Source organism: Chitinophaga sp. 22308 (assembly GCF_052045305.1).
Lineage (GTDB): Bacteria > Bacteroidota > Bacteroidia > Chitinophagales > Chitinophagaceae > Chitinophaga > Chitinophaga varians_A.
The window spans coordinates 288358-403700 of the sequence record NZ_JBQEOP010000004.1; the positions used below are offsets into that span (position 1 = coordinate 288358).

The 115343-nt window shown below is 49.0% G+C and carries 102 protein-coding genes and 1 tRNA gene (2 of these 103 only partly in view); 55 read left to right on the top strand and 48 right to left on the bottom strand.

Annotation, left to right across the window (positions count from 1 at the left end):
• Together ACTJJS_RS17260 and ACTJJS_RS17265 are read left to right on the top strand one after the other, a co-directional pair.
• Positions 1–932: the 3' portion of an FAD-dependent oxidoreductase gene (locus tag ACTJJS_RS17260; RefSeq protein WP_440664603.1), read on the top strand. The gene continues 286 nt to the left of window position 1, outside the view; only the last 932 of its 1218 coding nucleotides appear in the window; its start codon lies beyond the left edge, outside the window; its stop codon occupies positions 930–932.
• Positions 933–965: 33 nt separating this feature from the next.
• Positions 966–1949 carry a hypothetical protein gene (locus ACTJJS_RS17265; protein WP_440664605.1) on the top strand — a complete coding sequence of 328 codons (984 nt, stop codon included), beginning with the start codon at positions 966–968 and terminating at the stop codon, positions 1947–1949.
• Here ACTJJS_RS17265 and ACTJJS_RS17270 read toward each other — a convergent pair.
• Both ACTJJS_RS17270 and ACTJJS_RS17275 read right to left on the bottom strand, forming a co-directional pair.
• Positions 1929–3560, bottom strand: a complete 1632-nt coding sequence (locus tag ACTJJS_RS17270) for a sodium/sugar symporter (protein ID WP_440664606.1) — start codon at positions 3558–3560, stop codon at positions 1929–1931. The two genes, ACTJJS_RS17265 and ACTJJS_RS17270, sit on opposite strands and share 21 nt — an antisense overlap.
• Before the next feature lie 115 nt (positions 3561–3675).
• Entirely contained in the window at positions 3676–4566 is an 891-nt protein-coding gene (locus ACTJJS_RS17275; protein WP_168870443.1) for an inositol oxygenase family protein, read from the bottom strand.
• Between the two features lie 104 nt (positions 4567–4670).
• Between ACTJJS_RS17275 and ACTJJS_RS17280 the strand changes: the two genes are divergently transcribed.
• The 9 genes from ACTJJS_RS17280 (at position 4671) to ACTJJS_RS17320 (ending at position 15848) form a co-directional block, all read left to right on the top strand.
• Positions 4671–5693, top strand: a complete 1023-nt coding sequence (locus ACTJJS_RS17280; protein ID WP_440664607.1) for a LacI family DNA-binding transcriptional regulator — start codon at positions 4671–4673, stop codon at positions 5691–5693.
• 54 nt (positions 5694–5747) lie between these two features.
• Positions 5748–6311, top strand: a complete 564-nt coding sequence (locus ACTJJS_RS17285) for a Crp/Fnr family transcriptional regulator (RefSeq protein WP_440664609.1) — start codon at positions 5748–5750, stop codon at positions 6309–6311.
• An 80-nt stretch (positions 6312–6391) separates the two neighbouring features.
• Positions 6392–6718, top strand: coding sequence for a nuclear transport factor 2 family protein (locus ACTJJS_RS17290; RefSeq protein ID WP_440664610.1), 327 nt, complete (start codon positions 6392–6394; stop codon positions 6716–6718).
• A 142-nt stretch (positions 6719–6860) separates the two neighbouring features.
• On the top strand, positions 6861–7985 hold the full coding sequence (locus tag ACTJJS_RS17295; RefSeq protein ID WP_440664611.1) for a FecR family protein: 1125 nt from the start codon (positions 6861–6863) through the stop codon (positions 7983–7985).
• A 225-nt stretch (positions 7986–8210) separates the two neighbouring features.
• Positions 8211–11660 (top strand): SusC/RagA family TonB-linked outer membrane protein, encoded by a 3450-nt coding sequence (locus tag ACTJJS_RS17300; protein WP_440664612.1) that lies wholly within the window; start codon positions 8211–8213, stop codon positions 11658–11660.
• 11 nt (positions 11661–11671) lie between these two features.
• On the top strand, positions 11672–13120 hold the full coding sequence (locus tag ACTJJS_RS17305; RefSeq protein ID WP_440664613.1) for a RagB/SusD family nutrient uptake outer membrane protein: 1449 nt from the start codon (positions 11672–11674) through the stop codon (positions 13118–13120).
• A gap of 51 nt (positions 13121–13171) precedes the next feature.
• Positions 13172–14362: a thioredoxin family protein gene (locus ACTJJS_RS17310; RefSeq protein ID WP_440664614.1), complete on the top strand. Its 1191-nt coding sequence runs from the start codon at positions 13172–13174 to the stop codon at positions 14360–14362.
• Between the two features lie 172 nt (positions 14363–14534).
• Positions 14535–15125 (top strand): RNA polymerase sigma-70 factor, encoded by a 591-nt coding sequence (locus tag ACTJJS_RS17315; protein WP_168870435.1) that lies wholly within the window; start codon positions 14535–14537, stop codon positions 15123–15125.
• Between the two features lie 93 nt (positions 15126–15218).
• Positions 15219–15848, top strand: coding sequence for a TMEM175 family protein (locus tag ACTJJS_RS17320; RefSeq protein WP_440664615.1), 630 nt, complete (start codon positions 15219–15221; stop codon positions 15846–15848).
• A gap of 64 nt (positions 15849–15912) precedes the next feature.
• On the opposite strand, the gene ACTJJS_RS17325 is transcribed toward ACTJJS_RS17320, so the two are convergent.
• From ACTJJS_RS17325 to ACTJJS_RS17340, 4 genes are all read right to left on the bottom strand, one after another.
• Positions 15913–16743, bottom strand: a complete 831-nt coding sequence (locus ACTJJS_RS17325) for an ester cyclase (protein WP_440664616.1) — start codon at positions 16741–16743, stop codon at positions 15913–15915.
• A 69-nt stretch (positions 16744–16812) separates the two neighbouring features.
• Entirely contained in the window at positions 16813–17583 is a 771-nt protein-coding gene (locus ACTJJS_RS17330) for a helix-turn-helix domain-containing protein (protein ID WP_440664617.1), read from the bottom strand.
• A 125-nt stretch (positions 17584–17708) separates the two neighbouring features.
• Positions 17709–17912: a hypothetical protein gene (locus ACTJJS_RS17335; RefSeq protein ID WP_440664618.1), complete on the bottom strand. Its 204-nt coding sequence runs from the start codon at positions 17910–17912 to the stop codon at positions 17709–17711.
• Between the two features lie 116 nt (positions 17913–18028).
• A complete protein-coding gene (locus ACTJJS_RS17340) occupies positions 18029–19666 on the bottom strand; it encodes a vitamin K epoxide reductase family protein (RefSeq protein ID WP_440664619.1) in 1638 nt (545 codons plus the stop codon).
• A 160-nt stretch (positions 19667–19826) separates the two neighbouring features.
• On the opposite strand from ACTJJS_RS17340, the gene ACTJJS_RS17345 reads away from it, so the two are divergent.
• Positions 19827–20015 (top strand): pentapeptide repeat-containing protein, encoded by a 189-nt coding sequence (locus tag ACTJJS_RS17345; protein ID WP_440665016.1) that lies wholly within the window; start codon positions 19827–19829, stop codon positions 20013–20015.
• Here ACTJJS_RS17345 and ACTJJS_RS17350 read toward each other — a convergent pair.
• The 7 genes from ACTJJS_RS17350 to ACTJJS_RS17380 form a co-directional block, all read right to left on the bottom strand.
• Positions 19980–21725 (bottom strand): hypothetical protein, encoded by a 1746-nt coding sequence (locus ACTJJS_RS17350; RefSeq protein ID WP_440664620.1) that lies wholly within the window; start codon positions 21723–21725, stop codon positions 19980–19982. The two genes, ACTJJS_RS17345 and ACTJJS_RS17350, sit on opposite strands and share 36 nt — an antisense overlap.
• Before the next feature lie 243 nt (positions 21726–21968).
• A complete protein-coding gene (locus ACTJJS_RS17355; RefSeq protein ID WP_440664621.1) occupies positions 21969–23909 on the bottom strand; it encodes a hypothetical protein in 1941 nt (646 codons plus the stop codon).
• Positions 23910–24076: 167 nt separating this feature from the next.
• Entirely contained in the window at positions 24077–24688 is a 612-nt protein-coding gene (locus tag ACTJJS_RS17360; RefSeq protein ID WP_440664622.1) for a hypothetical protein, read from the bottom strand.
• Between the two features lie 152 nt (positions 24689–24840).
• Positions 24841–24930, bottom strand: a tRNA-Ser gene (locus ACTJJS_RS17365).
• A gap of 90 nt (positions 24931–25020) precedes the next feature.
• Positions 25021–25713: an aquaporin Z gene (aqpZ, locus tag ACTJJS_RS17370; RefSeq protein ID WP_440664623.1), complete on the bottom strand. Its 693-nt coding sequence runs from the start codon at positions 25711–25713 to the stop codon at positions 25021–25023.
• A gap of 146 nt (positions 25714–25859) precedes the next feature.
• On the bottom strand, positions 25860–26900 hold the full coding sequence (locus ACTJJS_RS17375) for an asparaginase (RefSeq protein WP_168870428.1): 1041 nt from the start codon (positions 26898–26900) through the stop codon (positions 25860–25862).
• A gap of 41 nt (positions 26901–26941) precedes the next feature.
• The gene (locus tag ACTJJS_RS17380; protein WP_440664625.1) at positions 26942–27712 is read right to left on the bottom strand and encodes a TatD family hydrolase; all 771 of its coding nucleotides are present in this window, start codon (positions 27710–27712) and stop codon (positions 26942–26944) included.
• A gap of 101 nt (positions 27713–27813) precedes the next feature.
• On the opposite strand from ACTJJS_RS17380, the gene ACTJJS_RS17385 reads away from it, so the two are divergent.
• Complete coding sequence (locus ACTJJS_RS17385; protein WP_168870426.1) at positions 27814–28707, top strand: hypothetical protein; 894 nt, start codon at positions 27814–27816, stop codon at positions 28705–28707.
• A gap of 54 nt (positions 28708–28761) precedes the next feature.
• Here ACTJJS_RS17385 and ACTJJS_RS17390 read toward each other — a convergent pair whose 3' ends face one another.
• Positions 28762–29385, bottom strand: a complete 624-nt coding sequence (locus ACTJJS_RS17390; RefSeq protein WP_440664626.1) for a polysaccharide deacetylase family protein — start codon at positions 29383–29385, stop codon at positions 28762–28764.
• A gap of 101 nt (positions 29386–29486) precedes the next feature.
• On the opposite strand from ACTJJS_RS17390, the gene gltX reads away from it, so the two are divergent.
• A complete protein-coding gene (gltX, locus tag ACTJJS_RS17395; RefSeq protein WP_440664627.1) occupies positions 29487–31019 on the top strand; it encodes a glutamate--tRNA ligase in 1533 nt (510 codons plus the stop codon).
• 73 nt (positions 31020–31092) lie between these two features.
• Here the strand turns inward: gltX and ACTJJS_RS17400 are convergent, their stop codons facing one another.
• Entirely contained in the window at positions 31093–32760 is a 1668-nt protein-coding gene (locus ACTJJS_RS17400) for a glutamine--tRNA ligase/YqeY domain fusion protein (RefSeq protein ID WP_343744414.1), read from the bottom strand.
• Between the two features lie 93 nt (positions 32761–32853).
• Here ACTJJS_RS17400 and ACTJJS_RS17405 point away from each other — a divergent pair, with 93 nt between their 5' ends.
• The 7 genes from ACTJJS_RS17405 to ACTJJS_RS17435 all read left to right on the top strand — a co-directional run bounded on the left by ACTJJS_RS17405 (position 32854) and on the right by ACTJJS_RS17435 (position 39557).
• Positions 32854–33273 carry a cobalamin B12-binding domain-containing protein gene (locus ACTJJS_RS17405; protein ID WP_440664628.1) on the top strand — a complete coding sequence of 140 codons (420 nt, stop codon included), beginning with the start codon at positions 32854–32856 and terminating at the stop codon, positions 33271–33273.
• Between the two features lie 90 nt (positions 33274–33363).
• Positions 33364–34167 (top strand): hypothetical protein, encoded by an 804-nt coding sequence (locus ACTJJS_RS17410; protein ID WP_440664629.1) that lies wholly within the window; start codon positions 33364–33366, stop codon positions 34165–34167.
• A 100-nt stretch (positions 34168–34267) separates the two neighbouring features.
• Positions 34268–35011 carry a porin family protein gene (locus ACTJJS_RS17415; protein ID WP_440664630.1) on the top strand — a complete coding sequence of 248 codons (744 nt, stop codon included), beginning with the start codon at positions 34268–34270 and terminating at the stop codon, positions 35009–35011.
• A gap of 28 nt (positions 35012–35039) precedes the next feature.
• The gene (locus tag ACTJJS_RS17420) at positions 35040–36206 is read left to right on the top strand and encodes a S41 family peptidase (protein WP_440664631.1); all 1167 of its coding nucleotides are present in this window, start codon (positions 35040–35042) and stop codon (positions 36204–36206) included.
• A 43-nt stretch (positions 36207–36249) separates the two neighbouring features.
• Complete coding sequence (locus ACTJJS_RS17425; protein WP_440664632.1) at positions 36250–37026, top strand: enoyl-CoA hydratase/isomerase family protein; 777 nt, start codon at positions 36250–36252, stop codon at positions 37024–37026.
• A 46-nt stretch (positions 37027–37072) separates the two neighbouring features.
• Entirely contained in the window at positions 37073–38473 is a 1401-nt protein-coding gene (gene fumC, locus ACTJJS_RS17430) for a class II fumarate hydratase (protein WP_168870417.1), read from the top strand.
• An 88-nt stretch (positions 38474–38561) separates the two neighbouring features.
• Positions 38562–39557, top strand: coding sequence for a 2-hydroxyacid dehydrogenase (locus ACTJJS_RS17435; RefSeq protein WP_168870416.1), 996 nt, complete (start codon positions 38562–38564; stop codon positions 39555–39557).
• A 169-nt stretch (positions 39558–39726) separates the two neighbouring features.
• Here the strand turns inward: ACTJJS_RS17435 and ACTJJS_RS17440 are convergent, their stop codons facing one another.
• The 7 genes from ACTJJS_RS17440 to ACTJJS_RS17470 all read right to left on the bottom strand — a co-directional run bounded on the left by ACTJJS_RS17440 (position 39727) and on the right by ACTJJS_RS17470 (position 51151).
• On the bottom strand, positions 39727–42588 hold the full coding sequence (locus ACTJJS_RS17440; RefSeq protein WP_440664633.1) for a TonB-dependent receptor: 2862 nt from the start codon (positions 42586–42588) through the stop codon (positions 39727–39729).
• Between the two features lie 421 nt (positions 42589–43009).
• Positions 43010–43651: a lipoprotein signal peptidase gene (locus tag ACTJJS_RS17445; RefSeq protein WP_440664635.1), complete on the bottom strand. Its 642-nt coding sequence runs from the start codon at positions 43649–43651 to the stop codon at positions 43010–43012.
• A 61-nt stretch (positions 43652–43712) separates the two neighbouring features.
• A complete protein-coding gene (locus ACTJJS_RS17450; protein ID WP_440664636.1) occupies positions 43713–46223 on the bottom strand; it encodes a bifunctional UDP-N-acetylmuramoyl-tripeptide:D-alanyl-D-alanine ligase/alanine racemase in 2511 nt (836 codons plus the stop codon).
• Positions 46224–46284: 61 nt separating this feature from the next.
• The gene (locus ACTJJS_RS17455; RefSeq protein WP_440664637.1) at positions 46285–47220 is read right to left on the bottom strand and encodes a TerC/Alx family metal homeostasis membrane protein; all 936 of its coding nucleotides are present in this window, start codon (positions 47218–47220) and stop codon (positions 46285–46287) included.
• A 189-nt stretch (positions 47221–47409) separates the two neighbouring features.
• Positions 47410–49113, bottom strand: a complete 1704-nt coding sequence (gene gldG, locus ACTJJS_RS17460) for a gliding motility-associated ABC transporter substrate-binding protein GldG (protein ID WP_440664638.1) — start codon at positions 49111–49113, stop codon at positions 47410–47412.
• Positions 49114–49123: 10 nt separating this feature from the next.
• Positions 49124–49864, bottom strand: a complete 741-nt coding sequence (gldF, locus tag ACTJJS_RS17465; protein WP_440664639.1) for a gliding motility-associated ABC transporter permease subunit GldF — start codon at positions 49862–49864, stop codon at positions 49124–49126.
• A 69-nt stretch (positions 49865–49933) separates the two neighbouring features.
• Positions 49934–51151 (bottom strand): IscS subfamily cysteine desulfurase, encoded by a 1218-nt coding sequence (locus ACTJJS_RS17470; protein WP_440664640.1) that lies wholly within the window; start codon positions 51149–51151, stop codon positions 49934–49936.
• Positions 51152–51263: 112 nt separating this feature from the next.
• Between ACTJJS_RS17470 and mce the strand changes: the two genes are divergently transcribed.
• On the top strand, positions 51264–51665 hold the full coding sequence (gene mce / locus ACTJJS_RS17475) for a methylmalonyl-CoA epimerase (RefSeq protein ID WP_440664641.1): 402 nt from the start codon (positions 51264–51266) through the stop codon (positions 51663–51665).
• 707 nt (positions 51666–52372) lie between these two features.
• Here the strand turns inward: mce and ACTJJS_RS17480 are convergent.
• Together ACTJJS_RS17480 and ACTJJS_RS17485 are read right to left on the bottom strand one after the other, a co-directional pair.
• Positions 52373–55663, bottom strand: coding sequence for a TonB-dependent receptor (locus ACTJJS_RS17480; RefSeq protein WP_440664642.1), 3291 nt, complete (start codon positions 55661–55663; stop codon positions 52373–52375).
• 137 nt (positions 55664–55800) lie between these two features.
• On the bottom strand, positions 55801–57078 hold the full coding sequence (locus ACTJJS_RS17485; protein ID WP_440664643.1) for a UDP-N-acetylmuramoyl-tripeptide--D-alanyl-D-alanine ligase: 1278 nt from the start codon (positions 57076–57078) through the stop codon (positions 55801–55803).
• A gap of 102 nt (positions 57079–57180) precedes the next feature.
• Between ACTJJS_RS17485 and ACTJJS_RS17490 the strand changes: the two genes are divergently transcribed.
• The 5 genes from ACTJJS_RS17490 (at position 57181) to apaG (ending at position 59886) form a co-directional block, all read left to right on the top strand.
• Positions 57181–57558, top strand: coding sequence for a hypothetical protein (locus ACTJJS_RS17490; RefSeq protein ID WP_168870405.1), 378 nt, complete (start codon positions 57181–57183; stop codon positions 57556–57558).
• A 17-nt stretch (positions 57559–57575) separates the two neighbouring features.
• Positions 57576–58127, top strand: coding sequence for a YceI family protein (locus ACTJJS_RS17495; protein WP_440664644.1), 552 nt, complete (start codon positions 57576–57578; stop codon positions 58125–58127).
• Positions 58128–58157: 30 nt separating this feature from the next.
• Complete coding sequence (locus tag ACTJJS_RS17500; protein WP_440664645.1) at positions 58158–59102, top strand: DUF5777 family beta-barrel protein; 945 nt, start codon at positions 58158–58160, stop codon at positions 59100–59102.
• Positions 59090–59416, top strand: coding sequence for a DUF4157 domain-containing protein (locus ACTJJS_RS17505; RefSeq protein WP_168870402.1), 327 nt, complete (start codon positions 59090–59092; stop codon positions 59414–59416). Before ACTJJS_RS17500 ends, ACTJJS_RS17505 begins: the two co-directional genes overlap by 13 nt.
• Positions 59417–59499: 83 nt before the next feature.
• On the top strand, positions 59500–59886 hold the full coding sequence (gene apaG / locus ACTJJS_RS17510; RefSeq protein WP_078669198.1) for a Co2+/Mg2+ efflux protein ApaG: 387 nt from the start codon (positions 59500–59502) through the stop codon (positions 59884–59886).
• Between the two features lie 3 nt (positions 59887–59889).
• Here the strand turns inward: apaG and ACTJJS_RS17515 are convergent, their stop codons facing one another.
• Positions 59890–60918 (bottom strand): hypothetical protein, encoded by a 1029-nt coding sequence (locus ACTJJS_RS17515; protein ID WP_440664646.1) that lies wholly within the window; start codon positions 60916–60918, stop codon positions 59890–59892.
• 156 nt (positions 60919–61074) lie between these two features.
• Between ACTJJS_RS17515 and ACTJJS_RS17520 the strand changes: the two genes are divergently transcribed.
• The 6 genes from ACTJJS_RS17520 to ACTJJS_RS17545 all read left to right on the top strand — a co-directional run bounded on the left by ACTJJS_RS17520 (position 61075) and on the right by ACTJJS_RS17545 (position 67224).
• Positions 61075–61758, top strand: a complete 684-nt coding sequence (locus ACTJJS_RS17520; RefSeq protein ID WP_168870400.1) for a porin family protein — start codon at positions 61075–61077, stop codon at positions 61756–61758.
• A gap of 28 nt (positions 61759–61786) precedes the next feature.
• Positions 61787–63454 carry an NAD+ synthase gene (locus tag ACTJJS_RS17525; RefSeq protein WP_440664647.1) on the top strand — a complete coding sequence of 556 codons (1668 nt, stop codon included), beginning with the start codon at positions 61787–61789 and terminating at the stop codon, positions 63452–63454.
• Between the two features lie 43 nt (positions 63455–63497).
• Entirely contained in the window at positions 63498–64769 is a 1272-nt protein-coding gene (gene serS, locus ACTJJS_RS17530) for a serine--tRNA ligase (protein WP_440664648.1), read from the top strand.
• Positions 64770–64832: 63 nt separating this feature from the next.
• Positions 64833–65375 carry an N-acetyltransferase family protein gene (locus ACTJJS_RS17535; RefSeq protein ID WP_440664649.1) on the top strand — a complete coding sequence of 181 codons (543 nt, stop codon included), beginning with the start codon at positions 64833–64835 and terminating at the stop codon, positions 65373–65375.
• An 18-nt stretch (positions 65376–65393) separates the two neighbouring features.
• Entirely contained in the window at positions 65394–66479 is a 1086-nt protein-coding gene (locus tag ACTJJS_RS17540; protein ID WP_440664650.1) for a ThiF family adenylyltransferase, read from the top strand.
• A 1-nt stretch (position 66480) separates the two neighbouring features.
• Positions 66481–67224 carry a sulfite exporter TauE/SafE family protein gene (locus tag ACTJJS_RS17545; protein ID WP_440664651.1) on the top strand — a complete coding sequence of 248 codons (744 nt, stop codon included), beginning with the start codon at positions 66481–66483 and terminating at the stop codon, positions 67222–67224.
• A 138-nt stretch (positions 67225–67362) separates the two neighbouring features.
• Here ACTJJS_RS17545 and moaA read toward each other — a convergent pair whose 3' ends face one another.
• Positions 67363–68328 (bottom strand): GTP 3',8-cyclase MoaA, encoded by a 966-nt coding sequence (moaA, locus tag ACTJJS_RS17550; RefSeq protein ID WP_440664652.1) that lies wholly within the window; start codon positions 68326–68328, stop codon positions 67363–67365.
• Positions 68329–68330: 2 nt separating this feature from the next.
• Complete coding sequence (locus tag ACTJJS_RS17555) at positions 68331–68702, bottom strand: DUF7009 family protein (protein ID WP_343744399.1); 372 nt, start codon at positions 68700–68702, stop codon at positions 68331–68333.
• A 78-nt stretch (positions 68703–68780) separates the two neighbouring features.
• Between ACTJJS_RS17555 and moaD the strand changes: the two genes are divergently transcribed.
• Positions 68781–69014: a molybdopterin converting factor subunit 1 gene (gene moaD / locus ACTJJS_RS17560; RefSeq protein WP_440664653.1), complete on the top strand. Its 234-nt coding sequence runs from the start codon at positions 68781–68783 to the stop codon at positions 69012–69014.
• A 39-nt stretch (positions 69015–69053) separates the two neighbouring features.
• Positions 69054–69458, top strand: a complete 405-nt coding sequence (locus tag ACTJJS_RS17565) for a molybdopterin synthase catalytic subunit (protein ID WP_440664654.1) — start codon at positions 69054–69056, stop codon at positions 69456–69458.
• Here the strand turns inward: ACTJJS_RS17565 and ACTJJS_RS17570 are convergent.
• Together ACTJJS_RS17570 and moaC are read right to left on the bottom strand one after the other, a co-directional pair.
• Positions 69433–70044: an NTP transferase domain-containing protein gene (locus ACTJJS_RS17570; RefSeq protein ID WP_440664655.1), complete on the bottom strand. Its 612-nt coding sequence runs from the start codon at positions 70042–70044 to the stop codon at positions 69433–69435. The genes ACTJJS_RS17565 and ACTJJS_RS17570 overlap by 26 nt on opposite strands.
• Positions 70045–70082: 38 nt before the next feature.
• Positions 70083–70574 carry a cyclic pyranopterin monophosphate synthase MoaC gene (gene moaC / locus ACTJJS_RS17575; protein ID WP_440664656.1) on the bottom strand — a complete coding sequence of 164 codons (492 nt, stop codon included), beginning with the start codon at positions 70572–70574 and terminating at the stop codon, positions 70083–70085.
• Between the two features lie 46 nt (positions 70575–70620).
• On the opposite strand from moaC, the gene ACTJJS_RS17580 reads away from it, so the two are divergent.
• Genes ACTJJS_RS17580 through ACTJJS_RS17590 form a run of 3 tightly spaced genes read left to right on the top strand, consistent with a single transcriptional unit; the run spans position 70621 to position 74547 of the window.
• Positions 70621–71829 carry a molybdopterin molybdotransferase MoeA gene (locus ACTJJS_RS17580; protein ID WP_440664657.1) on the top strand — a complete coding sequence of 403 codons (1209 nt, stop codon included), beginning with the start codon at positions 70621–70623 and terminating at the stop codon, positions 71827–71829.
• A 42-nt stretch (positions 71830–71871) separates the two neighbouring features.
• Positions 71872–73320 carry a DUF1800 domain-containing protein gene (locus ACTJJS_RS17585; protein ID WP_440664659.1) on the top strand — a complete coding sequence of 483 codons (1449 nt, stop codon included), beginning with the start codon at positions 71872–71874 and terminating at the stop codon, positions 73318–73320.
• A gap of 24 nt (positions 73321–73344) precedes the next feature.
• Positions 73345–74547 carry a DUF1501 domain-containing protein gene (locus ACTJJS_RS17590; RefSeq protein WP_440664660.1) on the top strand — a complete coding sequence of 401 codons (1203 nt, stop codon included), beginning with the start codon at positions 73345–73347 and terminating at the stop codon, positions 74545–74547.
• Between the two features lie 314 nt (positions 74548–74861).
• Here the strand turns inward: ACTJJS_RS17590 and ACTJJS_RS17595 are convergent, their stop codons facing one another.
• The 3 genes from ACTJJS_RS17595 to ACTJJS_RS17605 form a co-directional block, all read right to left on the bottom strand.
• The gene (locus tag ACTJJS_RS17595; protein ID WP_440664661.1) at positions 74862–75377 is read right to left on the bottom strand and encodes a hypothetical protein; all 516 of its coding nucleotides are present in this window, start codon (positions 75375–75377) and stop codon (positions 74862–74864) included.
• Between the two features lie 131 nt (positions 75378–75508).
• A complete protein-coding gene (locus ACTJJS_RS17600; protein WP_168870385.1) occupies positions 75509–77557 on the bottom strand; it encodes an OPT family oligopeptide transporter in 2049 nt (682 codons plus the stop codon).
• 129 nt (positions 77558–77686) lie between these two features.
• A complete protein-coding gene (locus ACTJJS_RS17605; RefSeq protein ID WP_168870384.1) occupies positions 77687–79399 on the bottom strand; it encodes a peptide MFS transporter in 1713 nt (570 codons plus the stop codon).
• A 180-nt stretch (positions 79400–79579) separates the two neighbouring features.
• On the opposite strand from ACTJJS_RS17605, the gene purD reads away from it, so the two are divergent.
• The 9 genes from purD (at position 79580) to ACTJJS_RS17650 (ending at position 89049) form a co-directional block, all read left to right on the top strand.
• Positions 79580–80857 (top strand): phosphoribosylamine--glycine ligase, encoded by a 1278-nt coding sequence (purD, locus tag ACTJJS_RS17610; protein WP_168870383.1) that lies wholly within the window; start codon positions 79580–79582, stop codon positions 80855–80857.
• Between the two features lie 226 nt (positions 80858–81083).
• A complete protein-coding gene (locus ACTJJS_RS17615; RefSeq protein ID WP_078669179.1) occupies positions 81084–82106 on the top strand; it encodes a rod shape-determining protein in 1023 nt (340 codons plus the stop codon).
• A 106-nt stretch (positions 82107–82212) separates the two neighbouring features.
• On the top strand, positions 82213–83100 hold the full coding sequence (mreC, locus tag ACTJJS_RS17620; RefSeq protein ID WP_168870382.1) for a rod shape-determining protein MreC: 888 nt from the start codon (positions 82213–82215) through the stop codon (positions 83098–83100).
• Positions 83097–83606, top strand: coding sequence for a rod shape-determining protein MreD (gene mreD / locus ACTJJS_RS17625; RefSeq protein WP_168870381.1), 510 nt, complete (start codon positions 83097–83099; stop codon positions 83604–83606). Before mreC ends, mreD begins: the two co-directional genes overlap by 4 nt.
• A 118-nt stretch (positions 83607–83724) precedes the next feature.
• A complete protein-coding gene (gene mrdA / locus ACTJJS_RS17630; protein WP_343744393.1) occupies positions 83725–85662 on the top strand; it encodes a penicillin-binding protein 2 in 1938 nt (645 codons plus the stop codon).
• A gap of 31 nt (positions 85663–85693) precedes the next feature.
• A complete protein-coding gene (gene rodA, locus ACTJJS_RS17635) occupies positions 85694–86980 on the top strand; it encodes a rod shape-determining protein RodA (protein ID WP_440664662.1) in 1287 nt (428 codons plus the stop codon).
• Between the two features lie 41 nt (positions 86981–87021).
• A complete protein-coding gene (locus ACTJJS_RS17640) occupies positions 87022–87768 on the top strand; it encodes an MBL fold metallo-hydrolase (RefSeq protein ID WP_188097922.1) in 747 nt (248 codons plus the stop codon).
• Positions 87769–87791: 23 nt separating this feature from the next.
• The gene (locus ACTJJS_RS17645; protein ID WP_440664663.1) at positions 87792–88649 is read left to right on the top strand and encodes an AraC family transcriptional regulator; all 858 of its coding nucleotides are present in this window, start codon (positions 87792–87794) and stop codon (positions 88647–88649) included.
• A gap of 49 nt (positions 88650–88698) precedes the next feature.
• A complete protein-coding gene (locus ACTJJS_RS17650) occupies positions 88699–89049 on the top strand; it encodes a nuclear transport factor 2 family protein (protein ID WP_247654850.1) in 351 nt (116 codons plus the stop codon).
• Positions 89050–89115: 66 nt separating this feature from the next.
• Here the strand turns inward: ACTJJS_RS17650 and ACTJJS_RS17655 are convergent, their stop codons facing one another.
• The 8 genes from ACTJJS_RS17655 to ACTJJS_RS17690 all read right to left on the bottom strand — a co-directional run bounded on the left by ACTJJS_RS17655 (position 89116) and on the right by ACTJJS_RS17690 (position 96013).
• Positions 89116–89607, bottom strand: coding sequence for a hypothetical protein (locus ACTJJS_RS17655; protein WP_440664664.1), 492 nt, complete (start codon positions 89605–89607; stop codon positions 89116–89118).
• 6 nt (positions 89608–89613) lie between these two features.
• Entirely contained in the window at positions 89614–90336 is a 723-nt protein-coding gene (locus tag ACTJJS_RS17660) for a hypothetical protein (RefSeq protein WP_440664665.1), read from the bottom strand.
• A 100-nt stretch (positions 90337–90436) separates the two neighbouring features.
• Complete coding sequence (locus tag ACTJJS_RS17665; RefSeq protein WP_440664666.1) at positions 90437–90994, bottom strand: RNA polymerase sigma factor; 558 nt, start codon at positions 90992–90994, stop codon at positions 90437–90439.
• Positions 90995–91227: 233 nt separating this feature from the next.
• Positions 91228–92190, bottom strand: a complete 963-nt coding sequence (locus tag ACTJJS_RS17670; protein ID WP_168870373.1) for a transketolase family protein — start codon at positions 92188–92190, stop codon at positions 91228–91230.
• 51 nt (positions 92191–92241) lie between these two features.
• Entirely contained in the window at positions 92242–93270 is a 1029-nt protein-coding gene (gene galE / locus ACTJJS_RS17675) for a UDP-glucose 4-epimerase GalE (RefSeq protein ID WP_168870372.1), read from the bottom strand.
• Between the two features lie 31 nt (positions 93271–93301).
• Entirely contained in the window at positions 93302–94174 is an 873-nt protein-coding gene (rfbA, locus tag ACTJJS_RS17680; protein ID WP_343744387.1) for a glucose-1-phosphate thymidylyltransferase RfbA, read from the bottom strand.
• 148 nt (positions 94175–94322) lie between these two features.
• Positions 94323–95324, bottom strand: coding sequence for an inorganic phosphate transporter (locus ACTJJS_RS17685; RefSeq protein ID WP_169223811.1), 1002 nt, complete (start codon positions 95322–95324; stop codon positions 94323–94325).
• 38 nt (positions 95325–95362) lie between these two features.
• Complete coding sequence (locus tag ACTJJS_RS17690) at positions 95363–96013, bottom strand: DUF47 domain-containing protein (RefSeq protein WP_168870369.1); 651 nt, start codon at positions 96011–96013, stop codon at positions 95363–95365.
• Positions 96014–96193: 180 nt separating this feature from the next.
• On the opposite strand from ACTJJS_RS17690, the gene ACTJJS_RS17695 reads away from it, so the two are divergent.
• The 4 genes from ACTJJS_RS17695 to ACTJJS_RS17710 all read left to right on the top strand — a co-directional run bounded on the left by ACTJJS_RS17695 (position 96194) and on the right by ACTJJS_RS17710 (position 102108).
• Entirely contained in the window at positions 96194–97021 is an 828-nt protein-coding gene (locus ACTJJS_RS17695; protein ID WP_440664667.1) for a UDP-2,3-diacylglucosamine diphosphatase, read from the top strand.
• Positions 97022–97237: 216 nt separating this feature from the next.
• Complete coding sequence (locus tag ACTJJS_RS17700) at positions 97238–97591, top strand: hypothetical protein (protein ID WP_440664668.1); 354 nt, start codon at positions 97238–97240, stop codon at positions 97589–97591.
• 238 nt (positions 97592–97829) lie between these two features.
• Positions 97830–100643: a TonB-dependent receptor domain-containing protein gene (locus tag ACTJJS_RS17705; RefSeq protein ID WP_440664669.1), complete on the top strand. Its 2814-nt coding sequence runs from the start codon at positions 97830–97832 to the stop codon at positions 100641–100643.
• Positions 100644–100716: 73 nt separating this feature from the next.
• Positions 100717–102108, top strand: coding sequence for a hypothetical protein (locus tag ACTJJS_RS17710; protein ID WP_440664670.1), 1392 nt, complete (start codon positions 100717–100719; stop codon positions 102106–102108).
• Between the two features lie 113 nt (positions 102109–102221).
• Here ACTJJS_RS17710 and ACTJJS_RS17715 read toward each other — a convergent pair whose 3' ends face one another.
• From ACTJJS_RS17715 to ACTJJS_RS17740, 6 genes are all read right to left on the bottom strand, one after another.
• Entirely contained in the window at positions 102222–103289 is a 1068-nt protein-coding gene (locus ACTJJS_RS17715; RefSeq protein WP_440664671.1) for a cytochrome-c peroxidase, read from the bottom strand.
• 24 nt (positions 103290–103313) lie between these two features.
• A complete protein-coding gene (locus tag ACTJJS_RS17720; RefSeq protein WP_440664672.1) occupies positions 103314–103595 on the bottom strand; it encodes a hypothetical protein in 282 nt (93 codons plus the stop codon).
• Positions 103596–103612: 17 nt separating this feature from the next.
• Positions 103613–104422 carry an MbnP family protein gene (locus tag ACTJJS_RS17725; RefSeq protein WP_440664673.1) on the bottom strand — a complete coding sequence of 270 codons (810 nt, stop codon included), beginning with the start codon at positions 104420–104422 and terminating at the stop codon, positions 103613–103615.
• Positions 104423–104432: 10 nt separating this feature from the next.
• The gene (locus ACTJJS_RS17730; RefSeq protein WP_440664674.1) at positions 104433–105341 is read right to left on the bottom strand and encodes a hypothetical protein; all 909 of its coding nucleotides are present in this window, start codon (positions 105339–105341) and stop codon (positions 104433–104435) included.
• A 167-nt stretch (positions 105342–105508) separates the two neighbouring features.
• Positions 105509–105880, bottom strand: coding sequence for a hypothetical protein (locus ACTJJS_RS17735; RefSeq protein ID WP_440664675.1), 372 nt, complete (start codon positions 105878–105880; stop codon positions 105509–105511).
• 174 nt (positions 105881–106054) lie between these two features.
• Positions 106055–108121 carry a M13 family metallopeptidase gene (locus ACTJJS_RS17740; protein ID WP_440664676.1) on the bottom strand — a complete coding sequence of 689 codons (2067 nt, stop codon included), beginning with the start codon at positions 108119–108121 and terminating at the stop codon, positions 106055–106057.
• A 328-nt stretch (positions 108122–108449) separates the two neighbouring features.
• Here ACTJJS_RS17740 and ACTJJS_RS17745 point away from each other — a divergent pair, with 328 nt between their 5' ends.
• Genes ACTJJS_RS17745 through ACTJJS_RS17755 form a run of 3 tightly spaced genes read left to right on the top strand, consistent with a single transcriptional unit; the run spans position 108450 to position 110450 of the window.
• Positions 108450–108770, top strand: a complete 321-nt coding sequence (locus ACTJJS_RS17745; protein WP_440664677.1) for a hypothetical protein — start codon at positions 108450–108452, stop codon at positions 108768–108770.
• Positions 108771–108781: 11 nt separating this feature from the next.
• A complete protein-coding gene (locus ACTJJS_RS17750) occupies positions 108782–109171 on the top strand; it encodes a group III truncated hemoglobin (protein WP_440664678.1) in 390 nt (129 codons plus the stop codon).
• A 22-nt stretch (positions 109172–109193) separates the two neighbouring features.
• Positions 109194–110450 (top strand): replication-associated recombination protein A, encoded by a 1257-nt coding sequence (locus ACTJJS_RS17755; RefSeq protein ID WP_440664679.1) that lies wholly within the window; start codon positions 109194–109196, stop codon positions 110448–110450.
• Positions 110451–110557: 107 nt separating this feature from the next.
• Here ACTJJS_RS17755 and pbpC read toward each other — a convergent pair whose 3' ends face one another.
• On the bottom strand, positions 110558–112954 hold the full coding sequence (gene pbpC, locus ACTJJS_RS17760; protein WP_440664680.1) for a penicillin-binding protein 1C: 2397 nt from the start codon (positions 112952–112954) through the stop codon (positions 110558–110560).
• Positions 112955–113123: 169 nt separating this feature from the next.
• Between pbpC and ACTJJS_RS17765 the strand changes: the two genes are divergently transcribed.
• Positions 113124–114176: a PDDEXK nuclease domain-containing protein gene (locus ACTJJS_RS17765; protein WP_440664681.1), complete on the top strand. Its 1053-nt coding sequence runs from the start codon at positions 113124–113126 to the stop codon at positions 114174–114176.
• Between the two features lie 58 nt (positions 114177–114234).
• On the opposite strand, the gene ACTJJS_RS17770 is transcribed toward ACTJJS_RS17765, so the two are convergent.
• Positions 114235–115343: the 3' portion of a RagB/SusD family nutrient uptake outer membrane protein gene (locus tag ACTJJS_RS17770; protein ID WP_440664682.1), read on the bottom strand. Its footprint extends 391 nt past the window's final position; only the last 1109 of its 1500 coding nucleotides appear in the window; the start codon falls outside the window, past its right edge; the stop codon is at positions 114235–114237.

The window sequence follows — 115343 nt, forward strand, 5'->3', positions numbered from 1 at the left end:
TCGAAAAATATGGCCAGCAAGGTGTCAGCCTCTCCCGTGCTGCGTTATATGACATCTTGTTACAGGAGCTGAAGGAACAAGGGCTGACCGTACAATATCAAAAAAGACTTTGTGATATCCGTGAACATGAAGACGGTGTAACTGCTGTATTTACAGATGGCACCAGGGTTACCGGCGATATACTGATTGGCGCTGACGGCGTTCATTCCGCTGCACGGCAGCTTGTCTTCCCGGAAGCGCCCGCACCGGCTTTTACCGGTATGAAAAACTATGGCGGGTTTGCTCCTTTGTCGGCCTTACCCGAAATGACTGCACAAGAAATCAACAGCCTCAATTTTACTTTCGGAAATAACGGTTTTTTTGGCTACTGCGCTGCCGGAAACGGCATGGCCATGTGGTGGTCCAACCTGCCGTCTGACGTGCCTTTTACCAAAGAAGAACTGGACTCCACCACGGTAGAAGAAGTGAAAACGTTGATGGCTGACCGTTATAAAAGTTATCATGCTCCTGTTCCTGCATTAATAGCGCAGACAGAAAAAGTGCTGAAGGTGAATGTGGCTGATATTGCATCACTCACTTCATGGCATAAAGGCCGTGTGCTGCTGATTGGCGATGCCGCTCATGCCGTAAGTCCAAGTGCGGGACAGGGTGCCTCCATGGCGTTGGAAGACGCGATGTACCTGGGCATGTTACTGCGGGATGCCGGCGTTGGCTCCTATGCTGCGGCCTTCCGGAAATTTGAAGCCGATCGCAAGCCCAGAGTGGAAAAGATCGTGGCGGAAGGAAGACGCAGAAGTAAGTCCAAAACCATTCTCAGGCCATGGCAGGCTAAGATCAGAGACTGGATGATGGCGATTTTCATCCCGCTGTTTGTTCCTAAAAATTTTGATTTTTTGTATGGATACAGATTGGACTGGCAGGTAAAGTATTAGGGATGGCTTACCTTGTGGTAAATTCATATAACTATGCCGTCACGCTTCCCGAAGTTATTCATCTATGTTGTTGTTATCCCACTGGTCTTTGCGCTATCCATGTACGCCTGGTTTAACAAAGCGTCAGACGGCTTTTTTGTAGTAATGGGACTCGCTTTTCTGGTAGGCATTCCTTTTGGCGTTGGTGTACTGACCATCTATCTCTCTCCCCGTGAAAAAGTAAAAAGCCTGGCTTATCGGGTTATGATGCCCTGGGTGCCGCTCCTGTTCTTTTTTCTGATCACGCTGTTGTTTGCGTGGGAAGGCTGGGCGTGTTGGCTGATGGCGGCGCCGCTGTTTATGGTCGCTTCCACGATAGGAGGATTATCTGCTGCCCATTATAAGTTGAAGGACAAGAACAAACAGGAACGCAGGTACGTTTCTCTGATCGTTTTACTCCCATTGGTCATCTCTCCTATAGAACAAATGATTGCTAAAATACCGGGTCAATACAAGGCTTATACTTATATAGATATCCATGCCAGCAAGGAAAACATATGGAAGAACGTTACCCGTGTGGGAGAAATCGCCGCCACGCAGGACAAGGGTTGGCTTACCCGGACGCTGGGCTTTCCCCGTCCCATCAGGGCAGAGCTGAATTATGAAGGGGTGGGCGCTTTCCGCAAAGCGATCTTTGATAAAGGGTTGGTCTTCGATGAAAAGGTAACAGCGTATAGCCATCAGCGTAGCATGAGCTTTACTATTCATGCAGATCCTTATAATATTCCTTCCACCACTATGGACGAACATGTGGTGATTGGCGGACAGTATTTTGATGTGCTGAACGGTACGTACGAGCTGGAACCATTGTCTGACGGTATTTGCAGGCTGCATCTCTACAGCCATTTCAGGTTAAATACCACCTTTAATTTTTATGCCAGCTGGTGGGCATCCTGGATCATGAAAGATATCCAGAACAATATCTTACAGGTAATCCGGCAGCGGGCAGAATCTGGTTTACCAGAAAACCGTATATAACGCTGTCAGAATACCAATGATGATAATGGAGCCTGCGATGAAGCCAGGTGTAGTACGGAACATAGACTTGTCTATTTCCAATGCATGGGCTGAGGCTTCTTTTGTTGGACGGGTGATGCTGATGATGATCATCAGTACCACGATCAGCACAAACGTGATGGACATCCTGTCGAGGAACGGGTAGTCCGGGAAGGCGCCGTTTGTCCATGCGGGCAGGAATTTCAGTACAGTAGAAATGGGGATGGTCAACAGTGCACCAGTGAGAGCGGCACCGGCAGTAGTCCGCTTCCAGAAGAAGCCGAGCAGGAAAATGGCCAGTACGCCGGGAGAGATAAAACCAACGTATTCCTGAATGAACTGATAAGCCTGGTCCAGCGACCGTAATGACGGTGTTACGATGGCGGCCAGCAACATAGCGATGATCACCGCCCAGCGGCCTACGCTCACCAGCTTTTTTTCGCTGGCTTCACGATTAAAATATTTCTGGTAGATGTCCAGTGAGAAAATCGTAGAGATGCTATTGGCTTTGCCGGCCAGAGACGCTACGATGGCGGCCGTCAGTGCTGCAAAAGCAACGCCCTTCAGGCCGGGAGGCAGCAGGTTCATCAGCGTAGGATACGCATGGTCCGGTTTAATTACGCCGGCCGCATCGGTCATCTCCTGTTGGAACATACCGTTTTTATGCAGCACAAACATCACGATGCCCGGAAGTACGGCAATCACCGGCACCAGTAATTTCAGAAAAGCGGCAAATAAAATGCCCTTGCGTGCCGTCTGTAGGTTGGCGCCCAGCGCGCGTTGCGTGATGTATTGGTTGCATCCCCAGTAGGCGAGGTTGTTGATCCACATACCGCCTATCAATACGGACAACCCGGGAAGGTCTTTGTAATAGGGATGATCACTGTGGAAGATCATATGGAAATGTGAGGGAGCCTCTTTCCGTAGTACCGACAAGCCTTTCAGGATATGGCTGCCATAGCCGAATTTCTCAGACAGTAAAGTAAGTGCCAGATAAGTGGTCACCAGTCCACCGATGATCAGCACGGCCACCTGCACCACATCGGTATAGCCGATCACTTTCATGCCGCCGAGCGTCACGATCACCGAGAAGACACAAAGCCCTGCGATGCACCATTCAAAAGGAATGGTGGAGATGGAGGCGATGGCCAACGCACCGAGGTAGATGATAGACGTGAGGTTGACGAACACGTACACCAGCAGCCAGAAAACGGCCATTACGGTACTGACTTTATCATTGTACCGTTTGGCCAGAAATTGTGGCATCGTGTATATCTTATTTTTCAGGTACAACGGGATAAAGAACACCGCCACGATGATCAGTGTGGCAGCGGCCATCCACTCGTAGGTGGAGATGGCCAGTCCGAGGGCGAAGCCGGAGCCGGACATACCGATGAAGTGTTCTGCAGAGATATTGGAAGCGATGAGGGAGGCGCCGATGGCCCACCAGGTGAGGGAGCCTTCCGCGAGGAAAAAATCTTTGGAGTTGGTGGCCGCTGATTTTTTACGATGATAAACGTAGTACCCGTAGGTGGCGATAGCAATGAAGTAGATAAAAAAGACGATGTAATCCGCTTGTTGCAGCTTATTCATGTGGAGGAAGTGTGGAATTTATAAAGTTGGTTGATAAGTTACATTAATTGCTGCGATCCCCCAAAAAGGGGGACCTTATCGACATGCAGCAACAAACGGAGGTTTTTCAGAATAGTCAGAATTTCAGAGTGGCCGGGAGATATTTGGCCACGAGATCTTCGTAATAAGGACGAAGTGTCTTCCAGTCCGGCGGCACCGGATTTTTGGAATAGAGATCATATGGGTTGAAGAGTTTCACCCATTTGAGCATTTCGCGGTCATGATCATCGAGCAGATAATCATAGGCGCCTTCCCGGTGCCAGGCGTAGAAAGAGTGGTAGCGCAGCATGTACAGGCCGGATTCCGGCAGATGGTCTTTCATCATCTGGTACACGTATTCATCATGGCCCCAGGACATGTGCACATTGCGCAGGCCGCAGCCGCGTTTATAAACGCCGGTACCTTCCTGGTACGCGGTATTTTGATAGTCCGGGTTATTGCGGAAATATTCCGGATAAACGACTTTATCTGAATAGGGCGCGCCTACAGGGAAGGTGTCGCCAACGACGGCCCATTGCGGTTCTCCGAAGAGGCAGAGGACTTTGCCCATGTCGTGCATAAGGCCGGTGAGCACCATCCAGTCGGGATGGCCGTCATTACGGATGGCTTCCGAAGTTTGCAGCAGGTGCTGGAACTGGTCGAGGTCGGTATCCGGATCGGAATCATCCACCAGTTCATTCAGGAAATTGAAAGCATCCCATACCGGCATTTCCCTTTTGTTGAATTGCAGGAAATCGGCCCTTTTCTGTTGCACGAAATCATATGTCTGATAGGTATGATTGAGCCGGTAGAATTCGCGGACAGTATCTCTTTCCGGGGTATCGTAGTTCCGGTATTCATCCACGGATTTGGAGGTGGCGATACTTTCCGGAGTGGGGTACCGTTCCAGTACGGCGTCTTCCCACTGGTCGAGGCTTGTTAAAGGATTCACTTCTTTTTCAGTGAAGGAAGTCTTTTTATTGTCCATGGCAAGCTGTTTTATGGCTGACTTAAATTTCGGCTATTTTGACAGGATTATTGGCATGGGCGGGGAGTTTTATTTACGAAACCGGTTTCGTAGATTTATTGTCCATGAAAAACGTAAACATCAGGGCGCTGGCCCGGGAGTTGAATCTTTCGTTATCTACGGTTTCCAAGGCTTTGCGGGACAGTTACGAGATCAGTGCCGCCACCAAAGAGCGGGTGCGGGCTTTGGCCGCCGAATGGAACTATATTCCCAACGCTTACGCCAGCAGCCTGCGCGGGCGTAAGAGCAAAAATATCGCAGTCGTGCTGCCGGAGGTGGCCGACAGCTTTTTTTCGATCGCTATTAACGGCATAGAAGCAGCGGTGAAGGCGAAAGGATATCACGTGATCATCTACCTGACGCATGAAAGTTATGCAGGAGAGGCCGCCATATTAAAAGATATCCAGAGCGGCCGGGTAGACGGCGTGCTGTTATCAGTATCCAGGGAAACCACAGATACCGCGCATGTACAGGAACTGATGGACAAAGACGTGCCGGTGGTGTTTTTTGACCGGGTGCTGGAAACGCTGGCTGCCCCTAAGATAGTGACAGATGATGCCGAAAGCGCCTATAAGGCCACCGCTCATCTGATAGCGCAGGGATGCCGGGAAATCGCTTATCTCGGTATTTCCGACAGCCTGTCCATCTGCCGCCAGCGGATGGCGGGTTATATGCAGGCGCTGGTCGATCATCAGCTTCCCGTACATCAGCGGAACATGCTTACCTGTACCACTGACGGTGCCCGCAATTTCCAACTGGTGAAAAAGCTTTTGCAGCGCACACACCGGCCGGATGGCATCGTAGCCTCCGTGGAAAAGCTCACCACCACGGTATACCAGGCCTGCCGGCAATTACAGCTGCGTATGCCCGTAGACGTGAAACTGGCATGTTTCTCCAACCTGGAGATCGCTACCATTCTGCAACCGTCGCTGACTACAATTACCCAACCCGCTTTTGAGATGGGAAAGGCCGCTGCGGAAGTGCTGGTGAAGATGCTGGAAAAAAAACCGCTAACGGCGAAGGATATACGGATTGTGATCCCTTCAGAACTGGTGGTGAGAGGGTCGAGCAGCCGACAGCATAAGTGATTTTTTATTCATTATGTCATTGAAAATATTACATCGTTTAACCAGCCATAGCAGATGAAACAACTACTAACCTACATCCATTCCCTGACCCCTTTCTCCGAAGATAACTGGCAGCACCTGCTGCCGGCGTTGTCTTTACAGCACTATCAGAAAGACGAATTCCTGTTGCGTGCCGGAGAGGTATGTAACGCCCTGTTTTTTGTCAGCAGTGGCTATTGCAGGGCTTTCTATGATAAAGACGGAGTGGACATCAATACTGATTTCTTTTTTGAGCAGGACATTGCTACCAATATTAATAGTTATGGGCGCCGGGAAAAATCCGCTTTTTCGATACAGGCCTGCGGTCCGCTGGAAGTCGTGCGTTTTGACCGGGAGCTGTTATTGGCTGCCGCTGCTGCAGATCCTCAGATAGAAACGCTGGGCCGGCTCTGCCTGCAACGCATTGCGGCAAAACAGGAGAAGCACACCGCGTTGTTCAAACTGATGAGCGCGCAGGAGCGGTATGAATACCTGGAACAGGAGTATCCGGCGATGCTGCAACGGGTGTCGTTGTCGCAGCTGTCGTCTTTCCTGGGCGTAGCCCGGGAAACGTTGAGCCGTATCCGTGGCAGACGGTAGCGTTTTCTTTTGTGACGATCATCACATGATAAAATCCGGTTGTGGCCCTACCTTTGGGGCAGATTAAAAAAGCTAAAACGATGACACACGCAGCGAAAACCGTAAAGCAGTTCCTGACTGCCCTGAACGAAGAAGACATGGCCACAGCCAGAACATTGCTGGCTCCCGATTTCAAATTTGTAGGCGTATTAGGCTCCCGTGACGGCGCCGACGTATATATGGAAGATATGGGCCGTATGAAAATGAAATACACGGTCCATAAAATATTTGAAGACGGGGACGATGTATGTGTGCTATGTGATTATATTATGGGTGATAAAACCGTATTCGGGTGCAGCTGGTACCAGTTGCGAAACGAAAAGATCAGCTCCCTCCGGGTGGTGTTTGACCCCCGGCCTTTATTGTAAAAAATATTAAGCGCGGCATGCCGCGCTTAATATTTTAAAATCAGTCGGTTAGACTTGATGATTATATTTATGTTAAAATTTCCCCCAAAAAAGCCCGTTTAGCCGTAGGGTAAGGTATCCATTCTGGTACTACCTGTCAGGCATGGATAAAAATACCTTTCACGAATTAGTCAACCGATATCTGGACGGCACAGCCACCGCCGCTGAGCAGGCGCTGGTAGACCGCTATTGCGAGCGCCTGGAAACTTCCGGTGAGGCCGGATTGGAGCCGGAAACCGAGGCGTTGGTGCAGAAGGTCATGTATGACCGTATTATGCAAAAGGTCCGGGCGCCGCAGAAACGTTCCTACAGATGGGCCTATGCCGCCGCAGCAGCCGTATTGGTGCTGGTAGCCGCAGGAGGCATATTCCTCTTTCCCCGCAAGCAGGCGCCTTCCGTGGCCGTTGCAGAAAAATCAGTTTTTCATAATGATATAAAACCAGGAGGCAATAAAGCCACCTTGACACTGGCCAACGGATCTATCGTGGTGCTGGATGATGTGGCTGCCGATTCACTGGCGCCCCAGGGTAACAGTAAAATTACCCGGACCGGAAACGGGCAACTGAGTTATCAGCCATCCGGTGCGCCTCAGCAGGTGGTATATAATACCCTCTCTACGCCGGCAGGCGGCCAGTTCCGGCTCACCTTACCGGATGGCAGCCGGGTTTGGCTGAATGCCGCGTCTTCCATTACTTTCCCTACCGCTTTCACCGGCAAAGACCGTATCGTGGAACTGAAGGGAGAGGCTTATCTCGAAGTCAGCCACAATCCCCAACAACCATTTAAAGTAAAAGTCCGTGATATGGAAGTGTCTGTGCTGGGCACACATTTCAATATCAATGCCTATCCCAATGAAGCAGGTATCCGTACCACCCTGCTGGAAGGATCGGTGCGCGTGAACAATGACGGACAATCATATATACTGAAGCCTGGTCAACAGGCGCAGCTGCAGCCCAACGGGCAGTTTTCTCTTCAGCAGGTAGATACGGAGGATATCACCGCCTGGAAAGACGGTCAGTTTTCCTTCAACGATGCAGACATTCATACCGTGATGCGCCAGGTAGCACGTTGGTATGGCGCCGAGGTGGTATATCAGGGCAACGTTACGCATCACTTTATGGGTACCATTCCCCGCGACGTGCCGGTGTCCCGGTTGTTGAAAATGCTGGAGCTGACAGGCCGCGTGTCTTTTGTGGTGGAGGGGAACAAGATCATCGTCAAACCTTAAAGCAAAAACCAATCAATACATCCGCCCAAAAAAATGGCCAGAGATATTCGCAGTATCCCTGGCCGGTGGGCAACCTTAAAATGTCCTGTTTAGAAATTTTATTCATCACCCAAAATCAAATGTATGATTTTAAGAGCTTGGTTCCAAGCCCAGCGTGGTACCTTGTGCCCGCCAGCTAATGAGCACTCCGGCAGTTACCCTGTCCGGAGAAAAATCTGGAAGATTATGAAACTGACTGTCATGTTACTGCTGGCTGCTTTTATGCATGTGAGTGCGGGCACTTTTGCCCAGACAGTAACGCTTTCTTTAAAGAAAGCACCATTAACCAGGGTTTTTAGGGAGATGCAACAACAAACAGGATATTCTTTCCTGTATTCAAAGGAAGATCTGCAACGGACAGACCATGTGAACCTTGATCTGAAGAACGTGCAGCTGTCTGCCGCCCTGAAGCAGTGTTTTGAAGATCAGCCACTGACTTTCACGATCGTTGACAAGGTGGTGATCATCAAACGCGCGCAAAGTGCAGCCCCGTCTGCCATTGAAAAAATAACTGCCATCCCTGTTACCGGTACCATCACTGATAGTTCCGGAACAGCCTTGCCGGGCGCCTCCGTAGTGATCAAAGGAACTACCCGCTCCGCCATTTCTGATGTGGACGGCAGGTTCAACATCGATGCCAAACCCGGCGATGTGCTGGTGATCCGCTATGTAGGCTTCAATACAAAAGAAGTGACCGTTGGTAAGAATAGCAGCATACAAATTAAACTGGAACAGCTCTCCAGCCGCCTGGCAGGTATTTCCGTCGTGAGCACCGGTTACCAGACGATCTCCAAAGAACGTGCTACTGGCTCCTACTCCACCATCTCCGCCGATGATATGGCTGGTAAAATGCAGACAGGCATACTGGACCGCCTTGAAGGGATGGCCGCCGGTATGACGTCCTATAAAGGTAAAATGCAGATCCGTGGCGTCACAACCCTGGGTAATCAAACTGCTCCGCTGTACGTGATTGACGGGATGCCCTTTGAAGGGGACAGCGCCGTGATCAATCCCGCAGATATTGCTACCGTCACTGTGCTGAAAGATGCTACCGCTGCTTCTATCTATGGTGCCCGTGCTGCTAACGGCGTGATCGTAATGACCACCAAACAAGGTAAACCCGGCGCCATGAGGGTTACCTACAACAATGCCATCAAGTTTACGCCCCTGCCCAGCAGAAGCTATCGTAACCTCATGTCCAGCGCTGAACTGGTGGATTTTCAGCGGGACATGTTCAATTATAGGTCTAATGCCTATACTTCTATCGATCCCCGCAAAGCGATGAACGATGTGTACCGGTTACTATATGAACGAAAGGGCAACAAGATAACAGAAGAGCAGCTGCAAAGCGCACTGGACGTATATCGTAACAGTGACCGCTATGAGCAGATGACGGATGAACTGTTGCGCAAAGCCATGGTGACAAACCAGCACACCCTGGGCTTTTCCGGAGGCAGCGAAAAATACCGCTATAACCTCTCCGTGAACTATCTGGGCACCAATCCCTATGAAAAAGCACAGCAGTCGCAGCGTGTGGGTTATAACCTCCGCAATACTTTCAATTTCACCAAATGGATGCGTGTGGACGTAGGGGTCCTGGGAAGCAGCATCAAAGAAGACTTTGACAACGGATTCCTGGGTATGAAAAATTATAATACCGGGAAAGCATCTTATTATATGCTCCGTGATCCCAACGGACAGCCTGCCCAGTGGTACCTGAACAAGTCCCAGTTTGAAATTGACCGCCTGAACAGTCTGGGACTGCAGAATGAAACCTATCGTCCGCTGGAAGAACTTGGCCGCCAACATTACACCAGAAAAGGTAATTACCTGAACCTCAATATTGGCGCTAATTTCAAAATTATCAACGGACTGTCACTGGAGGTACGTTATCAGGCGGAGCGTATGGACACTACCATACAGCAGTTGTACCGTAAGAATGCCAACGTGGTAACAACGATGCTCAATGACGCTACTCCTGTCGGCTCCGCGTTGTCCCTGCTGCCGCTGGGCGGCCAGTTTAATGAAACAAGGGCCACCGTGGCCACCAATATGCTGCGGTTCCAGTTAAACTACGATAAACTGATTGGCGAGGATCATGAAATCCAGGCATTGGCCGGTGCAGAACGCCGCCAGCTAAGGAATACTTCTACCAATATCTACAAGTACGGATATGATGAGTTTAGTCTCAACTATAAACCGATAAACGAACTGGCGCTCGGCCAGCCACAGAAAAATACCCAGGCGATCTTCGGTCAATTCCAGCTGGACAGAACTAAAGAAAGAGGATTCCGTGACCAGGAAGACAGGTTTGTGTCTTTCTATGGTAATGCTTCCTATTCCTTTAAACGCAGGCTGACAGCATCCGGCAGTATCAGAATAGATCAGTCCAACCTCTTCGGAACAGATCCCAGGTATCAATATAAACCCATGTGGTCAGCAGGTTTGATGTATGTAGTGACCGATGGCGGTGATATTAGTTGGCTCGACCGTCTGGCGGTGCGTACCACCTATGGCGTGAATGGTAACATCCCTAAAGATGCAGGTCCTTACATGATCACCAAAGATGACGGGAACAACTACCTGACCAATGAATCACAGGCGTACATCTATAGTCCGCCTAATGCCGGATTACGCTGGGAAAAAACAAAAGTGGCCAATATCGGCATGGATCTCACTACGTTTGGCGGCAGGCTGTCCGGCTCAGTGGAGTTCTACAATAAAAACACTTCTGACCTGTTGGGTAACAGGGCAGCGGATCCCACGTTGGGCTGGAATTCCTTCATTGTCAACTACGGTAGTATGTACAACCGTGGTATAGATATCACCCTGACCAGCGTGAACGTTAAGACCCGTGATTTCAGCTGGAATACCACATTTAACTTCAACTACAACAAAAATGAGCTGACCAGGCTCGATGTGTCAGATAATTCATTATACGGGTATGTGTGGGACGTTCAGCGCCGTAAAGGAATTCCTTTGGATGCGTTGTACAGTGTCCGCTATGCCGGGCTTGACGCTACCGGTAAGCCACAGGCCTATACCAAAGACGGAAAGGTGGTGAAATCCCTGCAAGATCTGACAGTAGATGACCTGGTATATAGCGGCACCACAGTGCCTCCATATTCCGCTTCCCTTCAAAACACGTTGCATTATAAGGGCTTCGATCTCTTCTTTATGTTCATCTACTATGGCGGCCATGTGATGCGGGATGTAGTATCGCCTTACCTCACGAAGTTCCCTGAACTGAACTATACTTCCAACATGGACCGGTTAGCACTTAATTACTGGAAGAAACCAGGTGATGAACAAAACCCGGACATCGCGCCAGCCTATAATAACCTGGCTACTACCAATAACATTGCGGTGTGGGATGCTGCAGACAAACATATCAGCAAAGCGTCCTATATCAAGCTGCGCGATGTGATATTGAGCTATAACCTCCCGTCATCACTGCTGAAAAAGGCTTACATACAGAGTGCGCGGTTAAGTTTCCAGGTACAAAATGTTTGGCGTTGGTCTGCCAACAAACAAAACCTGGACCCGGAAGTATGGAACGGTACTGCTTTCAGTTCCATCACCAGAGGTCAATTGGTACCTCCCAGCTATACGATTGGTGTAAATGTTAATTTCTAAACGGAACAAACATGAAAAAAATATTCATACTGTTAATGACAGGCGTAGCGCTTTCAACATTGCCTGCCTGTAACAAATACCTCGACATAAAACCCAAAGGATATACTATACCTGAGTATTTTGACGACTATCAAAAACTGCTCAATAGCGTGTCGCTTGTAACGACAAGCGCTGCCTATCCGGGATATATCACAGATGATGTAACAGCAGGAGACGATATAGACGCCAATTCGAAAGCATCTTATTCGTTTTTAAGTGTATTTAAGCGTAACCTTTATAGTTTTTCTCCCGGGCAGATATTTGAACAGAAAGACACGGACACACAATGGGAGCCTTCCTATTCCCACATTTTTGTTTATAATACGATTATCAACAATGTGATGAAGGTGAAAGACGCTTCCGAAGAACAAAAAAAGCGGTTACGTGCGGAAGCGCAGGTAGGACGCGCATTTGAATATCTGACGCTGGTGAACATCTATGCTGAACAATATGATCCGGCTACCGCTTCTTCAGCGCTGGGCGTACCTTTGGTGTTATCGGAAGATATTAACCTGCCTTATGAAAGAAAAAGTGTGGCAGCAGTATATGCACAGATTAAACAGGATGTTGAAGAAGCCATACCTGATCTTCAGGAAAAAGCATTGTATAACACAAAGGCCATGAAAAGCGTAGCCTACGCATTTTTAAGCCGTATGTACCTGTATCTGGGAGATTACAAAACTGCCCTTGAAAATGCCAATAAGGCACTGGCGCAAAATAATTATCTGCAGAGTTATGCAGGTTATGCTACGAAAAATGGCACGTGGGGCCGCGTTTACAATACTGCTGATAATACAGCCTTCCCGGATGGTAATCTCAGCAAGGAGACGATCTGGCTGAAAATGGGCACTAACAGCTCTTCCCATATCTTCGAAGAAGTGTATGCCAGCACAGATCTGATTGGCGTATATAAAAAGGACCTGCCTGCAGGCGCCGTAGATAAGCGTTTGAGCTTGTTCTTTTGCGATGGCGAGGCCATGTTCGGCGGTAATAAGGTAACCTTTCCCGGTCGTATATTGTGGGCGCCCTACGTCGATCTTAACATGGGCGTCAGCACCCCGGAATTATACCTGAACGCTGCAGAATGCGAGGCCCGGGTTGGCAGTAAAGAAAGAGCGCTGCAACTGATCAATACCCTGCGCGACAACCGGATTACGAATAACCAGCCACTTGTAGCAGCCGATAATGAGGCCGCGCTCCGGCTGGTATTGGAGGAACGCAGAAGAGAGCTCGTATTTAGAGGCAGCAGCCGCCTGGCCGATCTGAAACGGTTGAACAAAGACGCCCGTTTCGCTAAAACCGTTACCCATACCCACAACGGACAGACCTATACGCTGCCGGCCAATGACAAGCGTTATGTGTTCCCGGTACCGCCAAAAGTGCTGGCGATGAATCCCGGTATCCCGCAATACGAACGTTAACTTTCATACAGCCCGGAGGTAGCCAGTCCTCCGGGCCCATCACCATTTTTTATGAAAAAGATATTATTAATGCTCTGCCTGCTGGTAGCGCTGAAAGGAATGGCCCAGGAAGAAATAGCGTTTAACAACGCCGCCTGGCAAGCCACCCTCGATCAGGCTGCCAAAGAGAACAAGCTGGTATTCCTCGATTGTTATACTTCCTGGTGCAGCCCCTGCAAATGGATGGAAAAGAATGTATTCAACGTACCAGCGGTTTACAACTACTACAATCAGCATTTCATCAACACTAAACTGGATATGGAAAAAGGCGAAGGCATAGAGCTTCGCAGTAAGTACAATGTCCAGTCCTTCCCTACTTATCTTTTTATCAACAGTAAAGGGGAAGTGATACATCGCACCGGTTCCCGCATGTCTGTGGAGGAGTTCCTGGAAGAAGCCCATATGGCCACTGACCCGGACCGCAGCATGTCGTCTCTCACTGCCCGCTACAATGCCGGCGAAAGAAGTGTGCCGTTCCTGCTGAATTACTATATGGCGGTGAATAGGTCCGACCGCCGTACGGCAGAGAAAATCGGTGAAGAAATCAGTACCAAAATCAATGATGCCGACCTGAATTCACCGCTGGGATGGAAGGTGATAAAAAATATCGCCCGTTCCGGAGATGACCGTCTGGGTAAATATTACCTGGTCAACCAGGCGCAGTTTGCCTCTTATGCCGGTCAGGAAGAACGCGATGCGCTGACTGACCGCCTTATCTCCAGCACCCTGTATCCAAAAATCTACGCCAGCGACGAAAAAGGCTTCTTTGAAGGATTGCAGCATTTCAAACAGTCCAAATCACCGGGAAGGCAGAAACAGGCCGTGATGCTGGAAGCGGAGTGGTACCAGCAACAAGGTAACGCCAAAGCATATGTGAAGCTGACTGACGCCGCCATGAAAGGTGTACTGAAGACCGATGCGGAGAAGCTAAGTTTCCTGGCGCGCCGCCTCAACGGCAAACGGGAAGCTGACCCAAAAACCGCCGCCTTCCTGCCACAGGCTTATAAAATGGCCAAAAGGGCCGCAGTGCTGGAGCCGGAGGAATACAGCATCCAGAGCACTTTTGGATGGGTATGCCTGACCATGAAGAAAAAAGAGGAAGGGCTGACAGCCGCCCGCAAAGCCAGAAAGCTGGCAGATGCCGAAACATCCAAAATCCAGAAACTGGCCCAGGGGCTGGTAGACGAACTGGAAAAATTATAATATAACTGACCATATCCCGTGAAAAAAAGGGTGTGGCCGCATGGCCGCACCCTTTCCTTTTAAAAAGGACTTGCATTATTTCGCTGCTAAAGTTATCTTCGCCCTCACCAACCATCTAGAATGGACACTTGTTACTTCCTGTTTGTAGCCCGCAAACAACAGGTAGCGATTCATGTCGGATTACAACACATATACGGATGATCAGCTTTGGAGCCAGATAACACTGGATGATCAGGATGCTTTTACAGCGGTGTACAACCGTTATTGGAAAGTGCTGTATGTCCGTGCCCGTAATATGCTGTCTGACAGCGATCTGGCGCAGGATATCGTGCAAGAGGTGTTCATCTCCCTGTGGCATCGCCGGCAGGAAGTGGAGGTGGTCCACCTGAAAGCCTACCTTTTTCAGGCCGTCCGCTTCCAGGAGCTGAAAGCCCTGCGTAATCTCAAATCCGACACTAATTTTTATGAAAGACTGGCCCATATCTCCAAAGACCTGCTCCAACATGAGCCCCTGGCTTTTAAGGAGCTGGATAGCGTCCTGCAGCGGGTATTGGCGACTTTCCCGGAAGACCAGCGCGCCATTTTCAGCATGAGCCGCGATGAAGGGCTTACCTACCGGGAAATTGCAGACCGGATGGAAATATCTGTCAAAACAGTGGAGAAGAAGATTTCCCAGGCGTTGCGTGCCATCCGCAAAGGCATGGACAGCGCTTTCCCGCTGTTGCTCAGTATAATGGCCGTAATGGAAAACAAAGGCTATTAACCTCGTGTGACCCACTTTTATAGAGGAATGATTATTTTTATAGTGCCAATTTATTAGCATTCCGATTTTAAGAAGATATCCAAATTGTCATTCATGAAGTTATCCTACAACAAAATCGCAGGAAAAAATACCCAACGCATAGAAGCCATCAGTGACGGAATATTTGCGGTGGCTATGACTTTGCTGGTATTGGAAATTAAAGTTCCGGCAGCAGAAGGTAAGCTCACAGAAGGGGAGCTTGCTCATGTTTTACTGGCCCAGATGCCGAGGTTTCTCGTGTATTTTCTGAGTTTTATGACCGCCGGTATTTTCTGGGTAGGCCAATCCGCTCAATTCGCCTACATCGAAAAAAGCGACAGGAACCTCAACTGGCTATCCCTGCTGTTCCTGCTGTTTGTGTCGTTGTTACCTTTTTCGACAGCATTTTTAAGTGATTATACGAATTACAGGTTTGCCATATTCGTTTACTGGTTTAATATATTGATGCTGGGCGTCAGTCTTTATATCAACTGGAGTTATGCGGTAAGGCACAGGTTCGTTGAAACCGAGAGCGATCTTGAAGCTATTAGTGGCGCAATAAAGCGTCGTATTATCGTAGCACAGTTGTTATATTTTGCCGGAGCTTTATTGTGTTTTATCAATACTTACCTGAGTATTGGTTTTATTATCCTTGTACAGCTCAATTACGCTTTCGGGATTGTTGCCGGGCGTAGAAAGCAGTAATCCGGTGGGGGTAAAAAGTTTAAAGGCACTCTGCAGGAGTACCTTTTTCAATACTGTAACCAGCTTAATTACCTGCCTGATATACCCCTCTGTCCATCGTTATCCCCAGCCGCTGATAAAATTCTGCCGGCTGAAAGCCGGTCCGTTTATATTCTTCGAATACTTTGGATTTGGCGTTGTCCAGGCTGGCCTGGTTTTTCCAAGTGGCGACGGTGACAATGGAAACCTGCCCGTTTTCTTGTTGCTGATAAACCTGGTCTGTAATAAAGTCTTCCAGTTGCCGGATGAAGCTCCGGTTGTAGTTCACGCGTTCCATAAATTCGGGCACCGCTTGTGCCGGTACCGTGAATCTATCAATAAAATACACCTGCTCCTGTTTGGCCGGTGCTGCAATATCCGCCGGCAATATGCCTATTTGTTGCAGGAATCCCAGCCTGTCTGTCAGTATTTCATGAGAGACGACTTTCCCGTTTTTAAAGGTGTAGATACCTGTTCCTTCGCTGGTAAGGGACTTATGGGTGGGTGCCATTCCGAGATAGGGCGTCTGATGGGTGCAGGTCATTTTTTGTTTTACAAACACTTTATCGCCCTCTGCGGCCATGCTGACAATCATCCATTGGGCATCCGGAAAGGTCTGTAGCAGGGTGGTCAGCTGGCCCATAAAGCCGGATATGCCTTTGGCTCCCAGGCTATTGGCGTAGTCTGCTGATACCAGCTGGTCTATTTTGTCCAGTTGCCGGCGGTTCAGCATTTGTTCATAGAATTCGGTGATGGCGGCTTTGTGTTGTTGTACGGTATCCATGGTTAATTCGTTTTTGTGCTGCATATTTTTGATCTGTGAATGAGCGGTGTTACCTGCCAGCAGCAGGGCGCACAGCGATAATCGGATGATCATTGTACTATTGTTTTAGTACCACAAAATTGGGGAATACCGTCACTGAAGCATTGTAAAAAATCATTGATTTTACCAGAAGGAGGGCGCCTGGAAGAAGGCGGTGGGGGTCAGTCCTGTGAACTGTTTGAAGCTGCGGTTGAAATGTGCCTGGTCGAAGTAGCCAGCGTCCAGCGCAAGACGGGTTAGGTTCCTGTCTGCCGGTGGCTGCTGAAGGACGGCCCTCATCCGGATGATAGAGGCCATTTGTTTCGGCGTGGTGCCCATCACCTTCCGAAAGCGTTTTTCAAAAGCGTCCTGGCTGATGAAATGGGCCGTCGCCAGTGCTTTCATATTTACGTCGCCGTTAGCCGCGTGTATTTGGTGCAGCGCATGCAGTACCAGCTCGTCCTGTTTCGGGAAACGCAACTGCGCCAGCAGAAAATTATCCAGCAGCAGTACCCTTTGTGCATCACTGGCGGCGACTGACAGCTGTTCTTCCAGGTCTGTTAGCTGTTGCGGGTTGATGAAATGGTCCAGCGAAACGCTGTGTCCAAACAGTTCATGCAACGGTGTTTTGAAGAACGCTGCCGCGCCGGTGGCTTTGAACTGCACAATGATGGCGGCAGTATCAGGTTGGTAGTTAATCAGCCGGACAGTGTTTCTCAGGCCGGAGATAACGGAGGCAGGCAGCGTAATGGCCGGCTGTTCACCTTCAATGTAGCGCAGTTGCCCTTTAAACCGGAACGCGATGGTCGGCGTGGTGTCCGGCAATACACGGTTCACCTTTTCATCCCGGCTTTCTATGATCCGGTAAAGCTGAATGAAAGGCTGAAGCGGTGGTGATGGCAGGTATGTCTTCATAACAAGATGAAGATAGGTATTTTATTGTTGAATGTGGTCTTAGTGTGTCTGTAATAAAGCCTGATTAAGTCTTGGTAGGGACTTAACCAGGCTATTTTCTACTGTACATGTACAGCTAAATGTGATTAAGCGTCAAACTCATCGCTGCCATCGCGGCAATGCTTAATGCCGTCATTTACCAATACCCATGGAATACAAGTACCGTCTTTACATGCGAAATATTCCGGATAGCAATTGTCTTGTACTCCTCCTCCTACTTTTTTCATGTCGTCTAATGACAGTTTTTGAATGTCAAATGCATTTAAGTTTTTTAATGATATTTTTTTCATAATGGTGAAATTGAGATTAAAACACGATACCCTCCTTCTCCGGGGTATCTTCAGAGAGTCTTTTACAGGGAGCCTTCTGTGTCGGGGATCGTTTGCAACCGTCTCCGACTATTTTCCTAGAAAAAATTCTTTAATTCGGCCGGGTCATAATTATCGGGCAGCTCTTTTCCATTGATGAATATGGTAGGAGTAACCCTGATCTTCATCGTTTTGCACCAGTTGCGCATGGCATGTATTTTCTCCCTTTGTTCCTGCAACTCTCCGTTCATCGGGTATTTTTGAGAAAATGTAGTGTAGTCCTTATCGGTAGCCAGGTACCAGTCGTCCAGTGCATGTTGGACTTTTTCGCCGCCATACTTTTGTTGTATGGCCAACAGATGTGCCACCGGCGCAGTTCTTTTGTCATTGTTCTCTCCCGTGGCAATGAAAATGATGCGCAATTTTACATCAGGATTATTTTGAATGATATGTTTCAGTTCTGGATGGGCTTTGGAACATGGACCACAATAAGGATTGCATACTTTAATAATTTCGTTCGTGGCATTAGGGTTACCCAAGGTGATGCCCATGTTGCTGGCCGGAATGCTGATCCGTTCGCTCTTATCAAGCAGGGCTCCAAATATCTGTGGGTTGTATTTTAATGTTTTCCATTTCTGTTCATATCCTTTGCCAGCACGCGCATTTCTGAGTTCCGGTATTACGGTATTGGTGATAAAAAGAAAGAATAGCCCTGTAAGCAGGGCAATCACAATGCTGTATGGTGTAACATAAATTGTGGCAAGGGAGCTGCCCCATAAGTAATAGCCAGCGATCAAAGCATTGATGGCTAGGACCACCTGTACCGTCAGGCAAAGTGAACACCACTGCTTTGCTACTTTCCATTGGTAATAAACAGAAAAGAAAACGTATGGTGCCGCGAGCAGTGAAAGGGCCGAGCATATCAGCATAAAGCTGGTATCAGCAGGAAAGAGCACCTGTATTGAGAAAAAAGCAGCAAAGAATGCAAAACCCCATACCGACCAGCTTATTCCGAGAAGCGCAGCTCCCGAGGATGTCAATATTGCATTACAGTTTACTTTCTTGCTGCCGCCGCATACCTCCCTGATAAAAGGATTGTGTTCATCTACTTCATTCCAGATCAGCAGAGATGTCGTTGCCAGTCCCAGGAAGGAGGATAGCAAAAATCCTGATGCACACCAGCGGACTATGTCGGTAGAGAAAAAAATTATATTGCCAGCAGCAAACGCGGCAGCTGCAAATGCGAGGAATAATGGGACTATTTGAGCCACTAAACCGTTATATTGTTTCTTCCTGTTTGCTACTAGATTGGATTCATGCTTCGGCGCAGAGGTATCCATCAGAAGAATAATGTTCTTGTCGATCTTCTCAAATTCTTCCAGCGAAAGAAGAGCCAGTTTATTTGTAAGTGGATTGAGATATTCTATAGTATCAGCTTCTGTTCGTGTTACAATCGTGAAATGTATCTCGGGCCAGTCTTCCTGCTGTATAGAACAGATGAATGGCGTTTCAAAATCACTGTAGCGATACCTGCCTTTTTGTATGGCAACCGATTCAATACCATACAAAAAAAGTATGTCCTTGAGTGATAACAGCGAAGGAAAGCTTATATGCTGTCGCAGGGCATCGGCAAGTCCTCTTACTGTAAAGTTAACTTTCAGCATTTCCAGTAAAAAGTGACAGACATTAAAAACGTTACCCTGCTTCCTGCCGGTGATTATTTTGAGTAGTTGCATAGTACAATAGGTTGACCTTAGGGTATTCTGAAAATATTGAAAAAAAGTAATATTGAAATATTTTTATTAGTGTAGATAAGTTTACTGAAGATCATTGTGCTGCTAGCCAATAAACGTAGTCGCCTCAAAAGCAGTATGGTAGTGTGAATTCAGGGTTGCGATTTTCAAAGAAAGAGCTAATTTTTCAGAAGCAGATTTGACGTCCGCTGATTTTAAAAATTCGGATTTGGCGATTTGGGGTGATAAATCCGGAATTAATAAGATGAAGGCGCCGGCAACAAAACGACTGCCAGCGCTTTACACCAGGCATGTTTTATTGCACAGAAATCTTAGCTATGGCAACTTTTGATTTGCCCATCATCCGGTCTGTTTTTCCAACTACGTACATATCATTACCGATAATGGCTCCTAACCGAGGCATGGCAGTAGGTACGTCGGCGTTACTGAATAATACTTTTCTTTTCAGTTTGCCGGAAGCTTCGTCGATATTTAAAATAAAGCAATCAGACTTGGCAAAACGGCCGATCGTTCTGGCTTTCTGGCCTGCCTGGGTGACAGCGCTGTTTTTAGGACTGTCATTAAACAGGAGCTGGATGGTACCTGAAGCCTGGAGTGCGCCAAAACCTGAATAGAAAGGCCTGTTGCCTTCCAGGAAATAGCTGGTGTTGAAGCCAATGCCGGTAGCCATGGTGGAGGAAGGGCCTTGTATAATTTCCCGTTGGCTTTTAGGCAGCACTTGTAACCATCCGATGTTACCTGCGTTATCGATCTTGCACATCATAAGATCGCCACAGAGGTAGGTGGAATAGGTGGTGGACCGCCATTGTCCGGATGGGCCGTTAACACTGCCGCTGCTGCTGTAGCTGGAGGTAGTGGTTACAAAATGACGGTATTGTTCAGCCAGGATAACAAGGCCACCATCTGCGGTATAAAAGATTTTCCGGAACTGCATGTTTTTGGAGAAGCCCTCTCCTTCATCTTTCATTTTACTCAGCTCTTCTCTCATTTTCCGCTCTTCCCTGGTTTCTTCTTTATCGTCATCAGCATCATCATTATCTGCTTTGTCAGCATCGCCGGACAACAGTGAGTTGTTGATTTGTTTTTCACTGGTAGATATTATTTTCCCGTCATTCACGTTGATTCGTTGCACCAGCAGCCCATCAATTGTTTTACCTTTTTTCGCATTGCTGTAGAAGGCGGCCAGGACAAGGTCTTTGTTCTTTTCCTGTACTAATTTGGTGCTGAAGAGCCATCTTCCGTTGAAGCTGGTGTTGATCTCCGATTGTTGTTTTCCTTTTTCGTCATAGATGCGGATATTATAGTTGGTGAAGTCAAGGAATTTCTCTTTTTTCTTTCTGCCTTCTTCGTATTCATACATACGTCCTACTAGTACAACTTTGCGGTCGCTGGTATACAACACGTCTTCCAGCTGGTATTTTTTACGTTCAAATTCATTCCTGAGCGTAATTGGTTTGGCGGTAGCTCTGAGGTTTTTATCGAGTTCCTGAATTTTATACTCATTGTTTTCTGTTCCTTGCACACTGCTTACGATCAGGATTTTGCTGCTGTCTGTATTGTAGTCGATCTTGAAATCAATGTCATCACTTTTCTCATCTTTCTGGAAGGTGGCCACTTCCCTGAATTCCCCGGTCAGTTCTCCGGTGTTCTTGTTTACCGCAGCGGCATACAGGGCAAGTGTCCTGTCCCGGCGGCTATAGTCGGATGAAAACATAAACAGTTTGTCTTCACAGGGAAAGAACTGTACGAATTCTTTGCCTCTCAGCTCCTTGTTAAAATCATTGCGGTATATTTCCGTTAGATTTTTATCCACTTTTACGAGGGCCGCGGATTCTCTCAGTGTGGCGCCTACTACGAAGTAGGCTTTCAGGGCCATGTGACTTTCCTGGAGATAAACGCCGCTGTTGTCGGCATGTATGACCTGCAGGTCAGTGCTGCCTTTGCGGAGTTTAAAGTCTTCTCCCCATTTGACAGATGTTTTCTGGGAATGGGCAACGATGCTGGAAATTGCCAGGCACAGGGTTAGGTAAATACGTTTCATTGGGATCTTTTAGGTATAAGGAATTATGTCTGGAGTGTAAAGTTATTCTTTTTAAGCATACCGCGATGTTTGTGTGCTGTTTGTCAGCGTATCAGGTATTCTTCAGCAGGATTATAATTACCGGAAGCATATGATGCTGCTGACAATAATAATACCTGGCAGGCTTAAAGGCAAGCCTGCCAGGTATTTAAGACAACAGCGGGAAGCGTGGATAGCCGCCCGGAAATTTTGGGCTGGATAATTTTACAGCGTCACCGTCACCTGAACAGTGCTGCTCTTGTATTGGCCCAGTGTATTTCCGGCTACTAACCTGAACACATATACGCCGCTCACCATATTGGTCACTGCTGTAGTTGCTGTGTTTGGTGTAACGATCACAGATGCGCCTGTTACGGCCTGGGGGCCTACAGGTTTGGTTTTCCTGAATCCCTGTATAACTGCGGTGTTGTTGGGCAGGTAATAGTTGTTGGTATCTACGTTGGCCATCGCCATAGTGAGGTACTGAACATTTGCATCAGCCCCTGCCAATGGTCTGGTTACAATTTTGTCGTATCCATAATCCTGCGGATTTTCCGTGTATACATAGAAGCTGTCATAATTATCACCACCGGCATTGTTCCGCGGAGCCATCAGGATATTGCGTTTCATGATCACCTGCAGATTGTCGGTGCCGGACACGCTGCCGGATTTATTGTTATATCCGTTTACCCTTACCAGTGACCCGTTCCCACATCTGGAAAATGTATTTCCTTCTACTGTAACCTGGCCCGGATGATTTTCTGTGTTATTGGACCCTGACCTTGCAGCGATGGAGGCCATATCGCCGCTCACATTCGATGCGTCTGTATTATAGCAGAGATTGTTTTTGAAGATATGTCCGGTACCGGTGCCATAAAACTGAAAATGTTCTCCCCAGGCATCATGGGTGATATTGTCGTGAACATTGCTGGTTTCAGACCGCCCGCCGATTAGAATCCCGCCGTTATGATTGGCTCTGTCAGGAACATTGACAGATGCCCAGTTGACAACTTCGTTTTGATAGACCTCTATATTCTTACAGGCTGAAATCTGAATACCATCTTTACCGGTATTTAATATCCGGCCATTCCACACCTTGACATTACTGATCATAATGGGTTGCTTGTACCGGTTGCTGTCTGCCGGAGGTGCATCGTATGGGCTCTGATTATAGGGCGTGTTACTGATTAAGTCCCAATAAGTAGCGGTATGTCCAATGTACAGGCCTTCATTGTAAGGGCTATCGATGACAAAGTCGTGTATCAGTATGTCCTGCAATGTTGTATTGGGATACCATGATGCGCTTTGTCCGGATACGGGGTCGGTCTTGGCTACGATGCAGGTGCCACCTTTTGTTGCCGTAAAATAGCAGATCTCGAATTGCTCGGAAAACGCATCAAATGACAGGTTCCTGTAAGCAGAGCGATAAGGTTCGCCGCCGCCGTCAGTATTGACTTCGGACCCTGTAAAAAGCAGGTTGTTCCAATGGGTCCCGGCAAAAATAAAGTGTTTGGAGTTGGAGGTTTGCAATGCATAAGCTGGTCCTCCGTTTGCGGCCCATGTGGTATTACCGATCCGCGTGGTTTGGCCGGCCGGGTTCCTGAAAACGATCGGGTTGGCTGCTGTGCCCTGCACATTGTTTAATGTTACAGACCTGAAGTTTCCGTCCAGTATGATCAGATCACCGGGTTGGGTATTCGTGTTGTCAAAGACGATATCCCCGGCCCCGGAGGGAGTAAAGGTCCTTGTCCTCAACGGTGTAAATGAGCCTCCGTTAAAGCCAGTGCCAATGGGTTCTGCGGGGCCGGACTGTTTCGACCACCGATACGATGTGATGGAATTGTTGGGATCACTGGCAACTCCCTGTAAGTTGGTATTGGCTACAGAGAGGGTTTGATCGGGCCCAGCATTCACCACGATCGTGTTGGTGATATCATTTGCCCAGGCGGGAAATCCGTCTGCATCCACTTTGAGCATCTGGCCGACTGTTCCTGCGGGAATTCGGCGCATGTTCCCATCTGCGCCACGGGCGTACATGTCACCATAAGCATCTTCACTGTTTGTTTCTGTAATTAAAGCGTCCATCAATTGGAGGGTGTTGATGCCGGACATGTCTTCGGATTCTTTATGCAGCACTTTGGATGGCTGCTCATTCTTTAGGGTCATCTTGTTCAAATTAGTTTTGAGGTTATTCCACTAATTTAACAAACGCATACGCACTCTATTTACGTAGCGTTCGGCGTTTCCGATAACACTGAAAACAAGGAAGAGACAGGCTTACGCCTGTCCCTTGAAAACCGCTGGTGCAGCTTGTTTTATGGATGTGCTGTGTATTAATCCTTCAGTCCCAGGTAAGCTTTTACTTCGTTGTAATTGTTCCAGTTGACAGTATTTGTTTTCCTTGCAGCAACGCCGCCAGGTATAAGGATATACCGGTATTGGCGGCGTTTTACACCAGCATTATTTTGCACGGTGCTAATATCTCCGTTGGACTCTAATTGTATCGCCTGTTGATAGGCAACATAGCTGATGTAAAGGCCGCTCCTTAAATCGGTGTATGGCAGGGAGGTGATCACCGGATCGGCAGCGGAGTTCTGGTTGACATATACTTTCAGTTCACCGGAGTTCAGTATGCTGGTCGTTAATTTTGGAGCTGTGATAATGGCATAGTAACCCAATGTGTCAATGGTGCCACCGGCACGATGAACAGTATCGGGTTTATAGGCAACATCGAGCCAATCGGAATAGATGACATTGGCGGTGCCTGGGTCGCCCTTGGAGCCGCCAGGGCCGCCGGCGCCGGTATCACCTTTATCGCCTTTGTCGCCTTTTTGTCCTTGCTGGCCGGCAGGACCGGGATCGCCTTTTTTGCTACAGGAGGTAATAGATGATACAGCTGCTGTTATCAGCAGCAGAAAGGTGAGGGAATACATTAACTGTTTCATGGATCAGATAATTTAAATTTTGGAGATTTTATTAAAAGGTGGCTAAGACGATCTGAATAGGTGAAATCGGTATAGGAGCTCTCTGGTGCTGGCTGCGCTGGTATCGGGATATAAAGAAAAAACCCTGACGATCGGTGATCATCAGGGCATGGTGGCGGAGAAGAAGGGATTCGAACCCTTGATAGGCTTTCACCTATACACACTTTCCAGGCGTGCCAGTTCAACCACTCCTGCACTTCTCCGTGATTATCTTTGAAACGTTGCTGAAGGGGTTGAGTCTTCCGTTTCAGGGTTGCAAAGATAATCCTTTACTTTTATTTACCAAGTTTTTTTTAGGCTTTGTCATAAAGCTTCCAGATGGCTCCGCCGATAAGCCCGCCAATAACGGGGCCTACGATGAATATCCAGAGATGGGCCAGCGCATCGCCACCTACGAAGAGTGCCGGACCGATGCTGCGGGCTGGGTTTACAGACACGCCGGTAATGGGAATGCCCACGATGTGGATCATGGTCAGGGAGAGACCGATGGCTACGCCTGCCAGTGCGCCGTTGCTGTTGTTTTTGCTGGTGGCGCCATGGATCACTACCAGGAAGATAGCGGTGAAAACGATTTCAAAGATCAGGCCGCTGGCTACATTGTAGTGGTCCTGATAGTTGTCGCCGATACCGTTCTGTCCCAGTCCGTTGGCTGCCAGGGAATACTCGGCCCTGCCGCCTGCGATGCAGTAGAGGATGCCTGCCGCGGCAATAGCGCCCAGTATCTGCGCAACGATGTAAGCGCCCGCATCTTTACCGGAAATTTTGCCGAAGGCCAGCATGGAAATGGTAATAGCCGGGTTAATGTGGCATCCGGAGATATGGCCGATGGCATATACCATCGTCAGCACCGACAGGCCGAAGGCAAAAGAAATGCCCAGAAGACCTACGTGACTGCCGGCGATTACGGCGCTGCCGCAACCGATCAGCACCAGCACCAGCGTGCCGAAGAATTCTGCAATGAACTTTTGCGTTAACGAAACATTCATACTTTGGAGTTTTGTGGTGATAGAAACACTTTACAGATCAGGGATGGAATAGGCTTGATAATTAAATATAGAAAAAAAATTGCAATAAAAAAGCAGAAAGTATACTGTTTCAATACTTTCTGCTTTAATTCTCTTTTATATTCGTATTAATACACTTCTATCGGCGTCAGTTCACCACGCAGCGAAGTTTCGATCATTTTTTTGCATTCTGCTTTGGTAAGGCCCTGTCCCAGTACAAACATCAGCTTGGTCACCGCTGCTTCAAAGGTCATATCATGACCGCTGACAACGCCTGCTTCCACCAGGTGCTGGCTGGTTTCGTATTTGCCCAGTTCCACGGAGCCGCCATCACATTGGGTGATGTCTACCACGATAGCGCCGTTATCGATCACTTTTTTGATGCTTTCAATGAACCATGGCTGGGTATTGGTATTACCACTGCCAAATGTCTCCATGATCACGCCTTTCAGGCCGGGAACGCTGAGAATGGCTTCCACGGCGCTGCGGGTGATGCCAGGGAACAGCTTCAATACAGTGATATTGGTTTCCAGCTCCTTATGTACTTTCAGCGGCGCGGAAGGTGTGGGCAGAATAAATTGCTGTTTGTATTTGATGTCTATGCCTGCTTCCGCCAGCTGTGGATAGTTCATGGTATAGAACGCTTCAAATTTTTCGGCGTTGTATTTTTTGGAACGGTTGCCGCGGAAGAGGGAGAAGTCGAAATAAATACATACTTCCGGTACCATCGATGCCTGACTGCCGTTGTTATGCCGTGAGCAGGCTATTTCCATGGCAGTGATAATGTTCTCCTTCGCGTCGGTACGGATTTTACCGATGGGCAGCTGTGAACCGGTGAGGATAACGGGTTTGGACAGGTTCTCCAGCATGAAGCTCAGTGCGGAGGCGGTAAACGCCATGGTGTCTGAGCCGTGAAGAATCACAAATCCATCGTAGCGGTCGTAACGGTCTTCAATGATACTGGCCAGTTCCACCCATATTTCCGGCTGCATGTCTGAGGAGTCGATAGGCGGGTTGAACGCATACACGTAAAAATCAATCCCCATCCGGTATAGTTCCGGTAAATTGTTCCGTATTTCATTGAAGCCGATCGGGCGGAGCGCTTTGGTCTTGTCATCGTAGATCATGCCTACTGTGCCGCCCGTGTAGATTATCAGAATTTTACTCATTGTCTAACTGCCAGTTGCCCGCAAAGTTACCCTCTAAACAGTTAGAGCGTTTTGAATAATTTGCGTGCATTGCTGCTGGTAATAGCGGCTACGTCTTCTATTTTTAGATTTTTTATATCTGCCACCTTTTCACCGATCAATGGGATATAGGCACTTTCATTACGTTTGCCACGGTAAGGCACCGGTGCCAGGTAAGGCGCGTCCGTTTCCAGTACGATGTGTTCCAGGTCAATGTTTTCGATGATTTTGTCGAGCCCGGATTTTTTAAATGTGGCCACTCCCCCGATGCCCAGGTAAAATCCGAGGCCGATGATCTCTTTAGCTTCTTCCAGCGTACCCGAAAAGCAGTGGAACACGCCGCTGAGATTGCCGTCCTGTAAGGTTTTTACTTCGTTTATGCATTCCCGTGTGGCCTCGCGGCTATGGATGGACACGGGCAGTTTGTATTGCTTCGCCAGTTGCAGCTGCTCCCGGAACGCCTGGTACTGCTGCTCCGCCAGCGACTTGTCCCAGTAAAAATCCAGCCCTATCTCTCCAATGGCCTTGAAGGAGCGGTGTATCAGCCAGTCTTTGATAAGCCGCATCTGATTTTCCACGTCCGGCTTCACATAACAGGGGTGCAGCCCCATCATGGCAAAACAGTTTTTGGGATACGCAGCTTCCAGTTTCAGCATGGCGGTAATGGACGATTCGTCAATATTAGGCAGCAGCAGGGTGGTCACCCCGGCATCCAGGGCACGTTTCACCATTTCCTGCTGGTCGGCCAGAAATTCATCCGAGTATAAATGGGCGTGCGTATCGATCCAGAACATGATAAAAATATTTGTTAAATTTCTATTTTTTGTAATATTTAATAGGTATCTTGGTTTCGCAAAGGTAAATCCTGAAAAACCTAATTTAAAAAAACTATACCATGAAAAGCTATTTCAGTACAAATCGTGTGCTGGCAGGTACCATCGCTGTGGTGGCGGTGGCGACCCTTTTCTTCGCCTGCAAAAAAGAAGTGACCACCGATGCGGCGACCAACAACGAAAACGACAACAACACGCTGGTAGTGGCCTCCCACGAAACACAGGTGCAGGGCATGTATGGCGATTTATTTGAAACAGCCGCTATCGCGGCAGTAGACCAGAACGTGGCCGGCAACGTCCGTAAAGCGGATTATGCTGATTATGCCAACGTCACCGGCTGCCCTTCCATCCTCATCAGCAGCGCAGATCCCACCGTATGGCCCAAACAAATGACCATCGATTACGGCGACGCCTGCCGTGACAACTACGGCGTTACGCGCAGTGGTAAGGTATACATCAATTTCACCGGTTTCCTGTTCGCTAACGGTACCCGCGTGGAAATCACCCTGGAAGGATATAAATACAACGGCATCCCTGTCGCCGGCAAAAACGTCATCTCCGGTATCAGCTATAACACCACTACCGGTGTTAAATACACATCAGAAATAACCGATGGCCGCGTAAGCTACGCCGATACGCTGATCGTAGGTTATACCAGCAAGAAGACCGTGACACAAACCGCTGGCGCAGGCACCCCTACACCTAATGATAACGTGTACAGCCTCGAAGGTAATGCAGCCCTCACCTACGTAAAAGGCGGACCAACCGGCAGCGCTACCATCACCACCCAGTCGCCGCTGATAAAGGCCACCGCCTGTAAATGGGTAAGCCAAGGCAAGCTGTTGGTGGCTTACAACAGCCTCTCCGCAGTAATCGACTACGGTAACGGGGTATGTGATGATAAGGCAACCATCACTATCAACGGCGATAAAGTAAGGGAAGTAACGTTAAAATAAAGCCACTCAACAAAATCATATTACCGCCCGGGGCCTGTGGTCCCGGGTTTTTTATTAGTGGATGGCGGCCATGTTGTAGCCCTGCTTCTTGCAATATTCCAACACCCGCGGCAACGCATAAGACATCCGGTCCCATGCTTTGGTGCTGTCATGGAACACCACAATAGAACCCGGCTTCATTTTGAAAACCACGTTCTGTACACAGGCTTCGCCATCTATCTCCTGGTCAAAATCTGCGCTCAGTACGTCCCACATGATGATTTTGGTGCCGGGGACGGTCCTTTTCAGCTGTTTTACCTGGAATGGCGTAATCCTGCCGTAGGGTGGCCTGAAAAGCGGTGAGCTGATGTATTTCCCCGCTTCGAGGATGTTTTCAATATACTTGTCAGTACTGGTCTTCCAGCCGTTCACATGATTATGGGTATGATTGCCTGTGCTATGCCCTGCTTCCAGTATCTGCTGATAGATGTCCGGATGCTCCACCACATTTTTACCGATACAGAAAAACGTGCCTTTGGCATCATATTTTTTCAGCTGTTCGAGGATGAACGGGGTGGCTTCCGGATGGGGGCCATCATCAAAAGTCAGGTACACATTACTGTTTGCAGGAGAAAGGTCCCATATGCAGCTTTTGTACAAAGCTTTCAGTATGCCGGGTGTTTTGGTAAGATAGAACAAGCGCTTTGACTTTTAGCAGTGAGCTGATGACCGCAAGATAGGTTAAAAGCACTAAAGCCCATGACAGAAACCTAAATGCTATTTCCTTACCTTTGCGATCTATGGATAATAAAAAAGTAAGAGTGCGTTTTGCTCCCAGTCCTACTGGTGGCCTACATCTTGGAGGTGTTCGCACTGTATTGTTCAACTATTTGTTTGCAAAGCAGCATAAAGGCGACTTTATCCTGCGTATCGAAGATACTGACCAGACCCGCTATGTGCCGGGCGCGGAAGAATATATTAATGAAACGCTGCGTTGGTGCGGCCTCTCCCCCGACGAAAGCCCTGCGGCAGGCGGCCCTTATGCCCCGTACCGCCAGAGCGAGCGTAAACCGCTGTACCGTCAGTATGCGGAGCAATTGGTACAATCCGGTCATGCCTATTACGCATTTGACACCCCCGAAGAACTGGAGAGCATGCGTGAAAGGCTGAAAACGCCTGAGAACCCGCAGCCTCAGTACAATCACAGGATCAGGGAAAAAATGCGCAACTCCTTCTCCCTCTCCGAAGCGGAAGTAAAGGAGCTGCTGGCCAGCAATACCCCGCACGTTATCCGTATAAAAATGCCTGCCGACCAGGAGATGACCTTCACCGATATGATCCGCGGTGAAGTGACTTTCAACACCGGCCAGGTAGATGATAAAGTTTTGCTGAAAGCGGATGGTATGCCTACCTATCACCTCGCGGTGGTGGTAGACGATTACCTGATGAAAATAACCCACGCCTTCCGTGGTGAAGAATGGCTGCCTTCTGCACCCGTTCACATCCTCCTGTGGAAACACCTGGGCTGGGAAGCGGATATGCCGCAGTGGGCGCACCTGCCGCTGATCCTCAAGCCGGACGGCAACGGTAAACTCAGCAAACGCGATGGCGACCGCCTCGGTTTCCCGGTATATGCCATGAACTGGACAGACCCGCGTTCCAACGAATTCACCAAAGGTTTCCGCGAACTGGGATTCCTGCCGGAAGCCTTCATCAATATGCTGGCAATGCTCGGCTGGAACGACGGCACCGAACAGGAAATTTTCTCCCTGGAAGAACTGGTCAACAAGTTCTCTATCGACCGTGTACACAAAGCCGGTGCTAAATTCGACTTTGAAAAGGCGAAGTGGTTCAACCACCAGTACCTGCATCATAAAGACAACGAAAGCCTGGCCCGCCTCTTTGCACCAGTGCTGGAAGAAAAAGGCGTAAAAGCACAGCCTGAATATGTGGCCACTGTAGCCGGACTGGTGAAAGAACGCTGCTATTTTGTGAATGAAATTTGGGACCACGGCTTCTTTTTCTTTGAAGCGCCGGCCGCTTATGATGAAGCTGCCGTAAAACCCAAATGGAATGCGGACAAAGCCGCTTTCTTTACCGCCTGGTCTGAAAAACTGGATGATGTTTCCGCTTTCACGGCGCCTGAACTGGAAGCCAGCTTTAAAGCGCTCGCAGCAGAAAAAAACATCAAAATGGGCGAACTGCAGCTACCTTTCCGTATTATGCTCACCGGCGGCAAATTCGGTCCTCCGGTATTTGACATTGCAGCCACAATAGGACTCACAGAAACCCGTACCCGCATTGCCAAAGGCGTAGCGGCTTTTAACAGCTGATAACCTGATTATCATAAAAGAGAAGGTCCCGTTGATATGACATCAACGGGACCTTCTCTTTTATGATATATGCTTAGGCTTTGCCTTTCTCTTTTGCCCAGGCGTCTTTCAGGGTAACGGTCCTGTTGAACACCACTTTTTCCGGTGTGCTGTCAGGATCTACCGTGAAATAACCCTTACGCATAAACTGGAAACGGTCGCCAGGTTTTGCCTGCAGCAGGGATGGTTCCACATAGGCTTCTTTGATCACCTGCAGGGAGTCCGGATTGAGGAAGTCTTTGAAGTCGCCCTCTTCTGCGCCGGGGTTCTCTGATTTAAAAAGACGGTCGTACAGGCGTACCTCGGCAGTGGCCGCATGTTCGGCGCTTACCCAGTGGATAGTGCCTTTTACGGTCATACCGCTGTTGTCTCCGCCGCTTTTGGTGTCCGGCAGATAGCTGGCGTAGATCGTGGTGATGTTGCCATCAGCATCTTTTTCCACGCTTTCCCCTTTGATGATGTAGGCGTTTTTCAGGCGTACATGCAGACCGGGGCCCAGTCGGAAGAATTTCTTCGGTGGTTCTTCCATGAAGTCTTCCCTTTCGATATAGAGCGTTTTGCTGAAATGCAGGGTACGGCTGCCGGCGGAAGCATCTTCCGGGTTGTTTTCGGCGGGCATTTCTTCCACCTGTCCGTCGGGATAGTTGGTGATCACCAGTTTAACCGGGTCCAGTACGGCCATCACGCGGTTGGCTGTTTTATTCAGCTCTTCGCGGACACAGAATTCGAGCAGGCCGAGGTCGATCATCTGCTCACGTTTCTGTACGCCCACGCGCTCGCAAAACTGGCGGATGCTGTCAGGAGTATAGCCACGGCGGCGCAGGCCGCTGATAGTAGGCATGCGGGGGTCATCCCAGCCGCTTACATATTTTTCTTCCACCAGCTGTTTCAGTTTTCGTTTACTCATCACCGTATAGTTCAGGTTCAGGCGGGAAAACTCGTACTGATGGCTGGGGAATATTTCCAGTTCTTTGATAAACCAGTCGTACAATGCACGGTGGGGAATGAACTCCAGCGTACAGAGGGAATGGGTAATATTTTCAATGCTGTCGCTCTGGCCGTGGGCGAAATCGTACATCGGGTAGATGCACCATTTGTCGCCGGTGCGGTGGTGGTGCGCATGTTTGATCCTGTACATAAGGGGATCGCGCATGTGCATGTTGGGAGAAGCCAGGTCTACTTTGGCGCGAAGGGTTTTTTCACCGTCTTTGAATTCGCCGGCGCGCATCCGTGCAAACAGGTCCAGGTTTTCTTCCACTGACCTGCTTCTGGCAGGGGTAGGCGTGCCAGGCGTGGTGGGCGTGCCTTTGCCGGCGGCAATTTCTTCGGCAGTGGCATCTTCCACGTAAGCCAGTCCTTTTTTGATCAGCTTTACGGCAAATTCATACAGCTGTTCAAAATAATCGGAAGCATACAATTCTTTGTCCCACTCATAACCCAGCCAGCGGATATCTGCCTTGATAGAATCCACATATTCAGTGTCTTCTGTGACAGGGTTGGTATCGTCAAAGCGGAGATTGGTTTTGCCATTGTATTTCTGGGCCAGGCCAAAGTTCAATGCGATAGACTTGGCGTGTCCTATATGGAGGTAGCCGTTGGGTTCGGGCGGAAAACGTGTCAGCACACGTCCGCCATGGACGCCGTTAGCAATGTCGTCTTCTACGATCTGTTCTATAAAATTGAGTGACCTTTCTTCGCTCATAAGAAAAATTAAATATGTCTGCAAAGGTAGCAAAAATAGCGCTTAGCTTTTAGTAACGGCTAATCCTTATCTTTACGACCTTAATTTTTAAGAATGGTCAACCAGTTAAATCGTCCTGTTCGTGTGTTGGTAGCTAAAGTCGGCCTCGATGGCCATGACCGCGGCGCCAAAGTGATCGCTGCCGCCCTTCGGGATGCCGGTATGGAAGTTATTTATACCGGATTAAGACAAACCCCCGAAATGGTGGTGAATGCCGCCCTCCAGGAAGATGTGGACGCGATCGGCATCAGTATCCTCTCCGGCGCACATATGACCGTTTTTCCTAAAGTGATAGCCCTCATGAAAGAAAAAGGCTTGAATGACGTACTGCTCACCGGCGGCGGCATTATCCCCGACGCGGACATGCAGGAGCTGCAGGAAATGGGCGTTGGTAAACTGTTCCCACCCGGTACCCATACCAAAGACATCTCTGACTATATTACCACCTGGGTGGCCGGGCACAGAAATTTTTAATTTTTTTTCGTGTAGCCGTAACATTTCCACGGGCGGGTCGTCTTCTCGGTATAAATCACCAAGAATCTAAGAAACCACAACCGCCGTTTTATGAAATACAAGCTATACCCTTCCCTGTTACTGTTGCTATTTTGCACTACCGGTGCCTTCGCCCAGGAACAAACAGATTCCACGGACCAGAAAAAAGCCGCTGAAGGTTCTGTGTCCATCAGCTTTGGAAAATATCCCAAAAAAAGGGACAATATCTACGTCAGCAGCGGCCTGGCCGGCATGCTCTCCTTTGCAGACATGAAGCAGAACGGGGAGCATATGCGTAATATCCCGCGTTTCAGTTTCATCTTTAATTATCATGTGAACTTTAACAAGGACTTTACCCGCCACTTCGGAGCATTTACCGGCGTGGACTTCAAAAACATAGGGCTGATCTCTAAACCCACTGATTCCCTGAAGCTGAAGCAAAGGGTATACACGCTGGGCGTACCGCTCGGGGTCAAAATCGGGGATGTCACCGGAGGCACCTTCTTCTTCTTTGGCGGAGAGCTGGACCTGGCCTTCAACTACAAGGAAAAACAATTTGTGGACGGTAAAAAAGTGCACAAATTCAATGAGTGGTTCAGCGACCGCACCCCGCTGATCATGCCTTCTTTATTTGCCGGCCTGCGCGTGCATGGCTTCGGGCTTAAAGTGCAGTATTATCCGCAGAACTTCTTTAACCGTGATTTCAGCACTGGTTCCGGCGCCAACAAAGTATATCCCTACAGAAACACAGATGCCAACCTGGTATTTGTGACCTTCGGTTACAATTTCAACGGGGTCAAATATTTTAAAGTGCCCAAGAAGAGACACTATATGAGAATGAAGAGCGGGAAAGCGCAAATTGAGGTGAACTATTAGCAGTCAAAAACGTTATCTTCATAATGTCCCGTAGCAAACTCAGTTTGCTACGGGATTTTTATTTGCAGCTGTCAACCGAAAAAGCTCAAACCAAGACTTTATGAAGAAATACTTACTCCTCTCTGCCACCTTTTTCCTGTTAACCCTATCCCTCCGGGCGCAGTTTGAAATCGGTGTTTCCGGCGGGTATGTCAACAATTATGTACATACTAATGCCGGCTATCGCGCTTTTACGCAGTACCATCAGTATGGTGGCTTTGTGGCCGGCCTTGTACTGCAATATCATTTCAATGACTGGCTGGCCATACAGGCAGATCCGTCGTATATCCGGAAGAGTTATGAGCTGCGCCGTGACCATTTTTTTGACGGTATTTACCAGTATAACCTCAACGGCTATCTGCAATTGCCCGTCATGGCCCATCTCTCGTTTGGCGGAAAAAAGTGGCGGGGTTTCGTTAATGCTGGCGGCTACGGCGCCTATTGGATCAGTGGCCGTATCCAGGGCGCTATGGCCAATGTGTTCAGCAGCACGCCGGATGTGCCGGGCGACCAGCAGACATCAGATTATTTCAGGTATAACGAGGCTTATCGCTACGATGAAAAGTACACCTTCGACAGCCGCCGTGACCGGCGTATGGAATGGGGCCTCGTTGCCGGCGGCGGCGTGGAATACCTGCTGAAGGAACGCTTCCGCCTTTTCGTGGAAGCCCGTTATTACTATGGGCTCACCGATCAACAGAAAAACTACATGATAGACCAGGTGCCCCGGTATAACGACAGCTATGTACTTCAGGCAGGATGCCTGTTCAACCTCCGCCGCCTTTTCCATGGCGATGCCCAATAATCGTACTCACCTTTAATTTTTTATGAAGATGAAATCTCCTGTCAGATATATACTGCCCTTCCTGCTGCTGATGACCATAGCCTGCCGGAAAGACCTGCCGCAACTCAATGACCCGCAGAACTACGTCAACGCCAATTTCAATGAAGTGTTTGATGGCTTCTGGACCGGCATGAACAATAACTACGTTTTCTGGGATATTGATACGGTCAACTGGGACCAGGTGTACCGTACCTATAAACCACTCTTTGCCAAACTGAATGTCAATGATTCCAACGATGTGCGCAAAGCGTATACGTACTTTAAGCAGATGACATCAGGATTGGTGGACTCGCACTATGATATTTCTTTTGCAGACACATGGCTGGCGGATTCCAACTCCGTGAACCCCGCCTACCAGCGAAAAATTGCCAGCCCAGGCTTTCACCCACCGATCAGTATTTTTCATTTTTATGACACCATTCCGCGCCACTACCTCGATGCCGGCCGCCGTGGATTTACCAATACACCCGATAAACAGTATGTGGCTGTTTCCGGTACCATCAATCAGAATATCCTGTACCTGTTTTTCAACGGCTTCAACCTCAAAACGCTGTTTAATACAGATACCATCAATGGCGTAAAACGGGTGGAGCAATATTTCTTCGATGCCCTGGCCAACCGTACGGACCTGAAAGGGATTATCATTGATGTGCGCGGCAACGGGGGCGGAAGCCTGGATGATCTGAACTTCCTGCTCGGTAAAATGATCACCCAGCCCCTACATTTTGGGTACACCCGTTCCAAACTGGGCAACGGACGGCTGGACTACAGCCCCTGGGCGCCGGCTTATGTGTCGCCGCAGGCCGGCAGCAAAGCTGTCTCCGTCCCTATTGTGATGCTGGCCGACGCCTGGTCGGTAAGTATGGCCGAAATGACCACTATGGCCGTCAAAGCACTGCCCAATGGACATTTTGTGGGAGAGCGCACCTGGGGCGCCAACGGACCGCTGACCGGCAACAAATTCTATAACGGCGGCCAGTTCAGCACCGGCTGGCTTAAGCTGGTATACACTTCCTCCCTGATGTTTAAATATAAAGACGGTAATATATACGAAGGCACCGGGTTTCCGCCCGATATGGCAGTGCCTTACAACCCTGCTGCGCTGAAAGCCGGCCGCGACCTTCAACTGGAGGCAGCCCTGAGCCTGATTCATTAGTTATCGAATATTGCTTAATATTGATAAACTAAAAAGAAGGCCCATGTATCAGACACTCACTACGCAACTGGACAATAATATCCTGATCGTGACGATCAACCGCCCGGAAAAGATGAACGCCCTGAACCAACAGATGATGGGAGAATTGGGCCTGGTGATCGACGAAATTTATCGCAATAAAGACATCAAAGCCGCCATCCTTACAGGTTCCGGCGAAAAAGCCTTTGTGGCGGGCGCAGATATCAGCGAATTCCTCACCCTCTCCCCCAAACAGGGCGAAGAGCTGGCCAAAAGCGGCCATGTGGTATTTCAGCGGATAGAATATTCGCCCAAGCCCATTATCGCGGCTGTCAACGGTTTTGCGCTGGGCGGCGGCTGTGAGCTGGCCATGGCCTGCCATTTCCGTATCGCCAGCGAGAACGCGAAGTTCGGTCAGCCCGAAGTGAACCTGGGCCTGATACCTGGCTATGGCGGCACCCAGCGGCTTACACAGCTGATTGGCAAAGGCAAGGCCACTGAACTGATGATGACCGGCGATATGCTCTCTGCCACCGAAGCACAGGCATGGGGACTGGTAAATCATGTGGTAAAGCTGGAAGAGCTGCTGCCCAAAGCCATCGCCATCCTTCAGAAAATACAAACCAAAGCCCCGTTGGCCATAGCCCGTGTGGTAAAATGCGTGAACGCCGCTCTAGACAAGGACATAGACGGCTGGGAAACCGAAATACGCGAATTTGCAGCCTGTTTTGCTACCAAAGACCTGCAGGAAGGCGCTGAAGCTTTTATTCAGAAAAGACAGGCAAATTTTAAGGGAGAATAGCCAGAACAGTTTACTTTTGCTGCATTAATTCATAAAAGCTTAAGCCATGGAATTTAGAATAGAGAAAGACACGATGGGTGAAGTACAGGTGCCTGTAAACGCCTATTACGGTGCTCAAACACAGCGCTCCATTGAAAATTTCAAGATCGCCCAGGATATCAACAGAATGCCCAAAGAAATTATCAGGGCATTTGCTTACCTGAAGAAAGCGGCGGCGCTCACCAACCTGGACGCAGGCGTGCTGCCAAAAGAAAAAAGTGATCTGATCGGTCAGGTGTGCGATGAAATACTGGAGGGCAAACTGGACAATGAGTTTCCGCTGGTAGTATGGCAAACAGGTTCCGGTACCCAGTCCAACATGAACGTGAATGAAGTGGTGGCTTACCGCGCTCACGTTATTCACGGTGGCCAGCTCACTGACAAAGAGAAGTTCGTTCACCCGAATGACGATGTGAATAAATCCCAGTCCTCTAACGATACCTTCCCTACTGCGATGCACATCGCGGCGTATAAAATGCTGGTGGAAACAACTATCCCCGGTATCAAAAAACTCCGCGACACACTGGCTAAAAAAGCAGAAGCCTTCAAACATGTGGTGAAAATCGGCCGCACCCACTTCATGGACGCTACGCCGCTCACCCTCGGACAGGAAATCAGCGGTTATGTGGCCCAGCTGGACCACGGTCTGAGAGCCATCAACAACGCGCTGCCTCACCTGAGTGAACTGGCCCTCGGCGGTACTGCCGTAGGTACCGGTATCAACACTCCGAAAGGTTATTCCGAAAACGTAGCGGCACATATCGCCAAACTGACCGGACTGCCTTTTATCACCGCCCCCAACAAATTTGAAGCACTGGCTGCACACGACGCTATCGTGGAAGCACACGGCGCCCTCAAAACGGTAGCGGTAAGCCTGATGAAAATCGCTAACGATGTGCGTATGCTGAGCTCCGGCCCCCGCGCAGGCATTGGTGAAATACACATCCCGGACAACGAGCCAGGATCTTCCATCATGCCGGGCAAAGTAAACCCGACCCAGTGCGAAGCCCTCACCATGATCGCTGCACAGGTAATGGGCAACGATGTGGCGATCTCCGTTGGCGGCGCCAACGGCCACTTCGAACTCAACGTGTTCAAACCGGTGATGATCTACAACTTCCTGCACTCTGCCCGCCTCATCGGCGAAGGCTGCGTAAGCTTCAACGATAAATGCGCTGAAGGCATCGAACCTATCGAAGCCAACATCCGCAAACACGTGGAAAACTCCCTGATGCTGGTGACTGCCCTCAATACCAAAATTGGTTACTATAAAGCAGCAGAAATCGCACAGAAAGCGCATAAAGAAGGTACCACACTGAAAGAAATGGCTGTGAAACTGGGCTACGTTACTCCCGAACAATTCGACGAGTGGGTAGTGCCCGGCAACATGGTCGGTGAAATCAAATAAACATACCGATCGATCATATTACGGATTTGTGTGGTGTCAAAAGCCCCGCAAATCCGTATTTTTTTGACCCTGACTTAACCGCACGCACATGAAAATACTTTTTTTCAGCACCCAGCCCTACGATATCACCTACTTTAATCAGGCCAACGAAAACAACGCGCATCACTTCCGCTTCCTGGAATACCCGCTTAATGAAGACAATACTGCATTGATCAAAGACGAAACAGCCGTCTGTGTATTTGTGAACGATAAGGTAAATGCCGCCGTTGTCCGTCAACTGAAAGAAAAAGGTGTTCGCCTGATTGCGCTGCGCTGCGCCGGATTTAACAACGTAGACCTCAAGGCAGCCGGTGAAGCAGGAATCAGCGTTGTACGCGTGCCTGCCTATTCTCCGCATGCAGTGGCGGAACATGCCGTAACATTATTGCTGGCCCTGAACCGTAAAATCTATAAATCGTATAACCGTGTACGTGATAACAACTTTACTTTAAGCGGGCTGGAAGGGTTTGATGTATATGGCAAAACTGTCGGCGTAATAGGCACCGGCAATATCGGCGCGGTATTCTGCCGCATCATGCTGGGCTTCGGTTGTAAAGTACTGGCACATGACGTGTACAACAATGATGCCCTGATGCAGGCGGGTGTAACCTATGTGTCGCCGGAAACGATCATGGCCGAATCAGATATTATCTCCCTGCATTGTCCGCTCACACCAGACACTAAACATCTTATCAACGCACATACGATCAGCCAGATGAAACCTGGTGTAGTATTGATCAATACCAGTCGCGGTGGCCTGATAGACACCCCGTCAGTGGTGGAAGCGCTGAAAAACGGGCATATTGGCGCCCTTGGCATTGATGTGTACGAACAGGAAGAACAACTGTTCTTTCAGAACCTCTCCGGCACTATTATCCAGGACGATGTCCTCTCCCGCCTCACCACCTTCCCCAACGTACTGGTAACGGCCCATCAGGGATTTTTTACCAAAGAAGCCCTGACACAGATTGCAGGAACAACACTGGACAATATCAATGCCTTTGAAAAAAACGAACCGTTGAAAAACGCGTTGTCCCAGGGCTGAAGCCCTGGGCTACGTTTTGTTTCAGATTTTCTTCAAAAGTGAAATGCCAAAGGAAAGGGCCATCAACCAGCTAGCATAAAGCTATGAGGTTGATGGCCCTTCAATTAGTAATTAATCAGTGAATGGATTTGAAAACAAAACGTAGCCCAGGGCTTCAGCCCTGGGACAATTATTTTTTAAACACGTTGTCCCACGTAATAGTAAGATAATACAAACCACGGATGGTAGGTCCGCCAACGTATTGGAAATATGGGGTGTTCAACAGGTTGGAGGCGCCCACTTTAAATGAGGTTTTGATTTTGGGCACACGATAGGTAACCTGGGCGTCTACGGTGCTGTAGGCTGGCACGTCTGCATTGCCGAAGAGGTTCTGCCAATAGAAGGTGTCCTGCCAGTGCCATACTACGTTGAAGCCTATATTTTTAAAGAGGTTTCTGTTACCGATGCTGATATTGGTAAACCATTCGGGGGTATTGAAACCCGGTACGAGTGCGTCGTCTTTGGTTTTGTCCTGTGCCAGTTTGTTGAAATTGGCGTTACCGCTGACGGTATAATTTTTATAGATATCGTAGGTGACAGCTACTGCGAAGCCGTAGTTATTAACAGTGGATTTACTGTTGGTCCACACGCGGTAGCGGTTCTGCAGGGTTTTGTCGAGCATCTGGTTCAACACTGCGGCGTCGGGCGAATTAACGTTACCGGTTTGCGGTACCACTGCTTCAATCTGACCGATAAAGTTTTTGTAGGAGCTGTAATAGCCATCCACATCGATGAATAATTTGTTGTCAAGCAACACCGCTTTATAGCCTGCCTCGAAAGAGGTGATTTCTTCCGGCACGATAGGATCGAGATTGGCCACTTTGAGAACGCCTGCGTTTTTAGCGGCAGCAGCGTCTTTGCTGATATGTTCCGCGTTGATGGTTTTGTTTACGGCTACGTTGAAAGCGTCAACGGAGGTGGTGAGGTAGGAGTTTTTGAAATAGCCCAGTCCTTCTTCAATAAAAGCGAGACCGCCTACACGCCGTACCTGGCCGTTGTTAACAAAAGAGTATGCTTCAAACAGGGAGGGGAAACGGAAACCGTTTTGCCATGATATGCGGAAGTTGTGTTTATCTTTTACAGTATACACGGCTGCGATGCGGGGATTCACTTTTCCGGCAAACTGTTCGTTTTTATCGTAGCGCAGGGAACCGGTGAGTTTCAGGGCGTCATGGAAGAAAGACCGGCTGATTTGTGCGAAGCCGCCTACTTTGCCGTACCAGATATGTTTGCCGCCTTCCTGGTTACGTTTGTCTAGTGGCAGGCTGAAATCCACGAAGTTGTTGCCATCGGGGATGATCTCGTAGGTGCGGTAATCGGCGCCCACCAGTACATCGGCGAAATGGACGTATTTACGCAGGTTCCAGGTGCCTTCTGTATGATAGAAGCGGCTTCTTTGTTTGAGGGCAGCGCCGCCGGTGGTGTTGAGCGGATTTTTGGAGGTAGGGTATATATCCCAGTCGTTGATGGTTTTGATTTTGTCCCTTTGTGCTTCAAAGGCGGCGGTGCCGGGCTCAAAGCGGCCGGCATCTGCAAAAGCGCGGGCTGCTTTATGTGCGGCAACGAGGTCCTGGCCTTGTGTCAGCGCGTTATTAAGACCGGTGGTATAGTCTTTCTGCCATACTTTGTCGGATTTAAAAGACTTCTCCAGGTTATCGGCCAGTGGGTTCATGTTGTAGGAATCGCCGGTATTCTCGATGGAGATGTAGGAGCGTACGGTGAAATCGGGGTGTACGATTTCCAGTTTGTGGTTGGAGACGGTAACACCTTTGAGCCCGATGCGGTTACCACGCTGGAAGAAGCCGTCCATCTGGCCCCAGCGGGAAGCGAGGGAGATCTCTATTTTATTCGGCAACCGGAAATTGAGGGAGCCGTCTATCTTGGTGTTGCGTACGGTATAGTCGCCTACGAGGTCTTTTTCCCAGTAGCCGGTACGGTGCACGGTGTAGGCGCGGCCGTCTTTGTCGGTAATGGAGATATTGCCCTGATCGGCGTATTTGTTCCAGTTATCGGCGGCGATATTGTTCTCGCCGCTGAGCTGCGGGAAATCGGGATTGATCTTGCTTTGTGGCGTGAAGTCATCGTGGCTGTCGGCGTACCAGTCGGTGCCCTGCATGTAGCTGGCATTGATTTTCCAGGCGAACCATTTGGAATAGGCCTGTGCATAACGTACGGCCGTTTCCGTGAGGGGCTTGGGACTGCTGCCTTTGCCGTCGAAATGGTTGAATGCGATTTTCTGATATACGCTGACGCCCTGGTAATCGAAGGGATTTTTAGTGACGAGGTTGGACATGCCGTTGATGGCATTCATGCCGTACAGCGCTGAAGACGCGCCGGGTGTGACTTCCACGCTCTGGATGTCCAGCTCCGTAGGCCCGATGGCGTTACCCAGCGGTACGCCAAGCGTGGCAGCCTGATTGTCGACACCGTCAACCAGCTGCATGAAGCGGAAGTTATTGGGCACGTTAAAGCCGCGGGTGTTGAATACTTTAAAGGTAAGGCCGGCGGTGGTCATCTGTACGCCTTTGAGGTTGCCCAGTGCGTCGTAGAAGGTGGACGATGGCGTTTCTTTCAGGGCACGGATGTCCAGTTTTTCGATGGCTACCGGGGAGCGCAACAGTTTCTCCTGCTGCCGGGAAGCGGATACCACGACCTCGTTGACCAGCAGCGACTGGGTAAACAGCTGTATGGCTACTTTGCTGTTACTGTTTTTAACCTCAAATTCCTGCGGCTGATAGCCAATCAGGCGGATCACCAGTTTCAGCGGAAAACGGGTGTTGGTGGTCAGCTGAAAACGGCCCAGGCTATCGGTGGTAGTGCCAAACGAGGTGCCTTTTATCTGTACAGAAGCGCCTGGCAGGCCGGCGCTGTGATCATCCGTGATTTTGCCCTCGATTACATAAGAGCCGTTGAGTTGTGCCTTTGATAGGGTTGGACTGAGTACCAGGGCCAAAATGAGGATTTTGGCCAGTATCGGAAAGAACTTTTGCATGATGTGGTAAAAGTTATAACATTATATAGATCCTGGATTGTGATAAAAATGGTAGGGAGCGTCGGAAAGCCCGATGTTTAAGCCTCAACATCGGTGTAGCAACAATGTATGTACAGTTTCAAAAACCATATAGTCTATAGAATTAGTAGACAAATATAAAACGGGGATTGTTCATTTCAAAGCCGTAATAAAAAATAAATTGCAAATAATTGATAACGAGACGAATAATTTGGGGATTTTTTGAACCGGATTTTGGGTGATGTTGGGGAGATAGCCGGGCTTCTGTTGGATATCGGCAATAATTTAGGGATTTCCTGGTTTTCGATTTTTTGACTGGTGTAAATACTATCTACCAAAAATCAAAAAATCGAAAATCAAAAAATCCCTGAATAAAATATCTAAGTACTAAATGTCTGAATAACTAAATCTCCACAGGTGCTTTTTCCTGCTTCGGGGCGGTATGCCGGGCCAGGAATCTTCTCTGGAACAGCAGGATGGTGATCACGCCAATGGAAATGGCGGCATCAGCGATGTTGAACACCGGGCGGAAGAACACAAAGTAGTCGCCTCCTTTGAAAGGCACCCAACTGGGCAGGTAGCCTTCATAGATGGGGAAGTACAGCATATCCACCACACGGCCGTGGAGGAAGCTGCCATAACCGCCGCCTGCAGGCATAAACTTCGCTACTTCATAGCCGATGCTGTCGTTGAAAATAAGGCCGTAGAACATGCTATCTATCAGGTTGCCAGCTGCGCCTGCCAGGATGAGGGAGCCACAGATCAGCAAACCGGTGCTGTATTTTTCCCGGATAAGCTTTTTGATGTAGATGAAACCAGCCACTACTGCCACCAGCCGGAAGGTGGTCAGCAGGATCTTGCCGAAATCACCGCCAAACTTGAGACCATAGGCCATCCCTTCATTTTCGATGAAATGGATACGGAACCAATTGGGGAAAATGATGAACTCCTGTTGCATGAACATGTGCGTCTTGATCCAGAATTTCAGCGTCTGATCAATGACCAGGATAAGGATAACAATGAGTACTACGTGACGATATTTCAACTTATATTAAAATTTTGTCAAAAATAACAGATTATTTCAAAGTCCGAAACCTGCAATATCATTATTCCTGAAAATATACCCGTTTCACCCGCTGTGAAATTCCTGTTAATATTTCATAGGCAATGGTGTCCGCCCAATCGGCCAATTGCTGCACTGACAGGTCCTGGCCGAAAACGATCACCTCATCGCCTTCCATGATATCAGGGATATGGGTCACGTCCAGCATCAGCATGTCCATGGCCACTGCGCCGATAACGGGCGCGAGTTTGCCTCGGATCAGCATTTTACCTGTGCCGTTGCCCATTCTGCGGGGGTAACCGTCGGCATAACCAATACGCACAGTGGCGGTCACGGCCGGCCCTTTGGCAGTCCAACGGGCACCATAACCCACCGTGTCACCGGCTTCCAGGTTCTTCAGCTGTGCCACCGTGGTTTTCAGGGTGCTGACATTCCGCAGCTGGTCCTGGATGCCATTGCTGTAATCGAGGCCATACATGCCAATGCCCAGTCTTACCATGTCCAGATGCAGGTCCGGATGACGGGTAATACCGGAACTATTGGAAATATGACGGATAACGGTATAACTCAGCGCTTTCTGCAGCTCATGGCTCATTTCATAGAATAAACGGCCCTGCTGTTGTGTCAGCGCGTCTTTCTCCGGGTCTTCGCTGGCTGCCAGGTGACTGAAAATAGACTGCACTTTGAGCAACTGGTTGGCCGTGAGGGCCTGCGCCAGTTCGGGGATATCCTTCTTTACAAAGCCGAGCCGGTGCATACCGGTGTCCAGCTTGATATGGATCGGGAATTCGGTCTTGCCGGCAGCGCTCACCTCTTCCATAAACTGCAGCAGGATGCTCATAGAATAGATCTCCGGTTCCAGGTTCCAGTGCAGGATGGCATCGAAACTGGCTGGTTCGGGGTTCATCACCATAATCGGCATGGTAATGCCGGCACGGCGCAGTTCCACGCCTTCATCGGCATAAGCCACGGCGAGGTAGTCTATCCCATGGAATTGCAGCAGGTTGGCTATTTCAAAGCTGCCGCTGCCATAGGAAAACGCTTTTACCATGGCCATCAGTTTGGTGCCTGGTTTCAGCAAAGACTGGTACTGCTTCACATTATGAGCGATAGCTGTCAGGTTGATTTCCAGGATGGTCTGGTGTGCTTTCTGCTCCAGCAGTTTACCGATACGCTCAAACTGAAAAACACGGGAGCCTTTCACCAGAATGGTTTCGTTCTCGAAATCATCGGCATTGAACTGCTGCACATATTCGTCGGTCGTATTGAAAAACTGTGTCTTTAAGCCTTCCACCTGCTGGAAACTTTTCTTTTCCCGGCCGATGTTTTTGCCGATGGCAATGAGTTTATTGATGCCTTTTTTCTGTAATAGGTCGGCCACTTCCTCATACAGGATAGCATCGCTTTTGCCGCTTTGCAGGATATCGCTCAGGATCACGGTGCGGGTGGCATGTTGTTGTTGCTGTTGCAGGAAATCGAGCGCAATGGTCAGTGAGCCCAGATCGAGGTTATAGGCGTCATTGATCACGGAGCTGTTGTTGATGCCCTGTTTCAGTTCCAGTCGCATGGCCACATTGCTCAGCAGGTCCATCCGTTGTTGTATCACTTCCTGCTCTTTGCCCAGGTACAGCATCAGGGCCCAGCAGTGAATGGCGTTTTCGATGGAGCCCTCATCTACAAAGGGAATGCTGATATGTAATGTTTCCTGTTTGTACAGGGCCTCAATACGGGTCTGGTTATCGTGTTTGTCGATGGTGACGATGCGCAGGTCGGCGTCTGTTTTGCGGGACCAGGAGAACAGTTCCGGGCCACCACCACCTTCCTGGTTTTCTCTTTTGCCTACCTGGTTGTGGAAAGACAACACACATTCGTTGAGTGCGAGGTAGTCTTTACAATAGATAAGAATATCGCTTTTAGCAAAGAGGACCAGTTTTTCGTTGATCTTTTGCCGGATGTTAAGAAACCCTTCACTATGCGCTTCGCCGATATTGGTGAAGATGCCAACAGTAGGACGTATGATCTTCTCCAGGTTCACCATCTCACCGGGCTGTGAAATACCGGCTTCAAAAATAGCCAGCTGATGTTCAGGTTTCATCTGCCATACGGAGAGTGGCACACCTATCTGGGAGTTGTAGCTCTTCGGGCTGCGCACAATGTTATAATCCTTTTCCAGCAATTGGTACAACCATTCTTTCACGATGGTTTTACCGTTGCTGCCGGTGATACCGATAACCGGAATATGGAACTGCTGCCGGTGGAATGCTACCAGCGTATGCAGCGCCTGCAGGGTATCTTTTACCAGGATAAAGTTGGCTTTAGGATATTTTTCCAAAGGCACGGGTTCACTCACAATGAAGTTGCTGACCCCTTTGCGGTACAGCTCTTCAATATACTGATGAGCGTTGCGCCGGGGGCTAACCAGGGGTATGAACAGGGATGTTTCCGGAAAACTCAGCTTCCGGCTGTCCAGTAAGAGATGTTCAATTTCAGAAAATCCAGTCTCTTGCAACAATTCCCCTTTGAGCGTCTTGTTAATGCTTGCTGCGTTATACACTTTTATCAGATTTGAATAATCATTAACAACTGCTGTGACTCTTGAAGCAGTCATTTTATTACTAGGCTTTTCTTTCCGGTGACTCATTTTTCTGATGACGGAGGGAATACCAGATTGACCCTCCCAGACAAAGAACAATCACTAACAGCGATACATATATCGGTATATGGATAAAGTAATCTGCCAGCATTTTCAGTCCTATGTATATCAGTACGATGGCAATACCCTGGGGCAGATAATCAAATTTATCCACCGCCCCTCTCAACAAAAAGAACAGGGACCGTAATCCCAGTACCGCAAATATGTTGGAGGTGTACACCACGACCGGTTGTTGTGATATGGCAAATACCGCCGGAATGGAATCCAGGGCGAAAATAATATCGGTTACGGCAAGCATCACGACTACTACAGATAACGTAGTCAGATACACCTTATTATTTCTGCGGACCACAAATTTTCCATCTGCCTCTTCATGCGTTACCCGCAGGTATTTGTTCATAAACCGGTAGGCCACATTTTCTCCCGGTTTAAATTCATCATCCGGTTTCGCTGTAAACATCTTATATCCGGTATACAACAGAAATGCGCCAAAAAGGTACAATATCCAGTGAAACCGCGCGATCAACACCACTCCCACACTGATGAAAATAGCCCGAAAAACCAACGCCATCAGGATACCTATCAATAATACACGCGAGTAGTGCTCTTCCTTTATTTTAAAGAAACCAAAAATGAGAATAAATACAAAAATATTGTCCATAGAGAGTGATTTCTCCATGAGATAAGCACTCATGAAACTGATGGCTGTATCTGCACCATCTTCAAACCACATAAATCCAAAGAACAATACTGCAAGCCCTACCCAGAAAATGCTCTGCCACAGAGCCGTTTTTAGCGTTGTTTTGGTGTTTTTTTTACTAAATAAACCCAGGTCAAAAACTAAAGCCAGGACTATCACAATGCCGAAAATGAGATATGTCCACTGGATGGGTGTCATGAGACGCTCGCTTTTTGTGAAGGGCAAAGATATGTATTTATCCACGCAAAGGCGTCAGACATACCATTGGCAAAGTGCATATAATAAAGTTAAAACCGAATGACGCCGGTCATCATTTATTTGTATGGGTTAAAAAAATAATATTTTTTGCTGAGATGTGTTTGGTATTGCAGGCTGATTTATGTGCCTTTATTCGGCAAACTTACGCTGGCGCACAAACTGGAATACCATCGCGAAAAGCAATACCAGTCCTATTGGCACCAGGAAGCAGATAGCCTGCCATTTTGTTTTTTCCTTTTTTATTTTTTCTGTGTCCAGCAATCGGAGCGCGAGCTCCTTGTTCCGGCTTTCCATAATACCGCTCTTACCGCTCAGATATTCGAGACAGTTAAGAAAAAACTCTTTATTGGCGAAGGCAAAGCCGGGATTAAACTCATTAATGCCCATTTGCAACGGGCCGTCTTTGCGGGACACTGCATTGGCTATAAGGTCTCCATCGCTGACAACGATCATTTTATTAGCAGTATCAGCTGCTTCCCGGAAGGGATGCCCGCTTACCTGCTGAAAAGCGGCCATAGTGGCCTGGTCCAGGCGGTTGCGGAACAGTGAGGTGAAACGCCCTTCCAGCAATACGGCCGCAGGGATGTGCTGCTCGCGGTATTCCCGGATATTGGGTTTTGTTTTTACAATGTCCCAGCTAACCTGTGCCGGTATACGTACACGACGACTGCTGCGGGAGGTGGTCAGCAGGATGGTTTTCTTTACTCCTTCTGCTTTAACGGTGTCCATAGAGCTGACAAAGCGGCTCAGTACCATATCCATATTTTTTACAATAGGATGTGCGCCGGTAGGCGTCAGCATCGGGAAATAAGGAAATGGCACTGGTTGTATCTGCGGCCTGTTGCCCACATTGCCCACTACCAGCGGCACGATGTCTGCCTGCAGGTCCTGCACGAGGTCCTGGTTGATACGCACGCCATAACGGAATAACAGGTCTTCCAGGTTCAGCCCTCTGTCGAATGCAAGAAATTCAGAACGCTGGTGCAGGCTGTCCATAGCGGCGTTGGTTTCATCCAGAAACCACAACACTTTTCCACCGTTCATGACATACTGATCGATCTTTAATTTGTCCTGATCGCTGAAAGCCGTCGCAGGCTTGGCAAACAGGATGATATTGAAATCCTGCGGGATAGCAGGAACAGATTGCAGCGTCAGCGTGTCCAGTCCGTAACCGGATTGCAGCGTGGTGAGCGCGTCATATACTTCTGCGCCCAGAGATTCTCCATGGCCCAGCATATAGCCTACCAGCGGCTTTTTCTCTTCCTGCAATTTGCTAATGGCGTTGGCAAACTGGTATTCCAGCAAGGCTTCCGAGCTGTTCATGGTCTGCAGGGGATCTTGTCCGCCCTGGTTTTTCAACAGGTTCACGCCGATCGTTTTCCCTTTGTAATGCACCAGTGCGCCGGGAAAGATGAGCTTTTCGGAATAGCTCTCGTTGGCATCTTCCTGTACTTTCATATTAAACGGCATGATGCCCTGTGCGGTAAGCTCACCGAAGAACTTCATGCGGGATGAGTCGGAAAGGCCCTGCCCCGGATTGATGAAAGTAACGCGGATATTTTGTTTGCCGTATTCACGGAATTCGTCCAGCAGCTCCTGTGTGGACTGTGCCAGCTGTTTGAAGGTGGCAGGATAGTCCCCTTTCAGGAACACTTCAATATCTACCGGGCTGTTGAGCTGCCGGAGCAGCTGTTTGGTCCCGCTGGTGAGCGTATATCTTTTTTCAGCAGTCAGGTCCCATCGGCCGTGGAAGTAGGCCGCGGCTATATTCACCCCTATAAGTACCAGGATAATGACCAGTGCCCGCTGTATGTATTTTTTTCGTTTAGCCATACTGTTTATATTAACCGTTCTGCCAGAGTTTTCTTTGTAGGGATAATTTGGTGAGATATAACATCAGCCCGATGACGCTGATAAAGTAGATGATATCGCGGCTGTCGATGACGCCCCGGCTGATAGACGTATAGTGGAAGCGGATACCGGCCATTTGCAGGTAGTAATCGGCGCCACCGCTGAAAGCGGGGATTTTGCTGAGCGCATCGAAGCCATTGTAAAAGATATAGCTGGTGAAAACGGCAATCAGAAAGGCGATCATGGCATTGGCCGTAAGGGAGGAGGCCCACAGGCCGATAGCAGTGAAAACGGCGCCCAGCAGGAACAGGCCGGTGTAGGCGCCCAGCATGCCGCCGTTATCGAGCTGTTGCGGGTTTACGCTCAACTGCCGCACGGCGATGTAATACACCACGGTTGGTACCAGGGAGATGCCTACAATCAGCAGGCTGCCCCAGAATTTACCCATCACAATCTGCCACCAGCTGAGTGGTTTGGTGCTCAACAGCTCCATGGTGCCGGTTTTGAACTCATCGGCAAAACAGCGCATGGTGATAGCAGGTATAAGCAGCAGGTAGATCAACGGAGCAAGGTCGAACAGCGGGTCCAGGTTGGCATAGCCGGTGTCCAGCAGGCTGGTGTCCGGGAATACGAAGAGGAACAGGCCGTTTGCCAGTAAAAACAGCACAATGGCCACATAACCCGTGACGCTGCTGAAAAACTGGTTTATCTCTTTCTTAAAGATGGCAAGCATGGACAGTTGTGTAAGGATTAGGATACATAAAAATACAAATATATAAGATTATGGTTGCCGGGAAGAAAATCATGGATGTGCCCAGGAAGCGCTGTCCTGCAGATGTCCTTCCAGGTACATTTCCCAGAGGGGGCTTTCGGCCCGCAACTGTTGAACGGTGCTGGTAACGGTACGGATAGCATAATCGATTTGCTCGTCGGTAGTGAACCGGCCCAAAGCGAAGCGCAGGGAGGCATGGGCGAGATCGTCGCCAATACCGAGGGCTTTCAGCACATAGCTGGGTTCCATGGAGGCCGCTGTACAGGCGGAGCCGGAAGAGAGTGCAATTGTTTTGTTGAATCCCATCAGTAAGGTGGTGCCTTCTATATATTTAAAGGAAATATTCATGACATGCGGCAGCCGGTGTTCTACGGAACCATTCACATGTGCCTGTTCTATTTGTAATAACGCATCCTGGAGGCGGTTTCGCATGAGCGACAATCTTTTTGCCTCAGACGACATTTCCTGTTGGGCCAGCTCACAGGCTTTACCCAGTCCTACGATGCCGGGCACGTTGAGGGTACCGGAGCGCATGCCTCTTTCATGGCCGCCGCCGTCCATCTGGGCGGTGAGTTTCACCCGCGGATCGCGGCGCCGCACATACAGCGCACCTACGCCTTTGGGCCCGTACATTTTATGGGCGCTGAGCGTGAGCAGGTCAATATGATCGTTGAGCACATTGACCGGTATTTTACCAACAGCCTGGGACGCATCGCAGAGATAAATGACGCCGTGCTTTTTGGCAATGGCGCCAATGGTCTGCACCGGATGAATGACGCCGGTTTCATTATTGGCGTACATGAAGGCAATGAGGATGGTCTGCGGGGTGATAGCGGCTTCCAGCGCTTCCGGGTCAGGAAGGCCTTCACTATTGACCGGCAGATAAGTGACTGCCGCGCCTTTTTTTTCTAAATGTTTGCAGGTATCCAGTACAGCTTTGTGTTCTGTTTGACAGGTAATGATATGATTGCCTTTGGCGGTATAGGTCTCAAAAACGCCTTTGATGGCGAGGTTCACCGCCTCAGTGGCGCCTGAGGTAAAGACGATCTCCTGTGGTTGCGCCCCTATCAATCGGGCTACCTGTTCCCGGGCCTGGTCCACGGCTGCTTCCGCTGACCAGCCAAAGGCGTGGCTGCGACTTGCCGCATTACCAAACATCACGGTGAAATAGGGCAACATGGCTTCCAGTACCCTTGGATCACAGGGGGTGGTGGCGTTGTTGTCCAGGTAAACGGGCAGATCTAACATATTCTCTTTATTTTTTATATTATCTCCCAAACAATCCAAATCTACGACATAAGTTCTATTTTTACCGGGTTAAGAAAGACAGTAATTAATCATACCGGTAAAAGAATTTCCCATGTTAAAAGTTGAGCATATCGGAATTGCGGTCACATCCCTGGACGTGTCTGTTCCGTTATTTGAGAAACTATTGAACACACCCTGTTATAAAAAAGAAGAAGTAGACAGTGAACAGGTACAGACCGCTTTTTTTCAACAGGGTGAAACCAAGATAGAATTATTGGAAGCTACGGGGCCGGACAGTGCCATTGCTAAATTTTTGGCTAAAAAAGGAGAAGGAATGCATCACATCGCTTTCGAGGTGGCGGATATTTATGCGGAAATGGCCAGATTGCAGCAGGAAGGCTTCGTTTTGCTGCAGGAAACCCCCAAAAAAGGAGCTGATAACAAGCTGATTTGTTTCCTACATCCTAAAAATACGAATGGCGTTTTGATCGAAATTTGTCAAGAGATCAAATAACGAATTCATTATACATATTAAAATTTAATAATTAAATTTATTTTAATTTTTTTTCCATTTTAGCAATCCAAACAGATAATGTGATACGTAGATAATTACGAGTGACCCTGAAAGGGACCCTAAAAACCAAAATCAGAAATAATAAATGCCCAAAAATTTTTGACTTTTTTGAACAAATATATTTTCTGATATGTTATCTCAATAAAAGACAATCAAAAACAAAAAATAAAAAAAGACAGACCTTTTATTAACGCAAGATATTATAAAACTTATAGTTAATATATGCTGTAAGTTTTCACGATTACTCTAAAGTTGGCATAGGTTATGAACACCTGCGGGTTTTTTAGCTTGCAGGTCTTTTTTTTTAGCTAACTCCACACTTTCTCCTTTTGTCTCTTTTAGTATTTTAAAAGAAACAAAACTTCAAAAAAGGGCGGATAGTTTATTGAATATCTAAAATGGCAATGGAAGCAGTTGTTGAATTAGTTCGCTAATCAGGTTTAATCACAGCTGCATTACAGTTTACTGTCGTTGTTGTTATTTTCTGCCTATAAGTACTGCATATAGGCGTTTAAGGTATTAAACGCATTTGTTTTCAGATTATTGTAACGGAGCGTTTATTGAAATCAAATCAGAATAACTTACATCATAAAAAAAGCCCCTGCTGATCAAACAGCAGGGGCTTTTTTTATGATGTAAAATTTTTTTTAGTTGAAGATATACCGGATACCCACTTGTCCTTGCCAGCGGGAAAGCGCGTTGGTATTGTCTCTCCAGGAATTGGTAACGGGGATCTGGTTGTCCTTGTCCTGGTAAGGGAAAGAGAATGCCGGTGCGGCGGTAGGTTTACCGGTAGCATCGCGGAGTTGTCCTTCATATTTCAGGAAGTTAGGCACATTGGCAATCTGATAGGTACCCCATCTTCTGTTGAGCAGGTTGCCGAAATTGATGATATCAAAAGTCAGGCGCAGCGTGTGTTTGTTTTTCTGTTTGCCGCTGAACACGAAGATATCCTGTGTGATGTTCAGGTCCATCCGTTTGAAGAATGGCAGCACTACGGCATTGCGCTCTGCATACTGACCGCGGTGGTGGCTCAGGTAATCATCCTGTTTGATGAAATTGTCCAGCTGGTTCCAGATAACCGTTTCACTGCGTTTGTCCGCAGGGTTGCTGGCATCGAAATTTTTATCACCATAACCTACCGGTACCAGTTTGATATCATTTTTGGTTGCCGGAATAAATATCAGGTCATTGTTACCGCCGGAGCCGTCATTATTGAGGTCGCCATTGTAAGTATAGGAAATAGCCCCGTTAGGCGCGGCTTCAAACACCATACCGACAGACGTGGCGAAGTTCTTCGCCCAATTGAAACGGTAAGTAGCTGCGGCAATAATACGGTGCGGCAGATAGTAGTTGGAATAACCCAGGGACGCTTCATTAGGATCGCCGCTTACCGGACGGTCACGCCAGTTGCCCTGCGCAATAGTACCGCCATCATTGATGGAGCGAGACTTGCTGTAGGTATACGCTGCGCTCAGGTACAGGTTAGGCAGGTTTTTCTGCACCTGTAAAGTAACGAAGTAAGAATAGCCTTTGCTGGTATTACGCATCAGGATGGCATCGCTGATATTTGGATTACCGAGGCTGGTGCCTGCACCGTAGATTTTGGTGCTGCTGTAACGCAAACGGTGGTCCGGCGTGCTGTCCAGCTGGAGGCCGGTAGCAGGCAGGTTCACGTTCTGGAAGTATACGGCATTGATATCTTTGGAATAGTTGCCTTCCAGTGTGGCCACGATGCCCCAGGGCAGCTGACGGTCTACTGCCAGGGTTGCTTTCAATACCTGCGGATATTTGAAGTTGGGATCAATTACCGCAATGTTATATTGTTTGGATGGTTCAGTGGTGACTACACGGTACTTGCCCGGGTCTGCATTGAAGGCATACGGAATAGTGGAAGCGGGATTGTTGGGATCTGTCTGTGCAACAAAAGATCCGAATTGCACGCCGTTGTTGCCTGCCTGGTTACTCAGCCATACTGCCGGCGGAGGACCGGAGAACAGGCCAATGCCGCCACGTACCTGTGTTTTGCCATCATGGGTTGCGTCCCAGTTGAAGCCGATGCGCGGAGAGAACATCGGTTTGGTTTTAGGCGCACGGCCTACGTCCAGATGAATGCCATCGCGGAAAGTCAGCGTTGTCAGCGAATCGTTTCTGTCGAAAGTGCTTCCGATAACGGGTACGTCTATACGTAAACCATAGGTCAGCGTAAAGTGATTGGTGATGCTCCATTTGTCCTGGACGAAGGCGCCCAGTTCCAGCTGGTTGATTTTAGCATACGGGAAAGAACCGTCTTTGGTAGTGGTATAAGACAGCGCGTAACGGGAGGCGGTAAGCGCGCCGGTCTTTGCGCTGGCGTAAAAATCAGTCATCGAATTGAAACGGTAGTTGCCCATATAGTTGGGAGCAAAACCGTTCAGGAACGTCTTGTAATAGTTCTGGGTACCGATGGTGATTTCATGTTTACCACGATAGAGATTATAGATATCGGATATCTGGAACACGTTTGTGTTCAGTTTATTGTTGTAGGTAAACGGCTCATAACCGAAAGCGGTGTAGCTGTTGCCTTGTCCGTCGAGGATATCCACCAGCGGGAATTCTTTAGCAGACAGCGGGGTCCTGAAATCGCGCATGGCGGAGAAACCTACCTGTAATTTGTTGGAGGCGCGGTTGCCGATGCGGGTGTTCAGCTCGGCGATGAAGATATTGAAGTTGTTATTAATCGTATATCCGCTGCCGCTGAAAGGCAGACCGGTACTGCTGGGCTGGCGGCCTGCTCCCGGTGCGCCGCTGTTGCTGGCGGGAATGTCTTTGTAAGATTTGAGGTAGTTGTATTTGAAAGTAAACGTATTGTTTTCGTTTACGTTCCAGTCAACTTTAACGGTGATTTTATCGCTGGAAGTGCGGTAAGTGTAATCCTGGTAGTCACCGGGGTTATACTGGTAGTTGTCGATCAGGAACTGGCGCAGTGCGTTCAGTGTATCGGCTACCGCCCTGGAAACGTTGCCTGTGGCAGGTGCGCCGGCTTTACTGTTAGCAATCAGGCTGGTAGCAGGTGCAGTGATTCTTTCCTGTTCAGCGCTCACGAAGAAGAACAGTTTGTTCTGTACGATAGCGCCGCCGGCGGAGAACCCGCGCAGGTTGTAATCGAAGACAGGTTTGGTAACGGTGGCATTGCCTACTTTCAGGCCCTGCAGTCCGGGTGACTGAATATAAGTGTACACAGAGCCTTTGAACTGGTTGGTACCGCTTTTGGTAACGCTGTTGATGCCTGCGCCGGAAAAGCCGCCTTGTTTCACGTCATAAGGGGAAACGTTTACCTGTATCTGTTCCAGCGCTTCGAGGCTGATTGGCTGAGAGGCGGTCTGGGAGCCGAGTGTAGGCTGCAGGCCGAAAGAGTTGTTAAAGTTGGCGCCATCAACCGTGATGTTGTTGAGCTGATTGCTTCTGCCGCCGATATTAAGACCATTGGCGGAAGGGGTAAGTTTGGTAAAGTCCTGCATGGAGCGGGTGATAGTGGGCAGGCGGTCCATCTGCGCACGGGTGATCACTTCCTGGCTGCCGGTGCGGGCTTTGTTGATTACTTTGTTTTGTGCGGCGGTTTTCACCACAATTTCATTCAGGGTGCTGGTACTCTGTTGCAGCTTGATGTCCGCTTTGTATTCCTGCCCCAGCTGGAGGAATATGTTTTCCCTTTTTTCATCTTTGAAACCAATGTAAGACACGGTGAGGACGTAAGGGCCGCCCACACGGAGGTTAGGCAGGTTAAAGCGTCCGTCTTTACGGGAAACGGTCACATAGCGGGTACCGGTTGGCTGATGCAGGGCTACGATACTGGCGCCTGGAACGGGCCCGTCGCCACTGCCGATGATGCCGGCAATGTCTGCGGTGGTTTCCTGGGCAAAAATCAAAGCAGGGATTAGCAGTATGCAAACCAGCATACATAGGGTTTTACACCAATTGTTCTTGTGCATTACGATTCAGATTTTGGGCAAATATCAAATGAGAAATAATAGCATTAAAAATAATACAATTATGAAATCATTAATATTTCGCCCAAAAAATCTGCATAAATAAATTACGCGATCACTTTTTCCATACCGGTGCTGCGGGAGCCTTTGATCAGTATATGTGTGTCCTGGAACTGTTGCTGCTGAAGCCATTTGGCTGCTTCTGCTGAGTTATCAAGATAAATGTAAGGATGGTTGACCTTTTTAAAATCACCGCCCACCAGCACTACTGCTTCCCAGTGGTGACGTTGTAATTGTTCTACCAGGGCTTCGTGTTCTTTGATGCTGTCTGTACCCAGTTCCATCATGGCGCCCAGCATCAGTACTTTTTTAGGGGCCTCGATGCCCACGAAGTTGTCGATGGCAGCTTTCATGCTGGAGGGGTTGGCATTATAGGCGTCCATGATAATAGTGTTGGAGCCTTGCTGCATGACCTGTGAACGGTTATTGGACGGCGTATAGGCGGCGATGGCGGGACCGATTTTTTCTGCCGGCACTTTAAAGTGGCTGGCTACCGCTACTGCGGCCATCACATTAGGGAAGTTATACGCGCCTGTAAGTTTGGTTTGTATGAATCCGATGTTATCGTTGGCCACTTCAACACCCAGCAGTGCTTTGTCTGCTGCGGGCGTGCCGGTGTAGTCGGCGTCTTTGCTGCCGTAAGTAATAATATGGGAGATGCCCTTGCTCATGTCCATGAGATAGGGATAGTCGTTGCAAACGAATACGGTGCCGCCGTTGGCGCGCAGGTAATCATACAGTTCCCCTTTGGCGATGCGGACACCTTCTTCGCTGCCGAACCCTTCGAGGTGGGCTTTGCCGATATTGGTGATGATGCCATGGGTAGGCAATGCGATGGTGCAGTAGCTGGCGATCTCTTTCTGATGGCTGGCGCCCATTTCAATAACGGCAATTTCCACGTCCGGCTTAATGGCCAGGATGGTCAGCGGCACCCCGATATGGTTGTTGAGGTTGCCGATAGTGGCGAAAGTTTTGAAACCGGCAGACAGGGCGGCGTTGACCAGCTCTTTCGTAGTGGTTTTACCGTTAGTGCCGGTAATGGCGAGGAAGGGAATGTTTAACTGTTTCCGGTGCCATAAAGCGAGTGCCTGCAGGGCTTCCAGTACATTGTCTACCAGCGCCATTTTGTCTGGCTGCGTGTAATACGCGGCCTCGTCCACCACGGCGAAGGCTGCGCCCATTTCCAGTGCTTTGGCAGCAAATTCATTGCCGTTGAAATTATCTCCTTTCAGGGCAAAGAAAATATCATTCGGTTGCAACTTGCGGGTGTCTGTCTGAATGCTGCCATGCTGCAGATAGATATGATAGATTTGTTCTATGGTCACGAGTGGAAGATTTTCTGCAAAATAACAACTAAATCCAAATAGTGTAACCCTGGCAACCCATTCACTGCATCTTTCGTATCAGATACAGGTCAATAAACAATTATGAAAAAGAAAACCCATCTTTTGTTAGCGGGAGTTCTCCTGCTGGCAGCCTGTAAAAATGAACAGGCGCCGGCACCGGTGATCCCGAACGAGGGCCTCGACTGTAAAGTGGCCCGCATTTTCACTACTTATGCGCAGCAGGCCATCCAGGCCAATTGCACCTCCCGCGGATGCCATACCGGCAATATCCCACGGGGCCGTGCGGATTTTTCTACCCCGGACAACCTGAAAGCCTACATCACAGCGTCCCGGGCAGTTTTTATCCAACGTGTCACCAGCGCTCAGGCGGATATGCCGCCATCACGTTTCCCGGCATTGTCTAAAGGGATGAAAGACTCCATCGCCTGCTGGATCGAACGAGGTATGCCAGATCAGTAAATCCAAATCTTTTGCTCATGAAAAACCTCTTCCTTCTTTTTTCTTTGGTGATCATCACCAGTGCGGTATCAGCGCAGGATGTTTTCTCCTGCAAGAATACCCGGTTCTCTTTCTTCTCATCGGCGCCACTGGAAGATATAGAGGCTAAAACCGACAAAGGCGTGTCCGCCATCAATGTAAAGACCGGCGCCATTTATTTTAAAGTACCGATCGCTTCTTTCCAGTTCCGGAAAAAGCTGATGCAGGACCATTTCAACCAAAATTATCTGGAGAGCGACAAATTCCCCTTTGCCGAATTCAAGGGGAAAGTGGTGGAAAACACAGACCTCAGCCGCAACGGCACCTATGAGGTGACCGTGGAAGGTACGCTGAACCTGCATGGGGTAGACAAAGCCTATCGTGAGAAAGGCACCATCACCGTGAAAGACGGCAACATCACGGCCGGCTCCACTTTCAACATCCGCGTGGCAGACCATCGCATTGATGTGCCTTCCATGGTGGTGAAAAACGTAGCAGAGATAGTGGCGGTAACCGTCAACGCAGTGTATACCGCCGTGGTAAACCGGTAATCCTTATCATCATTATTATTAAACATACCCATGAAAATTATTGCATTTCTGTTGCTGTGCACCAGCATCAGCGTATATGGCCAGGCTCAGCAGGACCTGAGCCACCTTTTCGATTCTACCGGTCCCGCACATCCGAAAGTGCTGTACACGTATAAAGGCACCCGCATTATTATGGGGCATTCAACGGACATGTTGCGCAAACATGAGCTGGATTTCCGTGTAGACCACCGCTTCGGCGACCTGGGAGGTGAATTTGGCGGTTCCAAAACATTCTATGGCATCGATAACTCCACTGACATCCGTATAGGGCTGGAGTATGGCATCACTGACCGGCTGATGGCGGGCCTGGGCCGCTCCAAAGGTTCCGGCGAACAGCGCCAGCTGATAGACCTGCTGGTGAAATACCGGCTGGTAGAGCAAACACAGGATGGCCATGTGCCGGTGTCCGTGGCGTTGCTGGGCACGGCGGTCATGTCTGCCATGACATCAGAAGAAGATCCGCATAAAGCCGCTTGGTTTGGCGATGCCTCCGACCGCATGAGTTATGTGGCGCAGAGCATTGTGTCCCGCAAATTCGGTGACAGGCTGGCGTTTTCATTGTCCCCTACTTATGTTCACCGCAACCGGGTGGGTTATATGGACATGAACAATATGTTTGCCCTGGGCGTGGGGGGCCGGTTGAAGGTATCCAAACGGATCGGCATTGTGGCAGAATATTTTTATCCGTTCCGCTCGCAGGCCAGCCGCGACTATTACAAATCGCAGGGCATCACTTTCTATAACCCGCTGGGCGTAGGACTGGAAATAGAAACAGGCGGGCATGTGTTCCATATTAACTTTACCAATTCCACAGCTATCCAGGAAACGCAATTTATTCCTGAAACCACCACTTCGTGGTTACAGGGGCAGTTCCGCTGGGGTTTCAATATTTCCCGTAGATTTACGTTATTCGGGAAAAAGGATTGGAAAAAATAAAATGTAGCATACAAGTTGATTCCGGACTGGCCCGCATCGCAGCGAAAGTGATGCGGGTGAAGGCAGTGGCCATGGTACTGGGGCGCACTATACATCTGTATGGGGCGTCCCGGCTGGAATTTCTGTCAGATATAGCCTGGGTCCGGCATGAGGCCTGCCATGTGTTACAGTACCGGCAGTATGGCATGATAGGTTTCCTGACACGGTATTTGTATCAGTCAGCCCGGTGGGGGTATTATCATAATCCGCTGGAAGTGGCCGCCAGAAAGGCGGAAGCTGACCCGGGCATTCTGGAAGGAATAGAAATTATTTAAAAAATCGTTAAAGTGTTGCGGAAAATATAATTTTTATACCCACTGGCTTTATTTTTCTTATTTTTACGTCAAAGGTTGTTTTTATGGTTAAGAAGGTAACAGAGGGAATCACTATCAGCGTGGAAACATTCTACCAGCCGGATTATTCTAATCCTATTGGAAGCGAATTCATGTTTGCTTACCGTATCACCATTGAGAACAACAATACTTTCCCCATTAAATTGCTGCGCCGCCACTGGTACATCATTGATTCCAACGGCACCCACCGTGAAGTGGAGGGTGAAGGCGTGGTAGGCGTACAGCCGCTACTGGCCCCCGGCGAGACTTATCAATATGTCTCGGGTTCCAACCTCCGCACTGAAATAGGCAAGATGTACGGTACCTACCAAATGGAAAACCAACTGGACAAGAAAATCTTTGAAGTAAGGATTCCTGAATTCCAGATGGTGGTTCCCTTTAAGCTCAACTAACCGTTACGGTCTGTACTTGGACGCCTTGAATATTTCCAGCAGGTTTTTCGACTCCATCAATTGCTGAACGCTTACGTCAGCATGTTTTTCCATGTATTTGTTCACGATACTGTAGCCCACGAAGTAGCCGATTTTTCCGGGAGATCCTTCGGGCATGCCCTGTGTGGCCGGTGCGTCGTTCATGAAGAGGTTGATCTGCTGCCAGTCTGTTGTGTATAATAGGTTGTTCTGTACGAAAAACTGCCAGATCAGCTTTTCATTATCATGGCACCATTGCAGCTGCTCTTTCGTATAGCCGAAGCGGATAGAGTCGGGCGTATTGGGAAGTACTTTGGACAGGAAATACTGTTGTTTTCCGGCTTCGATCATCTGTTCCAGCAGGCCGCCGCTGTTACGGGGCGCAGGATACAGCTGCTGTTGCAGTACCTGCATACAGTTGGTGGTAATATACTCCGGCGCAAAACGGCGGATCATATAGTCAGGATAGTCAGGTATCTGGGCATAAGGGGCAAAATCGGCCCCCATATACATGTCCAGCCCTATCCCCAGGATGGAGTCGATCGTAATGGCACCATAATTGGCGATACCAGAGGTAAAAGTGACCACTTTAGGCGCACGGAAAGCGGGAATATAATATTTGGTATACCGAAACGCCTCTTCCAGCTGTTTTTGCAGCGTACCGGCGTTAGCATATTTTTGAGACACGGCTGTCTCCAGTTGCCGGAAATCACGGTTGGTCAGGAAAAGCCGCAGCTGGCGCTGTACTTCCTGGCTGCTGTCTGCATAAGCGCCAAAGTTCATGATCTCCGAAATATAGATGGGCATGAAAAGCGGATAGGACTGATGCAGCCGGGTGAGCCCGGGTTGGATATCATTGGTGTCGATAGTGAACAGCGCCGAATCGAACCGCTGGATACTAACGTTCATGGGTATATGGCTTACGTCCGGAGCTTTATTGCCGGTTTTGCAGGCGTACAGCAGCAGTGCCGCAAGGCAGCCAGTCAGCAGGGAATATGTGGGATTGTTTCGCATTCAGTAAAATTACGAATTACGAATTATGAATTACGAATTCGGGGCTGTTTATTAGGCTGTTACTTAGTGAAATGTCCGATAATAGGTTATCAATTCGTAATTCGTAATCCGTAATTCGTAATTGATTTTCGTAATTTCATCGTTAAAATGAATCATATGAAGCGGTTTTTTTTGCTGGCATTAACATTAGGGATAGCAACAGCAGGGATGGCACAGAGCGGACAGGGTACTTTTGTCCGTAAAGTACGGCTGGGCTTTAAATTAGATCCTATGATCTCGATACTGAAGCCACAGGAGTCGGGCGTAAGCCGCAACAGCTCCAAAGGAGGACTGAGTTTCGGGCTGATGGCTGATTTCAACCTGAACGAAGCCGGTAATTATGCGCTGGCCTCGGGTTTTAACGTAGTGCTGGGCGGCAGTAAGCTGAAATATGATGCCGGCAAAGGACTGAGCGAGTTCAGGGCCAATCCAGCAGAATACAACATGAAACTTACCTACATCGAGGTACCGGTGGCGCTGAAGCTGAAAACCACCTCGGCCAACGATCTTAACTTCTGGGGACAGTTCGGTACCTATCTGGCTTTCCCGGTCAGCGGCCGGGCGGATGTTATCTCCCTGAATGAAACACATGACAGGGTAAACATACTGCCACAGATGAACCGCATCAATATCGGCATGCTGATAGGCGCCGGCGTGGAATACCCGCTGGGTGAAACCCTCACCGGTATTGTAGGCCTTACCTACCAGAACGGTTTCGTGGACGTTACCCGAAACGGCAAATGGGATGATGGTAAGGTAAATATGAATAGCTTTGCGCTGCGGCTGGGCGTATATTTTTAACAGTCGATCTTAAACTTTTTTCAAGGGTATGAAAATTATACTGGCACAACAGAACTATCATATAGGTAATTTTGAACACAACACACAGAAAATCATCGAAGGAATAGCCGCTGCCAAAGCACAGGGCGCTGAACTGGTGGTGTTTTCCGAACTGTGTGTATGTGGTTATCCCCCACGTGATTTCCTCGAGTTTGAAGATTTTATTGCGCAATGTTATCATTCCATAGACGTGATCAAAGCGCATACGCACGATATCGCTGTGCTGGTAGGTTGCCCGGCCCGCAACCCGCAAAGGGAAGGCAAGGACCTGTTCAATGCAGCGTGGTTCCTCCATGAAGGGGAAGTAAAGCAGGTGGTGCATAAAACACTGCTTCCCACCTACGACGTTTTTGATGAATACCGTTACTTTGAGCCTTCTTACGAGTGGAACATCATTCCGTTCAAAGGGAAAAAACTGGCTGTGACCATTTGTGAAGATATCTGGAACCTTGGTGACAACCCGCTGTACCGTATATGTCCGATGGACGTGCTGATGGCGCAGCAGCCGGACGTGATGATCAACCTCTCCGCTTCCCCGTTTGATTACGATCACGATGAAGACCGTAAAGAGATCATCCGCGCCAATGTGCTCAAATACAAGCTGCCCATGTATTATTGCAATACGGTGGGCTCCCAGACAGAGATCGTATTTGACGGTGGCTCCCTTATTTACGACGCTGCCGGCAATGTGGTAAAAGAACTGCCCTACTTTACCGAAGCCATGGACGGCGTGAATTTGGAGGACCTGCTCTCCCAGGGAGAAGCCCCTGCTAAAATGGAGGCTTTCACACCCCTGACAGAACTGGTGTTTGATCACAATATCAACCGGATATACGACGCGCTGGTGCTGGGCATCCGTGATTACTTCGGCAAGATGGGTTTCAAAAAGGCCATCCTGGGCTCTTCCGGCGGTATAGACAGTGCCGTGACCCTCGCCATTGCGTGTGATGCGCTGGGCGCCGAAAACGTACGGGCCGTGCTGATGCCTTCTCCTTACTCTACTGAACATTCTGTAGATGATGCCGTGGCGTTGTCCAAAAACCTGAACAACCCTTATGACATCATCCGCATCAATGATATTTACGAAAGCTTCCTGACTACGCTGGAGCCGTATTTTAAAGGACTGCCCTTCAATGTGGCGGAAGAAAATACCCAGTCCCGTATCCGGGGCAACCTGCTGATGGGCCTTTCCAACAAATTCGGGTATATCCTCCTGAACACCTCCAACAAAAGTGAGCTGTCTACCGGCTACGGTACCCTCTACGGTGATATGGCCGGTGGCCTGTCCGTACTGGGCGACGTTTACAAAATGCAGGTGTACGCACTGGCGCGGTACATCAACAGGGATAAAGAGATCATCCCGGTAAATATCATTGACAAGGCACCTTCCGCAGAGCTGCGCCCCAACCAAAAGGACAGCGACAGCCTGCCGGACTACACAGTGCTGGACAGACTGCTGTACCAGTACATAGAGCGCCGCCAGGGGCCTAAAGAAATTATTGCTCAGGGATTTGACTCCGCTTTGGTTTCGCGGGCCTTAAAGATGGTCAACACCAATGAATACAAAAGGAATCAATTCTGCCCTATCATCCGCGTATCTTCCAAGGCCTTTGGTGTGGGCCGCCGGATACCGATAGTAGGTAAATATCTCAGCTAAATGCTATTTTTCTATCTTTGAGCAAATTTTTTAATAATACAACATGTTACAAGTACCGTTTATACGTCAAAATAAAGAACTGGTATTAGAGCGTCTCGCCCTGAAAAATTTTAAAGAAACAGGCCTGGTAGACGAAGTGCTGGCACTGGACGACAAGCGTAAGCGCCTCACACAGGAATATGATGAAACACAAGCGCAGGTAAACAGTCTCTCCAAAGAGATAGGTAAGCTGATGGCGCAGGGGAAAAAAGAAGAAGGCGAAGCACAACGTGCTGCTGTAAACGCCCTGAAAGAGAAACTGGGACCTGTGAATGATGAGCTGAACGCTACCGAAAAAGCGCTGCATGATACCCTCGTTAAGCTGCCTAATCTGCCTGCTGCCATTGTGCCTCCCGGTAAAACCCCGGAAGAGAACGTGGAAGTGCGCCGTGGTGGCAACATCCCGACGCTGGCCGCTGATGCCGTGCCTCACTGGGACCTCGCTAAAAAATACCAGCTGATAGATTTCGAACTGGGTAATAAAATCACCGGCAGCGGTTTTCCTGTTTTCCAAAAACAGGGCGCCCGCCTGCAACGTGCCATGATACAGTATTTTCTGGATTTTAACCTGGACAACGGTTATACCGAATACGCCCCTCCTTACCTGGTAAACGAAGCCTCTGCCTTTGGTACCGGCCAGTTGCCTGATAAAGAAGGACAGATGTATCACGCCACGGAGGACAACTACTTCCTGATTCCCACAGCAGAAGTGCCGCTGACCAATATCTACCGCGATGAAATCGTGAAAGACACTGATCTGCCTATCAGAATGACCGGATATACCCCTTGCTTCCGCCGTGAAGCCGGCTCCTACGGTAAAGACGTACGTGGCCTCAACAGGGTGCACCAGTTCGACAAAGTAGAATTGGTACAGATTGTACATCCGGAGAAATCTTACGAAGCGCTGGACGAGATGGTGGCCCATGTGGAGAAACTGCTTAACAGCCTCCAGCTACCCTATCGTATTCTGCGGTTGTGCGGCGGTGATATGAGTTTTGCGTCTGCCATTACCTACGATTTTGAAGTGTACAGCGCCGCCCAGCAGAAATGGCTGGAAGTGAGCTCTGTGTCTAACTTTGAGACGTACCAGACCAACCGCATGAAGATCCGCTTCAAAGAAGCCAACGGCAAGCCACAGCTGACCCACTCCCTGAATGGCAGCTCTTTGGCCCTGCCCCGTATTATGGCGTGTATACTGGAAAACAACCAGACGGAAGCAGGTATTCAGTTACCGGCCGTACTGCATCGTTATTTTGGCGCAGACAAAATTGCATAAACACCATCTGTTTTGATGATAAAGAGCAGCCCTAAACCGGCTGCTTTTTTTTATTTTCGTACCATGAGACATTTTTTGCCCAACGGAGCAGAACTGATCATCCGGCCACCGGTGGTGGAAGATGCGCTCGGCTTGCTGCGTAATTTCCAGCGGATGACGCAGGAAACAGAATTCCTGTTGTTCACCCCCGGAGAGGCCCTGGAACTGAATGAGAAATCAGAAGAGGATTTTATCAAAACGTACCTGAAGAACCCCGATCAGCTGATGCTGGTCGCCATGGTTAATGACACACTGGTAGGGTCTATCACCGTAAACCATAGCGGATATTATAAAAGAGGGCATACCGCTGAAATGGGTATCGCCGTAGAGCGCGCCTGGAGCGGTCTGGGCATCGGCCGCCGGCTGATGACCGCTATGCTGCGCTGGGCCGAACAACATACAAAAATACAGCTGATATACCTGCAGGTATTTGGAAACAACGATAAAGCCATGCATCTCTATCGTAACTTCGGGTTCCTGGAATGTGGCCGCCTGCCTTACGGCATACAACAGAAAGAAGGGCAATATGCCGACCTGGTGACGATGTACCGCCGGGTAAAACCATGATCATAAAGACGATTTGTTATGCAACGATATGACCGACAGACAAGACTGGAAGGCTTTGGCCCGGAAAAACAACGTTTACTGCAGGCCGCGTCCGTGCTGGTGATTGGCGCCGGGGGACTGGGAGTGCCTGTGCTGCAATATCTAACGGCCATGGGCATAGGAAAAATAGGGATTGTGGAGCATGATACAGTATCCATTACCAATCTGCAACGGCAGGTGCTGTACCATACCGCCGATCAGGGGAAACCCAAGCTGGCGCTGGCCGCAACAAGGCTGCAACAACTTAATCCGGAAATACAGATTGTGCCACATGATACCTGGCTAACGACTGACAATGCGCTGGATATCATCGGCGCGTATGACGTTGTGGTGGACTGCTCTGATAATTTCGGCACCCGCTACCTGGTGAACGACGCCTGTGTAATAGCAGGCAAACCGCTGGTATATGGCGCCATCTACAAATACGAAGGACAGTTGAGCGTGTTCAACTACCAGGGTGGCGCTACCTATCGCTGTATTTTCCCTGACGCGCCGGAATCAGGCGAGATGCTGAATTGCAGCGAAATAGGCGTACTGGGCGTACTGCCCGGCATCATCGGTTGTTACCAGGCCAATGAAGTGGTGAAAGTGATCACCGGCATTGGCACACCGCTGAAAAACCAACTGCTGACAATTGACACCTTACATAATACCCACCTTACCTTTAATATTACACCGGTAGCTGCCAATCAACAGATAACACGGTTGGCTGACAACTATCAACAAACTGTTTGTGAAGTGAATAATCTGCAATCCCTGTCTGTAGAAGAGCTGCAGCAATGGTTACAGCAAGGCGATGCCCTGCAACTGCTGGACGTGAGAGAAGATGACGAATGGGAGATCTGCCATCTGCCACAGGCCATTCATATCCCTATGGGACAGGTATTGGGCCGTGTGAGCGCCCTGCAACCGGAAGCGCCGCTGGCGGTACTGTGCCATCATGGTATGCGTAGCCGTGCCGTGGGACAGCGTTTGGTGGAGATGGGCTTCAAACAGGTGTATAATGTGGAAGGCGGTATTCATGCCTGGGCCTGTGCCATTGATGACCAGATGCAAACTTATTAATGTGACCATAGAACTTTGTCTTCTCTTTTTCCTGGTAGCGCTGGTATATTCTGCGGCCGGTTTCGGAGGTGGTTCCAGCTACCTGGCTATCCTGGCTTTGTGGGGCATCGATTTTCAACTGATGAAGTCTACCGCTTTGTTGTGCAATGTGGCCGTGGTGGCCGGTGGCGTGTATCATTTCTACAAAAGCGGCCATCTTCCGATGAAGAAGGCGCTGTTGCTGTCTTTCGTTAGTGTACCGCTGGCTTTTGTGGGGAGTTATCTGCCGCTTAAACAGGAAACCTTTTTCCTGTTGCTGGGCGTAGCGCTTACATTGGCAGCCGTGTTCATGTGCTACCGGTTGTTCTTTGAGCGTAACCAGCAAACGGAAACCCTGCGGGAAGGTAATGGGGGCCTGTACGGGTTTATCGGCGGCGCTATCGGCCTGCTGTCCGGTATGACCGGCATCGGCGGCGGTATTTACCTGGCGCCGGTATTGCGGTTGGGCAAGTACGATACCGCTAAAAACGTGGCAGGACTGAGCAGCTTCTTTATCCTCGTTAATTCTATTTCAGGGCTGCTGGGACAGGCCGCAAAAAAAGCCATTGTATTTGAACCTGCTTTCGCCGGGCCGCTGCTGCTGGCGGTAATCATTGGCGGACAAATCGGTGCACGGCTGAGTGCCCGTGTGCTGAAACCCAAATGGGTGGCGGGTGCTACGGCGGTGTTGATTTTATATGCAGGCGTGAGAATGCTCATTAAGTAATTACGAATTAGAAATTACGAATTACGAATGGGGGGTGTTTCTTAGACGGCTACTAAACAGACCGCCTCAAAGGCAGCACTCCATTCGTAATTCGTAATTCGTAATTCGCAATTCGTAATTCACAATTCGTAATTGATTTTATCCTCCTATCACAGACATGCTTTCCGGTGTGCCGACATGCAGCCGTTCGGCTTCAAACCCGTTGGCAGCACGGTGATGCAATGCCTGCTGAATAGCCGGCAGCAGTGCTTCTCCTGACCGCATCAGGTCTCTTGCATTTAAAGTATCGGGGCCATAAAGGCACGTTTTGACACTACCGGTAGCGGATATACGAAGTCTGTTGCAGGTGCCGCAGAAAGTGCGGCTATAGGCAGGAATCACGCCGATATTGCCGGCGTGGCCTGGAATACTGTAGTTGAGAGCGGTGGAATGGGGCGCATCCGGTAATTTATGTAGGGTGTATTTTTCCCGTAGCGTATCGAGGATAGTTTCATAATTCCAGTTGATGCCTGAAAAAGCATGTCCCTGGCCATTGAAAGGCATTTCTTCAATAAACCTTACTGATACGGGCTGCTCGCGTGTAAGTGCTGCAAAAGGTACCAGCTCATCTGTATTGACCTGGTCCATTACCACCACATTGATCTTCACTTGCAGCTGATGGGCCAGCAGGCTGTCCAGTGTTTGCATGACAGCGGCGAACTGGTCGCGGCGCGTGATCTGGTGAAAACGTTGAGGTTGCAGCGTATCAAGACTGAGATTGACATGGGTAATGTCCAGTGCTTTCAGGTCGGAGATATAACGGTGGGTAAGCACGCCGTTGGTGGTGATGGCAATCTGACGTATGCCGGCAATAGCTTTAATACTGGCCAGCAGGGGAATAAGGCCTGGGCGAAGAAATGGTTCTCCACCGGTAATCCTCACTTTCGAGATGCCGGCAGACGCCAGTGTTTCCAGCAGCGTGACGATTTCTGCATCTGTAAGCAGTGCGGACGATTTAACAAAACGCATGTGCTCCGGCATACAGTATGTGCAACGGAGATTGCAACGGTCGGTTACCGACAGTCTAACGTAATCGATTATACGATGATGGACGTCCGTCAGCATGTTCAGCAGTTTTTGCCTGCATTCGGATTTTCAAAAGCCTGGCTGTCATCTTCATTTCTTGGGGAAAGGCACTGGAAATCCTTTTCCACCAATACTTTCAGCTCAGAACCATCAGGATTGGGAAGTATTAATTCAAAGCCAACCTGGTCCGGTGCGTACCAGCGCTGTAACGTCTCTGCCGGCAGTAACAGATGTACGCCGTCATGTTCCATTTTTATCACCGGGTCGGTGATGTTTTTGGAACGTACGCAAAAATGAAGCACGCCCGCGCCGATATGAGTGATAGACTCTACTTTGCCGGTAGTTTCCAGCAGTTCCATATCTGTTTTGTCCAACCGGTAGCGGATGCTGTTCCCTCTTATCCTGATCTTCATAGAAAGTGATTTTCTCCGGTATTAAAAGTACTATTTTATCACTGCTATATTGTAGTTTTAACCAACAAATTTCAATGTATGGGCCTTCTGCTTTTTGGTGTGGCGAAAGATATTGCCGGTACGGCGCTGGTTGGCCTGCCGGAAACGGTGACCAATGTGGCGGAACTGAAACAGTGGTTGTATGACCGTTACCCGGCCATGCAGCAGCTCAGTTCCCTGATGATAGCGGTCAACAGGGAATATGCGACCGATACACAAATCATCCGTGCAGGTGATGAAGTGGCGGTGATACCACCGGTGAGCGGCGGATAGTTCCCGCAAAGGCGCTTTCACAGGATTTTAAAAATAATTATGGACACATTAATAGCCATCAAAGATACCATTAGCGTACAGGAAGCGCTGGACTTTATCCAGTCGCCGGAATGCGGCGGAGAGGTGATTTTCACCGGAACAGTGCGGAATGATACCCGTGGCCGCGGGGTGACGAAACTGTTTTATGAATGTTATGAAACGATGGCCCTCAGCGAGATGCAGAAAATTGCCGACCGGGTAAAAGCACAGTGGGACATCAAAAAACTGGTGATGCTGCATGCTATCGGCGACAAATATCCCGGCGATATTGCCGTGGTGATTGCTGTGGCCTCGGCACACCGTGGTATTGCGTTTGACGCCTGTGAGTTTACCATCGATACATTGAAAGAAACAGTGCCTATCTGGAAGAAAGAGTTTTTTACGGACGGAGAGATTGGCCAGTGACCTGCTTCAGGGCCACGGCCTTTTCTTCGGGCGTATTGGCATTGTATTGTTCTGCGGCGTAAGGATTGTGCAGCAGCCGTATAGGGGTGTTCAGCAATGTTTTACGGGGACAGTTTTTACCTGCCTCCACATTTTGCCATAAAGCGCGTAAACCGGCAGGCTCCCAGATGGCGATCAGTGGCTCGGGAAGGTCATTTACCGGACTGATGAAGGCGGTGGCCGATTGCTCCGCATCACGTTCGCGGACCAATATTTCAAGGCTCTGCCGGCTGATCAGTGGAAGATCGCAGGCCAGCACCAGCCAGGCGCTGTCAGGTTGCGCCTGATGGGCACTCAGCAGACCCGCGGAAGGGCCGCCATAAGGCACGCTGTCAGGTATCAACCGGGAATAGTGATCAAAATCTGTTTGTTGATCTGTCCGGCAGGACAGATACGTTTCCAGTTCAAAAGACGTCAGTAAATCCGCCAGGTATTGCCACTGCGGCATACCGTGATAGCTGATCCTGCTTTTATTTTCCTGCATGCGGGTACTTTGCCCGCCACAAAGTACCAATCCTTTTAATGGTGCGATATTATTCCCCGTCATAACTTACTCTTTTCAAAAAATCAGTCTGTTTGGTGTGACTATCCACCATGTCCATAGTCCTGCTTGCCGCCGGTTTTACTGATCAGCCGGGTTTGACGAATGATCATTTCCTGTGTGAATGCTTTGCACATATCATAGATAGTGAGTGCGGCCACGCTGGCGCCGGTGAGGGCTTCCATTTCCACGCCCGTTTTGCCGGTAGTCTTTACGGTACAACGGATAACGGCTTCTTCCTCTTCAAGATGTATCTGTACATCGCAGCCGTCCAGCAACAGGGTGTGGCAGAGCGGAATGAGGTCCGGCGTTTTTTTGGCCGCCATGATACCGGCTATGATGGCTGTCTGAAATACAGCGCCCTTGCGGGTTTGTATGTCATTGTTGCGGAACTGTTCCCGTACCAGTGCGGGTAAATACACCCGGCTTTCGGCAACGGCTACACGATAAGTGCTGCCTTTGCCGCTCACATCTACCATTGCCGGTTGACCGGAAGGATCGAGATGGGTAAAATCGCTGCTTGATGGATTGGCCATAATATCATAAATTTAATCACTTTCACCTGTACAAAAATAATACAAAATGATGCTGACTGTTGCTGCTGCGTATACTGCCGTATTACAAACCGTGAAGGACATGGGCACTGAAGTGCTGCCTTTTGAAGCGGCCACCGGGCGCATATTGCGTGAGTCCGTTAAAGCTGACAGGCCTTTTCCGCCGTTCGACCGGGTTACTATGGATGGTATTGCCATCCTGTACGACAGTTTTGCCCGCGGGCAACAGATTTTTGGCGTGGAAGACATACAGGCTGCCGGTGCTCCGCGGTTACAGTTGTCCAATACGGCCAATTGTATTGAAGTGATGACCGGCGCCATTTTACCGGAACTGACAGATACCGTGGTGCCTTATGAACAGCTGCAAGCCACTGATCATGAAGGGTTCCGCCGTTTTACCATCACTGGTAACGTAACACAGGGACAGAACGTTCATCGCAAAGGCACCGATGTGGCGGAAGACACCGTGCTGCTGTCGCCAGGGACGCTGATAGGCCCTGCGGAAGCGGGGGTACTGGCCACTGTTGGGAAAACGCTCGTAACGGTGGCGCGGCTGCCGCGGGTAGCCGTGATTGCCACCGGTAATGAACTGGTGCCGGTAGACGCCACCCCCGAAGAACACCAGGTGCGCATCTCCAATATATATAGCCTGATGGCTTCTTTGCAGCAGTGCGGTATTACCGCAGTATACGTTCACCTGAGCGACGAGGAAGCTGCCATGCAGGAGCGGCTGGAACCATTATTGCGGGAAACAGATGTGTGGATCAGCTCCGGGGCGGTATCTGCCGGGAAATATGATTACCTGCCGGCGGTATTGCAGCGATTAGGTATGCAGCAAAGTTTTCATAAAGTGCAACAAAGGCCCGGAAAGCCTTTCCTGTTCGGTAGTTTCACTAATGGTCCGGTGGTGTTTGCATTGCCGGGCAACCCGGTTTCGGGCTTTATGTGTTATTACCGTTATGCGTTGCCCTGGCTGAAAGCTGCTATGGGAGCGCGGGAAGAAGCACCCGTTTATGCAGTGTTGCAGGAAACAGTGACTTTTAATCCTCCTTTGGAATATTATCTTCCTGTTAAATTGCAATCATTGCCCGATGGCACCATGGGTGCTGTTCCCCAACCTTACCATGGCTCGGGAGATCTTGCCAGCCTGCTGCTTGCCGATGCTTTTATGGCGCTTCCACAGGATAAGAACATTTTTGAAAAAGGAAGTTGTTATCCTGTCTGGAGATTCCGTTAAACCCGGGCGGTAAAACTCAGTCTTAGATTTAAATATTTACGTATGCCCGTAGTTGCCAAAAAACTGGAAATGCAACATCTCGCCTGGCGTGCCGGCTTCGGTGAAACCCTGCCCGTCATCTCCGACTGGGAAAGAAGACGGCGAAAAGAAATCGTGAATAAAGTATTGATCGGCCCTAAACGGGCTGAGCTGGAATCGATAGACGTTATCAATGCTACTGACCTGCCGGATTACCGGCGCTCAAAAGACATGACGGCCGAACAACGTAAAACCGTCAATGAAATGAACACACAGGGCATCAAAGACCTCAGCGTGGCCTGGATGAATATGATGCAGAAAAGCGATCACCCGCTGCGCGAAAAAATGAGCCTCTTCTGGCACGGCCACTTTGCCTGCCGCACACAGAACGTGTTGTTCAACCAGCAGTTGATCAGCGAAATCAGGAACAATGCCCTGGGCAACTTTGGCGACCTGCTGACGGCCGTCTCCAAATCCCCGGCCATGCTGCAGTTCCTTAATAATCAACAAAACCGTAAGCAGCATCCCAACGAAAATTTTGCCCGCGAAGTGATGGAACTGTTTACCATGGGCCGTGGACATTATGCGGAAACAGATATTAAAGAAGCTGCCCGCGCCTTTACCGGATGGGGCTTCGATGAAGATGGCCAATTCGTGTTCCGTGAAAAACAACATGACGACGGCATCAAAAATATCCTCGGTAAAAGTGGTAACTACAATGGAGACGATGTACTGAAGGTATTATTGGAACAAAAACAAACAGCCACTTTTATCACTACCAAACTATTCAAATATTTTGTGGATGATACTCCCGATGATACCCTTATCCAGTCTCTTTCAGAGAAGTTTTATCATTCGGGGTATGATATCAAAACACTGATGCGGGAGATATTTATGGCCGACTGGTTTTATGACAGCAAATACATTGGCAACCGTATCAAATCGCCCATAGAGCTGCTGGTAGGCATACGGAGGACCGTTCCCATGGCTTTCGAGCAGGAGGAAACGATGCTGGTGTTTCAGCGTATACTGGGACAGATGCTGTTTTACCCGCCCAACGTGGCCGGCTGGCCCGGTGGCCGTAGCTGGATAGACAGTTCCAGCCTCATGTTCCGGATGCGTGTGCCGCAGGTGATCCTGTACTCACAGGTGCTGAACGTACGGCCTAAAGAACTGACACCGGAAATGGGCGATGGCGGCAATTATAAAATGACGTTGGAGATCAATGATTTCCTGAAAAGGCAGTTCGCCAAAAAAGTAAATGCACGGATCGACTGGGACCCTTATGTACAGGGCTACGCCGATGTTCCCCGCGAAAACCTCGCGGACACCATAGCCGGCGTATTGCTGCAACAGCCCGGCAATATCAAAAAAACGCTGTTGGAAAAATATGCAGACACCAGCTCCCGGGAAGGATATATCAAGACGGTGACCATTGATGTCATGAGCACTCCGGAATATCAACTTTGTTAATCATTCACCAGAAAGCTATTAGTTATGTTAATACTTAACAGGCGTCGTTTTTTACAGGTAGGTTCCCTGGCTTCAGCAGCGGTGCTGATGCCCAAGTTTCTCAAAGCGCTGGAAACCGGCGCACTGGTGCCTCCCGGCAATAAAGTGCTGGTGATTATACAACTGTCGGGCGGCAACGATGGCCTGAATACCATCATCCCTTACCGCAACGATATCTATTACCGTTCCCGTCCGGCGTTGGGCATTAAGCGGGAAACTGCCTTGTCGCTCAATGATGACCTGGGCATCCATCCTTCTTTGGATGGACTGAAAGCCTTATACGACGACGGTTCCCTGGGAATCCTCAACAACGTGGGATACCCCAATCCTGACCGTTCGCACTTCCGTTCCATGGATATCTGGCATTCAGCCAGCAAGGCAGAGGAAATATGGAGCGATGGCTGGGTAGGCCGCTACCTCGATGCCCAGTGCAACGGCTGTGATAAGCCCACGCAGGCACTGGAGATTGACGATACCTTAAGCCTGGCGCTGAAAGGTGAGCATAACAAAGGACTGGCGCTCACAGATCCGGGCCGCCTTTCCAATACCAGCAATGACCGGTTTTTCAAAGAACTGTTGCAACAGCATGCGCATGAAGATGAACACCATAATGTAGAGTACCTCTACAAAACCATGGGTGAAACGATCTCTTCTGCCGCTTATATCCAGCAACAGTTCAAGACTTATCAATCCAAAGAAAACTACCCCGGCACCGAGCTGGGACGTAATATGCGCACCATCGCCAACCTGATCATGTCTGATATCAATACCAAAGTGTATTATGTGTCGCACGGCAGTTTTGATACCCATGTGAACCAGCAGGACCAGCAGGCACGGCTTTTTAAACAGTTGAGCGATGCCCTGACAGTATTTACCGGTGACCTTAAAAAGAACAACCGCTTTCAGGATGTGGTCGTAATGACCTTTTCCGAGTTCGGACGGCGTGTAAGCCAGAATGCCAGCGGTGGAACAGACCACGGCACAGCCAATAACATGTTCCTGATAGGCGGTGCTTTAAAACGGCGGGGAGTGTTGAATGACGGGCCGGACCTGATGAACCTGAAAGACGGGGATTTGCAGTATAAGGTGGATTTCAAAAGCGTATATGCCACGCTGTTAGATAAATGGCTGGGCGCCAATGATAAAATGATCCTGAAATCAGACTATGCGAAGCTGGATTTCATTTAGTCCCCAGGGCTGAAGCCCTGGGCTACGTTGTGTTTTCGGGCTGTTTAGAGGTATAGCTTAACAATGAAGCCTCACCTTATTAATAGGGAACAACGTATTATCGTAGTTTTTAAGGCCTTTTAAGGGTGCAGTCGATATGAACTTTAATATTTAGTAATAAACAATAAAGCCCATGCCAGGAGCATGGGCTTTATTGTTATACAAAGGTACGCTTAGAGGGCTGTTTAACATACAAACCCTCACACCATCAATAACGAAATATTGACAATAAACACATCTAAAACAAAACGTAGCCCAGGGCTTCAGCCCTGGGATTATTGTGCAGTAACGCTATAAATCGCTCTGAAGGCAGCGTTTTTGATGGTGCGGCTGCCGCCAACCCCGCTGAGGTCTTTTACGGTGCCGGAGAAGATCCCTTCCACCAGTATATTATTGCTGTTGGTGACAGTGAGTACACAGTCAGCGCTGCCTTGTGAGCTGTAAGTGGCAGGATAGCCACCGCTGTTGATCACTATCAGGATGCTGTTACCTGCTCTGGTGCAAGGATATACGCCCGGAGGGAAAGGTACTTTCAGTCCGGCCATAGAGATGTTGATAATATCGTTATTGACGGTTTTCCCGGTGATTTCCAGTTTATAGTAGTCGTTGGTGGGATCATCGTCCTGGAAGTCAGGAGCGTAAGCCACTCCTTTGGGATTCTCGCTGAGATAGATTTTATTATCCAGTCTTACGGAAACAAACTTACGGTCTTTGCTATCGTCTTTATCTTTTCCGCAGGAGCTGCCGAGGATTACAACGGCACTGAGTAATGCGGTTACAAGTATGCGCATAGGTACTTATTATAGAAAGATGTAATAAAAATTCCGATAAAAATAATCATTTTCAGAATAGAAAAACGGATGCCGGCCCGGTATTGTTACATTCCGGTGCCGGCATCTTAAATATCCTGATAACTTGAATGTTATGCTTTTCGGGCGGTGCGATAGAGATACCAGCCCATAAAGGCGAAGAAAGCACATCCCAGTACAAAGTAGCCGCCATGGCCTAATATACCGGCGAGGCCGTCTTCCATATTGAGTTTGGCGAGTATGGCAGCGGAGCTGTCAAACCCGGCCAGTATGGCGATAATGACACCTGCCACTGCGCCTCCTGCCACAAGGCCGGTAGCAAAGAGATTGCCTTTGCCCAGTTCTTCTTCTGCTGCTGACGTGTGGACATTGGCTTTTTTGTTTTTATGGTCTACCACACCGCGGATAGCGCCACCAATGAAGATCGGCAAAGTGGTGGACAATGGCAGATAAGCGCCTACCGCAAAGGAGAGCGAGTTAATGTTGCACAGTTCCATTGTAACGGCGAGGAATACACCTACCAGCACAAACTGCCAGTCGAGGTTAAATGACAGGATGCCTTTGGCCAGTGTAGCCATGAGCGTGCCTTGCGGAGCCGGATAGTATGCACTGCCTATAGCATGTTCAGTAACGCCTTTGCTGATCATTTCAGCGGTAGGTTTGTCGAGGAATTTTACGGTCAGCCCGATCACGATGGAAGACACGATGGCGCCGATGAACAGGGCCAGCTGTTGGTACATGGGCGTAGCGCCCACGATATAGCCGGATTTCAGGTCCTGCGAAGTACCGCCGGCATTGGCGGCAGCAATACAGATCATACCGCCTACCACCAGGGCCATCGGCTCATATACTTTGCCGGTCCAGCCTACAGCGATAAACACCAGGCAGGTGCCCATCAGCGTGGCGATGGTCATACCGGAGATAGGGTTATTGGAAGAGCCGATCAGGCCTACGATACGGCTGGACACCGTTACGAAGAAGGCACCGAAGACTACCACCAGCAGTCCCACCAGCATTTTTTTGCCGATGGAATCGCCCGGGAGCTGCGGCAGGAAAGCCATCAGGAGCACCAGGGCGATGCTGCCGAACAGTACTACCTTGAGGCTCAGGTCTTTTTCCGTTCTCAGTACGTTGGCCTGTGCGTCGCCGCCTTCTTTACGGTCTTTGATAGCGCCAATGCTGCCTTTAAAAGACGAGATGATGGTGGGGATGGTTTTCAGCAGGGTGATGAAACCGCCCGCCGCTACCGCGCCGGCGCCGATCTGGCGTACATAGGCATAATATACCGCGGAGGAATAATCAGCGAAAGTATGGGTCACAGGGTCCCAGTTGCCTTGTCCGCCAGGTGTTTGCAGACTGGCGAGATAACCGATTTTTACCAGTTGGGAGGCAATCACGTCGCCAGGCAGCAGGGAGGCCAGCAACGGGATGAGGGCCAGCCAGGAGAGCACGCCGCCGGCTACCAGTACGCCCGCAATACGCGGACCGATGATATAACCCACACCCATATACTCCGGGGTGATGTCTGCGCTGATTTTGGCGGAAGGGAAAAACCTGCTGGTTTGTTTGGTCATGTACGCCGGTGTTTCGGCGATAACATGCAATATCTTCTGGAAGATGGCATAGGCAAAGGCAAAGCCGAGACCATAGAAGGCGGTACGGGCAAAGTCGCCCCCTTTCTCGCCGGCAATGAGCACATCGCCGCAGGCGGTGCCTTCCGGGTATGGGAGCGTTTTGTGTTCCTTCACGATCAGCGACCGGCGCAGTGGGATCATCATCAGGGTGCCGAGGATACCGCCGAAGATGGCCAGAATGAGGATGGTGAAGTAGTTAAAGAACTGGGCGCCACCGCCATCGCTGAGGAACAGGAAGCCCGGCAGGGTGAACACTACGCCGGCAGCAATGGATTCACCGGCTGAACCGGTGGTCTGGATGATATTGTTTTCCAGAATCGTGGTGTTGAAGAATTTTCTGCCTAACGTGATGGCAATTACGGCAATCGGGATGGAAGCGGAAACGGTAAGACCGGCTTTTAGGGCGAGGTATACGGTGGCGGCGCCAAAGATGATCCCAAAGATGCAGCCCAGTAAAATGGATTTGAGGGTAAATTCTTTCATTTGAGTGCCTGGCGGCACAAATGGTTTGAAGTTGTTGTCAGCCATATTGATAAGGTAAAAAAGTGTTAAGGGCTGAAATTTACGAATTACGGGGTTACTTACCGCGTATAAAAGGAAGACCGGAACAAATTGTATTGTTCCGGTCTTCCTTTTTATACATAAGAGGTATGCCTGTTATCTTACGCCATGCATCCATTTTTTCAGGAAGCTGGTGGAGAGGAACAGGAGTACTGCGGCGCCACCTGGCAGGATCACGAACACCATAAAGAACTCATAGAGGTTATGGATCGTGTAACCGGCGAAAGTTGGGTAGTGGGCAGCCAGTTTCAGTTCATGTAATTTGTCCAGTTGCTGGGCAGTGGCAGTGATGGTACCGTCGAGGATGCCCTGGAGGTCAATATTGTTTTTAGCGGCCAGCTCAAATTTATCCTGTGTCGGCGGCAGTAAGGCACCCAGTGTGCCTGCCAGCGCATAGCCGGCGGCGTTGGCGAGGAACCATACGCCCATCAGCAGGGAGGAGAAGCGATGGGGCGCCAGTTTGGCCACCAGTGACAGGCCTATCGGAGACAGGCACAGTTCACCGAGGGTATGGAACAGGTACATCACGATCAGCCAGATGACGCCGAGTTTCTGGCCAGCGCCCAGGTTTTTCACCTGCAGGGCGATGATGAAGAAGCCCAATGCCAGTAAAGCCAGCCCGATGGATTGTTTTATGGGCGAGATGGGCTCCAGGTTGCGTTTCTGAAGTTTCATCCATAACCAGCTGAAAGGAAGTGCAAATACGATGATAAAGATGGAGTTGGCGTTTTGTATAAAGCTCGGCGGCATGTCCCATCCTAAAAGGTGGCGGTCTGTCTGATAGTCGGCCACAAAGGTGAGGGAAGAACCGGCTTGCTCAAAACAGGCCCAGAAGAAGATCACAAAGAAGGCTACAAAGTAGATCACGAGGATACGTTGTCTTTCTACTTTGGTAATGCTTTTATCGGTCAGGATCAGCACTGCGAGGCTGATGCCGGACGCGTAGATGAAGGGATACAGCCAGGACTTGATTGGATTGGGATCGAGAGAGAGGTAGTGGATGATGAAAAACAGTACCACCAGGAGGCCCAGGACGCCTACAATAGCGCCGGAAGAGAATTTGGCCTTATCAGCTTCGCCTTCAGCGAGGTTGGCGGCTGGTTTGCTAAAGTCGGGTTTGCCGCCGATCGCTTCGCCATCGGGCGTCACCACATATTTGTCTTTCAGGAAATAGAACAGGACAGTGCCGAGGAACATCGCTATGCCGGCAGCAAGGAAGCCCCATTTGAAAGCGCCTACCATTCTCACGTTGTCTACTTTCACATCACCCAGCAGCGGGCAGATCAGCATACCGAGGAAGGCGCCGGTGTTAATGCCCATATAGAAAATAGTGAAGGCTGCATCCAGGCGGCTGTCGTTTTTAGGGTACAGCTGGCCTACCATGGAGGAGATATTGGGTTTAAAGAACCCGTTACCGATGATGATCACGAACAGGGCCACCCAGACAATCAGTTTGGCAGTGTCCACGTTGGTGGCGTAGAGCGCAGCGCTGAGTACCATCAGCAACTGCCCGATGCCCATAATGAAACCACCTAACAGAATACAGTTCCGGTTGCCAAGGTAGCGGTCGGAGATGTATCCGCCAAGCATAGGGGTGAGATAACTTAAACCGAGGAAGCCGCCATAAACGTAGGAAGACTCAGCTTCAGAGAATGCCAGTGCATTTACCAGGAAGAGGGTCAGCAACGCCCTCATGCCATAAAAATTAAATCGCTCCCACATTTCCGTGGTAAATAAGACAGCAAGGCCTTTAGGATGCCCCTTTGACGAGGCGTCAGCAGGCTTCTGTGCAACAGCTGTTTGCATCATAAATGGTTAGTTTTAGCAATAGTCGTTTTAAGGTTCTGTAAATTTCTAAATGCGGCAATTTAAAGTAAAATAGGATATCTCGTAAAAAAATGGTGGAAATGGTCAGTTTTTATGGTTTTTTGTGCTTTTTTCATCTTTCTTTGCATTTTCTTTCGCACCTGCATTTATTAGGCAATTCATATGAACATTTTATTACTAGGTAGTGGTGGCCGGGAACACGCCCTGGCCCGGAAAATGTCCCAAAGTCCACAGTGTGGCCAGTTATTTATCGCGCCAGGCAATGCCGGCACATCGCAATGTGGAACGAACGTCGATATGGGCGTGAGTGAATTTGAGAAGATCCGGGCTTTTTGCCTGGAAAATGCCATCGACCTGGTAGTGCCGGGATCGGAAGAGGCCCTGGTAAATGGTATCTATGATTTCTTTGCCCAGGATGCCGCTCTGCAGCATATTCCAGTGATGGGTCCTTCCAAAGAGGGCGCCCGCCTGGAGGGCAGTAAGGCTTTCGCCAAGCTGTTCATGGAGCGGCATCAGATCCCGACAGCTGCTTACCGGGAATTTAATGCAGACAATTTTGAAGAAGGCGTGGCTTATCTTCAGCAGCATTCCTTACCAATTGTATTGAAGGCCGACGGGCTGGCTGCCGGTAAAGGCGTGGTGATCACCAGTTCACATGAAGAAGCTGTGGCCGAGTTTGAACAGATGATCCGTGCCGCCAAATTTGGCGATGCCAGCAAAACCGTAGTGATAGAGCAGTTCCTGACTGGTATTGAACTGTCTGTGTTTGTGCTGACGGACGGCCATTCCTATAAGATACTGCCGGAAGCAAAGGACTACAAACGAATTGGTGAAGGCGACAAGGGCCTCAACACCGGCGGTATGGGAGCGGTATCTCCGGTACCTTTTGCCGATGCGGCTTTCATGAAAAAGGTGGAAGACAAAATAATCCGCCCTACAGTAGCGGGCTTGTCAAAAGAAGCGATAAAATATAACGGATTCATCTTTTTTGGCTTGATTAATGTGGAAGGAGAGCCTTTTGTTATTGAGTACAACTGTCGCATGGGCGACCCGGAAACGGAAGTCGTAATGCCCCGTTTACAAAACGATTTACTGGAACTGTTTACCACGGTATCAAACGGTACGCTGGCAGCGCAAACCATTTATGCAGATCCGCGTGCAGCCGCCACCGTCATGCTGGTGTCCAGGGGCTATCCGGAAGCATATGAGAAAAACAAGGAGATCAGCGGCATACCAGCGCCTACGCAGGACCAGGTGGTATTTCATGCCGGGACCAAACAATCGGGCGCGCAAGTCGTGAGCAATGGCGGCCGTGTGCTGGCCATCACTTCGCTGGCAGCCAGCCTGCCGCTGGCACTGGCTCATTCGGTGCAAACCGCGGAGCAGATTTCGTTTGAAGGCAAAACGTATCGTCGGGACATCGGTTACGAGTTCATTTAGTCATTTGGTTGTTTTTTTATTTAGAAGTTTCTCTAAGGAAACATGCTTTCCAAATGATCAAATAACTAAATATTAAAATGGTAAAATAATCATGTCGGGTTGCCGTTTAAACAACAAATAACTTTTTTTAATATTTAGCCGTATTATTGCAAGAATATCCACTTTTTGCATCGTATATTCGTTAGAATTATTCATTTTTGCATTCTAATTTTTGACCGTATCAACAATGGGATTTTTTAATTTTTTAACGCAGGAAATCGCGATTGATCTGGGTACAGCGAACACGCTGATAATACATAATGACCAAGTGGTTGTGGACGAGCCTTCCATTGTAGCGATAGAACGGGCTAGCGGTAAAATTGTGGCCGTAGGTAAGAAGGCCATGATGATGCACGAAAAAACACATGAATATCTTCGAACGATACGTCCCCTGAAGGATGGTGTGATCGCGGACTTCAATGCCGCTGAGGGTATGCTCAGGGAACTGATAAAAATGGTTTATCCTAAAAAGCCGTTGTTTGCTCCCAGCTGGCGTATGGTGATCTGTATCCCTTCCAGCATTACTGAAGTGGAGAAGAGAGCGGTACGTGACTCTGCCGAGCAGGCGGGCGCCAAGGAAGTGTACCTGTTGCACGAACCAATGGCCGCTGCCCTGGGTATCGGTATCGACGTGGAAGAACCAGTGGGTAACATGATCATCGATATCGGAGGTGGTACCACCGGTATCTCTGTGATCGCCCTGGCAGGTATTGTGTGCGACCAGAGCATCCGTATCGCCGGTGACGAATTCACCGCTGATATTATGGAAGCGCTCCGCCGTTACCATAGCCTGTTAATCGGTGAACGGACAGCCGAACAGATCAAGATCCATATCGGATCGGCACTGAAAGAGCTGGACAACCCACCAGATGATATCCCGGTTAACGGTCGTGACCTGGTGACCGGCATCCCTAAACAGATCATGGTATCTTACCAGGAGATCGCCGAAGCACTGGACAAATCTATCTTTAAAATCGAAGAAGCCATCCTGAAAGCGCTGGAAACAACGCCTCCGGAGCTGGCATCAGATATTTACCGCAGAGGCTTGTACCTGACCGGTGGCGGTGCGCTGCTGCGCGGCCTGGACAAACGCCTTGCCCAGAAAATCAAACTGCCGGTACATGTAGCAGATGATCCGCTGCGTGCCGTAGTAAGAGGTACTGGCATCGCTTTGAAACATGTGGGCAAATATCCGTTCCTGATGCAATAAACCTATTTAGGTATTTGGCTATTTGGTTATTTAGAGATTTCTTGGGAAAAGGACTCTCTAAATGACCAAATAGCTAAATAATAAAATCTCTAAATGACTCGCGCTTGTGCGGAATTTAATCATTTTCTTTAGGCGATATTTCAACTTCTTCTTATTTCTGCTGCTGGAAGTGATTTGTATTGTGTTGGTATTCCAGAACAATAACCTGCAGCGATCTGCCTACCTTAACTCCGCCAATGATATTAGTGGGAAGCTGTACGACAAATACAACAACGTACAATATTACTTTCACCTGAAAGCTACCAACGACAGCCTGGTAGCGGAAAATACCCGCCTGCACAATGCCGTTCGCACCAGCTTTGATTCTGTAGTGACAGGCACCGGCCTCAAAATAGATACGATCCGCCAATACAGCGACGATACCCTTCACCGGGTGATCGGCACCCAGGTCCGCCGCTATAAGTACTTTGAGGCTAAGGTGATCAATAACTCCGTTAACAAACCCATCAACTATCTGACTATCCACCGCGGCAGCCTGCAGGGTATCCGTCCCAATATGGGCGTTATCAGCAGCAGCGGCGTGGTAGGCGTGGTCAGAAGCGTGAGCGATAACTATGCAGTGGTGCTTTCCATGCTTTCCAAATCCAACTCGGTGTCTATCAGCGCCAGGCTGGGCCAGGGCAAGGAAATGGGGTCTGTACACTGGGACGGCGACAATGCCACCTATGCCCAGTTAAAGGATATCCCGAAGAGCGCTAAAGTACATAAAGGGGATACCGTGGTCACCAGCGGCTTTTCAGCACTGTTTCCCGAAAATATCCCCATTGGCTACGTAGACACGGTGATGATGTCGGATAAAGCCGGCACCTCTTACAATATCCGTCTGAGATTGGCCACGAATTTCTATAATGTGCAATATGTGTACGTGATAGAAAATCTGCTGAAAGATGAACAACAACGACTAGAAGACTCAACTTACAAGTTGATTAAATGAGTATACTGTTAAGAAATATTATCCGGTTTGCATTCCTGTTGCTGATACAGGTGTTTGTGCTCAACAAGATACTGATCCACCAGCTGGTGAGCCCTTATCTGTACATGCTTTTCATCCTGGCGCTGCCTTTTAACCTGCCGCGCCCGGTGGTGATGTTGCTTGGGTTCCTGATGGGTATCTCCCTCGATATGTTTTCCAACACCATGGGGATACATGCGGCAGCCTGCGTGTTTATTGCTTACCTGCGACCGTTTATTATCAATGTCCTGTCGCCCCAGGGTGGCTTTGAAACCACTCAGAAAACGCCGTCCATGACCAGTATGGGCGTTTCGCAGTTTCTGATCTATGCGGCGGTGCTGGTGTTTCTGCACCATGTGGTCTTTTTTATCCTGGAAGTTTTCGGCTTCGGCAACCCATTGTACCTGATGCTGAAAATCCTGCTTTCTACTGCTGCCAGCCTTATTTTAATCGTTTTATACGAATTGCTTTTTTTCACAAAGAAATAGCAGTCTGCAAGAAGCGTTTGCCAAATATTACTATTAAATTTATACATCGGAAAAAAAGGAAGTTGGCAGCTGTTTCCGCCAACGACAAGCATTTTAAAATTTATCCGTCCTCAATAGCATGTCAGTTTTTAATCAGCCCAGAAAAAGAGTTATACAGGCGATTATACTTGGGATGGTGGTGCTGATCATTACCAGGTTGTTTTTCCTGCAGATCGTGGAGAAGAAGTACGCGAAGCTGGCGGATGCCAACGCCGTACTCAGAAAAGTGGTATATCCCAGCCGTGGTATCATCTACGACCGGCAGAACAGGGCTATCCTCAGTAATGACGTGCTTTACGACCTGGTGGTAACACCGGCCAGCGCCAAAAACATTGACACTGCCTACCTCTGTAAGATATTAAACATCGATAAGGAAGAATTCCGGAAACGTATTGTCAACGCGATCGTGAGAAACGGCCGCGTAAGACAGTCGGTTTTTGCGCCACTGTTGCCAGCTGAAGTGTTCGGCCAGCTTCAGGAGAGCATGTACCTCTTCCAGCCCGGGTTTGAGCTGGTGCCCCGTCAGATACGCTCCTATCCCTATTCGGCGGCGGCCAATATCCTGGGGTATATCGGAGAGATCTCGCCCGAACGCCTCAAAGACACAGCTTATTCTTCCTACAACTCAGGTGACTACCTCGGCCTGGCCGGACTTGAAAGGACTTATGAAGCAGTGCTCATGGGCACACGTGGTATACAGTACCTCGTGAAAGACAACCTGAACAGGCCCCAGGGCGCCTATGAAAACGGTGAATTCGATAGCGCCGCTGTTGCCGGTAAAAACCTGCGCCTGTCACTCGATATTGAATTACAGCAGTTCGGGGAAAAACTCATGAAAGGCAAAATGGGCAGTATTGTGGCCATCGACCCGCAAACAGGTGGTATCCTGGCCATGGTAAGCGCGCCTACTTTCGATCCCAATCTGCTTACCGGTTCCTATCGTAGCACTAACTCGGTGCTGTTGAACCGTGATACCACGAAACCGACCTTCAACCGTGCTATTCAGGCTACTTACCCGCCTGGCTCCACTTTCAAGCCGATGATCGCGCTGGTGGGGCTGGACGAAGGCGTGATCACGCCCAGCTTTGGATATCCCTGTGGCGGCGCTTACTACGGTTGTAGCAGGCCCATCAAGTGCGAACACCATGATGCCGGTCACGCTGCCAACCTGCGCCTGGCGCTCTCCCATTCCTGTAACTCGTACTTTTCGCACGTATATCGCCTGAGCGTGGACGCGGCCAAGTTTGGCGGCATTCGTTCGGGTGGGCTCCAGAAATGGTCCGACTACATGAACAGCTTCGGCTTCGGTCACCGCATCGGGGTGGACGTGCCCAGCGAAGCCCGTGGTATTGTGCCTACGCCCGCGTTCTACGATAAAATGTATAAAGGCAGCTGGAACTCCTGTACTTCCGTGTTCCTTGGTATCGGTCAGGGTGAGCTGACGCTGACACCGTTACAGATGGCCAACGCCATGTGTATTGTGGCCAACCGCGGTTCCTACTACATCCCGCACTTTGTGCAGAGCATTGATAACGACGATACCCATTTACTCGACAAATACAAGGAAAAACACGTGGTGGCGCATATCTCTGATACCGCCTACAGCGCTGTAATCCATGGTATGACAGACGTGGTGGAAAGCGGTACCGGCCGTGTGGCCCAGATTGAAGGCATCACCATCGGCGGTAAAACCGGTACGGCCGAAAACTACGGCATCGTTGACGGTAAACGGACCAAACTGAAAAACCACGCCGCATTTGTGGCGTTTGCACCGGCTGAAAATGCCCGTATAGCCGTGGCCGTTATTGTGGAGAACTCCGGCTTCGGCGCCCGTTACGCGGCACCTATCGCCAGTCTCATGATGGAGAAATACCTGAAGGACTCCATCTCCTCCAAAAGACAGGCCCTGATGAAAACCGTAATGGAAACGGTGACACTGGACCCGGCCATGGTGGCTAAATCAAAACTGGACTCGCTGAACAACAGCGCCATTATCAAGAAAAACGGAACTAAATAACTAACAACGAAATAAACATACGCAACCGCTCATGAACCGCTCGCAAGCCAAACTGACACAAGGGATTGACTGGCCGATTGTAGGCCTGTACCTGGCGCTGGTGATCATCGGCATCATGTCCATCTTTGCTGCGGAATACCGGGGCGATGATAACGTCTGGCAGAATATTATCCACCTGAATAAAAACTATTCGCGCCAAATGATGTGGTTTGGCGTGTCGCTGGTGCTGGCGGCCATTATCTGGCTGACGGACAGTAAGTTCTTTACGGCCACCTCCAACCTGTTGTACGCAGGCGGTTTATTACTATTGCTATTGGTATTGGGCATTGGTAAGGACGTAAAAGGATCTCATTCGTGGCTGGTGATCGGCGGTTTCCAGTTTCAACCCGCGGAGCTGACGAAGCTCTGTACCAATCTGGCTTTGGCCAAATACCTGTCATCGCAGGAAACAGACTTCACCAAGTTGCGGTCGCGGCTGATCGCCGCTGCCATCGCGCTGATCCCTGCAGGCATCATCATTCTGCAGGATGAAACGGGGCTGGCGCTGGTATATTTTTCCTTTTTCCTCGTGATGTTCCGCGAAGGGCTGCCTGGTATCCTGCTGGTGATAGCCTTCTCCGGTATCGTGCTGGTATTGTCTGCCCTGCTGGTAGACAAATATGTGCTGTTTACGATCTTCTCAGTGATCACCGCGCTGGTCATCTATTTCATGCGACGGGAGATCAAACGGAAACGGTCTCGTTTGCTTGTCATCATCGGCGTATATGCTTTCTGTTCCGTGTTCGTGATGTTTGTGGTGCCTTTTGCATTTACCAAGGTGTTGAAGGACTATCAGGTGCGTCGTATTGAGGTGATGCTGGGCAAGGAAAATGATCCCAAGGCAACTTACAACACCCGGCAGAGTATGATCGCCATTGGTTCCGGCGGCTTCTGGGGCAAAGGATACCTGAAAGGGACACAGACCCGTTTTGACTTCGTACCGGAACAGAGTACTGACTTTATCTTTTGTACTGTTGGGGAAGACTTTGGCTTCCTGGGCAGTGTGATCTTCCTGGGCCTGTATGTGGCCTTGCTTTTCCGGATCATATTTGTGGCAGAGCGACAGCGATCGACCTACTCGCGCGTATATGCCTATGGGGTGGCCAGTATTATCTTCTTCCACCTGGCGATCAATATCTCGATGACCATTGGTCTGGCGCCGGTGATTGGTATCCCATTGCCATTGGTGAGTTATGGCGGTTCTTCGCTGATGACCTTCACCATGCTGATATTTATTATGCTGCGGCTGGACGCCGACCGGCAGATGGTGTTGCGGTAACCGGGGCTGCAACCTAATGGTGAATGGGCTATCTTTGCATCATGGCACGAATTATTCCATTATCAGAAGGTTCATTTACGGTAGATGCTACCAAACGGTTTTCTCCTTTCAGACTGGGCACAGATAACCTGCAGGACCGTCCGCACGGCTCTCTGCTGGTAGAGATACAGCCTTTTCTCGTGATCACTGACCGTGACTATATATTATTTGACGCCGGGCTTGGTTTCCGCAATGAAGACGGTGTATTGCAGATCCATCAGCACCTGATAGACCATGGCATCAACCCCATGGAAATCACGAAGGTGTTAATGAGCCACTTGCATAAAGACCACTCAGGGGGCGTATCTGCAGCCGATCCTATTACCGGCGAGCGCACCCTCACCTTTCCAAATGCCACCTATTATGTGAATAACGAAGAGATGCTGTATGCTATGGAGCATGCCGGCAAATCATACTTGGCCGAAGACATCATATTGCTGCAACAACGCGATAACGTGGTGTTTACGACCGGCAACGGCACTATAGACGGTTATATTCATTATGAACTGACCGGTGGTCACTGCCCTTATCACCAGGTATTTCTGGTAGATGATGGAGAGGACAAAGTCTTTTTCGGGGGCGATGTGGCACCGCAGATTTCCCAGATGAAGAGCCGTTTTGTGGCTAAATACGACTATGACGGCAAACGCAGTATGGAGCTGCGGCAGGAGTTTATGGAGCGTGGTAAGCAGGAAGGATGGACTTTCCTTTTCTATCATGATACCAAAGAGCCATTTGCCAAATTCTGATAAAGGAGCAGGAGCAGACACCTATGTACACCTTGTATGACCGCTTTACCTTAAGAGGACAACACCATATCAGGACATGGGAGCAAGAGGGCCAGAGCTGGGCTGCTTACAGCAATTACCGGCAAGCCGCCGCTCATGGCCTGTATATACCACAGCCGGTGCTCAACCTGGTGGTACGTGGTGAAAAGAGAATATATGACGGCTTGCAGGTACATCACCTGCGGGCCGGCGATGTGTTTCTCATACCATCGGGCAGTGTGCTCTGCTCGGAGATATTACGACCGTCGGAAGACTATGCCAGCATTAATTTTTTCCTGCCGTCAGACCTGCTGGCAACGCAGTACAGTGCTGCGGGTACCGGCAAACACCTGGCCGGTGCTACTTTGACGCTTTCACCTTCTTCTCAATGGCAACAGCTGACGCAGGCATTGCTGCGTGATTTCCGGAAAGACGGAAGCACCCCCTCCTATGAAAATATGATGGACCGGGTATTGCATTTGTTACAGCGGGAAACCATCACTGTAAAGCAGGCATTGGCCGGGAGGCCGTCGGTCCCTATGCAGCAAATGATGGCGCGCCTGCATAAAGGAATTCATGAAGTGCAGTTACTGGAAGAAATAGCAGCTATGGGAAACATGAGCCTGGCCACCCTGAAGCGGCGTTTCCGGGAAACCTATCAATGCAGTCCCATGCAATGGATATGGGCCAAGCGTTTACAGATGTCTGCGCTGTTATTGCGCACCACTGAACAGCCTGTCCCTGAGATTGCCTATAGTACCGGATTTGCGGACCTTTCGCATTTTTACCGGCAGTTCCGCCGTTGTTTCGGGATGACTCCCGTGCAATGGCGCCGCGGGGAAAATGAGCTTTCCAGCAAATAATCCCGGCAACAAATGCCCTACCTTGTCGTTTCAAAAAAAAGCGATCATAATGGAAAACATGACCTCCTTTGGGAATGCCTGGGTGGCAGCCTGGAACAGCCATAACCTCGATGAAGTGATGTCGCACTATTCACCAGACATTGTCTTTTACTCTCCTTTTATCCAGAAAATCAACAATGACCCTGAAGGCTGTATCCGCGGCGTTGATAACCTGCGTGCTTATTTCAGCCGGGCATTGACGGCCTATCCGGACCTGCATTTTGAATTGTACCATATACTGGAAGGCGTAAATTCTGTTGTGCTGTATTACAAGAGCGTCAACAATTTACTGAGCACGGAAATGATGGTGTTGAAAGACGGGAAGGTGGTAGAGGTAAGGGCGCACTATAAAGCACAGTAAAAATCAGTATGGGTTAGTATAAGTAACAAAAAGGGAGATCAACATGATCTCCCTTTTTGTTATTGTTTAAGGTCTTTTCCTGAAGTTCCCGCCCTGATTGATTCTGTTGAGGCGTTGGTTATTCAGGTGATTGAGCATGATGGTCCTGAATTCGCGTTCGCTTTTGAATACTGCGCCGGCTTTGCGGGCGGGCAGTACACGTTGGAATTCGTTGGTATATCTTGATCTGATATCGTACATTCTTTTTTCGTAGCCGAGGTCATTGTCCATATTTCTTCTGGCAATGTCATCGGGGTCGCCGGGGAGTGCCCTGTCCTGCTGCCTTTTGTTGTGGCGTTCGGCGATGAGTGTTTCCACTTCTTTTGTATAGTTTTTATATACTGGCCAGAACTTCTCTGCCTCATCAGCGGAGAGGTTCAGTTTCTGGGAGAGGTACTGCATCTGAAGGTTTTTTATTTTTTCAGCTGCTTCGTCAGATGCGGGCTTTTGTGCCTGGGTTATGGCACTGGTCAACATAAGCAGGACAATCCCTATTATTTTAAAATTAAAGCGTTTCATGCATCACTACTGGTTAGGTAATACCTCTTTGGAAAACGATGATTGTTGCAGGTATTGTTCGATGGCAGCGGGCGGAATTTCTTCATTCAGTTGTTGTTGCAGTGCTTCCGGAGCTGACACGTCGGCAAAGCCGGCAAAGATAGCATCGTTATCAAAAGCGTCAGTATGGTTTTGGAGATAGTATTCAATATCCTGGTTGTCGATCCTTTCCAGTTGTTTTTCCACGCTAAAGTTGCCGTCCCGTTGCAGGAAGAGCAGGGCCGTGGTTCCGGCGAAAGTGATTAAACAGGCGGCTACGGCGTATCTCAGCCATTTCCTGACCGGGTTGCGATGTGCTATGCGTAGCGAAGGCATAGCAGGTTCCGGCGGGATGGCGGCCAGTGAGCCGAAATATCCTGCGGGTACGGTAAAGGGAACCTGTTTGGGTATGACGGCCAGCAGCGGGGATAGTTCCTCCAGTTCGGCTGTGACCGGGTTTTCCTCAGTAGCATGTATCCGTTGAAGGATGGCTTGTGGAAGAGCCTCAAAATATCCGTTGGGTACCGTAAAAGGAAGATCGGGTGTAAGTACGCCCGCGTGGTTGGGTTGCAGTAAATGAACCTGCTGCAGCACTGCATCCGGTAACCGGTCAAAATAACCAGCCGGCACCGTAAAAGGCGCATCGGCGGGCCAGTTGGCATCCGGCGCCAGTTGCTTTAATTCATTGCTGATATGTTCGTGCTTGTTCATATACAATTTTTAGACACATCACCGCTTCAATAGTTTAATGAGATTTTAATCTTTTGCCAAAAAACTTTAAAGACGGCTTAAAATCGGGAAATACAGACGATCAGATATCCGTTCCTTTGATAAAATCCTCGATTTTCCTGACTGCATGGTGGTACGATGCTTTCAAAGCTCCTTCTGAGGTGTCCAATACCCTGCTCATCTCTTCGTAGGGCATTTCATCGTAATATCTTAAGTTAAATACAATTCTTTGCTTTTCAGGTAGTTGTAGTATAGCTTGTTGTAGTTTCCATTCAAGTTTATTGGCATCAAACTGGACATCTGCCTTTAGTTTGTTGCTAAGGCCGTCTTCCACGTCAGAGAGGGAGATGGCGAATTTTCGTTTTTGTTGTTCCAGGAATGTCAGGCATTCATTGGTGGCTATTTTATACAGCCAGGTAAACAACTGGGCGTCTTCCCGGAAATTTTCCAGGTTCTTCCACACTTTTATGAAAACGTTCTGCAGCACATCATTGGCATCGTCATGTGAAATGACCAGTCGCCTGATATGCCAGTAAAGCCTTTCCTGGTACTTGCGGATGATCAGGGTAAAACCCTGTTCACGGGTTTCGGGCATCCGGTATAGTGCCAGCAATGTTTTATCGTCCTGTGTAACGGCCATAGGTTAAATGGTTCTTGGACAGGTGTTATTTTCCTGAATATAAAGAAAAATCTTGCTGTCAGGTACTTTAATAATGGTATAAAGTATTGTTTCTTCTATGATATGTAGAAAATGTAAAAGTTTAACGGGGTGGTGGAGTATTTGTTTGTGGCCCGGGACTTTAATCCCGGGACTAAATGAAAACAGCCCATGGACCACACGTCCATGGGCTGCAATGAATTTATCCGGGTGGATTATTGTTTCTTTCTCTGTATGGCTTTTTCAGCAGCAGCCACAATATGGTCTGCGTCGAGGCCGTATTTTTTCAGCAGTTCCACGGGTTTGCCGCTTTCGCCGAAGGTATCGTTGGTGCCTACATATTCGATGGGCACAGGGATATGGCGGGCGGCTACCTGGGCGATGCTGTCGCCGAGGCCGCCGAGCACGTTATGTTCTTCGGCAGTTACCGCGCAGCGTGTTTTGCTGAGGGACTTGATCACCGCTTCTTCGTCGAGCGGTTTGATGGTGTGGATGTTGATGATTTCCACGCTATAGCCTTTTTCTTCCAGTATTTTACCAGCTTCCACTGCGATCCATACGAGGTGGCCGCAGGCGAAGAGGGTGATATCGGTGCCTTCATGAAGGACCTGTGCTTTACCGATCTGGAAGTCCTGGTTTTCGGCGGTGAAGTTAGGCCATTTTGGACGGCCGAAACGGAGGTATACCGGTCCTTCGTGCTCAGCGATCGCGATGGTAGCGGCTTTGGTCTGATTAAAATCGCAGGGCACGATCACGGTCATGCCAGGCAGCATTTTCATCATACCGATATCTTCGAGTATCTGGTGGGTAGCGCCGTCTTCACCAAGGGTAAGGCCCGCGTGGGAGGCGCATATTTTCACGTTTTTGTTGGAATAGGCCACAGACTGGCGGATCTGGTCATATACCCTGCCGGTGGAGAAGTTGGCGAAAGTGGTGGTATATGGTATTTTTCCACCGATGGTCATGCCGGCGGCGATGCCGATCATATTAGCTTCGGCGATGCCTACCTGTACGAAGCGATCAGGAAATTCTTTTACAAAGGCATTCAGCTTCATGGAGCCGAGCAGGTCGGCAGTCAAAGCTACAACATTTGGATTTTTGCGGCCCACTTCCAGGATGCCTTCGCCAAATCCGGCGCGGGTTTCTTTTTCGTTTAGCGGTTGAATATCTTTTACCATTGCGGTCTTTTTAAAATTGAGGCGTAAATGTAAACATTTAATATCAGGAAGTTAGTTGCTCAGTACTTTATTCCGGAGACTTACCTCCCACTGCCATGCTGTGCGCATACAGTCTTCGATGCCAATTTCCGGTGTCCAGCCGAGTTTTTCCTTGGCGCGGTTGTTATTGGCGTAGATCTCGATCACGTCACCGGGGCGGCGTGGGCCAGTAGTATAGTTGAGTTTTACACCGGATATTTTTTCAAAAGCTTTAATGGCTTCCAGTACAGTAACGCCATTGCCGGTACCGAGGTTAAAGATTTCGCAGTTGGAGGCATTTTTATGGTCAATCAGATACTGCATTGCTCTCGTGTGTGCGTTGGCGATATCAGTCACATGGATATAATCACGTACACAGGAACCGTCGCGGGTATCGTAATCGGTGCCATAAACCACCATTTTCGGGATTTTACCGATAGCTGTCTGGGTGATCACTGGCACCAGGTTGTCTGGTTTGCCGAGGGGCAATTCGCCGATGAGGCCGGACGGATGAGCGCCTACCGGATTGAAGTAGCGCAGCAGGATGGACTGGGTATCATTTACCCGGCTATAATCCTCAATGATCTGTTCTCCCATTTGTTTGGTGCGTGCATAGGGGGATTGTGCTTCGCCCAGTGGTGTTTCTTCCACAACCGGCAGTGCAGTGGTATTGCCGTATACAGAGCAGGAGGAGGAGAAAACGAAGTGGGGGATATTAAATTCCTTAATGCATTTCAGCACATTGATGAGAGAGGTGAGGTTGTTATGAAAGTACATCAACGGATCTGCTACAGATTCAGGGACCGTTTTAAGGGCAGCGAAATGGATCACACCTACGATGTCCCTGTTTTCATGGAATACAGCATGGGTATCTTCCAGGTTACAAAGGTCTACTTTGTAATTGCGTACTTTTTTGCCGGTAATTTTTTCCACGCCATCCAACAACTGGGTGGTACTTCTGATGTTGCTGTCAACAGAAACCACATCGAAGCCATGATTGATTAAATCTACAATAGTATGGGAGCCAATATAGCCACAACCACCCGTAACAAGAACCTTCATGATAATTTCAGATTTACGTTTTAATGAGATGTCAGATCATTTTTTGTTCCAGTACTCTTTCGAGGTACTGGCCATAGCCGCTTTTCAGCAATGGTTTGGCCAATTCCATCAGTTGACCGGCAGTGATAAAGCCTTTACGGTAGGCGATTTCCTCGATACAGGCGATTTTGATGCCTTGTCTTTGTTCGATTACCTGTACAAACTGGGAAGCCTGCATCAGGGAGTCGAAGGTACCAGTATCCAGCCAGGCTGTTCCGCGTGGTAAGATAGAAACTTTTAATTTGCCGCGCTTCAAATATTCTTTATTCACATCTGTGATTTCATATTCGCCGCGTGGGCTGGGTTGCAGGTTTTTGGCGATTTCCACGACGTCGTTGTCATAGAAATAGAGTCCGGGCACTGCGAAGTTGGATTTAGGTTTAGCGGGTTTTTCCTCGATGGACAGTACACGCATGTCATCGGAAAATTCGACTACGCCATATCTTTCCGGGTCGGATACCTGGTAGGCATATACGATACCGCCGCTGGGATTTGTATTATCTGCCAGTTGCGTACCGAGGCCTGCGCCATAGAAGATGTTGTCTCCCAGTACCAGCGCCACGCTGTCATTTCCGATAAATTGTTCACCGATCACGAAAGCCTGGGCCAGGCCGTTGGGCAAGGGCTGCTCAGCGTAGGACAGATTGAGCCCCAGCTGGCTGCCATCACCGAAGAGGCGTTGAAAGGAGGGCAGGTCATGCGGCGTAGAGATGATCAGAATATCTTTTATGCCGGCCAGCATCAGTGTAGACAGCGGGTAATAGATCATCGGTTTGTCATATACCGGCATTATCTGTTTGCTGATGGCGTAAGTGATGGGATGTAATCGGGTACCGGAGCCGCCGGCCAGGATGATTCCTTTCATTATAGAACTGTTTTGATTGGATGTTATAGGCTTTTATGGAAAACCGCACAAAAATAGCTGCTCTTATCCACATGACGGCATTTTTATACAAAAAAAGCTCCCCGCGAAGGGCGGAGAGCTTTTTTTAATATTATTAAATAACATGATGTTAGATAAAGATACTGGCGATGAGATAGGTCAGCGCTGCCAGCAGGCCGCTGATGGGAATGGTAAGCACCCATGCCCAGAGGAGGCTGACGGTGACGCCCCAACGAACGGCAGACAGCCTTTTGGTGGCGCCTACGCCCATGATGGCACCGGTGATCACATGGGTAGTACTGGCCGGGATACCGAGGTGTTCGGTGAGGAACAGCGTGATGGCGCCGGAAGTTTCAGCAGCCACACCTTCCAGCGGTGTTACCTTGGTGATACGGGTACCCATGGTTTTAACGATTTTCCAGCCGCCGCTCATGGTACCGAGGGCGATACAGGTAAAGCAGGCCAGCGGAATCCAGTCGGGCATCGCTTTGATATTGGGAATATATCCGGCAGCCACCATGGCGGCGGCGATGATACCCATTACTTTCTGGGCATCGTTGCTGCCGTGGCCAAGGCTCAATGCTGCTGAAGAGGCCAGCTGCAGGCGTTTGAACCAGTTCTCCGCCCGGAAGGGATTGGCCTTGCGGCAGATATTCACAATAATGATGGTAATAATAAATGCCACCAGCATACCAATCAATGGTGCCAGTACAATGAAGTACACGATAGGCAACACTTTGTGGTAGTTGATCACATCGAGGGTGCCGGCGCTGGTAACAGCTGCACCGATAAAGCCACCGATGAGGGTATGGGAGGAGCTGGAAGGAATGCCCAGCCACCAGGTGAACAGGTTCCAGGTGATGGCGGCCACCAGCCCGCAGAAGATCACTTTCAGGGTGATGAACTGTTCAAATACAGAGCTGGCTACAGAATTGGCTACTTTAAATTCGCCGATCACGTATTTGGCAATAAAAAAAGCCGCAAAGTTAAAAACTGCGGCCCAAAGCACTGCCTGAAAAGGCGTCAGTACCTTGGTCGATACGATAGTGGCGATAGAGTTGGCTGCATCATGAAAACCATTGATATAGTCAAATATAAATGCCAGTATTATAATTATTACTAATAAAGTCATGGTAACACGAGGATTATGCGGTCAGAGCGATGTATCCCTTAGGAATATTTGATTATAATGGTTTCAATTACGTTGGCGCAGTCTTCGCACTTGTCAGTGGCGATTTCCAGGGCCTGGTATATTTCACGCATTTTAATCAGCTCAGCGGCATTTTGCTCGGTATCAAACAAGTCGGCAATGGCACGGTCGTAGATGTCGTCGGCGTGGTTTTCGAGACTATTGATTTTTACGCAGGCATCCGTGATAACGCGCATGTTCTGCATGTTGCGCAGTTCAGGGATGGCTTTGTGCAGCTCCAGCACGCCGAGGTGGATCAGCTCAGCGAGCTTGCGGATGCTCTCGTTTTGTGTGTTGACTTTATACAGGTCCATTCTTTTGGCGGAACCGTGGATATAATCAGCAACGTCGTCCAGTGTGGCAGCCAGGTAGTGGATGTCTTCCCGGTCAAAGGGGGTGATGAAGTTTTGTCCCAGCTCTACAAATATGCGATGGGTATAATCGTCATTTTTATGCTCCAGCCTCTCGATCAGATGCACTTTGTCTTTACGTACGGCCGGATCAATGGTCGCTACCAGTTCGTTGAGTACCTGGGCCATTTCCACGAGGTTGGAAGCCACGTCTTCAAATAAAGAATAGAATACCCGGTCTTTCGGCATGAATAGTTTAACAAAGGAATTGAAGCCTCCCATACGTTTGAGTTTAAAAATTTGCCGCAAAAATAGCTTTCAGAATCAATTGGAGCCAGAAAAAAACCTGAATTAATAATTCCTTAACACTGGATTAATATAAAAGTAATATAGCAATTTTTCCTTTGTATAAGAAATTATAATCATAAACAGGTGCCTACAACCTGTTACATTTTCACATAGATGTCTGACAAACGCGCATTAGATATAGTCGTTATTTCCGACGTCCACCTCGGGATATACGGCTGCCACGCTAAAGAGCTGGTCCAGTACCTGGACAGCATAGACCCCCGCATCATGGTGCTCAACGGAGACATCATCGATATCTGGCAGTTTAGCAAACGTTACTTCCCCAAGGCCCATACCAAGGTTATCCGCAAAATCCTGAAGATGATCGGCAAAGGCACCGAAGTGTACTACCTGACCGGGAACCATGACGAAGCCCTGCGTAAGTACGCCGGTTTCGAACTGAGTAACTTCTCTATCGACAACAAGCTGATACTGGACGTTGATGGCAAAAAGCACTGGTTTTTCCATGGCGACGTGTACGACGTGACCATGAAAAACTCCAAATGGCTGGCTAAACTGGGAGGCAAGGGGTATGACCTGCTGATTATCATCAACCGCCTGGTCAACAATATCCTGGAAAGCATGGGCCGGGAAAAGATGTCTTTCTCCAAAAAAGTCAAACAAGGGGTGAAGTCCGCGGTCAAATTCATTTCGGACTTCGAACAGACGGTGGCAGAGATCGCGGTCGACAAAGGTTTCGACGTGGTTTGCTGCGGTCATATCCACCAGCCGCTCATCAAGGAAATGCCGGTGGGTGATAAGACTGTGACCTACCTGAATTCCGGCGACTGGGTGGAAAGCCTTACCGCCCTCGAATATGTTGACCGGGAATGGACCCTGTACCACCATCCCGTTACCAAAAGTAAAACCGTCCTCCCCGAAGATGAAGATGATACCACCCCCGACTGGGACCCTAAAACATTTTCGGATTTAGCTATTTGATTACTGAAAATATTTAAATGATTAAATATTCAAATATTTTTATATTTGAGTAGGATTTTCACATAATCATAACAAGTGCTTAATATTAAATTAAAAGTAGACTTCTAAGTTTGCTTAACTATTCACAGAAAACCTATTTGGAAGCGCAGTAAATGAAGATTGAAAGAAATGAAAGTACTCAAACTACACCCATTAATGACTATATCCCTGTTACAGATGCAAATTCAACGTTTGTTGTCCTGTAACGTAGCGGTATATGTGCGCCATTCCCTGGCCAATGCTTTTGACACCCTGAAAGAAGCGGGACTGGAAGAAGAGACCCTGGTGGAATATCCTATTGATGAAACCCTCAGTCTGCGTGAATTTGAGGAAGACCTCGAAGAACGTTTCAACTTCAGCCTGGAGCTCTGCAATAAAGACAACAAGCCATTCACCAACAAAAGCCAGCATCTTTTCCAGATATCCTCCGCCGTGCAGGATAAAAAAGAAGAACGAAACTATCAACTGGATATTTCGCTGGACATGTTGATGAACAACAACAGGCCTACGCCTCCTTCTTATCTGATGTAGCTATTGTCCGCTTTCCCGGCCTTTCCATATCCTTTGTTGATCTTGACCTATCCTATGCCTGATTTCGTATACCCGTTCCTGTTAACAATACCATAAACATTTCTTAACTATTAACATACTGGTAACGTCAGCTTAATACTGCGTTAATGCCTCACGGATATTTTTGCCACCGATATTAAAACGGGATTAAAATGAGATTAAAATCATATTAAAACCGTATAAAACAAAACCAAATATCGTGAAGGGCTTCTATTCTGTACCACTGTTATTGCTGACTTTATTTCAATTTATTTTTACGGGAACAGCGCTGGCGGGCGATCCTGCCAAGGTGACCGGTAAGGTGACCGACAAGAAAACCGGCGAAGCATTGATTGGTGTTACCATCGTGGTGCAAGGTACCGGCAAAGGCGCTGTAACGGACGTGGAAGGCCGATACGCTTTCACCATCGAGCCGGGCAATTACACGCTCGACTTCAAATACATGGGCTATCAGACCAAATCCATCTCCGATGTGATCGTGAAAGCAGGACTGCCTACATCCCTGAACGTCATCATGGACGAGCCTGCATCCAAGGCATTACAGGAAGTAGTGATCAAAGGTTCTTTTAAACAGGAAACCATCAATGCCCTGTACGCTGCTCAAAAAAACAATGCCGTAGTATCTGATGGTATCTCCGCCGACCTCATTAAAAAATCACCGGACAAAAACACCGGTGAAGTACTGAAACGCGTAAGCGGCACCAGTATCCAGGATAATAAATTTGTAGTGGTACGCGGCCTGAGCGAACGCTACAACACCACACTGATGAACAATGCCCAGATGCCCAGCACAGAGCCGGACAAAAAAGCATTCTCCTTTGATATCATTCCTTCCGGTCTTATTGATAACATTACCATATATAAAACAGCTTCGCCTGACCTGCCGGGCGATTTTGCCGGCGGCGCAGTGAAAGTGAGCACCAAAGACTTTCCTGACCAACGTTTCCTCGACCTGTCGCTCAGCACCGGTTACAATACACAAACCACCTTCAAGAATTTTTATACGGCGCCGCCGCAAGGCAAATATGATTTCCTTGGTTATGACGACGGTTCCCGCGCCCTGCCCGCCGCATATAAAAATGCTGCCAAAGGGAACTATACCATGCTGGAAGATGCGGAAAAAATCGCTATCGCCAAACAGTTCCCGAATACCTACAGCAGCGGAAAACAGGACCGTAAAGGTCATCCGCCGGTTGGTATCCAGTTCTCTGCCGGCAATAGCTGGAATGGCAAGAGGAATAACCGTTTCGGCTATATTTTTTCTGCTAACTACAACAACGGTAATCGCATTAATCTCCGTACCCGCTCCGAAAAAAATATCACCGAACACCTGTTTGACTACAACGACGAACAGTATGCAAAGACCGTTAACCTGGGAGCTGTATTGAACCTGGCCTACAACTGGAGAAATAATAAAATTGCGCTTAAGAATTTTTACAACAACGACTATAGTAATAATTTTACCCGCAGGACCGGATTTGTGTTTGATAACGACAATGTGCAGCCGCGTAAAAGTTATAACAACGAGGTCACACAAAACAGCCTTTACAACAGTACACTGGAAGGTCAGCATGTACTCGGAAAAGACAAGATCACGGTGGACTGGAACCTGTCTTACGCCCGCGCGGCACGTAATCAGCCGGATCAGCGCATTCTGTCCTTCAAACAAAACAGCGGTGAGGATTTTTACTCCCTTACGCTGTCAAACGAAAACAACCCTAACCTGAAAGAGGCTGGTCGTGTGTATACCAGGTTGTCTGAAAATATCTATGGCGGCAACCTGAATTTTGCGGTACCATTCAAACTGTTCGGACAATCCCAGAAGTTTAAATTCGGTGGTGTCAAAACTTATCGTAACCGTGACTTCTCTGCTATTGCGCTTGGCTATGCCACCGCTTATTCCAATACTCAGATTAATCTTGATAAAGGCGTCACGCCGGAGAACATCTTCAGCGTGGAGAATATTGACAAATATAAAATTCTGCTGGCCAAGATAGATCTCAATAATAAAGACTATACCGGTACCGCTGATCTCACTGCAGGATACCTGATGTTTGATAATAAATTTACAGAAGCATTAAGGCTGGTATGGGGCGCGAGGGTTGAGTCCTATGTACAGGAGCTGAAAGCAGCCGGAGAACAGCAACAACGTTATAACAATGTGGATGTGTTACCTTCAGCCAACGCTACTTATGCTGTAACAGACAAGAGCAATCTGAGACTGTCTTTTTCTCAGACAGTGAACAGGCCTGAGTTCAGAGAGCTGGCAGCCTTCAGATATTATGACTACGATAATGAGTTCCTGATTGCCGGCAATAAAGATCTTCAACGCAGTACTGCCACCAATGCGGATTTTCGCTGGGAATATTTCCCTGGTGCCGGTGAAATTATTTCTGCCTCTGTGTTCTACAAGCACTTTAATAACCCGATCGAACAAACGAATAATGGCAACAGTGTATTGTCCTTTGATAATGCACGGTCTGCAAAAGATTTCGGGGCAGAGATTGAATTCCGCAAACGGCTGAATTTTATTTCGCACAGTAAACTGGCAGAGAACCTGGTATTCTATGCCAATGCCGCTTACATCAATTCTGACGTTGATCTGCCAGGTGTTAATGGCAACAAGAAAACACCGTTGCAGGGACAATCACCTTATCTGATCAACGGAGGCCTTTCCTATGCCCCTGCGGATAATAACTTTTCGGTTAACCTGTTGTATAACAGGATTGGTCAGCGCTTGCGCTTCCGCGGCACCGATGCCGGCCTGGATACTTATGAGAAGCCTAGAGACGTGCTGGATTTCCAGATCAGCAAACGCCTGTTCCGTAATGCCGGTGAAGTGAAGCTGAATATCTCCGATATATTGGCACAACCTATTGCCTTGTACTATAAGTTCCCCGGAACAGATAAGACAGCCTATCAAAGTGGGCATGATCACATCATCAGTTCATTAAAACCGGGCACCACATTTACCATCACCTTCAAGTATAATTTTTTATCCGGGACTAAGTAATATTTTTTTAACGGGCTTTTCATATTCACCTAACAACTGGTATTAATATTTGTAAATCAAATAATTAGTAATTATGACTAAGAATTATGTACTTGGCTTGCTGGCCGTAGCGTCATTGGCTGCCTGCAGTAAAAAAGATGATAACAATACTACGCCTCCGCCGTCCAACAACAGCGACACCGTATATGTCCGTGGAAAAATCTCTGCCAGCCAGACCTGGTCTAAAAACAAAGTATATAAACTACGTGGCTATGTGTATGTAGATGCACCTGCTGTATTGACTGTTGAAGCGGGTACACAGATCATCAGCACAAGAGACTCTGCTGGCGTACTGGTTGTTTACAAAGGCGCACAGATCAACGCCAACGGAACTGCTGATAATCCGATCGTATTCACTTCCGGTCATACCGACAAGAAACCAGGTGACCTGGGAGGTATTATCCTCGTAGGCAGTGCCACCGGTAACGGTAACCATGCTGTGATTGAAGGTGGCGTAGACGGTGACCACAAAGCTTTTGGTGGTACCAATGATGCCGACAATTCCGGCACTATGCAATATGTAAGAATTGAATACGCTGGTAAGGCAGTATCCCAGGACGACGAAGTGAACGGTCTGTCCCTGTATACCGTTGGTAATAAAACCACGCTGCACCACATTCAGGTTGTAAACGGACTGGATGATGCGTTTGAATTCTTCGGCGGCACCGTAAACGCCAAATATCTCATCGCTTACAACACGGCTGATGATGATTTTGATATGGATGACGCTTATAAAGGTATGGTCCAGTTCGCGGTGTCTGTTAAACAGCCTTCTTTCACCGATCCTAAAGGTGCAAGTGGCGACGTGTCCAACAACTTTGAAGTGGACAACACCAACCCTGCCAATAAACCTATCACTACTACACCGACTACCTTCCCTGTGCTGTCCAACTTTACAGCCATTGGTCCCAATAATACTACTGGCACCAGTGCTGCATATGGTTATGGCGCCCGCTGGAGAAGAGGTTGCCAGTTCATCCTGGGCAACTCTATCATCATGGGTTCACAGAAAGAAGCTATGCGTGTAGACGATAACGTTACCATGGGCTTCTATAATGATGGTACCAGCGGCGTTAAAAACAGCCTGCTGCACAGTTCTTCCGCTAACGTATTCTCTACTGCCAACAGCGGCGCTGCTGTACTGTTGACAGTTGATCAACTGAGTGCATTAGTAACCGGTCGTGACGCTACCCAAGTGTTCCTGGCTGCCAATGCAGGTGATATCAAACTGAAAGATCCGTTCAATAACAAGACTCCTGACCTGGCTCCTCAGACTGGCTCTCCTGCTTTAGCAGGTGCTAAGTTTGAAGGTAAACTGGCAGATGCTTTCTTTGACAAAGTGGCCTACCGCGGCGCCATTGATCCGGCTAATGACTGGACCAAAGCCAAATGGGTTGCCTGGGACAGAGTTGTAGTAACACAATAGTATTTTTTTAGATTTCATAAGCTGTATTTACACCGTCCTGGTTTATACCGGGACGGTTTTTATTTAGTACCTATGCTGCCAACAAAAAGAGCCGTGATCACACGGCTCTTTTTTTAATTTCCCTGTACAAATCCCGGTGGCGGCGCAAACCGCTCATCGGTGATAAATCCTTTGTCACTCAGGGTTTTCAGAAACGCAATGAGTGCTTTTTTATCACTTTCACTGAATGAGAACCCGTTTTTAAAAGCCGGGTCCAGCGTGGCAGTTGGATAAAAGCCGTTATCATAGTGGTTCATGACGCTTTCCAGGCTGCCGAAGCGGCCGTCGTGCATGTAAGGGGCTGTGAGCGCCACATTACGCAAAGACGGAACTTTAAACTTGTACAGGTCTTCCTCGAGGAGTGTTATTTTATAACGTCCGGAGTCTGTGCCGAAGGGTCGTGGGGCCACGCCGTTGTTACGAAAGCTGTTGTCTGTGAACAGCGGCGGCTTATGACAGGAGGCGCAACGTTGCTCAAACAATGCCAGTCCTGTTTTCTCTTCATCGCTGAAAGTCTCTTTGCCTGCTATAAAGCGGTCGTACCGGGAGTCTGCGCTGACCAGCATCACCATGAACTGGGATAATGCTTTCAGCATGCGGGTACTGTTGATTCCAGGCGATCCGAATGCTTTTTCAAACAATTGCTGATAGCGGTTGTTGCGTTGCAGTTTACCGATCACGTTACCGAGTTTGTCGTCCATTTCCACCGGGTTTTCTATGGGGGCGATGGGTTGCAGATCGAGGTCATGCACACCGCCGTCCCAGAAGAAGGAGGTGGACCAGGCCATATTCTGGATAGGAGGCGAATTGCGGGTGCCGAGGCGGTCTTCTATACCGTGACTGACATCGTGGCCGTGGTGTGTAAATGCATTGGCTTGTATATGGCAGCTGGCGCAGCTGATGGTGCCGTCACGGCTTAGCAGGCCGTCGTAGAAGAGTACTTTGCCGAGGGCAAATCCTTCGGTGGTGACCGGGTTGTCTGCCAGGCGGTAAACAGGCTCCGGAAATCCTGCCGGCTTCACGAAGGCGATGTTTTTAACCGGTTCCGGTGCTGGTGTGGTGTTTTTCTTGCTACAACCGATGATAAGGGAGGTGAGCAAGGGCAATAGAACACCCCTGCCCCACCTGTAACTGTGACGCATAAACGAATAATTAATAAGGAATGCTTACTTTTTCAGTTTTGCCATGTATTTCTCCGGTTTTTTGAGAAAGACTTCCTTACAGGTGATGGAACAAAAATGAATCGTGTCTTTTTCGTAAACGGTCCATTCCTTGTAGCTGGTGTCATACGGCATTTCGCATACAGGGTCGGGCCATTTATCGCTGACTGCGGTTTCCGTCGCAACGGGTGCTTCGGGCATGGGTGCATCTTTTGTTTCAGCAGGTTTGCTGTTCTGATTACAGGCGAGAGCCAGGAGAACGCTACAGGTCAAGATCAACTGTTTCATGATAGAATTAATTAATGTTATTCGTTATGCACGTGGTCAATGTTAAACATTTGTGTGTAATTATTTGCGATTTTCTCTGAAAATGGCGATGTCATTACGTTTGGATCGGAGGCGAAGCTCACATTGGTGGTGCCGTTCAGCATTTTGAGCGCATCCGCAAAGAAATGGACCTGCGCTTTACGATCGCGGCGAACAATGGCTTTTCCATTGTTGGGGATGGTAAGGGTCACCTCGCGTGTGTTGTTGAGCGTACGCGGACCGTTATTGAAATTGCCGCCATACAGGCCTATATGATAGCGGAAAAGTTTCTGCGCATCTGTAGAAACCGGTGAGCTGCCTTCCAGTTTGACGAAGATGTAACCGCTGTTCCATGACCAGTACATATCTGCGGCACCTTCCGCGGGGTCAAGCACGCCGGGACGTTTGCTGATGTCCAAGGTATTACGGGCGCTGTCTACGCCGATCATAAATTTCACTTGTGTATAATCTGCCGCGGGCACGTTGTACAATGTATGGAAGGCCGATGTCTTATTGTCTTCGCTGATAAGAAAATAACTGCTGTCCTGCGGTACGGTGTATACCTGTCCGGAAGCGGTGATCAGCCGAAAGTTGCTGACATAGTAGGCAAATTTGCTGATGGTAAGCGATTCACCGGCGGCATTACGGTATTGCTGGTTGTTAAGTATCAGATCGTCTGTTCCTGCGCGGTTGTCGAATTCGAGCACCACAACGCCTTTTTCGTTCGGGTCTGTGGCGGGCGCTGTTTTGTCTTTGGAGCAGGAGGCCAGTATAAAGAGTATGCTGAGGAGTAAAATATTTTGTTTCATAAGGATTGTTTTAGAAGAAGAAATTAACGGTAGCGGATAAACGGGCGTACGTTTTATTGTATCCGGCAGACAGATGCTGGTATACCGGCAGCTGTGCCTGGACACCGGCGGAAAAACGTTTGAAATAGACATCGGCGCCGATGCTGGTGTGCAGCATGTCGCCGCCGGTGTATTCTTTGGCTTTATGCAGCTCATAATCGCCGGAGGCGTGTTCGTACATGAGGCCTGCATAAGGCTGCAGGGCCACCGTTTTACTGACAGGCTGGTACAGGAACCCGCGCAACGAAGTGTTAAAACGGTTGCCGAAGCGGTATTCTTCCTTATTGGTGGTATTGATACGGTAGCTGGCATCCGTATTGAGCCCCCATTTACCGCGCCTGACGGTATATACAGCGTTCAGTACAAAATCGGTGCTACGGCTGCCGGGCTGGAAGTTTTGGTAGATATTGCCACCTTCGTCCGGAATGCCGGTTTTGCCGGTGGGCAGTTTAATACCGCCGCCTGCCTGGAATACATGGTGCCATTTTTTGCCCAGGTCCCAGTTGTTGTCAATAAGTGTATAATTGGCCATCAGGGTGATGTCTCCCAGGCCGGAGACTGTGGTGATGCTTTTGCCCTCTTCCCTTCTGAAATATTGGAACGGCACGAAAGCGAAGAATTGTAATCTTTTGGTGGCGTACCATCTGCCCCAGAGTTCAGTGGTGTGGTAGAACTCCCGGGATTCATGGTTCGCGGTATTGCCCAGTTCCATGGGATGGGTGGATTTAAACTGCCGGTATCCATAACGGAGACCGATAAAGTTCTTATGATATTGTGGCAAAATGCCCAGCTGGTAGCCACTTGCGGAACATCCGCAGATGTCGCAGGCCACGGCAGATACAGGCATGAGAATAGCCATGATGAAAAACAGCTTTTTCATTGCAAGGGTTTAATCGGCAAATCAATAACAGTATCGGCTATACGTAGTGAATAGCGATAACAATGACAGGCACACCAATAGTGTGTCAGGTAACCATCAATAATAAAAACGACAGGGGAACTGACAGCATGGGCTATCGGTTTACCGGAAATAATAACACAGACGGATTAGCAGAGAGGGGGGTGAAACACGCTGGTGATGGGACTATAAGTGGGTTTCATAAGATAGAATGCGGTCTGTTCGGTGATGATATCGGAGCAGGGCGCTTCGTTGGAGAAAACAAGTTGTTCACAGAATAAAGTCACTTCTTTGTTTTCTTTTTGCGCGTATGGATTCTTTTGTTCCTGTTGCTCCTCGCGCAGTAACTGTTTCCTCAACTGGCACTTACCGTTACAGTGCATGGCCGGGTTGTTCCTGTTTTCGCAAAGGTTGGCAGCAATGTAGGCCTGGTTTATCTTATAGCTGATAAAGACCACTGCTGTGCCGAAATTTTGCAGCAGAACGATGACACATAGTAATATGCAGAAGAGTTTTTTCACGCGTTGCAAAAATAGATATTTTCATCATAAAATATTCGGGCATTTATCAAAACTGATATAAATCATATGGTGTTACCGACGCAAACGCCCACCGCGTAAGGCAGTGGGCGTTTTATTTATCTTATACTGATCTCCGCTTATCAGGCGGACCAGCAATAATCATGATCATCAAAGTTACCAGATAACAACTCTTTCAGCTTCCGGCAGTACCATTTTGTTTCCTGGCTGGCATCCCCATGCGTCCTGGAATTCTTTCAGGTGCGGTAAGGGGCCGTTGATACGTGCTCTGGCCGGAGAGTGGGGGTCTGTCTGGATTTGCTGGCGGAGCGCGGCATCAGTGATGTTACCGTGCCATACCTGAGCCCATCCGAGGAAGAAGCGTTGTTTCCAGGTGAAGCCGTCAATTGGTTTGGGCTCCTCTTTACCTTCGAAAGATTTTTGCAGCGCATAGTAAGCGAGCGTGAGGCCGCCGAGGTCGGCAACGTTTTCACCGATGGTGAGGTCGCCTTTGATTTTGAGGCCTGGCGCCACTTCCATGCTGCTGAAGTAGTTGATGTAACGTTTTGTCAGCTTGTCGAAGTTTACACGGTCGGCTTTGGTCCACCAGTTTTTCAGGTTGCCGTCAGCATCAAACTGAGAGCCCTGGTCATCGAAGCCGTGTGTGAATTCGTGGCCGATCACCGCGATGATGCCACCGTAGTTGATAGCGTCGTCAGCGTTGGCGTTATAGAACGGTGGCTGAAGGATACCGGCAGGGAACACCACTTCATTGTTCAGCGGGTTGTAGTACGCATTAACGGTTTGCGGTGTCATGCCCCATTCGCTTTTATCCACAGGCTTACCGATTTTGTCGATATTCTCTTTGTGTTCGTAGAGTATGGCGGAGATAGCGTTTTCCAGCAGCGTGCCTTTATCGACCTGGATAGAGGAATAGTCTTTCCATTTATCGGGGTAACCGATTTTGTAGGTAAAGGAGGCCAGTTTTTTGCGGGCCATTTGTTTGGTGGAATCGCTCATCCAGGTCAGTTTATCGATGCGTTCACCATATACGGAGCGAACGTTTTCGATCATTTTGGATACTTTCTCCTTACTGCTTTCAGGGAAATATTTTTTAGCGAACAGTTTGCCCAGTGGCATGCCCAGTTTGGCGTCGGTAGAGCGGATAGCTCTTTCAGCACGGGTTTTCTGTGCTTTTTTGCCGGTCATTACGGTACCGAAGAAATGGAAGTTCTCTTCATCAAAAGCTTTAGGCAGGTAGCCGGCGAAGCTGGTGAGGAGTTGCCATTTGGTATATGTTTTCAGTACATCGATAGGAGTTGTTTTCAGCAGTTTGCTGGCATTGGTGAGATACTCTTTGTTCTGAAGAACAAGGGTGTCGGTTTTGATGTCCTGTTTTTGGCTGAATGCGTCCCAGTCGAAGTCCGGCGCGAGTGTTTTCAGTTCACTGAAAGCAGCTCTGTTGTATGTTTTAACCGGATCACGGAGGGCTACATTGGTCAGCTGTATTTTAGCCAGCTGGCTTTCGAGGCCGAGGATGGTGGTGCCGGGTTTTTGTTCCGGGAAACCTGCGAGGGTGAACATTTTATCTACATGTTTGACGAATTCGTCGCGCACGTTTTTGGTGGCGGAATCCTGTTGTTCGTAGTAGCTTTTTTCGCCCAGGCTGAGACCGCTTTGCCCCTGATAGAGGATGTTCATTTTGCTGTTCTTCGCATCAGCCTCAGCACCGAAGCCGGTGAAGGAGGACACGCCTATTTTCTGGAGTTCGCCGGTGACCGCTGCCCAGTCGGCCAGGGTTTTAATGGCTTCAATTTTGTCCAGGTAAGGTTTCAGCGGGGTGATACCTCTTTTTTCGATGGTAGCGGTATCAAGGAATGAGGTGTAGTAGTCTGCGATCTGTTGCTCTTCAGTGCCTTTCTTGAGGTCTGTTTTGCTGGTGAGTTCAGCGATAATGCCTTTGAGGCGTACTTCCTTGTTTTGTTTGTCGAGGATACCAAAGGCGCCCCAGCGGCTTTCGGTGGAAGGGATAGGATTGTTCTTTTTCCAATTCCCGTTGGCATAATTGTCGAAATCGTCGCAGGCTTTGTAGGCAGTGTCGATATCAGCGACGTTGAATGCCGGGACTTTGGTTGTGTCGGCAGAAGCCTCCTGGTGTTGCTGCGTGGAACTATTGGAGTTACAAGCCGCGAAGGTAACCATGGCGGCCAGTAACGGTAGTTTTACCGCATTGTTTTTCTTCATATGTAAAACAGGTTTAGTGTTTAAAGTTATGGAAAAGCGGGCACCAAAAATCAGGGCTTTTGTATGAGCGGCAAGGTTTATGTACATATTGCTAGATAAGAAGCCTGATTTTCTCTTTAAATTAGGTAGGAATTAGGTAGGTTTGTGTCGTAAAATAAGCTTTTTGATGAGTTTGATGTTTAAATTATACAGGATTTTTACTGCCCTTGCCTTGATGATAACAGGTTTTTTTACGTTTGCAGGCGTGTTTTCGGTCTTTACTGTAGGCTTCATCCCTTTGTTGATTCTGTCTGTAATGGCCTGGGGGGCTTGTTTTATACATAGCGTTTTGTCTATATATCTTCAACGCAGCCTGTTGCTGCCGGAAGTCGTGCTGAAAGAGAACACACCAGGCGGCATCCGGATCATGGGCGTGATCACCGTACTTTGGGGTGGCCTGTTATTTGTGCTGGGCGCAGGTATCCTGGCGATGCCGCCAGAAGCGAAAAAGGATGTGATACAGCAATTGGGCGCAGACAACCCGGCTATACTGACACCAATGGGCATTGTATTCCTGCTTATCGGTTTCATACTGACATTTAATGCCAACCTGTCTTTCCGTTTCCTGCGCGAATGGACACGAAGGGAAGAAGGCAGAGAGGAAGAATAGAATATCTTGTTATGGAAAGAAAGCAGATAACCAGCAGGGCAGATATACAGTTGTTGGTTGACAGCTTTTATGAGAAAGTGAAAACAGACGCTGTTATCGGCTATATCTTCCAGGACATTGCACAGGTAGATTGGGGGAAACATCTCCCCGTTATGTACGATTTCTGGGAACAGTTGTTACTGGACAGTAATCGTTATGGCAGAAACACGATGGCGCCACATTTTGCGCTTAACCAGAAAATACCGCTGCAACCTGTTCATTTCGACCGCTGGGTTTTATTGTTTGAGACAACGGTGAACGAGCTGTTTACCGGTGAAAAAGCGGAGCTGGCCATCAGCCGCGCCCGTTCCATCAAAGATATAATGCAGTTCAAGATGCAACAGATCAATCAACCCAAATAATCATCCAGTAGAATAAAAGTGTATGCAACCATTAGCAGAACGGTTAAGACCTGTGACGTTAGACGAACTGGTGGGGCAGGAACATCTTACCGGAAAAGACAGTATCCTCAGAAAAGCCATTGAACAAGGGAAGATACCTTCGATGATTCTGTGGGGCCCTCCGGGCGTGGGCAAAACCACCATTGCCAATATCATAGCACATACCCTTCAGGTCCCCTTTTATACGCTGAGCGCTATCTCCGCCGGCGTAAAGGAAGTGAGGGAAGTGATAGAGCTGGCCAGGCGCCAGCACCATGCCGTGCTTTTCATTGATGAGATCCACCGGTTCAATAAGTCCCAGCAGGATGCGCTACTGGGGGCCGTGGAAAAGGGCATCATCACCCTGATTGGCGCCACTACCGAAAACCCCTCTTTTGAGGTCAATGCGGCGGTTTTATCGCGCAGCCAGGTATATGTGCTGCGGCCATTGGGCAACGAGCAGCTGATGCAGTTGCTCAGGCAGGCGATGGAACGTGACGAATGGCTGAAAAGCAAAAACATCGAATTAAAAGAAACGGCAGCGATGTTTAATATCTCCGGTGGTGACGCGCGGAAGCTGCTTAACCTTTTTGAACTGGTGGTAGGCACCCTGCAGGAAGATCCCATCGTCATTACCGATCAGAAGGTGATGGACATCGCACAGCAACGGGTGGCTATCTACGACAAAACCGGGGAGCAGCATTATGATATCATCTCCGCTTTTATCAAAAGCATCCGCGGCAGTGATCCCAACGCGGCCATATATTACCTGGCACGTATGATAGAAGGCGGCGAAGATGTGAAATTTATCGCCCGCAGACTGGTGATACTGGCTTCCGAAGATATCGGGAATGCCAATCCGAATGCGCTGTTGCTGGCTACAAGTTGTTTCCAGGCGGTGAACCTGATCGGCTATCCGGAGTCACGGATCATCCTGTCGCAATGTGTGACCTATCTCGCCTCTTCCGCCAAGAGCAATGCGTCGTACATGGCCATCAATGCGGCGCAGTCACTCGTAGCGAAGACCGGTGACCTGCCGGTGCCGATGCATATCCGTAACGCCCCTACGAAAATGATGAAGGAAATGGGATATAGTAAAGGTTATGCCTATGCCCATGACTACGACAGCAATTTTGTGGAGCAGGAATTTTTACCTGATGCCATTAAAGGCACCAAACTGTACGATCCCGGAAAGAATGCGCGGGAAGATGAGCTGAGACGGCATCTGAAGCAGTTGTGGAAAGACAAATACAATTATTAATTACGAATTACGAATTACGAATTGAGGGCTGCCTTGCAGAACGGTTACTTAACCTTTCTATAGAGCAGCCCTCAATTCGTAATTCGTAATTCGTAATTTGAAATTGATCAGTCTTTTTCTTTGGCCAGTATCTCAAAAGTCTGTTCAATTCTTTCACCATTTTCATCCACCAAAGTGATGGTATGTTTCCCCGGTGGCGGGTGTAGTGCCATCTGATGGAATTCCACGGTTTCCCCGATGAAGCTGTTGTCGAGGTGCCAGTATATTTTGGCGGCGCTATTACGGTGTGTGGCCGTGAAAATGGTTTGTCCGGCCTGACCGTTCAGTTCTGTGGGCACAAAGATGCGGGCATTAGGCCGCGGATATATCAGTTCGATCGGTGCTTTGTCCTGCCCCAGAGAGCCGATGCAGTCAGGTTTATAGGGGGGCAGTGGCGCGTAGTAGTTTTTGCTGCGGTAATAAAATTCCTGCGATGGTGGCAGGATAAACCACGCTTTATGCTGCATGAACTGCGGGGATTCACAGTTTTCTGTTACGCGCCACTGGCCGGTACGATCGAGATGTACCAGTTGATGGTAAGGGCATACACCCGAGCGGATACCTGCAACCGGTACATTGATGGAATCTTTTTCATCGCACAGTTCATTGGCCCGGTAACCGCTTTTGCGGCATATCTCCACTTTCCGGAGCTGGGCCGTGGGCGTGGTAAACCAGCTGCCGGTACGTAACAGCCTGAACACATCGAACATGACGGGGGCTGCGGTGGACACGCCGATGAGGCCGGGGCGGCCTTCTCCGTCCGCATTGCCTACCCACACGCCCACTACGTATTTGGGGGTGACGCCAATAGCCCATCCATCGCGGAATCCGAAGCTGGTGCCTGTTTTCCAGGCTATACGCTGTGAGGAAGAGAACTGTTGCCACAGCAGTTCTTCACCGGGCCGCATTACTTCCGTCATGGCTTCAAAGGTGTACCAGATGGAGCCTGCATCGAGAATGCCCTCTTTGCTTAGTCCGTATTGTGAGGGACTTTGTATGTCTGCCTGATAGTTTGGCGGATGGATATCGTCCATATCGTATTTGCCGCGGTATTGCTCGAGGTGGACGAGTGTCCGGGCCATACTGGCGTACATGCCGCACATCTCCCATAAGGTTGTTTCCCCGCCGCCAAGGATCAGTGACAGGCCGTAGTGGTCGGCTGGTTTATTGAGCGTGGTGATGCCCATTTTTTGCAGCAGTGTATGAAAGCGTTCATAGCGGTACATCTGCAGCATGCGTACCGCGGGAATATTGAGAGAGCGTGCCAGTGCGCGGGATGCCGGCACTGCGCCGTCATAGCCAAGGTCAAAGTTTTGCGGCGAATACCCGGCTATTTGCGTGGGGATGTCTGGTATCAGGGTATTGGGCAGTATCAGTCCGTCGTTGAGCATGGCGGCGTATAACACCGGTTTGAGGGTGCTGCCGGGGCTTCTTCTGGCTTGTATAATGTCCACATGGCTTTCCAGTTCCGGGTCAGCGGGATTGTAGATGTTGCCTACATAAGCGAGGGTGTTGCCTGTTTCCACGTCCAGTACCAGTACTGCCGCGTTGTTGATGCGGTTGGCTTTGTACGCGTTGTGGTACCTTTCCGCGATGGCCGTGACGTTTTTTTGCAGCGATGCTTCCACAGTGCTTTTGATGCGGGTGGGGCCATCGGATTTTTGCTGCTGGTAGTCGAGGCGGAAGCGGTCCAGCAGATGGGGCGCGTCCTGCGGCAGTGGCAGCGGCTGTTCCGGCAAGGGTTCCAGCTTGGCCAGCTGACAGGTGATGCTATCGATGGTTTTGTTGCGGTACAGTTTATTCAGCAGCTGATTTCGTTTATTCAGCAGCGTATTGCGGTTACGGCCGGGGTGTACCAGCGCCGGACTGTTGGGCAGCACTGCCAGCGCCGCCATTTCGCCCCATGACAGCTGGTCGGCTTTACGGCCGTAGTAGCGCCAGGAGGCGGCTTCCAGTCCTACCACGTTACCACCGAAAGGAGCGTTGGCAGCGTATAGTGCGATGATTTTCTTTTTGGAGGCAGCGAATTCGAGGCGGGTGGCCAGTACCGCTTCCACTATTTTCTGCCACACGGTGCGGGGTTGGTTGCGGGATATGCGGATCACCTGCATGGTGATGGTGCTGCCACCGCTGACGACTTTCTTTCCCCGCAGGTTTTGACGGATGGCGCGGCTGATAGCCAGCGGGTCTAACCCCCAGTGGTAATAAAAGCGCTTGTCTTCATAAGCGATGATACATTTCTCGAATTTCTCCGGTACGTGCGGATTATAGGGAAAGCGCCATTGTCCGTCGGGCGCTATGCTGGCGTTCAGCAGGTCGCCATTCACATCTTCCAGCACAAAGGAGGTGGGACTGGTAAACAATTGGCGGGGCAAACAAAAGTAATAGGCAATCAGTAGTATGCCGGCTGCTGTCAGCCACCATTTTCTTTTTTTACACCATTGCCTGAAGCGTTGAAATTTCATTCGTGATAACGGTATTGTCGGTTGGGTTAATGTTTTGAGGTATTAAAATTCATTCATTCTGATCTGTTCATTATCATCACCAAAATGAACAGGGTATTACATTTCCCGATACTTAAATTTGAAGCTTCATTTTTAAAACCATATCCAATTAACCCAAAAAAACTTTTTTATGACGGAGCAATTTACGGAAATAGTAACGCTTATAAAGCGTTCGCAGTATAACGCCCAAAAAAATGTAAACGTTGAAATGATTAATCTCTACTGGCAGGTGGGCGAATATATACATCAAAAGATAGCCAATGCCAGCTGGGGAGAAGGGACAATTTCGGACCTCGCGCGTTTTATTGAGACAAAACACCCGCAATTGAAGGGATTTGAAAAAAGAAACCTGTTTCGGATGCGTCAGCTGTATCAGACTTATATTGTTTATTTTAATGAAATAGTCAATGTTAAATCGGTTGGAAATCAACAAAAAATTGTGTCATCACTGATGACACAATTTACGGATATTCGTAATACGATGATTGTGCAGATCAGTTGGACCCATCATTTAACGCTGCTGACCAAAACAAAGTCCCGGGAGGAATGTGACTTCTATCTTCGTTTATGCATCCAGGAAAATTACTCTGTGCGGGAGCTGGAACGACAAATCAAAAGCAGTCTATATGAAAGGGTGCGGTTGGGACAGCAACAATCACCTGTATCAGGGAATAACATCAATACCGATGAAAGCCTCCTCTTCAGGGATAAATATGTATTCGAGTTTTTAAATCTCCCCCAAAAACATAGTGAGAAAGACTTGCGGCAGGCGCTTATCCGTAAAATCAAAGATTTTATTCTTGAATTGGGGGATGGATTCACTTTTGTGGGTGAAGAATACTGCGTGACGGTGGGCGGCATAGACTTTTATGTGGACCTGCTGTTTTTTCATCGTGACTTGCAGTGTTTAGTGGCGTTTGAATTAAAAACAACGGCCTTCTTACCCGAGTATCTTGGTAAGCTTAATTTTTATTTGACGGCGCTGGACAGAAAGGTAAAGCGGGAACATGAAAAGCCGAGTGTGGGTATTCTGTTGTGCAAAGAACAAAATGATGAAATAGTGGAATACGCGATGAACAGAAACCTGTCGCCTGCTATTATCTCCGAATATCAAACCTTTCTCCCTGATAAAAAGCTGCTACGGCAAAAGCTGCATGAGTTATTTGAAAACGAGACAGAATAGCCTGAAAAAAAAACCGCCAGCGGAGATCGCCGGCGGTTTTATACGATAGATAAACGGATTAGTTAGCGTAACCCGGATTTTGGTCGCAGAGTTTGTTAGACTCTCTTTCTGCCTGTGGAATAGGCCACTGGAAGCGATAGTTATCAGGTTTGATTTCACCGATAGCATTTTCGGCGGCCTGGTAGTCGCCTTCCCTGTTTCTGGTGAAGCCAAGGCCCCAGCGTTTCAGATCGAAGAAGCGGTGGCCTTCGTATGCCAGTTCTTTTCTTCTTTCTTCCCGGATCTGGTTGAGGAGGGTAACATCGTCGTAAGCATCAACGATGGTTCCGTCGTAGCCAGGGATACGGGCAGCGCGCAGTGCTTTCAGCAGGGTTTTGGAAACGGACTTGTCAACATAGTAGGCTGCTTCCATTTTGTTCAGTGCTACTTCCGCATAACGCAGGATTTTAGGAGCATTGCATTTTTCCTGCCAGCTGGCGTAAGCGGGGTTGCCCGGATATTTGTTGATCACATACAGGGAATCCTTTTTGTAGTTACGCACGCTGTCTTTCCGGAAGTAGATAGCTCTGCGAAGGTCGGCAGTGCTAAAGCTTTCTGCGAAAGCTTTCGGTGCGATGAAGTCCGGATTAGGTTTGTTACGGGCAACGTCGTCGGAGATCAGCCATACACCGTAGGAGAAGTATTTGGCTTCGTTGATCTCGGTGATAGCAGGTCTAAAGATGATTTCTTTGGCGCTGTTATCATCTCTCCAGACTTTCAGCAGGTTGGCGCCGGTTGTTTCATAACCGAAGGATGCTACGCTCATTACTTTATCTGCTGCAGCGATGGCCAGGTCCCACTTTTTGAAATAGAGGTATACTCTGGATTGCAGGGCAGCAATAAAATATTTGTTGACTCTGGTCATACCGGTTGCGTTATCCTCGCCGATATTGGCTGCTGCATCGTTTAGATCTTGTACGATCTGGTTATAGGTCTCCTGTACAGATTTGCGTTTATGCATGATCTCTGTAGTAGGTGCCGTAACAAATGGCAGGCCCAGCGGATCGTTCAGGTCGTATTTGCAATAGATGCGCAGCGCGTCAAACATAAACATGGCGCGTAATGCCTGGATATGTGCCTTCAGGGTTTTCTTTCTGGCTCCTACCGTTTCCGCATTTTCTCCGGAAA

Bases quoted from the DNA above. Each gene is read 5' to 3' on its own strand.
- ACTJJS_RS17730 (WP_440664674.1), bottom strand. From the start codon at position 105,341: ATGAAAAAGCTGTTTTTCATCATGGCTATTCTCATGCCTGTATCTGCC.
- ACTJJS_RS17285 (WP_440664609.1), top strand. From the start codon at position 5,748: ATGAAACAACTACTAACCTACATCCATTCCCTGACCCCTTTCTCCGAA.
- ACTJJS_RS17690 (WP_168870369.1), bottom strand. From the start codon at position 96,013: ATGGGAGGCTTCAATTCCTTTGTTAAACTATTCATGCCGAAAGACCGG.
- purD (WP_168870383.1), top strand. From the start codon at position 79,580: ATGAACATTTTATTACTAGGTAGTGGTGGCCGGGAACACGCCCTGGCC.
- ACTJJS_RS17340 (WP_440664619.1), bottom strand. From the start codon at position 19,666: ATGCAACTACTCAAAATAATCACCGGCAGGAAGCAGGGTAACGTTTTT.
- ACTJJS_RS17355 (WP_440664621.1), bottom strand. From the start codon at position 23,909: ATGACCCTAAAGAATGAGCAGCCATCCAAAGTGCTGCATAAAGAATCC.
- ACTJJS_RS17750 (WP_440664678.1), top strand. From the start codon at position 108,782: ATGGAAAGAAAGCAGATAACCAGCAGGGCAGATATACAGTTGTTGGTT.
- ACTJJS_RS17480 (WP_440664642.1), bottom strand. From the start codon at position 55,663: ATGCTGGTTTGCATACTGCTAATCCCTGCTTTGATTTTTGCCCAGGAA.
- ACTJJS_RS17655 (WP_440664664.1), bottom strand. From the start codon at position 89,607: ATGAAACGCTTTAATTTTAAAATAATAGGGATTGTCCTGCTTATGTTG.
- serS (WP_440664648.1), top strand. From the start codon at position 63,498: ATGTTACAAGTACCGTTTATACGTCAAAATAAAGAACTGGTATTAGAG.
- ACTJJS_RS17410 (WP_440664629.1), top strand. From the start codon at position 33,364: ATGAAATACAAGCTATACCCTTCCCTGTTACTGTTGCTATTTTGCACT.
- ACTJJS_RS17670 (WP_168870373.1), bottom strand. From the start codon at position 92,190: ATGGTAAAAGATATTCAACCGCTAAACGAAAAAGAAACCCGCGCCGGA.
- ACTJJS_RS17320 (WP_440664615.1), top strand. From the start codon at position 15,219: ATGAAGTTATCCTACAACAAAATCGCAGGAAAAAATACCCAACGCATA.
- ACTJJS_RS17405 (WP_440664628.1), top strand. From the start codon at position 32,854: ATGGTCAACCAGTTAAATCGTCCTGTTCGTGTGTTGGTAGCTAAAGTC.
- ACTJJS_RS17605 (WP_168870384.1), bottom strand. From the start codon at position 79,399: ATGATGCAAACAGCTGTTGCACAGAAGCCTGCTGACGCCTCGTCAAAG.
- ACTJJS_RS17440 (WP_440664633.1), bottom strand. From the start codon at position 42,588: ATGCAAAAGTTCTTTCCGATACTGGCCAAAATCCTCATTTTGGCCCTG.
- ACTJJS_RS17700 (WP_440664668.1), top strand. From the start codon at position 97,238: ATGCAAATTCAACGTTTGTTGTCCTGTAACGTAGCGGTATATGTGCGC.
- ACTJJS_RS17695 (WP_440664667.1), top strand. From the start codon at position 96,194: ATGTCTGACAAACGCGCATTAGATATAGTCGTTATTTCCGACGTCCAC.
- ACTJJS_RS17580 (WP_440664657.1), top strand. From the start codon at position 70,621: ATGATGCTGACTGTTGCTGCTGCGTATACTGCCGTATTACAAACCGTG.
- ACTJJS_RS17665 (WP_440664666.1), bottom strand. From the start codon at position 90,994: ATGGCCGTTACACAGGACGATAAAACATTGCTGGCACTATACCGGATG.
- ACTJJS_RS17350 (WP_440664620.1), bottom strand. From the start codon at position 21,725: ATGAAACGTATTTACCTAACCCTGTGCCTGGCAATTTCCAGCATCGTT.
- rfbA (WP_343744387.1), bottom strand. From the start codon at position 94,174: ATGAAAGGAATCATCCTGGCCGGCGGCTCCGGTACCCGATTACATCCC.
- ACTJJS_RS17685 (WP_169223811.1), bottom strand. From the start codon at position 95,324: ATGACTTTATTAGTAATAATTATAATACTGGCATTTATATTTGACTAT.
- mce (WP_440664641.1), top strand. From the start codon at position 51,264: ATGTTAAAAGTTGAGCATATCGGAATTGCGGTCACATCCCTGGACGTG.
- ACTJJS_RS17595 (WP_440664661.1), bottom strand. From the start codon at position 75,377: ATGCGCATACTTGTAACCGCATTACTCAGTGCCGTTGTAATCCTCGGC.
- ACTJJS_RS17710 (WP_440664670.1), top strand. From the start codon at position 100,717: ATGACTAAGAATTATGTACTTGGCTTGCTGGCCGTAGCGTCATTGGCT.
- ACTJJS_RS17400 (WP_343744414.1), bottom strand. From the start codon at position 32,760: ATGAGCGAAGAAAGGTCACTCAATTTTATAGAACAGATCGTAGAAGAC.
- ACTJJS_RS17645 (WP_440664663.1), top strand. From the start codon at position 87,792: ATGTACACCTTGTATGACCGCTTTACCTTAAGAGGACAACACCATATC.
- ACTJJS_RS17455 (WP_440664637.1), bottom strand. From the start codon at position 47,220: ATGACACCCATCCAGTGGACATATCTCATTTTCGGCATTGTGATAGTC.
- ACTJJS_RS17720 (WP_440664672.1), bottom strand. From the start codon at position 103,595: ATGAAACAGTTGATCTTGACCTGTAGCGTTCTCCTGGCTCTCGCCTGT.
- ACTJJS_RS17470 (WP_440664640.1), bottom strand. From the start codon at position 51,151: ATGTTAGATCTGCCCGTTTACCTGGACAACAACGCCACCACCCCCTGT.
- ACTJJS_RS17265 (WP_440664605.1), top strand. From the start codon at position 966: ATGCCGTCACGCTTCCCGAAGTTATTCATCTATGTTGTTGTTATCCCA.
- ACTJJS_RS17500 (WP_440664645.1), top strand. From the start codon at position 58,158: ATGAAAATTATTGCATTTCTGTTGCTGTGCACCAGCATCAGCGTATAT.
- ACTJJS_RS17600 (WP_168870385.1), bottom strand. From the start codon at position 77,557: ATGGCTGACAACAACTTCAAACCATTTGTGCCGCCAGGCACTCAAATG.
- ACTJJS_RS17715 (WP_440664671.1), bottom strand. From the start codon at position 103,289: ATGCGTCACAGTTACAGGTGGGGCAGGGGTGTTCTATTGCCCTTGCTC.
- ACTJJS_RS17540 (WP_440664650.1), top strand. From the start codon at position 65,394: ATGCAACGATATGACCGACAGACAAGACTGGAAGGCTTTGGCCCGGAA.
- ACTJJS_RS17280 (WP_440664607.1), top strand. From the start codon at position 4,671: ATGAAAAACGTAAACATCAGGGCGCTGGCCCGGGAGTTGAATCTTTCG.
- ACTJJS_RS17515 (WP_440664646.1), bottom strand. From the start codon at position 60,918: ATGCGAAACAATCCCACATATTCCCTGCTGACTGGCTGCCTTGCGGCA.
- ACTJJS_RS17330 (WP_440664617.1), bottom strand. From the start codon at position 17,583: ATGAAGACATACCTGCCATCACCACCGCTTCAGCCTTTCATTCAGCTT.
- ACTJJS_RS17570 (WP_440664655.1), bottom strand. From the start codon at position 70,044: ATGACGGGGAATAATATCGCACCATTAAAAGGATTGGTACTTTGTGGC.
- ACTJJS_RS17420 (WP_440664631.1), top strand. From the start codon at position 35,040: ATGAAATCTCCTGTCAGATATATACTGCCCTTCCTGCTGCTGATGACC.
- ACTJJS_RS17300 (WP_440664612.1), top strand. From the start codon at position 8,211: ATGAAACTGACTGTCATGTTACTGCTGGCTGCTTTTATGCATGTGAGT.
- ACTJJS_RS17650 (WP_247654850.1), top strand. From the start codon at position 88,699: ATGGAAAACATGACCTCCTTTGGGAATGCCTGGGTGGCAGCCTGGAAC.
- fumC (WP_168870417.1), top strand. From the start codon at position 37,073: ATGGAATTTAGAATAGAGAAAGACACGATGGGTGAAGTACAGGTGCCT.
- ACTJJS_RS17310 (WP_440664614.1), top strand. From the start codon at position 13,172: ATGAAAAAGATATTATTAATGCTCTGCCTGCTGGTAGCGCTGAAAGGA.
- gltX (WP_440664627.1), top strand. From the start codon at position 29,487: ATGGATAATAAAAAAGTAAGAGTGCGTTTTGCTCCCAGTCCTACTGGT.
- rodA (WP_440664662.1), top strand. From the start codon at position 85,694: ATGAACCGCTCGCAAGCCAAACTGACACAAGGGATTGACTGGCCGATT.
- gldF (WP_440664639.1), bottom strand. From the start codon at position 49,864: ATGCTTGCCATCTTTAAGAAAGAGATAAACCAGTTTTTCAGCAGCGTC.
- mreD (WP_168870381.1), top strand. From the start codon at position 83,097: ATGAGTATACTGTTAAGAAATATTATCCGGTTTGCATTCCTGTTGCTG.
- ACTJJS_RS17270 (WP_440664606.1), bottom strand. From the start codon at position 3,560: ATGAATAAGCTGCAACAAGCGGATTACATCGTCTTTTTTATCTACTTC.
- ACTJJS_RS17660 (WP_440664665.1), bottom strand. From the start codon at position 90,336: ATGAACAAGCACGAACATATCAGCAATGAATTAAAGCAACTGGCGCCG.
- ACTJJS_RS17290 (WP_440664610.1), top strand. From the start codon at position 6,392: ATGACACACGCAGCGAAAACCGTAAAGCAGTTCCTGACTGCCCTGAAC.
- ACTJJS_RS17535 (WP_440664649.1), top strand. From the start codon at position 64,833: ATGAGACATTTTTTGCCCAACGGAGCAGAACTGATCATCCGGCCACCG.
- ACTJJS_RS17315 (WP_168870435.1), top strand. From the start codon at position 14,535: ATGTCGGATTACAACACATATACGGATGATCAGCTTTGGAGCCAGATA.
- ACTJJS_RS17295 (WP_440664611.1), top strand. From the start codon at position 6,861: ATGGATAAAAATACCTTTCACGAATTAGTCAACCGATATCTGGACGGC.
- ACTJJS_RS17435 (WP_168870416.1), top strand. From the start codon at position 38,562: ATGAAAATACTTTTTTTCAGCACCCAGCCCTACGATATCACCTACTTT.
- ACTJJS_RS17640 (WP_188097922.1), top strand. From the start codon at position 87,022: ATGGCACGAATTATTCCATTATCAGAAGGTTCATTTACGGTAGATGCT.
- ACTJJS_RS17525 (WP_440664647.1), top strand. From the start codon at position 61,787: ATGAAAATTATACTGGCACAACAGAACTATCATATAGGTAATTTTGAA.
- gldG (WP_440664638.1), bottom strand. From the start codon at position 49,113: ATGGCTAAACGAAAAAAATACATACAGCGGGCACTGGTCATTATCCTG.
- ACTJJS_RS17360 (WP_440664622.1), bottom strand. From the start codon at position 24,688: ATGAAACAGTTAATGTATTCCCTCACCTTTCTGCTGCTGATAACAGCA.
- ACTJJS_RS17590 (WP_440664660.1), top strand. From the start codon at position 73,345: ATGTTAATACTTAACAGGCGTCGTTTTTTACAGGTAGGTTCCCTGGCT.
- ACTJJS_RS17335 (WP_440664618.1), bottom strand. From the start codon at position 17,912: ATGAAAAAAATATCATTAAAAAACTTAAATGCATTTGACATTCAAAAA.
- apaG (WP_078669198.1), top strand. From the start codon at position 59,500: ATGGTTAAGAAGGTAACAGAGGGAATCACTATCAGCGTGGAAACATTC.
- ACTJJS_RS17275 (WP_168870443.1), bottom strand. From the start codon at position 4,566: ATGGACAATAAAAAGACTTCCTTCACTGAAAAAGAAGTGAATCCTTTA.
- ACTJJS_RS17305 (WP_440664613.1), top strand. From the start codon at position 11,672: ATGAAAAAAATATTCATACTGTTAATGACAGGCGTAGCGCTTTCAACA.
- mrdA (WP_343744393.1), top strand. From the start codon at position 83,725: ATGTCAGTTTTTAATCAGCCCAGAAAAAGAGTTATACAGGCGATTATA.
- ACTJJS_RS17725 (WP_440664673.1), bottom strand. From the start codon at position 104,422: ATGAAACAAAATATTTTACTCCTCAGCATACTCTTTATACTGGCCTCC.
- moaA (WP_440664652.1), bottom strand. From the start codon at position 68,328: ATGCTGACGGACGTCCATCATCGTATAATCGATTACGTTAGACTGTCG.
- galE (WP_168870372.1), bottom strand. From the start codon at position 93,270: ATGAAGGTTCTTGTTACGGGTGGTTGTGGCTATATTGGCTCCCATACT.
- ACTJJS_RS17380 (WP_440664625.1), bottom strand. From the start codon at position 27,712: ATGTTCTGGATCGATACGCACGCCCATTTATACTCGGATGAATTTCTG.
- ACTJJS_RS17425 (WP_440664632.1), top strand. From the start codon at position 36,250: ATGTATCAGACACTCACTACGCAACTGGACAATAATATCCTGATCGTG.
- ACTJJS_RS17555 (WP_343744399.1), bottom strand. From the start codon at position 68,702: ATGAAGATCAGGATAAGAGGGAACAGCATCCGCTACCGGTTGGACAAA.
- pbpC (WP_440664680.1), bottom strand. From the start codon at position 112,954: ATGAAATTTCAACGCTTCAGGCAATGGTGTAAAAAAAGAAAATGGTGG.
- ACTJJS_RS17615 (WP_078669179.1), top strand. From the start codon at position 81,084: ATGGGATTTTTTAATTTTTTAACGCAGGAAATCGCGATTGATCTGGGT.
- moaD (WP_440664653.1), top strand. From the start codon at position 68,781: ATGGGCCTTCTGCTTTTTGGTGTGGCGAAAGATATTGCCGGTACGGCG.
- ACTJJS_RS17385 (WP_168870426.1), top strand. From the start codon at position 27,814: ATGAAAAGCTATTTCAGTACAAATCGTGTGCTGGCAGGTACCATCGCT.
- ACTJJS_RS17415 (WP_440664630.1), top strand. From the start codon at position 34,268: ATGAAGAAATACTTACTCCTCTCTGCCACCTTTTTCCTGTTAACCCTA.
- ACTJJS_RS17490 (WP_168870405.1), top strand. From the start codon at position 57,181: ATGAAAAAGAAAACCCATCTTTTGTTAGCGGGAGTTCTCCTGCTGGCA.
- ACTJJS_RS17565 (WP_440664654.1), top strand. From the start codon at position 69,054: ATGGACACATTAATAGCCATCAAAGATACCATTAGCGTACAGGAAGCG.
- ACTJJS_RS17755 (WP_440664679.1), top strand. From the start codon at position 109,194: ATGCAACCATTAGCAGAACGGTTAAGACCTGTGACGTTAGACGAACTG.
- ACTJJS_RS17495 (WP_440664644.1), top strand. From the start codon at position 57,576: ATGAAAAACCTCTTCCTTCTTTTTTCTTTGGTGATCATCACCAGTGCG.
- ACTJJS_RS17740 (WP_440664676.1), bottom strand. From the start codon at position 108,121: ATGAAGAAAAACAATGCGGTAAAACTACCGTTACTGGCCGCCATGGTT.
- ACTJJS_RS17765 (WP_440664681.1), top strand. From the start codon at position 113,124: ATGACGGAGCAATTTACGGAAATAGTAACGCTTATAAAGCGTTCGCAG.
- ACTJJS_RS17520 (WP_168870400.1), top strand. From the start codon at position 61,075: ATGAAGCGGTTTTTTTTGCTGGCATTAACATTAGGGATAGCAACAGCA.
- ACTJJS_RS17375 (WP_168870428.1), bottom strand. From the start codon at position 26,900: ATGAGTAAAATTCTGATAATCTACACGGGCGGCACAGTAGGCATGATC.
- aqpZ (WP_440664623.1), bottom strand. From the start codon at position 25,713: ATGAATGTTTCGTTAACGCAAAAGTTCATTGCAGAATTCTTCGGCACG.
- ACTJJS_RS17585 (WP_440664659.1), top strand. From the start codon at position 71,872: ATGCCCGTAGTTGCCAAAAAACTGGAAATGCAACATCTCGCCTGGCGT.
- ACTJJS_RS17325 (WP_440664616.1), bottom strand. From the start codon at position 16,743: ATGATCATCCGATTATCGCTGTGCGCCCTGCTGCTGGCAGGTAACACC.
- moaC (WP_440664656.1), bottom strand. From the start codon at position 70,574: ATGGCCAATCCATCAAGCAGCGATTTTACCCATCTCGATCCTTCCGGT.